This window comes from Rhodobacter capsulatus (assembly GCF_052363185.1).
Lineage (GTDB): Bacteria > Pseudomonadota > Alphaproteobacteria > Rhodobacterales > Rhodobacteraceae > Rhodobacter > Rhodobacter capsulatus_E.
Window position 1 is genome coordinate 312,856 of sequence record NZ_CP198955.1, and the last position, 108,947, is coordinate 421,802.

At 65.2% G+C, this 108,947-nt stretch carries 117 protein-coding genes, 1 tRNA gene and 4 pseudogenes (2 of these 122 only partly in view); 74 read left to right on the plus strand and 48 right to left on the minus strand.

Annotated elements, in window-relative coordinates:
• From rpoB to ACTTAG_RS01820, 48 genes are all read left to right on the plus strand, one after another.
• Window positions 1-442: the 3' portion of a DNA-directed RNA polymerase subunit beta gene (gene rpoB / locus ACTTAG_RS01585; protein ID WP_444463876.1), read on the plus strand. 3,698 nt of this gene lie to the left of the window's left edge; the window shows 442 of its 4,140 coding nt (coding positions 3,699-4,140); the start codon falls outside the window, past its left edge; its stop codon occupies window positions 440-442.
• A 50-nt stretch (window positions 443-492) separates the two neighbouring features.
• Window positions 493-4,731, plus strand: coding sequence for a DNA-directed RNA polymerase subunit beta' (gene rpoC / locus ACTTAG_RS01590; protein WP_444463877.1), 4,239 nt, complete (start codon window positions 493-495; stop codon window positions 4,729-4,731).
• A 114-nt stretch (window positions 4,732-4,845) separates the two neighbouring features.
• Window positions 4,846-5,670 (plus strand): glycosyltransferase, encoded by an 825-nt coding sequence (locus tag ACTTAG_RS01595; RefSeq protein WP_444463878.1) that lies wholly within the window; start codon window positions 4,846-4,848, stop codon window positions 5,668-5,670.
• A 255-nt stretch (window positions 5,671-5,925) separates the two neighbouring features.
• Entirely contained in the window at window positions 5,926-6,297 is a 372-nt protein-coding gene (gene rpsL, locus ACTTAG_RS01600) for a 30S ribosomal protein S12 (RefSeq protein WP_010399029.1), read from the plus strand.
• A 12-nt stretch (window positions 6,298-6,309) separates the two neighbouring features.
• On the plus strand, window positions 6,310-6,780 hold the full coding sequence (gene rpsG / locus ACTTAG_RS01605; RefSeq protein WP_444463879.1) for a 30S ribosomal protein S7: 471 nt from the start codon (window positions 6,310-6,312) through the stop codon (window positions 6,778-6,780).
• Between the two features lie 9 nt (window positions 6,781-6,789).
• The gene (gene fusA / locus ACTTAG_RS01610; protein WP_444463880.1) at window positions 6,790-8,916 is read left to right on the plus strand and encodes an elongation factor G; all 2,127 of its coding nucleotides are present in this window, start codon (window positions 6,790-6,792) and stop codon (window positions 8,914-8,916) included.
• 82 nt (window positions 8,917-8,998) lie between these two features.
• A complete protein-coding gene (tuf, locus tag ACTTAG_RS01615) occupies window positions 8,999-10,174 on the plus strand; it encodes an elongation factor Tu (protein ID WP_444463881.1) in 1,176 nt (391 codons plus the stop codon).
• A gap of 184 nt (window positions 10,175-10,358) precedes the next feature.
• The gene (gene rpsJ, locus ACTTAG_RS01620) at window positions 10,359-10,667 is read left to right on the plus strand and encodes a 30S ribosomal protein S10 (protein ID WP_013066043.1); all 309 of its coding nucleotides are present in this window, start codon (window positions 10,359-10,361) and stop codon (window positions 10,665-10,667) included.
• An 11-nt stretch (window positions 10,668-10,678) separates the two neighbouring features.
• Window positions 10,679-11,398 (plus strand): 50S ribosomal protein L3, encoded by a 720-nt coding sequence (gene rplC, locus ACTTAG_RS01625; protein ID WP_444463882.1) that lies wholly within the window; start codon window positions 10,679-10,681, stop codon window positions 11,396-11,398.
• Complete coding sequence (gene rplD, locus ACTTAG_RS01630) at window positions 11,395-12,015, plus strand: 50S ribosomal protein L4 (protein WP_444453996.1); 621 nt, start codon at window positions 11,395-11,397, stop codon at window positions 12,013-12,015. The genes rplC and rplD overlap by 4 nt, the downstream gene beginning before the upstream one ends.
• Window positions 12,012-12,308 carry a 50S ribosomal protein L23 gene (locus ACTTAG_RS01635; protein ID WP_444463883.1) on the plus strand — a complete coding sequence of 99 codons (297 nt, stop codon included), beginning with the start codon at window positions 12,012-12,014 and terminating at the stop codon, window positions 12,306-12,308. Before rplD ends, ACTTAG_RS01635 begins: the two co-directional genes overlap by 4 nt.
• 253 nt (window positions 12,309-12,561) lie before the next feature.
• Window positions 12,562-13,008, plus strand: coding sequence for a hypothetical protein (locus tag ACTTAG_RS01640; RefSeq protein WP_444463884.1), 447 nt, complete (start codon window positions 12,562-12,564; stop codon window positions 13,006-13,008).
• Window positions 13,009-13,188: 180 nt separating this feature from the next.
• Window positions 13,189-14,028 carry a 50S ribosomal protein L2 gene (gene rplB / locus ACTTAG_RS01645; protein WP_444463885.1) on the plus strand — a complete coding sequence of 280 codons (840 nt, stop codon included), beginning with the start codon at window positions 13,189-13,191 and terminating at the stop codon, window positions 14,026-14,028.
• A 3-nt stretch (window positions 14,029-14,031) separates the two neighbouring features.
• Complete coding sequence (rpsS, locus tag ACTTAG_RS01650) at window positions 14,032-14,310, plus strand: 30S ribosomal protein S19 (RefSeq protein ID WP_055211973.1); 279 nt, start codon at window positions 14,032-14,034, stop codon at window positions 14,308-14,310.
• Between the two features lie 5 nt (window positions 14,311-14,315).
• Window positions 14,316-14,696: a 50S ribosomal protein L22 gene (rplV, locus tag ACTTAG_RS01655; RefSeq protein WP_013066049.1), complete on the plus strand. Its 381-nt coding sequence runs from the start codon at window positions 14,316-14,318 to the stop codon at window positions 14,694-14,696.
• Window positions 14,696-15,412, plus strand: a complete 717-nt coding sequence (gene rpsC / locus ACTTAG_RS01660) for a 30S ribosomal protein S3 (RefSeq protein ID WP_444463886.1) — start codon at window positions 14,696-14,698, stop codon at window positions 15,410-15,412. The genes rplV and rpsC overlap by 1 nt, the downstream gene beginning before the upstream one ends.
• A gap of 12 nt (window positions 15,413-15,424) precedes the next feature.
• The gene (gene rplP, locus ACTTAG_RS01665) at window positions 15,425-15,838 is read left to right on the plus strand and encodes a 50S ribosomal protein L16 (protein WP_444463887.1); all 414 of its coding nucleotides are present in this window, start codon (window positions 15,425-15,427) and stop codon (window positions 15,836-15,838) included.
• A 158-nt stretch (window positions 15,839-15,996) separates the two neighbouring features.
• Window positions 15,997-16,677: a hypothetical protein gene (locus ACTTAG_RS01670; protein ID WP_444463888.1), complete on the plus strand. Its 681-nt coding sequence runs from the start codon at window positions 15,997-15,999 to the stop codon at window positions 16,675-16,677.
• Window positions 16,678-16,848: 171 nt separating this feature from the next.
• Window positions 16,849-17,049, plus strand: coding sequence for a 50S ribosomal protein L29 (gene rpmC / locus ACTTAG_RS01675; RefSeq protein WP_013066053.1), 201 nt, complete (start codon window positions 16,849-16,851; stop codon window positions 17,047-17,049).
• Window positions 17,050-17,060: 11 nt separating this feature from the next.
• On the plus strand, window positions 17,061-17,294 hold the full coding sequence (gene rpsQ / locus ACTTAG_RS01680) for a 30S ribosomal protein S17 (protein ID WP_013066054.1): 234 nt from the start codon (window positions 17,061-17,063) through the stop codon (window positions 17,292-17,294).
• 88 nt (window positions 17,295-17,382) lie between these two features.
• Window positions 17,383-17,751: a 50S ribosomal protein L14 gene (rplN, locus tag ACTTAG_RS01685; protein WP_013066055.1), complete on the plus strand. Its 369-nt coding sequence runs from the start codon at window positions 17,383-17,385 to the stop codon at window positions 17,749-17,751.
• A complete protein-coding gene (gene rplX / locus ACTTAG_RS01690; protein ID WP_444463889.1) occupies window positions 17,751-18,059 on the plus strand; it encodes a 50S ribosomal protein L24 in 309 nt (102 codons plus the stop codon). The genes rplN and rplX overlap by 1 nt, the downstream gene beginning before the upstream one ends.
• Window positions 18,059-18,616, plus strand: coding sequence for a 50S ribosomal protein L5 (rplE, locus tag ACTTAG_RS01695; RefSeq protein ID WP_444463890.1), 558 nt, complete (start codon window positions 18,059-18,061; stop codon window positions 18,614-18,616). The genes rplX and rplE overlap by 1 nt, the downstream gene beginning before the upstream one ends.
• 15 nt (window positions 18,617-18,631) lie before the next feature.
• The gene (rpsN, locus tag ACTTAG_RS01700; RefSeq protein WP_013066058.1) at window positions 18,632-18,937 is read left to right on the plus strand and encodes a 30S ribosomal protein S14; all 306 of its coding nucleotides are present in this window, start codon (window positions 18,632-18,634) and stop codon (window positions 18,935-18,937) included.
• A gap of 12 nt (window positions 18,938-18,949) precedes the next feature.
• Complete coding sequence (gene rpsH, locus ACTTAG_RS01705; RefSeq protein ID WP_444463891.1) at window positions 18,950-19,348, plus strand: 30S ribosomal protein S8; 399 nt, start codon at window positions 18,950-18,952, stop codon at window positions 19,346-19,348.
• Window positions 19,349-19,358: 10 nt separating this feature from the next.
• Window positions 19,359-19,892: a 50S ribosomal protein L6 gene (rplF, locus tag ACTTAG_RS01710; RefSeq protein ID WP_444463892.1), complete on the plus strand. Its 534-nt coding sequence runs from the start codon at window positions 19,359-19,361 to the stop codon at window positions 19,890-19,892.
• 11 nt (window positions 19,893-19,903) lie between these two features.
• The gene (rplR, locus tag ACTTAG_RS01715; protein ID WP_444463893.1) at window positions 19,904-20,263 is read left to right on the plus strand and encodes a 50S ribosomal protein L18; all 360 of its coding nucleotides are present in this window, start codon (window positions 19,904-19,906) and stop codon (window positions 20,261-20,263) included.
• 114 nt (window positions 20,264-20,377) lie between these two features.
• Window positions 20,378-20,935: a 30S ribosomal protein S5 gene (gene rpsE, locus ACTTAG_RS01720; protein WP_444463894.1), complete on the plus strand. Its 558-nt coding sequence runs from the start codon at window positions 20,378-20,380 to the stop codon at window positions 20,933-20,935.
• A gap of 12 nt (window positions 20,936-20,947) precedes the next feature.
• Entirely contained in the window at window positions 20,948-21,139 is a 192-nt protein-coding gene (gene rpmD, locus ACTTAG_RS01725) for a 50S ribosomal protein L30 (protein WP_013066063.1), read from the plus strand.
• Window positions 21,140-21,225: 86 nt separating this feature from the next.
• On the plus strand, window positions 21,226-21,561 hold the full coding sequence (locus ACTTAG_RS01730) for a ribonuclease E inhibitor RraB (protein ID WP_013066064.1): 336 nt from the start codon (window positions 21,226-21,228) through the stop codon (window positions 21,559-21,561).
• A 78-nt stretch (window positions 21,562-21,639) separates the two neighbouring features.
• A complete protein-coding gene (locus ACTTAG_RS01735; RefSeq protein ID WP_444463895.1) occupies window positions 21,640-22,335 on the plus strand; it encodes a DUF4145 domain-containing protein in 696 nt (231 codons plus the stop codon).
• A 140-nt stretch (window positions 22,336-22,475) separates the two neighbouring features.
• Window positions 22,476-22,946: a 50S ribosomal protein L15 gene (gene rplO, locus ACTTAG_RS01740; RefSeq protein ID WP_444463896.1), complete on the plus strand. Its 471-nt coding sequence runs from the start codon at window positions 22,476-22,478 to the stop codon at window positions 22,944-22,946.
• A 103-nt stretch (window positions 22,947-23,049) separates the two neighbouring features.
• Entirely contained in the window at window positions 23,050-24,420 is a 1,371-nt protein-coding gene (secY, locus tag ACTTAG_RS01745; protein ID WP_444463897.1) for a preprotein translocase subunit SecY, read from the plus strand.
• Window positions 24,421-24,431: 11 nt separating this feature from the next.
• Window positions 24,432-25,085 carry an adenylate kinase gene (locus ACTTAG_RS01750; RefSeq protein ID WP_444463898.1) on the plus strand — a complete coding sequence of 218 codons (654 nt, stop codon included), beginning with the start codon at window positions 24,432-24,434 and terminating at the stop codon, window positions 25,083-25,085.
• A 178-nt stretch (window positions 25,086-25,263) separates the two neighbouring features.
• Window positions 25,264-25,632 carry a 30S ribosomal protein S13 gene (gene rpsM, locus ACTTAG_RS01755; RefSeq protein WP_136908052.1) on the plus strand — a complete coding sequence of 123 codons (369 nt, stop codon included), beginning with the start codon at window positions 25,264-25,266 and terminating at the stop codon, window positions 25,630-25,632.
• A 15-nt stretch (window positions 25,633-25,647) separates the two neighbouring features.
• Window positions 25,648-26,037 (plus strand): 30S ribosomal protein S11, encoded by a 390-nt coding sequence (gene rpsK, locus ACTTAG_RS01760; RefSeq protein ID WP_013066070.1) that lies wholly within the window; start codon window positions 25,648-25,650, stop codon window positions 26,035-26,037.
• A gap of 119 nt (window positions 26,038-26,156) precedes the next feature.
• Window positions 26,157-27,173 carry a DNA-directed RNA polymerase subunit alpha gene (locus ACTTAG_RS01765; protein ID WP_444463899.1) on the plus strand — a complete coding sequence of 339 codons (1,017 nt, stop codon included), beginning with the start codon at window positions 26,157-26,159 and terminating at the stop codon, window positions 27,171-27,173.
• Window positions 27,174-27,305: 132 nt separating this feature from the next.
• Entirely contained in the window at window positions 27,306-27,725 is a 420-nt protein-coding gene (rplQ, locus tag ACTTAG_RS01770) for a 50S ribosomal protein L17 (protein ID WP_013066072.1), read from the plus strand.
• 171 nt (window positions 27,726-27,896) lie between these two features.
• On the plus strand, window positions 27,897-28,508 hold the full coding sequence (locus ACTTAG_RS01775; protein ID WP_444463900.1) for an autoinducer binding domain-containing protein: 612 nt from the start codon (window positions 27,897-27,899) through the stop codon (window positions 28,506-28,508).
• A 49-nt stretch (window positions 28,509-28,557) separates the two neighbouring features.
• Window positions 28,558-29,148 (plus strand): acyl-homoserine-lactone synthase, encoded by a 591-nt coding sequence (locus ACTTAG_RS01780; RefSeq protein WP_444463901.1) that lies wholly within the window; start codon window positions 28,558-28,560, stop codon window positions 29,146-29,148.
• Between the two features lie 77 nt (window positions 29,149-29,225).
• Window positions 29,226-30,533: a replication-associated recombination protein A gene (locus ACTTAG_RS01785; protein ID WP_444463902.1), complete on the plus strand. Its 1,308-nt coding sequence runs from the start codon at window positions 29,226-29,228 to the stop codon at window positions 30,531-30,533.
• A gap of 97 nt (window positions 30,534-30,630) precedes the next feature.
• Window positions 30,631-31,695: an RluA family pseudouridine synthase gene (locus ACTTAG_RS01790; protein WP_444463903.1), complete on the plus strand. Its 1,065-nt coding sequence runs from the start codon at window positions 30,631-30,633 to the stop codon at window positions 31,693-31,695.
• The gene (locus ACTTAG_RS01795; protein ID WP_444463904.1) at window positions 31,695-32,351 is read left to right on the plus strand and encodes an HAD-IA family hydrolase; all 657 of its coding nucleotides are present in this window, start codon (window positions 31,695-31,697) and stop codon (window positions 32,349-32,351) included. The genes ACTTAG_RS01790 and ACTTAG_RS01795 overlap by 1 nt, the downstream gene beginning before the upstream one ends.
• On the plus strand, window positions 32,348-33,061 hold the full coding sequence (locus ACTTAG_RS01800; protein ID WP_444463905.1) for an ATP12 family chaperone protein: 714 nt from the start codon (window positions 32,348-32,350) through the stop codon (window positions 33,059-33,061). The genes ACTTAG_RS01795 and ACTTAG_RS01800 overlap by 4 nt, the downstream gene beginning before the upstream one ends.
• A gap of 219 nt (window positions 33,062-33,280) precedes the next feature.
• The gene (locus ACTTAG_RS01805; RefSeq protein WP_444463906.1) at window positions 33,281-34,297 is read left to right on the plus strand and encodes an amino acid ABC transporter substrate-binding protein; all 1,017 of its coding nucleotides are present in this window, start codon (window positions 33,281-33,283) and stop codon (window positions 34,295-34,297) included.
• A gap of 126 nt (window positions 34,298-34,423) precedes the next feature.
• Window positions 34,424-35,704, plus strand: coding sequence for an amino acid ABC transporter permease (locus ACTTAG_RS01810; protein WP_444463907.1), 1,281 nt, complete (start codon window positions 34,424-34,426; stop codon window positions 35,702-35,704).
• A gap of 1 nt (window position 35,705) precedes the next feature.
• Entirely contained in the window at window positions 35,706-37,010 is a 1,305-nt protein-coding gene (locus tag ACTTAG_RS01815) for an amino acid ABC transporter permease (protein WP_444463908.1), read from the plus strand.
• A 10-nt stretch (window positions 37,011-37,020) separates the two neighbouring features.
• Window positions 37,021-37,812, plus strand: a complete 792-nt coding sequence (locus ACTTAG_RS01820; protein ID WP_444463909.1) for an amino acid ABC transporter ATP-binding protein — start codon at window positions 37,021-37,023, stop codon at window positions 37,810-37,812.
• A gap of 81 nt (window positions 37,813-37,893) precedes the next feature.
• Here ACTTAG_RS01820 and ACTTAG_RS01825 read toward each other — a convergent pair whose 3' ends face one another.
• Genes ACTTAG_RS01825 through argB form a run of 3 tightly spaced genes read right to left on the minus strand, consistent with a single transcriptional unit; the run spans window position 37,894 to window position 39,913 of the window.
• Complete coding sequence (locus ACTTAG_RS01825) at window positions 37,894-38,415, minus strand: SixA phosphatase family protein (protein WP_444463910.1); 522 nt, start codon at window positions 38,413-38,415, stop codon at window positions 37,894-37,896.
• A complete protein-coding gene (locus tag ACTTAG_RS01830; RefSeq protein ID WP_444463911.1) occupies window positions 38,412-39,038 on the minus strand; it encodes a ferredoxin in 627 nt (208 codons plus the stop codon). The genes ACTTAG_RS01825 and ACTTAG_RS01830 overlap by 4 nt, the downstream gene beginning before the upstream one ends.
• Window positions 39,035-39,913, minus strand: a complete 879-nt coding sequence (argB, locus tag ACTTAG_RS01835) for an acetylglutamate kinase (protein WP_444465178.1) — start codon at window positions 39,911-39,913, stop codon at window positions 39,035-39,037. The genes ACTTAG_RS01830 and argB overlap by 4 nt, the downstream gene beginning before the upstream one ends.
• A gap of 128 nt (window positions 39,914-40,041) precedes the next feature.
• Between argB and ACTTAG_RS01840 the strand changes: the two genes are divergently transcribed.
• The gene (locus tag ACTTAG_RS01840) at window positions 40,042-40,773 is read left to right on the plus strand and encodes an SDR family NAD(P)-dependent oxidoreductase (RefSeq protein ID WP_444463912.1); all 732 of its coding nucleotides are present in this window, start codon (window positions 40,042-40,044) and stop codon (window positions 40,771-40,773) included.
• A 127-nt stretch (window positions 40,774-40,900) separates the two neighbouring features.
• Here the strand turns inward: ACTTAG_RS01840 and yihA are convergent, their stop codons facing one another.
• The 8 genes from yihA to rpmH form a co-directional block, all read right to left on the minus strand.
• Window positions 40,901-41,551: a ribosome biogenesis GTP-binding protein YihA/YsxC gene (gene yihA / locus ACTTAG_RS01845; RefSeq protein WP_444463913.1), complete on the minus strand. Its 651-nt coding sequence runs from the start codon at window positions 41,549-41,551 to the stop codon at window positions 40,901-40,903.
• Complete coding sequence (locus tag ACTTAG_RS01850; RefSeq protein ID WP_444463914.1) at window positions 41,551-42,306, minus strand: MOSC domain-containing protein; 756 nt, start codon at window positions 42,304-42,306, stop codon at window positions 41,551-41,553. The genes yihA and ACTTAG_RS01850 overlap by 1 nt, the downstream gene beginning before the upstream one ends.
• Window positions 42,303-44,165, minus strand: coding sequence for a membrane protein insertase YidC (yidC, locus tag ACTTAG_RS01855; protein WP_444463915.1), 1,863 nt, complete (start codon window positions 44,163-44,165; stop codon window positions 42,303-42,305). Before yidC ends, ACTTAG_RS01850 begins: the two co-directional genes overlap by 4 nt.
• Before the next feature lie 124 nt (window positions 44,166-44,289).
• Window positions 44,290-45,855, minus strand: coding sequence for an EAL domain-containing protein (locus ACTTAG_RS01860; RefSeq protein WP_444463916.1), 1,566 nt, complete (start codon window positions 45,853-45,855; stop codon window positions 44,290-44,292).
• Between the two features lie 56 nt (window positions 45,856-45,911).
• Window positions 45,912-46,796 carry a tRNA 2-thiocytidine(32) synthetase TtcA gene (gene ttcA / locus ACTTAG_RS01865; RefSeq protein ID WP_444463917.1) on the minus strand — a complete coding sequence of 295 codons (885 nt, stop codon included), beginning with the start codon at window positions 46,794-46,796 and terminating at the stop codon, window positions 45,912-45,914.
• Entirely contained in the window at window positions 46,789-47,058 is a 270-nt protein-coding gene (gene yidD, locus ACTTAG_RS01870) for a membrane protein insertion efficiency factor YidD (RefSeq protein ID WP_444463918.1), read from the minus strand. Before yidD ends, ttcA begins: the two co-directional genes overlap by 8 nt.
• Entirely contained in the window at window positions 47,055-47,543 is a 489-nt protein-coding gene (gene rnpA / locus ACTTAG_RS01875) for a ribonuclease P protein component (protein ID WP_444463919.1), read from the minus strand. Before rnpA ends, yidD begins: the two co-directional genes overlap by 4 nt.
• A gap of 18 nt (window positions 47,544-47,561) precedes the next feature.
• Window positions 47,562-47,696: a 50S ribosomal protein L34 gene (rpmH, locus tag ACTTAG_RS01880; RefSeq protein WP_013066095.1), complete on the minus strand. Its 135-nt coding sequence runs from the start codon at window positions 47,694-47,696 to the stop codon at window positions 47,562-47,564.
• A gap of 279 nt (window positions 47,697-47,975) precedes the next feature.
• Here rpmH and ACTTAG_RS01885 point away from each other — a divergent pair, with 279 nt between their 5' ends.
• Together ACTTAG_RS01885 and ACTTAG_RS01890 are read left to right on the plus strand one after the other, a co-directional pair.
• The gene (locus ACTTAG_RS01885; protein WP_444463920.1) at window positions 47,976-49,379 is read left to right on the plus strand and encodes a sensor histidine kinase; all 1,404 of its coding nucleotides are present in this window, start codon (window positions 47,976-47,978) and stop codon (window positions 49,377-49,379) included.
• Between the two features lie 96 nt (window positions 49,380-49,475).
• Window positions 49,476-49,552: transfer RNA gene (locus ACTTAG_RS01890), tRNA-Arg, on the plus strand.
• A gap of 226 nt (window positions 49,553-49,778) precedes the next feature.
• Here the strand turns inward: ACTTAG_RS01890 and ACTTAG_RS01895 are convergent.
• Entirely contained in the window at window positions 49,779-50,204 is a 426-nt protein-coding gene (locus ACTTAG_RS01895; RefSeq protein ID WP_444463921.1) for a hypothetical protein, read from the minus strand.
• Entirely contained in the window at window positions 50,201-50,452 is a 252-nt protein-coding gene (locus ACTTAG_RS01900; RefSeq protein WP_444463922.1) for a hypothetical protein, read from the minus strand. The genes ACTTAG_RS01895 and ACTTAG_RS01900 overlap by 4 nt, the downstream gene beginning before the upstream one ends.
• A gap of 248 nt (window positions 50,453-50,700) precedes the next feature.
• Between ACTTAG_RS01900 and ACTTAG_RS01905 the strand changes: the two are divergent.
• Window positions 50,701-51,957, plus strand: a pseudogene (locus tag ACTTAG_RS01905) (IS5 family transposase).
• Window positions 51,958-52,364: 407 nt separating this feature from the next.
• Here the strand turns inward: ACTTAG_RS01905 and ACTTAG_RS01910 are convergent.
• The 3 genes from ACTTAG_RS01910 to ACTTAG_RS01920 form a co-directional block, all read right to left on the minus strand.
• Window positions 52,365-52,997: a hypothetical protein gene (locus ACTTAG_RS01910; protein WP_444463923.1), complete on the minus strand. Its 633-nt coding sequence runs from the start codon at window positions 52,995-52,997 to the stop codon at window positions 52,365-52,367.
• 121 nt (window positions 52,998-53,118) lie between these two features.
• Entirely contained in the window at window positions 53,119-53,352 is a 234-nt protein-coding gene (locus ACTTAG_RS01915) for a hypothetical protein (RefSeq protein WP_444463924.1), read from the minus strand.
• A gap of 69 nt (window positions 53,353-53,421) precedes the next feature.
• Complete coding sequence (locus tag ACTTAG_RS01920; protein ID WP_444463925.1) at window positions 53,422-54,162, minus strand: hypothetical protein; 741 nt, start codon at window positions 54,160-54,162, stop codon at window positions 53,422-53,424.
• A 245-nt stretch (window positions 54,163-54,407) separates the two neighbouring features.
• On the opposite strand from ACTTAG_RS01920, the gene ACTTAG_RS01925 reads away from it, so the two are divergent.
• The gene (locus tag ACTTAG_RS01925) at window positions 54,408-55,256 is read left to right on the plus strand and encodes an asparaginase domain-containing protein (protein WP_444463926.1); all 849 of its coding nucleotides are present in this window, start codon (window positions 54,408-54,410) and stop codon (window positions 55,254-55,256) included.
• 45 nt (window positions 55,257-55,301) lie between these two features.
• On the opposite strand, the gene ACTTAG_RS01930 is transcribed toward ACTTAG_RS01925, so the two are convergent.
• Both ACTTAG_RS01930 and pepT read right to left on the minus strand, forming a co-directional pair.
• Window positions 55,302-55,802 (minus strand): DUF4405 domain-containing protein, encoded by a 501-nt coding sequence (locus ACTTAG_RS01930; RefSeq protein WP_444463927.1) that lies wholly within the window; start codon window positions 55,800-55,802, stop codon window positions 55,302-55,304.
• 141 nt (window positions 55,803-55,943) lie between these two features.
• Entirely contained in the window at window positions 55,944-57,182 is a 1,239-nt protein-coding gene (pepT, locus tag ACTTAG_RS01935) for a peptidase T (RefSeq protein WP_444463928.1), read from the minus strand.
• A gap of 105 nt (window positions 57,183-57,287) precedes the next feature.
• Here pepT and ACTTAG_RS01940 point away from each other — a divergent pair, with 105 nt between their 5' ends.
• A complete protein-coding gene (locus ACTTAG_RS01940) occupies window positions 57,288-59,597 on the plus strand; it encodes a Tex family protein (protein ID WP_444463929.1) in 2,310 nt (769 codons plus the stop codon).
• A gap of 37 nt (window positions 59,598-59,634) precedes the next feature.
• Here the strand turns inward: ACTTAG_RS01940 and ACTTAG_RS01945 are convergent, their stop codons facing one another.
• Together ACTTAG_RS01945 and ACTTAG_RS01950 are read right to left on the minus strand one after the other, a co-directional pair.
• The gene (locus ACTTAG_RS01945) at window positions 59,635-61,590 is read right to left on the minus strand and encodes a MacB family efflux pump subunit (RefSeq protein ID WP_444463930.1); all 1,956 of its coding nucleotides are present in this window, start codon (window positions 61,588-61,590) and stop codon (window positions 59,635-59,637) included.
• A 1-nt stretch (window position 61,591) separates the two neighbouring features.
• Entirely contained in the window at window positions 61,592-62,767 is a 1,176-nt protein-coding gene (locus ACTTAG_RS01950; protein ID WP_444463931.1) for an efflux RND transporter periplasmic adaptor subunit, read from the minus strand.
• A gap of 228 nt (window positions 62,768-62,995) precedes the next feature.
• Here ACTTAG_RS01950 and ACTTAG_RS01955 point away from each other — a divergent pair, with 228 nt between their 5' ends.
• Window positions 62,996-63,154, plus strand: a complete 159-nt coding sequence (locus tag ACTTAG_RS01955; RefSeq protein WP_444463932.1) for a hypothetical protein — start codon at window positions 62,996-62,998, stop codon at window positions 63,152-63,154.
• On the opposite strand, the gene ACTTAG_RS01960 is transcribed toward ACTTAG_RS01955, so the two are convergent.
• The 11 genes and pseudogenes from ACTTAG_RS01960 to ffh form a co-directional block, all read right to left on the minus strand.
• Window positions 63,155-63,964 carry a division plane positioning ATPase MipZ gene (locus ACTTAG_RS01960; RefSeq protein WP_444463933.1) on the minus strand — a complete coding sequence of 270 codons (810 nt, stop codon included), beginning with the start codon at window positions 63,962-63,964 and terminating at the stop codon, window positions 63,155-63,157.
• Between the two features lie 375 nt (window positions 63,965-64,339).
• Window positions 64,340-64,561: a 50S ribosomal protein L31 gene (rpmE, locus tag ACTTAG_RS01965; RefSeq protein WP_444463934.1), complete on the minus strand. Its 222-nt coding sequence runs from the start codon at window positions 64,559-64,561 to the stop codon at window positions 64,340-64,342.
• 11 nt (window positions 64,562-64,572) lie between these two features.
• Window positions 64,573-64,947, minus strand: coding sequence for a 50S ribosomal protein L19 (rplS, locus tag ACTTAG_RS01970; protein WP_110804825.1), 375 nt, complete (start codon window positions 64,945-64,947; stop codon window positions 64,573-64,575).
• Window positions 64,948-65,282: 335 nt separating this feature from the next.
• A complete protein-coding gene (locus ACTTAG_RS01975; protein ID WP_444463935.1) occupies window positions 65,283-65,780 on the minus strand; it encodes a hypothetical protein in 498 nt (165 codons plus the stop codon).
• 182 nt (window positions 65,781-65,962) lie between these two features.
• Window positions 65,963-66,692 (minus strand): annotated as a pseudogene (gene trmD / locus ACTTAG_RS01980) (tRNA (guanosine(37)-N1)-methyltransferase TrmD).
• 161 nt (window positions 66,693-66,853) lie between these two features.
• Window positions 66,854-67,669: a hypothetical protein gene (locus ACTTAG_RS01985; RefSeq protein ID WP_444463936.1), complete on the minus strand. Its 816-nt coding sequence runs from the start codon at window positions 67,667-67,669 to the stop codon at window positions 66,854-66,856.
• On the minus strand, window positions 67,669-68,178 hold the full coding sequence (gene rimM / locus ACTTAG_RS01990; protein ID WP_444463937.1) for a ribosome maturation factor RimM: 510 nt from the start codon (window positions 68,176-68,178) through the stop codon (window positions 67,669-67,671). The genes ACTTAG_RS01985 and rimM overlap by 1 nt, the downstream gene beginning before the upstream one ends.
• A 74-nt stretch (window positions 68,179-68,252) precedes the next feature.
• Entirely contained in the window at window positions 68,253-68,603 is a 351-nt protein-coding gene (rpsP, locus tag ACTTAG_RS01995; RefSeq protein ID WP_444463938.1) for a 30S ribosomal protein S16, read from the minus strand.
• Window positions 68,604-68,647: 44 nt separating this feature from the next.
• Window positions 68,648-68,944 carry a chorismate mutase gene (locus tag ACTTAG_RS02000; protein WP_444463939.1) on the minus strand — a complete coding sequence of 99 codons (297 nt, stop codon included), beginning with the start codon at window positions 68,942-68,944 and terminating at the stop codon, window positions 68,648-68,650.
• Window positions 68,941-69,474 (minus strand): GNAT family N-acetyltransferase, encoded by a 534-nt coding sequence (locus ACTTAG_RS02005; protein ID WP_444463940.1) that lies wholly within the window; start codon window positions 69,472-69,474, stop codon window positions 68,941-68,943. Before ACTTAG_RS02005 ends, ACTTAG_RS02000 begins: the two co-directional genes overlap by 4 nt.
• A gap of 1 nt (window position 69,475) precedes the next feature.
• Window positions 69,476-70,984, minus strand: coding sequence for a signal recognition particle protein (gene ffh, locus ACTTAG_RS02010; RefSeq protein ID WP_444463941.1), 1,509 nt, complete (start codon window positions 70,982-70,984; stop codon window positions 69,476-69,478).
• Window positions 70,985-71,249: 265 nt separating this feature from the next.
• Here ffh and ACTTAG_RS02015 point away from each other — a divergent pair, with 265 nt between their 5' ends.
• Window positions 71,250-72,140 (plus strand): LysR family transcriptional regulator, encoded by an 891-nt coding sequence (locus tag ACTTAG_RS02015; protein ID WP_444463942.1) that lies wholly within the window; start codon window positions 71,250-71,252, stop codon window positions 72,138-72,140.
• A 235-nt stretch (window positions 72,141-72,375) separates the two neighbouring features.
• Here ACTTAG_RS02015 and ACTTAG_RS02020 read toward each other — a convergent pair whose 3' ends face one another.
• Genes ACTTAG_RS02020 through ACTTAG_RS02035 form a run of 4 tightly spaced genes read right to left on the minus strand, consistent with a single transcriptional unit; the run spans window position 72,376 to window position 77,140 of the window.
• Window positions 72,376-73,533 (minus strand): OpgC family protein, encoded by a 1,158-nt coding sequence (locus tag ACTTAG_RS02020; RefSeq protein ID WP_444463943.1) that lies wholly within the window; start codon window positions 73,531-73,533, stop codon window positions 72,376-72,378.
• Entirely contained in the window at window positions 73,526-75,331 is a 1,806-nt protein-coding gene (mdoH, locus tag ACTTAG_RS02025; protein WP_444463944.1) for a glucans biosynthesis glucosyltransferase MdoH, read from the minus strand. Before mdoH ends, ACTTAG_RS02020 begins: the two co-directional genes overlap by 8 nt.
• Before the next feature lie 4 nt (window positions 75,332-75,335).
• Window positions 75,336-75,539 carry a hypothetical protein gene (locus tag ACTTAG_RS02030; protein WP_444463945.1) on the minus strand — a complete coding sequence of 68 codons (204 nt, stop codon included), beginning with the start codon at window positions 75,537-75,539 and terminating at the stop codon, window positions 75,336-75,338.
• Window positions 75,536-77,140 carry a glucan biosynthesis protein gene (locus tag ACTTAG_RS02035; protein ID WP_444465179.1) on the minus strand — a complete coding sequence of 535 codons (1,605 nt, stop codon included), beginning with the start codon at window positions 77,138-77,140 and terminating at the stop codon, window positions 75,536-75,538. The genes ACTTAG_RS02030 and ACTTAG_RS02035 overlap by 4 nt, the downstream gene beginning before the upstream one ends.
• Window positions 77,141-77,615: 475 nt before the next feature.
• On the opposite strand from ACTTAG_RS02035, the gene nhaD reads away from it, so the two are divergent.
• From nhaD to ACTTAG_RS02050, 3 genes and pseudogenes are all read left to right on the plus strand, one after another.
• Window positions 77,616-78,941, plus strand: a complete 1,326-nt coding sequence (gene nhaD, locus ACTTAG_RS02040) for a sodium:proton antiporter NhaD (RefSeq protein WP_444463946.1) — start codon at window positions 77,616-77,618, stop codon at window positions 78,939-78,941.
• Between the two features lie 163 nt (window positions 78,942-79,104).
• Window positions 79,105-80,478, plus strand: a pseudogene (locus tag ACTTAG_RS02045) (aspartate aminotransferase family protein).
• Between the two features lies 1 nt (window position 80,479).
• Window positions 80,480-81,859, plus strand: a complete 1,380-nt coding sequence (locus tag ACTTAG_RS02050) for a glutamine synthetase family protein (RefSeq protein WP_444463947.1) — start codon at window positions 80,480-80,482, stop codon at window positions 81,857-81,859.
• A 99-nt stretch (window positions 81,860-81,958) separates the two neighbouring features.
• Here ACTTAG_RS02050 and dapA read toward each other — a convergent pair whose 3' ends face one another.
• Window positions 81,959-82,831, minus strand: coding sequence for a 4-hydroxy-tetrahydrodipicolinate synthase (gene dapA / locus ACTTAG_RS02055; RefSeq protein ID WP_444463948.1), 873 nt, complete (start codon window positions 82,829-82,831; stop codon window positions 81,959-81,961).
• A 138-nt stretch (window positions 82,832-82,969) separates the two neighbouring features.
• On the opposite strand from dapA, the gene ACTTAG_RS02060 reads away from it, so the two are divergent.
• On the plus strand, window positions 82,970-84,916 hold the full coding sequence (locus ACTTAG_RS02060; RefSeq protein ID WP_444463949.1) for a transglycosylase SLT domain-containing protein: 1,947 nt from the start codon (window positions 82,970-82,972) through the stop codon (window positions 84,914-84,916).
• Between the two features lie 62 nt (window positions 84,917-84,978).
• Here the strand turns inward: ACTTAG_RS02060 and ACTTAG_RS02065 are convergent, their stop codons facing one another.
• Together ACTTAG_RS02065 and mnmD are read right to left on the minus strand one after the other, a co-directional pair.
• Entirely contained in the window at window positions 84,979-85,857 is an 879-nt protein-coding gene (locus ACTTAG_RS02065; protein WP_444463950.1) for a DMT family transporter, read from the minus strand.
• Window positions 85,854-86,519, minus strand: coding sequence for a tRNA (5-methylaminomethyl-2-thiouridine)(34)-methyltransferase MnmD (gene mnmD, locus ACTTAG_RS02070; RefSeq protein ID WP_444463951.1), 666 nt, complete (start codon window positions 86,517-86,519; stop codon window positions 85,854-85,856). Before mnmD ends, ACTTAG_RS02065 begins: the two co-directional genes overlap by 4 nt.
• 52 nt (window positions 86,520-86,571) lie before the next feature.
• Between mnmD and ACTTAG_RS02075 the strand changes: the two genes are divergently transcribed.
• On the plus strand, window positions 86,572-87,618 hold the full coding sequence (locus tag ACTTAG_RS02075; protein ID WP_444463952.1) for an NAD(P)/FAD-dependent oxidoreductase: 1,047 nt from the start codon (window positions 86,572-86,574) through the stop codon (window positions 87,616-87,618).
• 94 nt (window positions 87,619-87,712) lie between these two features.
• Here the strand turns inward: ACTTAG_RS02075 and ACTTAG_RS02080 are convergent, their stop codons facing one another.
• The 3 genes from ACTTAG_RS02080 to ACTTAG_RS02090 form a co-directional block, all read right to left on the minus strand.
• On the minus strand, window positions 87,713-89,083 hold the full coding sequence (locus ACTTAG_RS02080; protein ID WP_444463953.1) for a glutamate--cysteine ligase: 1,371 nt from the start codon (window positions 89,081-89,083) through the stop codon (window positions 87,713-87,715).
• A 63-nt stretch (window positions 89,084-89,146) separates the two neighbouring features.
• Window positions 89,147-89,647: a hypothetical protein gene (locus ACTTAG_RS02085; RefSeq protein WP_444463954.1), complete on the minus strand. Its 501-nt coding sequence runs from the start codon at window positions 89,645-89,647 to the stop codon at window positions 89,147-89,149.
• Window positions 89,644-90,369, minus strand: coding sequence for a 16S rRNA (uracil(1498)-N(3))-methyltransferase (locus ACTTAG_RS02090; RefSeq protein ID WP_444463955.1), 726 nt, complete (start codon window positions 90,367-90,369; stop codon window positions 89,644-89,646). Before ACTTAG_RS02090 ends, ACTTAG_RS02085 begins: the two co-directional genes overlap by 4 nt.
• 12 nt (window positions 90,370-90,381) lie before the next feature.
• Here ACTTAG_RS02090 and ubiA point away from each other — a divergent pair, with 12 nt between their 5' ends.
• From ubiA to pgsA, 9 genes are all read left to right on the plus strand, one after another.
• The gene (gene ubiA / locus ACTTAG_RS02095; protein WP_444463956.1) at window positions 90,382-91,353 is read left to right on the plus strand and encodes a 4-hydroxybenzoate octaprenyltransferase; all 972 of its coding nucleotides are present in this window, start codon (window positions 90,382-90,384) and stop codon (window positions 91,351-91,353) included.
• A gap of 60 nt (window positions 91,354-91,413) precedes the next feature.
• Window positions 91,414-93,603 (plus strand): OmpA family protein, encoded by a 2,190-nt coding sequence (locus ACTTAG_RS02100; protein WP_444463957.1) that lies wholly within the window; start codon window positions 91,414-91,416, stop codon window positions 93,601-93,603.
• Between the two features lie 12 nt (window positions 93,604-93,615).
• Window positions 93,616-93,945, plus strand: a complete 330-nt coding sequence (locus ACTTAG_RS02105) for a hypothetical protein (RefSeq protein ID WP_444463958.1) — start codon at window positions 93,616-93,618, stop codon at window positions 93,943-93,945.
• 57 nt (window positions 93,946-94,002) lie between these two features.
• Window positions 94,003-94,830, plus strand: coding sequence for a S49 family peptidase (locus ACTTAG_RS02110; protein ID WP_444463959.1), 828 nt, complete (start codon window positions 94,003-94,005; stop codon window positions 94,828-94,830).
• Window position 94,831: 1 nt separating this feature from the next.
• On the plus strand, window positions 94,832-94,999 hold the full coding sequence (locus ACTTAG_RS02115) for a hypothetical protein (protein WP_444463960.1): 168 nt from the start codon (window positions 94,832-94,834) through the stop codon (window positions 94,997-94,999).
• A gap of 2 nt (window positions 95,000-95,001) precedes the next feature.
• Window positions 95,002-95,490: a hypothetical protein gene (locus ACTTAG_RS02120; RefSeq protein ID WP_444463961.1), complete on the plus strand. Its 489-nt coding sequence runs from the start codon at window positions 95,002-95,004 to the stop codon at window positions 95,488-95,490.
• Between the two features lie 330 nt (window positions 95,491-95,820).
• On the plus strand, window positions 95,821-97,716 hold the full coding sequence (gene uvrC / locus ACTTAG_RS02125) for an excinuclease ABC subunit UvrC (protein WP_444463962.1): 1,896 nt from the start codon (window positions 95,821-95,823) through the stop codon (window positions 97,714-97,716).
• Window positions 97,717-97,748: 32 nt separating this feature from the next.
• Window positions 97,749-98,801 (plus strand): lysine-2,3-aminomutase-like protein, encoded by a 1,053-nt coding sequence (locus ACTTAG_RS02130; protein WP_444463963.1) that lies wholly within the window; start codon window positions 97,749-97,751, stop codon window positions 98,799-98,801.
• A 48-nt stretch (window positions 98,802-98,849) separates the two neighbouring features.
• Window positions 98,850-99,479 carry a CDP-diacylglycerol--glycerol-3-phosphate 3-phosphatidyltransferase gene (pgsA, locus tag ACTTAG_RS02135; protein ID WP_444463964.1) on the plus strand — a complete coding sequence of 210 codons (630 nt, stop codon included), beginning with the start codon at window positions 98,850-98,852 and terminating at the stop codon, window positions 99,477-99,479.
• Window positions 99,480-99,509: 30 nt separating this feature from the next.
• On the opposite strand, the gene plsY is transcribed toward pgsA, so the two are convergent.
• From plsY to ACTTAG_RS02160, 5 genes are read right to left on the minus strand one after another with little or no spacing between them, the layout of a single operon-like run.
• Complete coding sequence (gene plsY / locus ACTTAG_RS02140) at window positions 99,510-100,124, minus strand: glycerol-3-phosphate 1-O-acyltransferase PlsY (RefSeq protein WP_444463965.1); 615 nt, start codon at window positions 100,122-100,124, stop codon at window positions 99,510-99,512.
• 21 nt (window positions 100,125-100,145) lie between these two features.
• Entirely contained in the window at window positions 100,146-101,417 is a 1,272-nt protein-coding gene (pyrC, locus tag ACTTAG_RS02145; RefSeq protein ID WP_444463966.1) for a dihydroorotase, read from the minus strand.
• Window positions 101,414-101,983, minus strand: a complete 570-nt coding sequence (locus tag ACTTAG_RS02150) for a hypothetical protein (RefSeq protein ID WP_444463967.1) — start codon at window positions 101,981-101,983, stop codon at window positions 101,414-101,416. Before ACTTAG_RS02150 ends, pyrC begins: the two co-directional genes overlap by 4 nt.
• On the minus strand, window positions 101,980-102,465 hold the full coding sequence (locus ACTTAG_RS02155; protein ID WP_444463968.1) for a hypothetical protein: 486 nt from the start codon (window positions 102,463-102,465) through the stop codon (window positions 101,980-101,982). The genes ACTTAG_RS02150 and ACTTAG_RS02155 overlap by 4 nt, the downstream gene beginning before the upstream one ends.
• Window positions 102,458-103,423 (minus strand): aspartate carbamoyltransferase catalytic subunit, encoded by a 966-nt coding sequence (locus ACTTAG_RS02160; protein ID WP_444463969.1) that lies wholly within the window; start codon window positions 103,421-103,423, stop codon window positions 102,458-102,460. The genes ACTTAG_RS02155 and ACTTAG_RS02160 overlap by 8 nt, the downstream gene beginning before the upstream one ends.
• A 93-nt stretch (window positions 103,424-103,516) precedes the next feature.
• Here ACTTAG_RS02160 and ACTTAG_RS02165 point away from each other — a divergent pair, with 93 nt between their 5' ends.
• Entirely contained in the window at window positions 103,517-104,338 is an 822-nt protein-coding gene (locus tag ACTTAG_RS02165; protein WP_444463970.1) for a uracil-DNA glycosylase, read from the plus strand.
• Window positions 104,339-104,346: 8 nt separating this feature from the next.
• Here the strand turns inward: ACTTAG_RS02165 and ACTTAG_RS02170 are convergent, their stop codons facing one another.
• Window positions 104,347-105,132 (minus strand): protein-disulfide reductase DsbD domain-containing protein, encoded by a 786-nt coding sequence (locus ACTTAG_RS02170; protein ID WP_444463971.1) that lies wholly within the window; start codon window positions 105,130-105,132, stop codon window positions 104,347-104,349.
• 151 nt (window positions 105,133-105,283) lie between these two features.
• Between ACTTAG_RS02170 and ACTTAG_RS02175 the strand changes: the two genes are divergently transcribed.
• Window positions 105,284-105,835: a YqgE/AlgH family protein gene (locus ACTTAG_RS02175; RefSeq protein ID WP_444463972.1), complete on the plus strand. Its 552-nt coding sequence runs from the start codon at window positions 105,284-105,286 to the stop codon at window positions 105,833-105,835.
• A gap of 151 nt (window positions 105,836-105,986) precedes the next feature.
• Here the strand turns inward: ACTTAG_RS02175 and ACTTAG_RS02180 are convergent.
• Window positions 105,987-106,947, minus strand: a pseudogene (locus ACTTAG_RS02180) (L-threonylcarbamoyladenylate synthase).
• Window positions 106,948-107,079: 132 nt separating this feature from the next.
• Between ACTTAG_RS02180 and ACTTAG_RS02185 the strand changes: the two are divergent.
• A complete protein-coding gene (locus ACTTAG_RS02185; protein WP_444463973.1) occupies window positions 107,080-108,762 on the plus strand; it encodes an acyl-CoA dehydrogenase in 1,683 nt (560 codons plus the stop codon).
• Window positions 108,759-108,947 carry the 5' end (the start) of an MBL fold metallo-hydrolase gene (locus tag ACTTAG_RS02190; protein ID WP_444463974.1) on the plus strand. Its footprint extends 864 nt past the window's final position, so only the first 189 of its 1,053 coding nucleotides appear in the window; it begins with the start codon at window positions 108,759-108,761; its stop codon lies off the right edge, out of view. Before ACTTAG_RS02185 ends, ACTTAG_RS02190 begins: the two co-directional genes overlap by 4 nt.

Consider the following 108,947-nt stretch of genomic DNA (forward strand, 5'->3'; position numbering starts at 1 on the left):
GATCCGCGCGGGCTTCAACAAGTCGGGCCAATCCATCGTCTTCGACGGCCGCACCGGCGAGCAATTCGCCCGTCCGGTCACCGTGGGCGTGAAATACTTCCTCAAGCTGCACCACCTTGTGGACGACAAGATGCACGCGCGCTCGACCGGGCCGTACTCGCTCGTCACTCAGCAACCTTTGGGCGGCAAGGCGCAGTTCGGCGGTCAGCGTCTGGGGGAGATGGAGGTCTGGGCTCTGGAAGCTTACGGCGCCGCCTACACCCTGCAGGAGATGCTGACGGTGAAGTCGGACGACGTCGCGGGCCGGACCAAGGTCTACGAAAGCATCGTCAAGGGCGAGGACAACTTCGAGGCCGGCGTGCCGGAATCGTTCAACGTGCTTGTCAAGGAAGTGCGGGGCCTCGGCCTCAACATGGAACTCCTGGATTCGGAGGAAGAGTGAGCGCGAAAGCGCTCACCACCCCCCTCTGACCTCACGCAAGGAAAGATCTGATGAACCAGGAAATCACCAACAACAACCCGTTCAACCCGCTGGCGCAGCCGAAGGCCTTTGACGAGATCAAGATCTCGCTGGCCTCGCCGGAACGGATTCTCTCGTGGTCCTATGGCGAGATCAAGAAGCCCGAGACGATCAACTACCGGACCTTCAAGCCCGAGCGCGACGGCCTGTTCTGCGCCCGCATCTTCGGGCCGATCAAGGATTACGAATGCCTGTGCGGCAAATACAAGCGGATGAAATATCGCGGCGTCGTCTGCGAAAAATGCGGCGTTGAAGTCACGCTGCAAAAGGTCCGCCGCGAGCGCATGGGCCATATCGAGCTGGCCTCGCCGGTCGCGCATATCTGGTTCCTGAAATCGCTGCCCTCGCGCATCGGCCTGATGCTCGACATGACGCTGCGGGATCTGGAACGCATCCTCTATTTCGAAAACTACGTCGTGATCGAACCCGGTCTGACGGAGCTGTCCTATGGTCAGCTTCTGACCGAGGACGAATATCTGGATGCGCAGGACCAGTTCGGCGCCGACGCTTTCACCGCCAATATCGGCGCGGAAGCGATCCGCGAAATGCTCGCCGCGATCGACCTTGAGACCACTGCGGAAACGCTGCGCGAGGAGCTGAAGGAAGCCACCGGGGAACTCAAGCCGAAGAAGATCATCAAGCGGCTGAAGATCGTCGAGAGCTTCCTGGAATCGAAGAACCGTCCCGAGTGGATGATCCTGACGGTGCTGCCGGTGATTCCGCCGGAACTGCGCCCGCTGGTGCCGCTCGATGGCGGCCGGTTCGCGACCTCCGACCTGAACGACCTTTATCGTCGCGTGATCAACCGGAACAACCGTCTGAAACGGCTGATCGAGCTGCGGGCGCCCGATATCATCGTGCGCAACGAAAAGCGGATGCTGCAGGAAGCCGTTGACGCTCTGTTCGACAACGGTCGTCGCGGTCGCGTCATCACCGGCACCAACAAGCGGCCGCTGAAATCGCTGTCCGACATGCTCAAGGGCAAGCAGGGCCGGTTCCGTCAGAACCTGCTCGGCAAGCGCGTCGACTTCTCGGGCCGGTCGGTCATCGTGACAGGGCCGGAACTGAAGCTGCATCAATGCGGCCTGCCGAAGAAGATGGCGCTCGAACTGTTCAAGCCCTTCATCTACTCGCGCCTTGAAGCCAAGGGCCTGTCGAGCACGGTGAAACAGGCGAAGAAACTGGTCGAGAAAGAGCGTCCCGAGGTTTGGGATATCCTGGACGAGGTGATCCGCGAACACCCGGTTCTGCTGAACCGCGCGCCGACGCTGCACCGTCTGGGCATTCAGGCGTTTGAGCCGATCCTGATCGAGGGCAAGGCGATCCAGCTGCACCCGCTCGTCTGCTCGGCCTTCAACGCCGACTTCGACGGTGACCAGATGGCCGTGCACGTTCCGCTGAGCCTTGAGGCCCAGCTGGAAGCGCGCGTGCTGATGATGTCGACGAACAACGTGCTGTCGCCCGCGAACGGCAGCCCGATCATCGTTCCGTCGCAGGACATGATCCTTGGGCTTTACTACACCACGATGGAGCGCAAGGGCATGCCGGGCGAAGGCATGGTCTTCGCCTCGGTCGAGGAAGTCGAACATGCGCTGACCTCGGGCGTCGTGCACCTGCACGCCAAGGTGAAGGCCCGGATCAAGCAGATCGACGACGAGGGCAACGAGGTCTGGAAGCGCTATGACACCACCCCGGGCCGGATCCGTCTGGGCGCGCTGCTGCCGCTGAACGCCAAGGCGCCCTTCGATCTGGTGAACCGCCCGCTGCGGAAGAAAGACGTGCAGAACGTCATCGACACCGTCTACCGCTACTGCGGTCAGAAAGAGTCGGTGATCTTCTGCGACCAGATCATGGGTCTGGGCTTCCGCGAAGCGTTCAAGGCGGGCATCTCGTTCGGCAAGGACGACATGCTCATTCCGGAACGCAAATGGGAAATCGTGGACGGTGTCCGCGATCAGGTGAAGGAATTCGAACAGCAATACATGGACGGCCTGATCACCCAGGGTGAGAAATACAACAAGGTCGTCGATGCCTGGTCGAAATGCTCGGATGCCGTCGCGGCCGAGATGATGAAGGAAATTTCTGCGGTCCGTGTCGACGATGCGGGCATGGAGAAAGAACCGAACTCGGTTTACATGATGTCCCACTCCGGGGCGCGGGGTTCGCCCGCGCAGATGAAACAGCTGGGGGGCATGCGCGGCCTGATGGCCAAGCCCTCGGGCGAGATCATCGAGACTCCGATCATCTCGAACTTCAAGGAAGGTCTGACCGTTCTTGAATACTTCAACTCGACCCACGGCGCCCGCAAGGGTCTGGCCGATACCGCGCTGAAGACGGCGAACTCGGGCTATCTGACCCGTCGTCTGGTGGACGTGGCGCAGGACTGCATCGTGCGCTCGCACGATTGCGGCACCGAACGCGCGATCACCGCTTCGGCGGCCGTGAACGATGGTGAAGTCGTCGCGCCGCTGTCGGAACGGGTGCTGGGCCGTGTCGCCGCCGATGACGTTCTGGTTCCGGGCACCGACGAGGTGCTGGTGCGCAAGAACGAGCTGATCGACGAACGCAAGGCCGACCTGATCGAGCAAAATGCGATCCAGTCGATCCGCATCCGCTCGGCGCTGACCTGCGAAGCCGAAGAGGGCGTTTGCGCGCTGTGCTACGGTCGCGACCTGGCGCGCGGCACGCTGGTGAACCAGGGCGAAGCGGTGGGCATCATCGCGGCGCAGTCGATCGGCGAACCGGGCACGCAGCTGACGATGCGGACCTTCCACATCGGCGGCATCGCGCAGGGTGGTCAGCAGTCGTTCCTGGAAGCGAGCCAAGAGGGCAAGATCGAGTTCCGCAACACCAACCTGCTGATCAACGACGCGGGCGAGCAGATCGTCATGGGCCGCAACATGCAGCTGGCGATCGTTTCGGATCAGGGCGAGGAACGGGCGAGCCACAAGCTCAGCTACGGTTCGAAGATCTTCGTCAAGGATGGCGACGCGGTCAAACGCGGCACCAAACTGTTCGAATGGGACCCCTATACCCTGCCGATCATCGCGGAAAAAGCCGGTGTGGCGAAGTTCGTCGACCTCGTCTCGGGCATCTCGGTGCGCGAGGAGACCGACGAAGCCACCGGCATGACGCAGAAGATCGTGTCCGACTGGCGCTCGGCGCCGCGCGGCAACGATCTGAAGCCCGAGGTGATCATCGTCAACGCGGACGGCGAGCCGGTGCGCAACGACGCGGGCAATCCGGTCACCTATCCGATGTCGGTCGATGCGATTCTGTCGATCGAGGACGGGCAGGATGTGAAGGCCGGGGACGTGGTGGCGCGGATCCCGCGCGAAGGCGCCAAGACCAAGGACATCACCGGGGGTCTTCCCCGCGTGGCGGAACTGTTCGAAGCCCGTCGTCCGAAGGATCACGCGATCATCGCCGAACTCGATGGCTACGTGCGCTTTGGCAAGGACTACAAGAACAAGCGCCGCATCACCATCGAGCCGTCGCAAGACGGGCTGGAGCCGGTCGAATACATGGTGCCGAAAGGCAAGCACATCCCGGTGCAGGAAGGCGACTTCGTGCAGAAGGGCGACTACATCATGGACGGCAACCCGGCGCCGCATGACATCCTGCGCATCATGGGGATCGAGGCTCTGGCCGACTATCTCATCGACGAAGTGCAGGACGTTTACCGGCTGCAGGGCGTGAAGATCAACGACAAGCACATCGAGGTGATCGTGCGGCAGATGCTGCAGAAGATCGAGATCCTCGACAGCGGCGACACCACGCTTCTCAAGGGCGAGAACATCGACAAGTCGGAGTTCGACGAGGAGAATGCGAAGGTCGAAGCCCGTGGCGGCCGTCCGGCGACGGGCGAGCCGGTGCTGCTCGGGATCACCAAGGCGTCCTTGCAGACGCGGTCCTTCATCTCGGCGGCCTCGTTCCAGGAAACGACCCGCGTGCTGACGGAAGCCTCGGTGCAGGGCAAGCGCGACAAGCTTGTCGGCCTGAAGGAAAACGTGATCGTCGGCCGTCTGATCCCGGCGGGCACGGGTGGCGCCACCACCCGCGTGCGCAAGATCGCCGCCGAGCGTGACAGCAAGGTGATCGAGGCCCGGCGCGCCGAGGCGGTCGATGCCGCCGCGCTGGCCGCCCCGATCGAAAGCGCCTATGACGAGGATGACTTCGGCCCGGTGGAAACCCCCGAAAGCCGCGAGTGATCCCCTGACACGATAAAGGCCCCCGCGCAGCAGCCCTGCGCGGGGGCTTTCTTTTGCCTTGACCCGTGGGAGCGAAGCGGAAATCCTGCCCGCGTCAGAACGGGAGCCAGTGTCTTGTCGCCAGAATTTCGCAATCAGATCGTCGGGTTGATCCGGTTTTCCTTTGTCACCACCGGCGATTTCTACCCCGGCTTCGAGACGGTCGAGGACATGAAGGCCTTTCTGTTCGACGAGGCCCGGCTGGAACGCCGGTTTCGCCTGTTCGAGGGGATCTGCCTGCCGGTGCTGAAGGCGCAGACCGATCCGGATTTCACCTGCATCTTTCTGGTGGCGCGGGATTTCCCGAAAAAATGGCGCAAGCGGCTCGACAAGTTGTTGGATGGGCTGCCCTTCGTGCGGATCGTCGAAAAGCCGCCGATGAATCACTATCAGGGCATCCGCGAGGCCTTCGCCGAAGTGTCGAGCGAAGGCTTCACCCATCGCACCACCTTCCGGCTGGATGACGACGATGCGGTGAACCTGAAATTCATCGCGACGCTGCGCGCGCTGGCGGCCAAGGTCCACACGATTCCCGACAAGGACGAGCCGATCGGCATTTCCTTCAATCGCGGGCTTTACCTGACCTATTCGAAAAAGGGCACAAGCTATCAGCGCGCGGTCGAACGCACGCCGCTCTCGATCGGCACCGCGCTGCTGGCGCCGGTGTCTTTCGCGGGCAATATCTATGCCTACAACCACCGCGCGCTGGGTCAGGTGCACAATACCTGGATGGATCAGCAAGACATTGTCTATCTGCGCACCTTGCACCGGGACAACAAGTCGAATCCGCATTTCTCGGGCAGCATGGAGGCGGTCGATCCGCAGCGCGCCGCGGTGCTGCTTGCGCAGAAATTCGGCTTCGACTTCGACACGATCGAACGGCTGATGATCGGCACCTGAGGGGCACGGGGGGCGGCGGTTGACAAGGGGGGCACAAGCGCCTATAGCCCCGCCATCCGCGGACAGACCTGCCCGCGGGCATTCGATCTTCAGTGGTGATGGTCCGGGTCCCATAACCCGCTCCTCTGGATATCACCCGTTCGGCCGCCTTCGGGCAGCCCGGACGGTTTTGGCGTTTCGCGATGGGCGCGACGCGTCGTCGAGAAGTGGCGCACCCGCAGGGGTGCGAGTATTGACAGCAGAACGGGGAACCGAATGCCGACGATCCAGCAGCTGATCCGCAAACCGCGGCAGCCCAAGGTGCAGCGCAGCAAGTCGCAGCACCTTCAGTCGTGCCCGCAAAAGCGGGGCGTGTGCACGCGCGTGTACACCACGACGCCGAAGAAACCGAACTCCGCTATGCGTAAGGTGGCCAAGGTCCGCCTGACGAATGGCTTCGAGGTCATCTCCTACATCCCGGGCGAAAAGCACAACCTGCAAGAGCACTCTGTCGTGCTCATCCGCGGCGGCCGGGTGAAAGACCTTCCGGGTGTCCGTTACCACATCCTGCGCGGTGTGCTGGATACCCAGGGCGTCAAAGACCGTCGCCAGCGTCGTTCGAAATACGGCGCCAAGCGTCCGAAATAAGGAGATCACCAGATGTCTCGTCGTCACGCAGCTGAAAAGCGCGAAGTGCTGCCCGACGCCAAATATGGCGATCGCGTGCTGACCAAATTCATGAACAACCTGATGATCGACGGCAAGAAGTCGGTCGCGGAACGGATCGTCTACAGCGCGCTCGAGCGCGTCGAGACCCGCGCCAAGCGCGCCCCCGTGGAAGTGTTCCACGAGGCGCTCGACAACGTGAAGCCTTCGGTCGAAGTGCGTTCGCGTCGCGTCGGCGGTGCCACCTATCAGGTGCCGGTCGAAGTGCGTCCGACCCGCCGCGAGGCGCTGGCGATCCGCTGGCTGATCAACGCCGCGAAGAACCGCAACGAGAACACCATGGAAGAACGTCTGGCGGGTGAACTGCTGGATGCCATGAACTCGCGCGGCTCGGCGGTGAAGAAACGGGAAGACACCCACAAGATGGCCGACGCGAACAAAGCGTTCAGCCATTATCGCTGGTAAGGGGTCATCATGGCACGCGAATATCCGCTGGAGCGTTACCGCAACTTCGGGATCATTGCCCACATCGACGCGGGCAAGACCACGACGTCGGAACGCATCCTGTATTACACCGGCAAGTCGCACAAGATCGGCGAGGTCCATGACGGGGCCGCGACGATGGACTGGATGGAGCAGGAACAGGAACGCGGGATCACCATCACCTCGGCGGCGACCACCACGTTCTGGAACCGCCAGATCGACCCGTCCTCGGGCGTGGGCGACAAGTCGACGAAGTTCCGCTTCAACATCATCGACACCCCCGGCCACGTCGACTTCACCATCGAAGTCGAACGGTCGCTGGCGGTGCTTGACGGGGCCGTGGTTCTGCTCGACGGCAACGCCGGCGTGGAACCGCAGACCGAAACCGTGTGGCGTCAGGCTGACCGCTACAAGGTTCCGCGGATCGTGTTCGTCAACAAGATGGACAAGACCGGCGCCGACTTCTTCAAATGCGTCCGCATGATCAAGGACCGGACCGGCGCCAACGCCATGCCGATCGTCCTGCCGATCGGCGCGGAAGACAAGCTGGAAGGCATCATCGACCTCGTGACCATGGAAGAATGGGTCTATGAGGGCGAAGACCTTGGCGCGTCGTGGAAGCGTCAGCCGATCCGTGCGGAACTGAAGGACGAAGCCGAAGAATGGCGTCTGAACCTTCTGGAAACCGCCGTCGGTCAGGACGATGACGCGATGGAAGCCTACCTCGAGGGCAACGAGCCCGACGAGGAAACGCTGCGCAAGCTGATCCGCAAGGGCACGCTGGCCATCGACTTCATCCCGGTTCTGGCCGGGTCGTCGTTCAAGAACAAGGGCGTGCAGCCGCTTCTGAACGCCGTGGTCGACTATCTGCCGAGCCCGCTCGACGTGCCGCCCTACATGGGCTTCGCGCCGGGCGACGAGACGGAAACCCGCAACATCGCCCGTTCGGCCGATGATGCGCAGCCCTTCTCGGGTCTGGCGTTCAAGATCATGAACGACCCCTTCGTCGGTTCGCTGACCTTCACCCGGATCTATTCGGGCAAGCTGGCCAAAGGCGATGCGATGATGAACGCGACCAAGCAGCGCCGCGAGCGCGTTGGCCGCATGATGATGATGCATGCCATCGAACGCGAGGAAATCACCGAAGCGTTTGCGGGCGACATCATCGCGCTTGGCGGTCTGAAGGAAACCACCACCGGGGACACGCTGTGCGATCCGTCCGCGCCGGTCGTTCTGGAAACCATGACCTTCCCGGTCCCGGTGATCGAGATCGCGGTGGAACCGAAGACCAAGGCCGACCAGGAAAAGATGGGCATCGCTTTGGCCCGTCTGGCTGCCGAAGACCCGTCCTTCCGCGTCGAAACCGATCTCGAATCGGGTCAGACGATCATGAAGGGCATGGGCGAACTTCACCTCGACATCCTCGTCGACCGCATGCGTCGCGAGTTCAAGGTCGAGGCGAATATCGGTGCGCCGCAGGTGGCTTACCGCGAAACGATCTCGCGCGAGCATGAAATCGACTACACGCACAAGAAACAGACCGGGGGCACCGGCCAGTTCGCGCGCGTGAAGCTGGTGATCACGCCGACCGAACCGGGCGAAGGCTATTCGTTCGAAAGCAAGATCGTGGGCGGTGCGGTGCCGAAGGAATACATCCCCGGCGTCGAAAAGGGCATCAAGTCGGTGATGGACTCCGGTCCGCTGGCGGGCTTCCCGGTGATCGACTTCAAGGTGGCGCTGATCGACGGTGCCTTCCACGACGTCGACTCCTCGGTTCTGGCCTTCGAAATCGCCGCGCGCGCCGCGATGCGCGAAGGTCTGAAAAAGGCCGGTGCGAAGCTGCTCGAGCCGATCATGAAAGTCGAAGTGGTGACCCCGGAAGAATACACCGGCGGCGTCATCGGCGACCTGACCTCGCGTCGGGGCATGATCAACGGCCAGGACAGCCGCGGCAATGCGAACGTCATCAATGCGATGGTGCCGCTGGCGAACATGTTCGGCTACATCAACACGCTGCGCTCGATGTCCTCGGGCCGGGCCGTGTTCTCGATGGAGTTCGACCATTACGACACCGTGCCGGACAACATCTCGGCCGAGATCCAGAAGAAACACGCGTAACGGCGGTGCGTGGGCAGCCACGCACCCTTTTCCTTCTTCGGTGGCGTGAGGCCACCGACCCCGAACACAAGGAGTTGCCACCATGGCAAAGGCAAAGTTTGAACGGACGAAACCGCACGTGAATATCGGCACGATCGGCCACGTTGACCACGGCAAGACGACGCTGACGGCGGCGATCACGAAATACTACGGCGAATTCCGCGCCTATGACCAGATCGACGGTGCGCCGGAAGAACGTGCCCGCGGGATCACGATCTCGACCGCGCACGTGGAATACGAAACGGCGAGCCGCCACTATGCGCACGTCGACTGCCCCGGCCACGCCGACTATGTGAAGAACATGATCACCGGCGCGGCGCAGATGGACGGCGCGATTCTGGTTTGCGCGGCCTCGGACGGCCCGATGCCGCAAACGCGCGAGCACATCCTGCTCGGCCGTCAGGTGGGCATTCCGTACATGGTTTGCTACATGAACAAGGTCGACCTCGTGGATGACGAAGAGCTTCTGGAGCTCGTCGAGATGGAAATCCGCGAACTGTTCTCGTCCTACGAATATCCGGGCGACGACATTCCGATCATCAAGGGCTCGGCGCACCAGGCGATGATCGGCGAGCGCAAGGAGATCGGCGAGGATTCGATCCATGCGCTGCTGAAGGCGGTGGACGAATACATCCCGACCCCGGCGCGTGCGGTGGACCAGCCGTTCCTGATGCCGATCGAAGACGTGTTCTCGATCTCGGGCCGCGGCACGGTTGTGACCGGCCGAGTGGAGCGTGGCGTTGTGAACGTGGGCGACGAACTTGAGATCGTGGGCATCCGCGAAACCAAGAAATCGACCTGCACCGGCGTCGAGATGTTCCGCAAGCTCTTGGATCGCGGCGAGGCGGGCGACAACGTCGGCGTTCTGCTGCGCGGCATCGACCGTGACGGCGTGGAACGTGGTCAGGTGCTGTGCAAGCCGAAATCGGTGACGCCGCACACCCATTTCGAAGCCGAAGCCTATATCCTGACGAAGGAAGAAGGCGGCCGTCACACGCCGTTCTTTGCGAACTACCGTCCGCAATTCTACTTCCGCACGACGGACGTGACCGGGACGGTGAAGCTGCCGGAAGGCACGGAAATGGTGATGCCGGGCGACAACCTGAAGTTCGAAGTCGAACTGATCGCCCCGATCGCGATGGAAGAAAAACTGCGCTTCGCCATCCGCGAAGGCGGCCGCACCGTCGGCGCCGGCGTCGTGTCCAAGATCATCAAGTAAGACCTGCCGGTCTTTTTGAACGAAATCGGAAGGAGCGCCCCCGGGCGCTCCTTTTGCTCTTGACAGACTCGGGGGGCTCCCGTAGGGCCACGGCCTGATCTGCCAAGATTACGGTTCGATGCAGGCGTCGCATGCGGCGGGGTCTGCCTCTCAACTTGAAAGCCCTGCGAAAAGGGAAGACTGCATGTCTGGTCAAAACATTCGCATCCGGCTCAAGGCGTTCGATTACCGCGTGCTGGATGCCAGCACCCAGGAAATCGTGAACACCGCGAAGCGCACGGGTGCACAGGTCCGCGGGCCGATCCCGCTGCCCAACAAAATCGAGAAATTCACGGTTCTCCGTGGTCCGCACATCGACAAGAAGTCGCGCGACCAGTGGGAAATCCGCACGCACAAGCGTCTTCTCGACATCGTCGATCCGACCCCGCAAACCGTGGACGCGCTGATGAAGCTCGACCTCGCGGCTGGCGTGGACGTCGAGATCAAAGTCTGAGGAGCGGGCACATGCGTTCTGGTGTTATCGCCAAGAAGCTGGGCATGACCCGGCTGTTCCTCGAAGACGGCAAGCAGGTTCCGGTGACCGTGCTGCTGCTTGACAACCTGCAGGTTGTGGCGCAGCGCACCGTGGAAACCGACGGCTATACCGCGGTGCAACTGGGTGCGGGCGAGGCGAAAGCCAAGCGCACCACCGCCGCGATGCGCGGCCATTTCGCGAAAGCGAATGTGGCGCCCAAGCGCAAGCTGGCGGAATTCCGCGTGTCGCCCGAAAACCTGATCGAAATCGGCGCCGAGATCTCGGCCGAGCATTACCTTGCCGGTCAGCATGTCGACATCGCCGGGACCTCGATCGGTAAGGGCTTTGCCGGTGCCATGAAGCGTCACAACTTCGGTGGTCTGCGGGCCTCGCACGGTGTGTCGGTCTCGCACCGCTCGCACGGGTCGACCGGCCAGTGCCAGGACCCGGGCAAGGTGTTCAAGGGCAAGAAGATGGCTGGCCATCTGGGGGCCGTGCGTGTCACCACGCAGAACCTGCAAGTCGTTCGCACCGACGCCGCCCGTGGCCTGATCATGGTCAAAGGGTCGGTTCCGGGCGCCAAGGGCGGCTGGGTCACGATCAAGGACGCGGTGAAGAAACCGGCCCCGGCCGATCTGCCGCTTCCCGCCGCGCTGAAAGGCGCTGCTGCTCCGGCCGAAGAAGTCTCGGTCGAAGGGGGTGAAGCATGAAACTCGATGTGATCAAGCTTGACGGCGGCACCGCCGGCTCGATCGAGCTGGACGAAGCGCTGTTCGGCCTCGAGCCGCGCGCCGACATCCTGCACCGCGTCGTGCGCTGGCAACGGGCCAAGGCCCAGGCTGGCACCCACTCGGTGCTGGGCAAGTCGGAGGTCAGCTACTCGACCAAGAAGATCTACCGCCAAAAAGGCACCGGTGGCGCGCGTCACGGGTCCAAAAAGGCGCCGATCTTCCGTCACGGTGGCGTCTACAAGGGCCCGACCCCGCGGTCGCACGCCCATGACCTGACCAAGAAGTTCCGTGCCCTCGGCCTGCGCCATGCGCTCTCGGCCAAGGCGAAATCGGGCAGCCTCGTGGTGATCGAAGCGGCCGACATGGCCGAAGCGAAAACCGCCCTTCTGGCGAAAGCCGCGAAGGAACTGGGCTGGAAAAAGGTCCTGGTCATCGACGGCGCCTCGGTCAACGAGAACTTCGCTCTGGCGGCGCGCAACCTCGACGGCATCGACGTGCTGCCGACCATGGGCGCCAACGTCTATGACATCCTGAAGCGTGACACGCTGGTGATCACGAAGGCGGGTGTCGAAGCTCTGGAGGCTCGCCTGAAATGAGCGCGAAACCCGAACATTACGACGTGATCGTGAAGCCGATCATCACCGAAAAGGCCACCATGGCCTCGGAGGCTGGTGCGGTCGTCTTCCAGGTGACCAAGACGGCGACGAAACCGCTGATCAAGGAAGCCGTGGAAGCGCTCTTCGGCGTCAAGGTGAAGGCGGTCAACACCACCATCACCAAAGGCAAGACCAAGCGTTTCAAGGGCCGCCCCGGCGTGCGCTCGGACGTGAAGAAAGCCTATGTGACGCTGGAAGACGGTCAGACGATCGACGTTTCGACCGGCCTCTGATCGGTTCGATGTGAGAACAGGAAAGGCCCTCGCGCAAGCGGGGGCCTTTTTGTTTGTGTGGGAAATATTTTTTAAGATCGGAAAGCCAGAAAGTCTCGGCTTAAAAATTTAGAGTGGATATATAAAGCCATTAAACCGCAAAAATGACCCCTTGTTACGGTATAAGGACTCGTAAAGGTTGACTTTGGTGCAAAGGTGTGTCATATGATGTGGTGTGGCCTTGTGAGGGCCTCGTTTTGAGAGGAAAAATTCAATGATGGACACTATTGATACTGGCGTCGTTGCCGCAGTCCGCGCGCTCTATGCCTCGGATGAAAATGCGAAACGTTTCTTCGACTGGTGTGCGGAGAAGAAGCGAGACGTCACGGAGACTAGGGTGGAGAGAGTGATGCAGGTGATCGATATTTCTCGATCTGCTGCCGTGGCGTTGGCGCGCTCCCTTGAGGTGGCGGGGTGCGGCGAATTCCTGGTGGGGCGCCGTGGGTCTCCGTCGCGGTTTGTCTGGAGCTATAGTCGGATCAGTATCGGGCAGATCGCGGCTGGAGAGGTTGAGGAACTCGAGGATGTTGTCGATCCTCTTGATGAAGACGAAGAGGTCGATGTTGGCGGTCAGGCGTTGACCATTCGGCAGGCAAAAGGGATGCTGGCTGAAAGTCTCGGGGTTTCGGTGGATCAGATCGAGATTATCGTGCGTGCGTGAGGTGTGCTCAGCTCTGGCTGAGAGTGTTGTCCCCACTTGCCACCCCAACCCAACCCTGCTATGCCCCGCCAGTCGCTCGGCCCCGGATTCGTCCGGGGCCGGTGATTTTTTAACTCGGGGAGCTACGGCGCCCCTTACGCAACGGACCTGACAGGTCCAAAGCAACGGAAGACAGAGAGCATGGCACTCAAGTCGTATAAGCCGACGACGCCTGGCCAGCGTGGACTGGTTCTGATCGACCGTTCGGAGCTTTGGAAAGGTCGCCCCGTCAAAGCCCTCACCGAGGGTCTGACGAAAACGGGCGGTCGGAACAACACCGGACGCGTCACGATGTGGCACAAGGGTGGTGGCGCGAAGCGTCTCTACCGGATCGTCGACTTCAAACGTCGCAAATTCGACGTCGCCGCCACGGTCGAACGGATCGAATATGACCCGAACCGCACCGCCTTCATCGCGCTGGTGAAATACACCGACGGCGAACTGGCCTATATCCTCGCGCCGCAGCGCCTTGCCGTGGGTGACACCGTCATCGCTGGCCTGAAGCAGGACATCAAGCCGGGCAATGCGATGCCCTTCTCGGGCATGCCGATCGGCACGATCGTGCACAACGTGGAACTGAAACCGGGCAAGGGCGGCCAGCTGGCGCGCGCTGCCGGGACCTACGCCCAATTCGTCGGCCGTGACGGGGGCTATGCCCAGATCCGTCTGTCGTCGGGCGAACTGCGCCTTGTGCGTCAGGAATGCATGGCGACCATCGGGGCCGTGTCGAACGCCGACCACAGCAATCAGAACCTCGGCAAGGCCGGGCGTCGTCGCCACATGGGCATCCGCCCGACCGTTCGCGGTGTTGCGATGAACCCGATCGACCACCCGCATGGCGGTGGTGAAGGCCGGACCTCGGGTGGCCGGACGCCGGTGACGCCCTGGGGCAAGGACACCAAGGGCAAGAAGACCCGGTCGAACAAGCAGACCGACAAGTATATCCTGCGGTCGCGTCACGCCAAGAAGAAGGGTCGCTAACCTATGGCACGTTCTCTCTGGAAAGGCCCCTTCGTCGATGCCTATCTGCTGAAGAAAGCGGAAAAGGCTCGGGCTTCGGGCAAATCGGACGTCATCAAGATCTGGTCGCGTCGCTCCACCATCCTGCCGCAGTTTGTCGGCCTCACCTTTGGCGTTTACAACGGCCAGAAGCATATCCCGGTGAACGTCACCGAGGAGATGATCGGTCAGAAGTTCGGTGAATATTCGCCGACCCGGACCTATTACGGTCACGCCGCCGACAAGAAAGCGAAGAGGAAGTAATCGCCATGGGTAAGGAACAAAATCCGCGCCGCGTGGCGGACAACGAAGCCTTCGCGAAAGCGAAGATGCTGCGCACCTCGCCGCAGAAACTGAACCTCGTCGCCGCGCTGATCCGTGGCAAGAAGGTCGAGAAGGCTCTGGCCGATCTGACCTTCTCGAAGAAGCGGATCGCCGAAGACGTGCGCAAGTGCCTGCAATCGGCGATCGCGAACGCCGAAAACAACCACGGCCTGGACGTCGACAACCTGGTGGTTGCCGAAGCCTGGGTCGGCAAGAACCTCGTGATGAAGCGTGGCCGTCCGCGGGCGCGTGGCCGGTTCGGCAAGATCATGAAGCCGTTTTCGGAAATCACCATCAAGGTGCGTCAAGTCGAGGAGCGTGCGTAATGGGTCAGAAGGTCAACCCCATCGGGATGCGTCTCCAGGTCAACCGCACCTGGGACAGCCGCTGGTTCGCCGAATCGAAAGACTACGGCAACCTGCTTCTGGAAGACCTGCGCATGCGCGAGTTCATCCATGAAGAGGCGAAGCAGGCCGGTATTGCCCGCGTGATCATCGAACGTCCGCACAAGAAGTGCCGCGTCACGATCCACGCCGCGCGCCCGGGTGTCATCATCGGCAAAAAAGGCGCCGATATCGAGACCCTGCGCAAGAAGCTGGCGAATTTCACCGCTTCGGAACTGCACCTGAACATCGTCGAAGTCCGCAAGCCGGAGCTTGATGCGCAGCTGGTGTCGGAATCGATCTGCCAGCAGCTCGAGCGTCGGGTGTCGTTCCGCCGCGCGATGAAACGGGCCGTGCAGAACGCGATGCGCATGGGCGCCCTTGGCATCCGGGTCAACGTTTCGGGCCGCCTTGGTGGCGCCGAGATCGCCCGCACCGAATGGTACCGTGAAGGCCGCGTGCCGCTGCACACCCTGCGTGCCGACATCGACTACGCGCTGGACGAGGCCATGACCCCCTATGGGATCATCGGCGTCAAGGTCTGGATCTTCAAAGGCGAGATCATGGAACATGATCCGCAGGCCCGTGACCGCAAAGCCGCCGAAGCCCAGGATGGCCCGGCGCCGCGTGGTCCGCGTCGCGACCGCGACGCTCGCTGAGGAGTGTGAACCATGCTGCAACCGAAACGGACGAAATTCCGCAAACAGCACAAGGGCCGCATTCATGGTGAGGCCAAGGGCGGCTTCAACCTGAACTTCGGTTCCTTCGCCCTCAAGGCGACCGAGCCGGAGCGTGTGACGGCCCGTCAGATCGAAGCGGCCCGCCGCGCGATCACCCGTCACATGAAACGTCAGGGCCGGGTCTGGATCCGGGTGTTCCCCGATGTTCCGGTCTCGTCGAAGCCGACCGAAGTCCGGATGGGTAAAGGCAAAGGCTCTGTCGATTTCTGGGCGTGCAAGGTCAAACCGGGCCGCATCATGTTCGAGATCGACGGCGTGCCGGAGCCGATCGCCCGTGAAGCCCTGCGCCTTGGCGCGAACAAGCTTCCGGTGCTGACCCGCATCGTCGCCCGCGAAGACTGGTAATCTCTCCGGTCCTTGCGACAGAATTGGGCCCCGCCGGGAACGGCGGGGCCTTTTCCATTCCGGGCGCTCCCGCGAATGTGACGACTTGATGACGGTTGCCGATTGCGCGGCGCGGCGAACTGCCCGATCCTTGCCGGGTCATGCAGGGAGACGGGGCCGTGTCGGCGGGTCGCATCGAAAGAACGGTGGTGTCCGGCCAGCCCGGATGGGTGAAGCGGGCCGAACATGTCGGGCTGCGGCTGCGGCTGCAAAAGGGCGACCCGCGGCGTCTGTTCGAGACCGAGCGGCGAGCCTATCTGAGCCTGCAGGATGCGCATCTGCCCTTTCCCAAGGTTCTGGCCAGCGGTCCCGATCACTTCGTTCTGGCCGATGCCGGTCCGACGGTGCGCAGCCTGTTGCGGGCGGCGGGGCCGCAGGACCCGGGGGTGCGGGCGGCTCTCGTGGCCGCGGCCGAGGCGCTGGCACGGTTGCACGGGGCGGGCTACAGCCACGGTCGGCCGAACCTGTGCGACATCTGCTGGCAGGACGGCCGCATCACCTTCATCGACCTGGAAAAATACCGGGTGACCCAGAACACCCGCAGCGGTCATATCCGCGATCTGCTGATCTTCTTCTTTGATCTTTGCGCCGAGACGGGCGCGGTCGATGCCGCGGTTCTGGCCGCCCGCGACGCCTATTGCCGGCAGGATGCGCAGGGGATCTGGGCGGGGGCGGTGCAGCGGATGCGGCTGTTGCGCCCGGTTCTGGCGCTGATCGGCGTGCTGACCCGGCCGCTGCGGCACAAGCGCGATTTTCGCGCCCTCGCGCCCCTTGTCGCGCTGTTTTGCGATCCGCGCTGAGCCCGCATTCGGGGCTTGCCCCGCGGGGCGCTTTCCTGTAGGCAGCGGCATCCGCGCGCCGGTCCCTTCGGGAATCGGCCGTGGCTGACATAACCCACCGGACCAAGGGTCACCCCAAGCGTGTGCAAACACCCAAGCGGGGCCTTCCGGTGCCAGACAAGGAACCCTGGGATGAAAGCCCAAGATCTCAAGGCGAAGACGCCTGACGAGCTTCGCGACGCGCTTGTTGCGCTGAAAAAGGAAGCCTTCAACCTCCGCTTCCAGGCCGCCACCAACCAGCTGGAAAACACCGCCCGCATGCGCGCCGTCCGTCGTGACGTTGCCCGTGTGAAGACGGTGCTGAACCAAAAAGCTGCTGAAGCCGCGAAGTAAGGAGACTTCCGATGCCCAAACGTATCCTTCAAGGGGTCGTGACCTCGGACAAGAACGATCAGACGATCACTGTCCTCGTGGAACGCCGCTTCAAGCATCCGCTGCTGCAAAAAACGGTGCGGAAATCGAAGAAATACCGCGCGCATGACGCGCTGAACCAATTCAAGACCGGTGACACCGTCCGCATCGAGGAATGTGCGCCGATCTCGAAGACGAAACGCTGGACGGTCGTCGTCGAGGCCTGAGCAATCAGGCCCGGCGATGAACGTTCAGTTCATCGAAACCCTGGGACGGCTACCTGCATAGGCGTTCCCAAAGGTCGGGAGTAACAACATGATCCAGATGCAGACCAATCTGGATGTCGCTGACAACTCTGGCGCGCGCCGAGTTCAGTGCATCAAGGTTCTGGGCGGCTCGCACCGCCGCTACGCATCCGTGGGCGACATCATCGTGGTGTCGGTCAAGGAGGCGATTCCGAAAGGCCGCGTGAAGAAGGGCGACGTCCGCAAGGCCGTTGTCGTGCGCACCGCCAAGGAAGTCCGTCGCGAAGATGGCACCGCCATCCGCTTCGACCGCAACGCCGCCGTCATCCTGAACAACCAGGGCGAACCGGTCGGCACCCGTATCTTCGGGCCGGTCGTTCGTGAGCTGCGCGCGAAGAACTTCATGAAGATCATCTCGCTTGCGCCGGAGGTGCTGTGATGGCTGCGAAACTCCGCAAGGGCGACAAGGTCGTCGTGCTCACCGGCAAGGACAAGGGCAAGCAAGGTGAAATCACCGCTGTCATGCCCAAGGACAACAAGGCGATCGTCGATGGCGTGAACATGGCGATCCGCCATCAGCGTCAGACCGCGACCGCTCAGGGCGGCCGCACGCCGAAGGCGATGCCGATCGACCTGTCGAACCTCTCGCTGATCGACGCGAACGGCAAGGCGACCCGCGTCGGCTTCCGCATCGAAGCCGATGGCAAGAAGGTCCGTTTTGCCAAGACCACCGGGGAGGCGATCTGATGCTCGACCAAGCCACCTATACCCCGCGTCTCAAGGCGCTCTACTTCTCGACCATCCGCGCTGCGATGAAAGAGCAGTTCGGCTACGGCAACGAGATGCAGATCCCGAAGATCGAAAAGATCTGCCTGAACATGGGCGTCGGCGAAGCCGTCAAGGACACCAAGAAAGTCAAGCAAGCCGCCGAGGAGCTGACGCTCATCGCCGGTCAGAAGGCTGTCATCACCAAGGCCAAGAACTCGATCGCCGGGTTCCGCGTCCGTGAAGAGATGCCGCTGGGCTGCAAGGTGACCCTGCGCGGTGACCGGATGTATGAATTCCTCGACCGTCTGATCAACATCGCTTTGCCGCGCGTGCGCGACTTCCGCGGTGTGAAACCGTCGTTCGACGGCCGTGGCAACTTCGCCATGGGTCTCAAGGAACATATCGTGTTCCCGGAGATCGATTTCGACAAGGTCGACGAAGTGCTGGGGATGGACATCATCATCTGCACCTCGACCAAGGTCGATGCCGAAGCGAAGGCGCTGTTGAAAGCCTTCAACATGCCTTTCAACGCCTGATCGCGGAGAGAATTTATGGCCAAGAAATCCATGGTTGAACGCGAAGTGAAGCGCGCCAAGCTGGTGAAGCAATTCGCCAACAAGCGCGCCTCGCTCAAGGCGATCATCGAAGATCAGTCCCGCCCGATGGAAGAGCGCTTCAAGGCGACTCTGAAACTGGCGGAACTCCCCCGCAACTCGTCGGCCGTGCGTCTGCACAACCGTTGCCAACTGACCGGCCGTCCCCATGCTTACTACCGTAAGCTCAAACTCTCGCGGATCATGCTGCGTGACCTGGCCTCGTTCGGCCAGATCCCCGGCATGGTGAAGTCGAGCTGGTAAGGGAGACCGGGAATGTCCATGAACGATCCCCTCGGCGATATGCTGACCCGCATCCGCAACGCGCAAATGCGCGGCAAGTCCACCGTGAAAACCCCGGCGTCGAAACTGCGCGCCTGGGTGCTCGATGTGCTTGCGGCGGAAGGCTACATCCGTGGCTATGAGAAAACGACCTCGACCGACGGCCATCCGGAGCTCGAGATCAGCCTGAAGTATTACGAAGGCACCCCGGTGATCCGCGAGATTGCGCGCGTTTCGAAACCGGGTCGTCGCGTTTACGCTTCGGTCAAGGAAATCCCCTCGGTCCGCAACGGCCTTGGCGTTTCCATCGTCTCCACGCCGAAAGGCGTCATGACGGACGCGGCCGCACGCACTGCCAACGTTGGCGGTGAAGTGCTCTGCACCGTGTTCTAAGGAGGGTCAGATGTCTCGTATCGGCAAGAAACCGGTCGAATTGCCCGCGGGCGTCAGCGCGACGCTGTCGGGTCAGACCATCGAAGTGAAGGGGCCGAAAGGCACCCGCAGCTTCACCGCCACCGACGACGTGACGGTTGCGATCGACGGCTCGACCGTCACCGTGACCCCGCGTGGCACCTCCAAGCGCGCCCGCCAGCAATGGGGCATGGTGCGTTCGATGGTTGCCAACCTCGCCACCGGCGTCTCCACCGGCTTCAAGAAAGACCTGGAAATTCAAGGCGTGGGTTACCGCGCCGCGATGCAGGGCAATATCCTGAAGCTGTCGCTCGGCTATTCGCATGAAGTCAATTTCGAGGTGCCCGCTGGCGTGACCATCGCCACCCCGAAACAGACCGAAATCACCATCGAAGGCATCGACCAGCAACTGGTCGGCCAGGTGGCCGCGAACATCCGCGAATGGCGCAAGCCCGAGCCCTACAAGGGCAAAGGCATCCGCTACAAGGGCGAGTTCATCTTCCGCAAGGAAGGCAAGAAGAAGTAAGGGGCGCAAAAATGGCGAACAACAAACGAGAGCTGTTCCTCAAGCGCCGCCTGCGCGTCCGGAACAAACTGAAGGCGATGGCCAATGGCCGCGCCCGTCTGTCGGTGCATCGCTCGTCGAAGAACATCAGCGTCCAGCTGATCGACGACGTCAAAGGCGTGACGATTGCTGCCGCGTCGACTCTGGAAAAAGAGTTCGGCTGCGTCGGCAAGAACAACGTCGAAGCGGCCACCAAGATCGGTGCCGCGATCGCCGAACGTGCGAAGAAAGCCGGGGTCGAAACCTGCTACTTCGACCGTGGCGGCTTCCTGTTCCACGGGAAGATCAAGGCTCTGGCCGACGCAGCCCGCGAAGGCGGTCTGAAGTTCTGAGCCTGGTGGGGGGCTGTGCAGCCCTCCCGATGATCCGGGGGCGGTCCCTTTGGGGCTGCCCACCTGGATTGGTTTAACGGCGTGACCCCACGCCATTCACGAAAGGAATGCCTGATGGCAGAACGTGAAAACCGCCGGGAGCGTCGCGCCGAGCGCGAAGAGACCCCGGAATTCGCCGATCGTCTGGTTGCGATCAACCGCGTCTCGAAAACCGTGAAGGGTGGGAAACGCTTCGGCTTTGCCGCGCTCGTGGTGGTCGGTGACCAGCGCGGCCGCGTCGGCTTCGGCAAGGGCAAGGCCAAGGAAGTGCCGGAAGCGATCCGCAAGGCGACGGAACAGGCGAAACGCTCGCTGATCCGCGTGCCGCTGCGCGATGGCCGCACCCTGCACCATGACATCGAAGGCCGTCACGGCGCCGGCAAGGTGGTGATGCGGACGGCTCCGGCCGGGACCGGGATCATCGCCGGTGGTCCGATGCGCGCTGTCTTCGAGATGCTGGGCGTTCAGGACGTGGTCGCGAAGTCGATCGGGTCGCAGAACCCCTACAACATGATCCGCGCCACCATCGACGGTCTGAAGCTGGAAGCCTCGCCCCGCAACGTCGCGGCGCGCCGTGGCAAGAAAGTGGCCGACATCCTGCCGAAGACCGCCGCTGAAGCGGCCGAAGCCTGAGGAGTGTGAGAGATGGCGAAGAAAACCATCGTCGTGCAACAGGTGGCCTCGGCCGCCCGTCGTCCGGCCATCCAGACCGCGACCCTCAAGGGTCTTGGCCTGAACAAGATCCGCCGCACCCGTGAGCTGGAAGACACTCCGGCCGTCCGTGGCATGGTCAACAAGATCTCGCACCTGGTGAAGATCATCGAAGAGCGCGGCTGAGCGTCCTTCGCGAAGATTGAGGAACGCCCCGGGTATCCCCCGGGGCGTTTTTCGTTTAGGACGGTGGGGCAACCAAGGAGGCGATCATGGACCTGAAGCAGCAGAAAGCCGAGACCGAACAGGTGTTTCGCGAAATCCAGTCGATGGAATCGCTGCCCGAGAAGGCCTGCATCAACTTCCAGTTCGTCACCGACGAGCCGAAAGCCGACTGGGACGGCTTCACCGAGGCCGCCGAGGCCGCGGGTTACACGGTCGAATGGTATGAGGCCGATGACGAGGACGACGAGGATTGCCTTGAAATCACCACCGGGCCGGTGGTGCTGACCTTCGAGAACCTTTGGGCCGAGGAGGAAAAGCTGACGCTGATGGCGGCGATCTATGGGTTCATCGCCGACGGCTGGGGGTTCTTCGAGGAGGAGTGAGGGTTAGGTGGGACGCCCATTTGGGCGCCCCAAAATTATGATTGGGAAGCATTCGTACGGCTGACGGAGGTTGAGTCCATGAGCATAGACTCCTTCGAGATCCCCAACGTTTTTCGAGTCGATCAAGTCGATGCAGTTGTGGAGAATAATAAAATTTACTCCATACAGTTGCGCTGCCCGCACTGCTCCGCCCTTGGCACATTCGGAAGTGTCGTGGGTGGGCTACGCTACAAAAAGCGCAAAGCGATCAGTTCCTCCTACGACATAGTAACCGCGGCGGTTCGTATGTGCCCAAATCCAAAATGCTGTGGGCTCGTTTTCACAATCACTTCATCGGCGCAAGAAACTCTATCTGTGTCACCGCCCGAGTTGCTTGAGTGCAGCTTTGAAGATGTTCCCGCGGCAATTGCAGCTACATTAAAGGAGGCGATTGCGTGCCATTCGGCCGGATCGTTTCGAGCGTCCGCGATGATGGTGAGGCGGTTGCTGGAAGAGTTATGCGAAGACGCGGGCGTTGAGGGGCGTACGCTTCACGACAGGCTCAAAGGGCTTCGGACGAAGATTACTCTGCCTGAAGAGCTCTTTAATGCGATGGACGAACTTAAGGCACTAGGTAACGACGCCGCACACATCGAAGCGAAGAGTTATGCGATGATAGATCGGGAGGAGGCAGAGCTATCAATCGAGCTTGCCAAAGAAATTGTCAAAGCGCGTTTCCAGCACAAAAGTCTGGTCGAGCGTCTTAAGTCTAGGAAGACGACTGGAGCTGCATGATGACGGTTGAGCAGGAGGCTTGACCCCGCCGCCCCCGCACCGCTATACGCCCCCGGTGGCCCAGCCACAGAATCAACAACAAACGCCGTGTGTGCTCCGGTTTCGCTTCCGGGGGCATCTTCCGGCAAAGGAGAAGCGACATGAAACTTCATGAAATCCGCGACAACGCGGGGGCTGCCAAGAAATCCAAGCGCGTTGCGCGTGGTCCGGGGTCGGGCAAGGGCAAAACCGCTGGCCGTGGTATCAAGGGTCAGAAATCGCGTTCGGGCGTCGCCATCGGCGGCTACGAAGGCGGTCAGATGCCGCTTTACCGGCGTCTGCCGAAGCGCGGCTTCAACAAGCCCAACCGCAAGGAATATGCCGTCGTCAACCTCGGCCTGATCGAGAAATTCATCGCCGCGGGCAAGCTGGACGCCTCGGCGCCGATCACCGAAGACGCGATCATCACCGCGGGCCTCACTGCGCGCAAGCGTGACGGCATCCGCATTCTCGCCAAGGGCGAAATCACCACCAAGGTCACGCTGGTCGTGACCGGCGCTTCCGCCGCGGCCGTCGAAGCCGTCGCGAAAGCCGGTGGCACGCTGACCGTTGCTGCGGCCGCTGCCGAATAATCGGTTGTGAACGGGCCAAGGCCCGCTTACATAGGCAACAGTTTTCCAGGCGCCGCCGACCGGAGAACGGTCTGGCGGCGCTTCTCGCATGAAAGAGACGGGCATGGCATCTGCTGCAGAGCAAATGGCGGCGAACCTGAGCTGGTCGGCCTTTAGCAAGGCCACCGATCTCAGGGCGCGCATCTTCTTCACCATCGGGCTGCTGATCATCTACCGGCTCGGGACCTATATTCCGGTGCCCGGCATCGACGCCGACGCGCTGCGCGATTTCATGGAACGGGCCTCGCAGGGGATCGGCGGCATGCTGTCGATGTTCACCGGCGGCGCGCTCGGTCGGATGGGCGTCTTTGCGCTTGGCATCATGCCCTATATCTCCGCCTCGATCATCGTGCAGCTGATGACGGCGCTGGTGCCCGCGCTGGAGCAGATGAAGAAGGAAGGCGAGCAGGGCCGCAAGAAGATCAACCAGATCACCCGCTATTCGACGGTGGCGCTGGCGACCTTTCAGGCCTGGGGGCTGGCCACCAGCCTCTACAGCGGCGGCATGGCCACCGATGCGGTGCCGCAGCTGTTCTTCATCGCCTCGGTCGTGGTGACGCTGGTCGGCGGCACGATGTTCCTGATGTGGCTGGGCGAGCAGATCACCGCGCGCGGCATCGGCAATGGGGTGTCGCTGATCATCTTCGTCGGCATCGTTGCGGAAATTCCGGCGGCGGCGGCCTCGTTCTTCGCGCAGGGCCGGGCGACCGGCAACAGCTCGATCCCGATCACCATCGGCATGATGGTCATGGTGGTTGCGGTCATCGCTTTCGTCGTCTTCATGGAACGGGCGCTGCGCAAGATCCATATCCAGTATCCGCGCCGTCAGGTCGGGATGAAGATCTATGACGGCAGCTCCTCGCATCTGCCGATCAAGGTCAACCCGGCGGGCGTGATCCCGGCGATCTTCGCCTCGTCGCTGCTGCTTCTGCCCACCACGATCTCGACCTTCTCGGGCGACAACACCGGGCCGATCATGTCGACGATCCTGGCCTATTTCGGCCCGGGCCAGCCGCTTTATCTGGCCTTCTACGCCGGGATGATCGTCTTCTTCGCCTATTTCTACACCGCGAATGTCACCTTCAAATCCGACGAGGTGGCGGACAATCTGAAGAATCAGGGCGGCTTCATTCCGGGCATCCGCCCCGGCAAGAAGACCGAGGATTACCTGGATTATGTCGTGGCCCGGATTCTGGTGCTGGGGTCCGGCTATCTGGCGCTGGTCTGCCTGCTGCCGACGATCCTGCAGACGGAACTGGGCGTGCCGTTCTACTTCGGCGGGACGTCGGTGCTGATCGTGGTCTCGGTGACGATGGACACGATCAACCAGGTGCAGTCGCATCTTCTGGCGCACCAATATGAAGGGCTCATCGAACGCTCGCAACTGCGCGGCAAACGCAAATCGGCCACGAAGAAGGCGCCCACGCGGCGCTGAGGGAGGAAAGCATGGCCAATATCATCCTGCTGGGACCGCCCGGCGCAGGCAAGGGCACCCAGGCCCGCAAGCTGGTCGAGGAACGCGGCATGGTGCAGCTGTCCACCGGGGACATGCTGCGCGAGGCCAAGACCTCGGGCACCGAAATGGGCAAGAAGGTCGCCGAGGTGATGGACCGCGGCGAGCTGGTGACGGATGAAATCGTCATCGGCCTGATCGAGGAGAAGCTCTCCTCGGGCCAGGGCGCGGGCTTCATCTTTGACGGCTTCCCCCGCACCCTGCCGCAGGCGGATGCGCTGGGGCGGCTTCTGGCGAAGATCGGCCAGAAGCTGGATGCGGTGATCGAGATGCGCGTCGACGACGAGGCGCTGGTGGACCGGATTTCCGGGCGTTTTACCTGCGGCGCCTGCGGCGAGGTCTATCACGACACGACGAAGCCGGTGACGGTGGCGGGCACCTGCGACGCCTGCGGCTCGCATGACCTGCGCCGCCGGGCCGACGACAATGCCGACAGCCTGCGCATCCGGCTGATGGAATATTACAAGAAGACCTCGCCGCTGATCGGCTATTACTATCACGCGGGCGATCTGTTTGGCGTCGATGGTCTGGCCGAGATCGACGAGGTCGCGGCCTCGGTCGCGGCCATTCTTGATCAGCAGGCGTAAGGCGGTTACCGCTTGACCTGCGCGGAAATACCCTCTAGGTCGCGGTGTCTCGCATGAGAATCGCCCGAATCTCCGGATGCCGGAGGTTCGGGCGTTCAGCCGTCCGGAAGAATCTTTTCCGGACAAGTTGTGAAAAAAGGTTCTGGCATCACGGAACCGCAACGAAAGGAAGCACGCTTTGGCACGTATTGCTGGCGTCAACATTCCGACCGGGAAACGCGTCCCGATCGCTCTTCAATACATCCACGGCATCGGCCCGATGTTCGCGAAACAGATCGTGGACGCCGTCGGCATCGCCGAAGCCCGTCGGGTGAACGAACTGACCGACGCCGAAGTGCTCGCCATCCGCGAATACATCGACGCGCATTTCACCGTCGAAGGTGACCTGCGCCGTGAAGTCTCGATGAACATCAAGCGTCTGATGGACCTTGGTTGCTACCGTGGCCTGCGTCACCGCAAGAACCTGCCGGTTCGCGGCCAGCGCACCCACACCAACGCCCGCACCCGCAAGGGCCCGGCGAAACCGATCGCCGGCAAGAAGAAATAAGGGGAGGGGTAGCACATGGCTCGTGACAAGACTCGCGTCAAACGCAAGGAACGCAAGAACATCGCCGCTGGTGTGGTGCATGTGAACTCGTCGTTCAACAACACCAAGATCCTGATTTCCGACGTGCAGGGCAACGCCATTTCGTGGTCGTCCTCGGGCACGATGGGCTTCAAGGGCTCGCGCAAATCGACCCCCTATGCCGCGCAGATGGCCGCTGAAGACGCGGCCCGCAAGGCGCAGGAACACGGCCTGAAAACCGTCGACGTCGAAGTGCAGGGCCCGGGTTCGGGCCGCGAATCGGCGCTGCGCGCGCTGGCCGCGGTTGGTCTTAACATCACCTCGATCCGGGATGTGACGCCGATCGCCCACAACGGCTGCCGTCCGCCCAAGCGCCGCCGCGTCTGATTGATTGTAGTAAGCCGGGCCGTGCGGGGATGTCCTCGCGCGGCCCGGTCAGTTTCGTTTTTTCCTCGGGCGTTCCGGGCAAGGGACATGGGTCCGGAACAAGAATGGAGGCAGAGCGCATGATCCACAAGAATTGGGCCGAACTGATCAAGCCGACGCAGCTTGAAATCAAGCCGGGCAACGATCCCCAACGGCAAGCCACCGTCATCGCGGAACCGCTGGAACGCGGCTTCGGTCTGACGCTGGGCAACGCGCTGCGCCGCGTTCTGATGAGCTCGCTGCAAGGCGCGGCGATCACCTCGGTGCAGATCGACAACGTCCTGCACGAGTTCTCCTCGGTTGCGGGCGTGCGGGAAGATGTCACCGACATCATCCTGAACCTCAAGGGCATTTCGCTGAAGATGGATGTCGAGGGGCCGAAACGCCTTTCGATCTCGGCCAAGGGTCCGCGCGTCGTGACCGGCGCTGACATCTCGGAATCGATGGGCATCGAGGTCCTGAACAAGGATCACGTGATCTGCCACCTCGACGATGGCGCCGATGTGTTCATGGAGCTGACCGTGAACACCGGCAAGGGCTATGTGGCCGCCGACAAGAACCGTCCGGAAGATGCGCCGATCGGGCTGATTCCGATCGATGCGATCTATTCGCCGGTGAAGAAGGTCGCCTATGACGTGCAACCGACCCGCGAGGGCCAGGTGCTCGACTATGACAAGCTGACGATGAAGATCGAAACCGATGGCTCGCTGACGCCCGAGGACGCGGTGGCCTATGCCGCCCGCATCCTGCAGGACCAGCTGTCGATCTTCGTGAACTTCGAAGAGCCGGAATCGGCGTCCAAGGCCGATGCCGACGACGGGCTCGAGTTCAACCCGCTGCTGCTGAAGAAAGTGGACGAGCTGGAACTGTCGGTCCGGTCGGCGAACTGCCTGAAGAACGACAACATCGTCTATATCGGCGATCTGATCCAGAAAACCGAAGCCGAGATGCTGCGCACCCCGAACTTCGGCCGCAAGTCGCTGAACGAGATCAAGGAAGTGCTGTCGTCGATGGGGCTGCACCTTGGCATGGAAGTCGAGGATTGGCCGCCGGAGAACATCGAAGATCTGGCGAAGCGCTTCGAAGACCAGTTCTGAGAAATTCCGGGGGGTGGGCGACCGCCCCCCCGAAAATGCCCGGTCAGCCGGGGAACTCTGGGCAGGATGCCCCAACGAAGCCCCCCGCACGCACGGGGCGCAACACAAAGCAAAACGCAATAGGAGATCATCATGCGTCACGCCCGCGGCTACCGCCGTCTGAACCGCACCCACGAACACCGCAAGGCGCTGTTCGCCAACATGTGCGGCTCGCTCATCGAACATGAACAGATCAAGACCACCCTGCCGAAAGCCAAGGAACTGCGTCCGATCATCGAAAAGCTGATCACGCTGGCCAAGCGCGGCGATCTGCACGCCCGTCGTCAGGCGGCGGCGATGCTGAAGCAGGACAAGGACGTGGCGAAGCTGTTCGACGTGCTCGGCCCGCGTTACAAGGACCGTCAGGGCGGCTACACCCGCGTTCTGAAAGCCGGTTTCCGCTATGGCGACATGGCGCCGATGGCCTTCATCGAATTCGTCGAGCGTGACGTTTCGGCGAAGGGCGCGGCCGACAAGGCCCGCGAAGCCGCCTTCGAAGCGGCCGACGAATAAGCCTTCCGCAAGGGAAGCCGGAAACCCGCCCTCTGGGCGGGTTTTTTTGTTTGCGGCAAGGCTTCGGCGCGGGGGCATTTGCGCGCAGGATTATGCCGAAAAGCGGCCAAAACGCCCCTTTCTTGCGCAAATCCCGGTTGATCTTTCCGCGCCGCACCTGTCTAAAAAGACATGTCCATTCACGCCGAGATCAACAAGTGCCTGAAAGACATCGGTCGCATTGCGACGGATGGCTATTTCATCGGTCTGCACATCCGTTTTGCCGCGCCGATCATGCAATTTCAGACCTATCCCGATGCCTGGACGGACCATTACACGCGGCAAGCCTATGCGCTGCGCGATCCGACGATCGCCTGGGGCTTCTCCGAAGAGGGCGCCTGCCGCTGGAGCGAATTCACCCTGCCCGATCCGTTCAACATTCTGGGTGAGGCGCGGCGATTCGGGTTGAATTACGGGGTGACCGTGTCCTGCGGGCCGGTGACCTCGCGTACGATTGCCTCTTTCACCTTGAGAGAGCGGGAGTTCCGGGACGACGAGATCGACACGATCTCGCAACTGATCCGGCGTCTGCATGATTTGGCGCAGCCGCCGGAGGGCCTGACCAAGGCCCAGATCGAGGCCCTGCGGTGCATCGCTGCCGGGGATCGACATGCTGCTGCTGCTGCGAAGCTTGGCATCACGCAGTCTGCGTTCAAGGCCCGCCTTCTGTCGGCCCGGGAACGTCTGATGGCCAGAACCACGGCCGAAGCAATCCAGAGAGCGAAGGAGTACCGGCTGCTGTAGGTCCTCGCGGCGGTCACCTCCGGGCCGTTCCTCAACCCGGAGAAGACCGATGCAGACCACCACACTTTCCTTTGCCAACATGCACAACCATGGCGAGCTTTTCGCCAATGTCTTTCGCGCCAGGCGGCAAAGTTTCATCGTTCAGAACCGCTGGGAGCTTCCCGAGGCTCTTGGCATGGAATTCGACCAATATGACACGCCGCAAAGCCGCTGGATCGCGGTGCATGACGGCGGTCAGGTCTATGCCGGGGTCCGCCTGACCCCGACCACCGCGCGTTGCGGCATCTACAGCTACATGATTCGCGATGCCCAGAGGGGGACGCTGGGCGGCGCGATCCCGCAAAACCTGCTTTGGGACGAAGCCCCGGTCGATCCGCCGATCTGGGAAAGCTCGCGCGTGTTCGTGTCGCATGAGATCCCGATGCAGGACCGCCGCAAGGTGCATTTCCGGCTGGTCGAAGCGATGGGGCGCGCGGCGCGCGAGCAGGGGGCAACACGGCTGCTGGCGATCAGCGCCGCAAGCTGGCCGCGCTGGTATCGCCGCTGCGGGCTGGTGGCCCAGCCGATCGGGCCGGTGCTGTTCATCGGCGACGGCGATTATCAATGCGTCTCGATCGACCTGATGGCGAAGCTGCACTGATCCGGGGGTAAGCCCGGTGGCGGCCCCGCCAATCGCCCCTTCCGCCCCGGGGCAGGCGGGGATAGGGTGGGGCCGCCATGCCCGATCTGTTCGACACATCCACACCCAAGGGGGCCGAGGCCCCGCGTCCGCTGGCCGACCGCATCCGCCCGCAGCATCTGTCCGAGGTGATCGGCCAGACCCATGTGCTTGGCCCCGAGGGGCCGCTTGGCGCGATGCTGGCGGCGGGTTCGCTGGGGTCGGTGATCCTTTGGGGGCCGCCCGGGGTCGGCAAGACGACGATTGCCCGGCTGCTGGCGCATGAGACCGACCGCGCCTTCGTGCAGATTTCCGCGATCTTTTCCGGCGTGCCGGAGCTGCGCAAGGTCTTCGACGCGGCGAAGCTGCGGATGGGGCAGGGGCGGGGCACGCTGCTGTTCGTCGATGAAATCCACCGCTTCAACAAGGCGCAGCAAGACAGTTTCCTGCCGCATATGGAGGATGGCACGATCCTTCTGGTCGGGGCCACCACCGAAAACCCCAGTTTCGAGCTGAACGCCGCGCTATTGTCGCGCGCGCAGGTGATTGTTCTGGAACGGCTTTCGCTGGCCGATCTGGAACGGCTGGCGCAAAGGGCGGAACAGGCCTTGGGCAAGGCCCTGCCGCTCAAGGCCCCGGCGCGGGAAGCGCTTTTGGAAATGGCCGATGGCGATGGCCGCGCGGCCTTGAACCTGATCGAGCAGGTGATGGCCTGGAAGCTCTCGGCGCCCTTGGACACCGAGGCGCTGTCGTCGCGGCTGATGCGCCGCGCCGCGAATTACGACAAGTCGGGCGACGGCCATTACAACCTGATTTCGGCCTTGCACAAATCGGTCCGCGGATCGGACCCGGATGCCGCGCTCTACTGGTATTGCCGCATGCTGGAGGGCGGCGAGGATCCGCGCTTCATCGCCCGTCGCCTGACCCGGATGGCGGTCGAGGATATCGCGCTGGCCGATCCGCAGGCGCAGACGCTCTGCCTGCATGCCTGGGAAACCTATGAGCGGCTGGGCTCGCCCGAGGGCGAATTGGCCCTCGCGCAGGCGGTCATCTATCTGGCCCTCGCGCCGAAATCGAACGCCGGTTACGTCGCCTACAAGGCCGCGCGCGAGGCGGCCCGCAAGACCGGCTCCGCCCCGCCGCCCAAACATATCCTGAATGCCCCCACCCGGCTGATGGAGGAACAGGGCTTCGGGGCGGGCTATCAATACGACCACGATGCCGAGGACGGCTTTTCCGGCCAGCATTATTTCCCCGACGGGATGAAGCGGCCGGTCTTCTACAGCCCGGTCGAGCGGGGGTTCGAACGCGAGCTGAAAAAGCGGGTCGACTGGTTCGCGAAGCTGCGCGAAAAGCGCGGCGGTTGACAACGCGCGCCAAGCTGGCAAAGGAAGCGGACGGATCCCGGCCCCGTTGCGGCAGGGCAGGCTTATCGCGGGCGGGTGCCCGCACGGGGGTTTTCGCATGAGTTCGGTGCAACTGATCAAGGTGACCGAGGACGAGGGCGAAAGCCGTCTGGACCGCTGGCTGAAGAAGAAATTCCCCAGCCTCACCCAGGGCGCGGTGGAAAAGCTGTGCCGCACCGGGCAATTGCGGGTGGATGGCGGGCGGGTCAAGGCCAGCGACCGGATCGGCCCGGGCATGGAGGTGCGCGTGCCGCCCCTGCCCGAGGCGGGCACGAAGGCGCCCGAAAGCCGGTCCGAGGCGCGGCGGGATCGGGTGACGATCTCGCGCGATGATGAAAAGATGATCCAAGCCGCGGTGCTGTGGAAGGATGAACACATCATCGCGCTGAACAAGCCCGCCGGTCTGCCCTCGCAGGGCGGTTCGGGGCAGGGGGACCGGCACGTCGATGGTCTGCTCGACGCGCTGATGTTTGGCTACAAGGACCGGCCGAAGATGGTGCACCGGCTCGACAAGGACACCTCGGGGGTGCTGCTCATTGCCCGCACCGACCGGGTGGCGCGGGCGCTGTCGGAATCCTTCCGGCTGAAGACCACCCGCAAGATCTATTGGGCGGCGGTGGCGGGCGTGCCCAGCCCGAAGAAGGGCACGATCCGCTATGGTCTGGTGAAGGCGCCGGGTCACGGTCGCGGCGGCGAAGGCGAAAAGATGCTCTGCATTCACCCGTCCAAAGTCGATGCGACGCCCGATGCGAAACGCGCCACCACCGATTTCGCGGTGATCGACGGGCTGGGAAGCCGCGTCAGCTGGGTCGGCCTTGTGCCGATCACCGGGCGCACGCACCAGCTGCGCGCCCATATGGCGGAACTGGGCCATCCGATCGTCGGCGATGGCAAATATGGCGGCTCGGGGCAGGAAAATCTGGGCGACGGCTGGGGCTCGCAGCTGGGCGGAGAGCTGTCGCGCAAGCTGCATCTGCATGCGCGCACGATTTCCTTTGACCATCCGATCACGAAAAAGCGCGTCACCATCACCGCGCCGCTGCCCGATCACATGGTCCGCACCTGGAAAACGCTCGGCTGGATCGAGGGCGAGGCTCCGCTGGACCCGTTCGAGGACGCTTGATGAAACTGGCGATCTTCGATGTCGACGGCACGCTGTCCGACAGCCAGGCGCATATCCTTGCCGCGATGACCGAGGCGTTTCGGGCCGTCGGCCTGTCCCCGCCGCCGCCCGCGGCGGTGCTGGCGATCGTCGGCCTGTCGCTGCCGGTCGCGATGGCGGATCTGGCCCCCGCGGCCGATGCCGAAACGCAGGCGGCGCTGGTGGCGGCCTACAAGGCCAGCTATTTCACCGGCCGCGCCGCCGCGCCCGCGCCGCTGTATCCGGGCGCCAAGGCGTGTCTTTTGCATCTGGCCGGGCGGGAGGACTGGCTTTTGGCCATCGCCACCGGCAAGTCGCGCCGCGGGGTGAACGCGCTGATCGCCCATCACGGGCTTGACGGGCTCTTCACTTCGGCGCAGGTGGCGGACGATCACCCCTCGAAGCCGCATCCTTCGATGGTGCTGGAAGCGCTGCGCGCGGCGGGGGTTGACGCGCAAGATGCGGTGATGATCGGCGACACCACTTTCGACATCGAGATGGGTCGCGCCGCGGGGGTGGCGACGATTGGCGTCAGCTGGGGCTATCACCCTGTTTCCGAATTGAAAAAGGCCGGAGCCGGGCGGATCGTCGAGAGTTTCGCCGCGCTGGAACAGGCACTGCAGGAGGGGCTGGCATGAGCGGCTGGAAAGCGAAACGGTTCTGGAAAGCCGCAACGGTCGAGGCCTGCGAGGGCGGCTTCACGGTGACGCTCGACGGGCGCGCGGTGAAGACCCCGGCCAAGGCCGCGCTGGTGCTGCCGACCCGGGCGATGGCCGAGGCCGTCGCCGCCGAATGGCAGGCGCAGGGCGAAAAGGTCGATCCCGCGACGATGCCGGTAACGCGCTCGACCAATGCCGCGCTGGACAAGGTGCGCCCGCAGCAGGCCGAGGTGGCCGGGCTGATCGCCGCCTATGGCGAGACCGATCTGCTGTGCTACCGCGCCGAACGGCCCGCAGAGCTGGTGGCGCGGCAGGCCGCGGCCTGGGATGGCTGGCTGGGCTGGGCCGCCGCGCGGCTCGGTGCGCGGTTGAGTGTGACCGCGGGGGTTCTGCCCGTCGCGCAGCCGCCCGAAGCTCTGGCCGCGCTGGCCGACCGGGTCGCCGCTTGCGACATCTGGGAACTGGCGGCGCTGCATGATCTGGTCGGCCTCACCGGCTCGCTCGTGCTGGGCCTTGCGGTGGCCGAGGGCGAGATTGACGCCGAGGAGGCCTGGCGGCTCTCGCGCATCGACGAGGACTGGCAGATTTCGCAATGGGGCGCGGACGAGGAAGCCGCCGACCTTGCCGCGCTGAAAAAACAGGCGCTGATCCATGCCGCGCGATTCTGGATACTGCGGCATACCGGCTGAACGGACTTACCCTGACGCGTCCGGGCGCCATCGTCTGCGCGCGGGGCGGGCATTTGCCCGCCTTGCGGGCGCTTGCCGTCGCGAAAATTACTCAGACGACTTGACCAATCTGCCCGCTTTTGCGCAAACTCCGGCAGTCGGGGCGACCTGACAGCCAACTTCAGACCCGTCAAGGGCACGCTCACCGCCGCCAAGGCGGCAACTCAGGAAGAGGTAAACATGAAAAAATCCGTATTCTTCGGCTCGGTTGCGATGGCCACCCTTGTGGCGGGCGCGGCTGCGGCTTCGACGCTCGACGACGTCAAGGCCCGCGGCGAGCTGATCTGCGGCTCGAACCCCGGCCTGACCGGGTTCGCCGCGCCGGATGCCAACGGGGCCTATCAGGGCTTTGACGTCGCGGTCTGCAAGGCCGTTGCGGCGGCGGTCCTGGGTGACCCGATGAAAGTGAAGTATGTGCCCCTGACCGGCGAGACCCGCTTCACCGCGCTGGCCTCGGGCGAGGTGGACGTGCTGGTGCGCAACTCGACCTGGACCTTCTCGCGCGATACCGAGCTGGCGCTCGATTTCGTCGCCGTCAACTACTACGACGGTCAGGGCTTCATGGTGAACAAGTCGCTCGGCGTCAGTTCGGCCAAGGAACTCGACGGCGCGACGATCTGCGTGCAGACCGGCACCACCACCGAGATGAACCTCGCCGATTTCTTCAAGGCGAACAACATGACCTATACGCCGGTGAACATCGCCGATGACGCGGAAGGCCAGCAGAAATTCGCCGCCGGCGCCTGCGACAGCTACACCACCGACGCTTCGGGCCTGGCCTCGTCGCGCGCGACGCTGCCCAATGCCGCCGATATCGTGATCCTGCCCGAGATCATCTCGAAGGAACCGCTCGGCCCGGTCGTGCGTCATGGCGACAACAACTGGGGCGACATCGTCCGCTGGAGCTTCTACGCGCTCGTCGCCGCCGAGGAATACGGCGTGACCAAGGCGAACCTGGAAGAAGTGGCCGCGACGACGCAGAACCCGGAAATCCGCCGCCTGCTCGGCCTCGAAGGCGACATGGGCAAGAAGATCGGTCTCGACAATGAGTTCGCCAAGCGCGCGATCCTGGCCTCGGGCAACTACGGCGAGGTCTTCGAAGCCAATATCGGGGCGTCGACCTCGATCGGTCTGGCGCGCGGTCTGAACGCGCAATGGACCCAGGGCGGGCTGATGTACGCCCCGCCGTTCCGCTGATCCCGTCTTTCGATGCGGCCGGGCCAAGCCCCGGCCGCATTTTGCATTTCAAGGACGGTCTGCCGGGACACAGGTCCCGAACGCAGTCGGCGCAAAGCCGCGGGGCAGATCGGACAGGGGAAAACCATGGCACTTGCAAGTGACCCGCCGAAAGCTGGCTTTCGGCTCTCGATGCTCATTTACGACACGCGGTTCCGCGCGATCACCATCCAGATCGTGGTTCTGCTGCTGTTTCTGGCCGGTCTCGTCTGGCTGCTCAACAACGCCTATGTGAACTTGGAAGCCAAGGGCAAGGACTTCAACTTCAGCTTCCTGTGGACGCGGGCGGGCTATGACCTGGCGCAGACGCTGATCCCCTATTCGAACGACGACACCCATTTCCGGGCGCTGGTCGAGGGGCTCTTGAACACCCTTCTGGTCTCGGTTCTGGGCTGTTTCTTCGCCACGATCCTTGGCACGGTGATCGGCGTGCTCCGGCTTTCGCACAACTGGCTCGTGGCGCGGATCATGACGGTCTATGTCGAGACCTTCCGCAACATTCCCCTGCTATTGTGGATCCTGCTGATGGGCACGATCCTGGCCGAGACCCGGCCCAATCCGCGCGATTTCCGCATCACCGAGGCGATGCAGGCCGCGGGCGAGGCCCCCAAGGCCTCGATGTGGTTCTTTGACTCGGTGGCGGTGACGAACCGCGGCACCAACATGCCCGCCCCCGCCTTCGACAATTCGCTGGGCGTGGTCGATATCGGCTGGAACCTGCCCGTCAGCCTGAACGCGCTGGCGATCATCGCGGTGATGTCGGCCTCGTTCTGGGGCTGGCGGCGGCTGATGGCCCGCGCCAAGGCGGTGCAGGAGGCGACCGGCATCCGGCCCATGACCTGGTTGCCAAGCCTGCTGATCCTGTTTGCGCCGATTTCCGCCCTGCTTTGGGCGCTTGGCTTCCATCTGGATTATCCGCGGATCACAAAATTCGACTTCACCGGCGGCTTCCAGATGCTGCATTCCTTCACCGCGCTGTTGATCGCGCTGACGCTTTATACCGCGGCCTTCATCGCGGAAATCGTGCGGGCGGGGATTCAGGCGATCTCCAGGGGCCAGACCGAGGCCGCCTATGCGCTGGGTCTGCGGCCGGGCCGCACCATGAGCCTTGTCATCCTGCCGCAGGCGCTTCGGGTGATCGTGCCGCCCTTGATCTCGCAGTTCCTGAACCTGACGAAGAACTCGTCGCTGGCCATCGCGGTCAGCTACATGGACCTGCGCGGCACGCTGGGCGGGATCACGCTGAACCAGACCGGCCGGGAACTCGAATGCATGCTTCTGATGATGCTGATCTATCTGACCATCAGCCTGACGATTTCCAGCCTGATGAACCTTTACAACAGTTCGATCAAGCTGAAGGAGCGCTAAGATGAGTGACACCTCCTTCGTGCGCACCGAAATGCTGGCGCCCCGCCCCGCCCCCGTGTCGCAGGTGGGCGCGGTGAAATGGCTGCGCGAGAACCTGTTCTCGGGGCCGCTGAACACCGCTCTGACGATCCTTGGCCTGCTGGCCACGGTCTGGCTGGTGCAGGCGGCGGCGCCGTGGTTGCTGCATGGCGTCTGGAACGCCAATTCGCTGACCGAATGCCGCGCGATCATCGCCGAGCGCTGGGGCCCCGAGGCCACCGGCGCCTGCTGGGCGATCATCCGGGTGCGCTGGAACCAGTTCCTGTTCGGCTTCTACCCGGTCGATCAATACTGGCGGCTGATCCTGACCTTTGCCGGGCTTTTCCTGGCGCTGGCCCCGGCGCTGTTTGACGCCCTGCCGCGCAAACTGCTTTGGGGGACGCTGCTCTATCCGTTCGTGGCGTTCTGGCTGCTCTGGGGCGGCTCGGTCTGGGGGCCGGTGGCGGTGCTGGCGGGCTTTGCGCTGATGAGCTTGCTGTTCACCGCGCTGGCGCCGAAACTGGGCGTGCCGGTCTCGGCCGGGATCGGGCTTGTCGGTGCGGTGCTGGTCTGGCTTTACGCCACCGATCCGATCGAGGCGGCGCTGCAATCGGTTCTGCCGCTGGCCCTGTCCGAGGTGGACAGCGACCAGTTCGGCGGCTTCCTGCTGGCGCTGGTGATCGGGGTGAGCGCCATCGTCGTCTCGCTGCCTCTAGGCATCCTCTTGGCGCTGGGGCGGCAATCGGACATGCTGATCGTGAAATCGCTTTCGGTCGGCGTGATCGAATTCGTCCGCGGCGTGCCCCTGATCACGCTGCTCTTCTCGGCCTCGCTGCTTTTGCAATACTTCCTGCCGCCGGGAACGAATTTCGACCTGATCCTGCGGGTGGTGATCCTGGTGACGCTGTTTGCCGCCGCCTATATCGCCGAGGTGATCCGCGGCGGTCTGGCCGCCCTGCCGCGCGGCCAATATGAGGCCGCCGATGCGCTGGGGCTGGATTACTGGCAGGCGCAGCGGCTGATCATCATGCCGCAGGCGCTGAAGATCTCGATCCCGGGCATCGTCTCCAGCTTCATCGGGCTTTTCAAGGATACGACGCTGGTGGCCTTTGTCGGGCTTTTCGACCCGCTCAAGGGGATTTCGAACGTCGTGCGTTCCGACATGGCGTGGAAGGGCACCTATTGGGAACCCTATATCTTCGTCGCCCTCATCTTCTTCCTCTTCAACTTCAGCATGTCGCGCTACTCGATGTATCTCGAGCGCAAGCTGAAGCGTGACCACCGTTAAGGAGGCGCTCATGTCAGAGCCCAGCTATGACCACCAGGTCGACCGCAGCCACATGCAGGTGAGCGACGAGGTCGCGATCCAGATCAGCCAGATGAACAAGTGGTATGGCCAGTTCCACGTGTTGCGCGACATCAACCTGACGGTGCATCGCGGCGAGCGGATCGTGATTGCCGGGCCTTCGGGCTCGGGCAAGTCAACGATGATCCGCTGCATCAACCGGCTGGAGGAACACCAGTCCGGCAAGATCATCGTCGACGGGATCGAACTGACCTCGGATCTGAAGAACATCGACAAGGTGCGGTCCGAAGTCGGGATGGTGTTCCAGCACTTCAACCTGTTCCCGCATCTGACGATTCTGGAAAACCTGACGCTGGCGCCCATTTGGGTGCGCAAGGTGCCCAAGCGCGAGGCCGAGGAAACCGCGATGTATTACCTGGAAAAGGTGAAGATCCCGGAGCAGGCGCATAAATACCCCGGCCAGCTCTCGGGCGGGCAGCAGCAGCGGGTGGCGATTGCGCGCAGCCTGTGCATGAAGCCGAAGATCATGCTGTTCGATGAACCCACCTCGGCGCTTGACCCCGAGATGATCAAGGAAGTGCTGGATACGATGATCCAGCTGGCCGAGGAAGGCATGACGATGCTTTGCGTGACCCACGAGATGGGCTTTGCTCAGGCCGTCGCGAACCGGGTGATCTTCATGGCCGACGGGCAGATCGTCGAGCAGAACAACCCGCATGACTTCTTCCACAACCCGCAATCGGAGCGGACGAAGCAGTTCCTGAGCCAGATTCTGGGACACTGACGGCAGAAGCGGGGGTTTCACACCCCCGCACCCCCTGGGATATTTGAGGCAAGATGAAAGGGCGGCCGTGGGGCTGCCCTTTTACTTGCCGCGGCTCGCCGGAAGGAAGAAGTCGAGCATCGAGCCCTGACCCGGGGCGACTTGCGACCAGTCGTCGATCTGGAAATCGACGATCAGCGTGGCGCAGGTCGGATATTTGCGGAAATCCGGGTCGTAATTCGGCCGCGACGGCAGCGAAGCCGCGAAATCGGCGATCCCCGGATTATGCGCGATCAGCATCACCGTGGAGGCGGTCGCCGTCCGCAGCACCGCCAGCAGCGTCTCCGGCGTGGCCTGATACAGGCTGTCGATATAGCGCACCTCGGGCCGGGTTTCGATCACCGCCGAAGCGACGCCCTCCCAGGTCTCGCGGGTGCGGGTGGCGGGGGAGCAGAGCACCTCCTCGGGTTCAAGCCCGCGCGAGGCGAGAAAATCGCCCAGTTCATGCGCCGCGGCCCGGCCACGCGCGTTAAGCGGCCGATCGGCATCGGCAATCAGGGGATCGTCCCAGCTCGATTTCGCATGGCGGGTGAGGATCAGGCGACGGTGTCCAAGGGGGGTCATCTGTGGAAGTGCCTCATGTGCCAAGCGGATTGAGCCTCCAGCCTGCCATAGCTTTGACCCGGGGGGCAAGAGCGCCGGACAAGACAGCCTGCAGAAAGGCAATTTTCGCCTTCCCGGGTGTTAAGGAAAGCGTGGCAGGCGGGGACGTCATAGCCCTTTGCCGACAGGGCGCCGCAGGGGCAGGCGGTGGCGCAGGGCGCGGCGCAGCCCGAACAGGGGTGTTTTGACGCAGGGGGCAGGGGAAGCCGGTCGGGCAGGGCCAGCGCCCCCCGAAACGAGGTCCAAAGCCCCATCCGCGGATGCGCAAGCATCTGAACCGGCGCGGGAAAGGCCTGCCCCGACTCGGTCGCCCAAGCGAAGAACGGCGGGTAGGGCGGCCCGTCCGAGGGGAAGACCGCGCGCCCGCCGAAGGCCGTGGCCAAGGCCCCGATTACCCGTTTCGACCAGCGGTCGAGCGGATCGGGGCGGCCATCGGCAAATTCCGGCTCTGCCGTGACATGATCCCAGAAGCCGGGCTCGTCAGGGGAGAGGAGCAGGATCGTCTCCTCCCGCTCATGGACCATGCCCGCCACGAACAGCCTGTCCGTGGCCAGCGCTTCGGTCAGGGCCGGGGGCAGGCTCACCGGCGGCGCGGCTTGACCCGCGTCAGCGTCGAGCGGATCATCGAGCCCGCCCCGTGTTCGGTGAAGAGTTCGAGCAGGCAGGCGTTCGGCACCCGGCCATCCAGGATGACCACGGCACGCACGCCCTCCTTGACCGCCTTCAGCGCGGTTTCCACCTTCGGGATCATGCCGCCCGAGATCGTGCCGTCGTCAATCAGCGCATGCACCTCGTCGGGGCTCATCTGGGTGATGACCTCGCCCGCCTTGTTCTTGACGCCCGCCACATCGGTGAGCAGCAGCAGCCGGTCCGCCTGCAGCGCGCCGGCGATGGCGCCCGCGGCGGTGTCGCCGTTGACGTTGAAAGTCTCGTTGTCATTCACGCCCGTCGCCACCGGGGCGATCACCGGAATGAGCCCCGCGCCGTAAAGATCGCGCACGATCTGCACGTTCATCTCGACCGGCTTGCCGACGAAGCCAAGCTCGGGATCGTCCGCCTCGCAGACCATCAGATCGTCGTCCTTGCCGGAAATCCCCACGGCACGGCCGCCCTGATCGTTGATCGCCTGCACGATGCGCTTGTTCACGAGGCCGGAAAGGATCATCTCGACCACCTCGACCGTGGCCTTGTCGGTGACGCGCTTGCCGCGGACCCAGTCGGATTTGATGCCGAGCTTGGACAGCATCTCGTTGATCATCGGCCCGCCGCCATGCACCACGACCGGGTTCATGCCGACCTGCTTCATCAAGACGACATCGCGGGCGAATTCCGCCATCGCCTCGTCGTCGCCCATGGCGTTGCCGCCGAATTTCACCACGACGACGGCGCCGGTGTAACGCTGCAGATAGGGAAGCGCTTCGGAAAGCGTTTTCGCGGTGGCGATCCAGTCACGGTCCATCGTCTGTTTTCTCATCAGGGGCCCTCGGGGAAGTCGGGAAAGTGTTAGAACCAATCATGGTCCCTGCCAAGGGCATTGCCAATGCCGCCGGGGTGATTACATCGAAGGGGAAAAGCAGGAGAACGGGCATGGACGGACGGAAGGTGTTGCTGTTGACAGGGGCGAGCCGCGGGATCGGCCATGCCACGGTAAAGCGCTTCGCGCGCGAGGGCTGGCGGATCATCACCTGTTCGCGCCAACCCTTCCCCGAGCAATGCCCCTGGGGCGGCGGGCGCGAGGATCACATCCAGCTCGATCTGGGCGACCCGAATGCGACCATTCAGGCCATCGACGAGATCAAGTCGCGGCTGGACGGGCGGCTGCATGCGCTGGTGAACAACGCGGGCATTTCGCCGAAAGGGCCGGGGGGATCGCGGCTCAACACCATCGACACCGATCTGCGCACCTGGGGGCAGGTGTTCCATGTGAACTTCTTTGCCTCCATCGTGCTGGCCCGCGGGCTGAAGGATGAACTCTCGGCGGCCAAGGGCGCGGTGGTCAACGTCACCTCGATCGCGGGCTCGCGCGTGCATCCCTTTGCGGGGGCGGCCTATTCGACCTCGAAAGCGGCGCTGAAGGCGCTGACGCGCGAGATGGCGCATGATTTCGGGCCGCTGGGCGTGCGGGTGAATGCGATTGCGCCGGGCGAGATCGAGACATCGATCCTCTCGCCCGGCACCGAAAAGATCGTCGAGACATTGCCCCTGCGCCGCCTGGGCCAGCCGCGCGAAGTGGCCGATGTGATCTGGTTCCTGTGCTCGGATGCGTCAAGCTATGTGACCGGCACGGAAATCGAGGTGAACGCGGGGCAGCACGTCTGACCGGCGGAGAGGGGGGCTCTGCCCCCCGGCTGCGCCTCCCCCCGGGATATTTCGGCCAAGGTGAAAGGGCCCTTCATCTTGCCTCAAATATCCCGGGGGAGTCCCGCAGGGACGGGGGCAGCGCCCCCTAGGCCAGCGTCGCGATGATCGCCCGCAGGGTTTCGATGCCCTCGCCCTTTTCCGAGGAGGTGACGACGATCTCGGGGAAGGCGGCCGGGTGCTTCGAGAGCGCGCCCTTGACCTGTTCGATCACCCGCTCCAGCTCGGCCTTGGAAATCTTGTCGGCCTTGGTCAGCACCGCCTGAAAGGTCACGGCGGAGCGGTCGAGCAGCTGCAGGATGTCCTCGTCCACCGCCTTCACCCCGTGCCGCGCGTCGATCAGCACGAAGGCGCGGCGCAAAGTGGCGCGGCCCGAGAGATAGGATTTCAGCAGCGCCTGCCACTTCTTTACGATCGCCACCGGCGCTTCGGCGAAACCGTAGCCGGGCAGGTCGACCAGATAGGGGCCGCCCTCGGTGGTGAAGAAGTTGATCTCCTGCGTCCGGCCCGGCGTGTTCGAGGCCCGGGCCAGGTTCTTGCGCCCGGTCAGCGCGTTGATCAGCGAGGATTTCCCCACATTCGAGCGGCCCGCGAAACAGACTTCGATCCGGTCGGCGGGGGGCAGGCCCGTCATCGCGACGACGCCTTTTAGGAAAACCACCGGCGCCGCGAACAGCAGCCGGCCGCGTTCGCGGGCCTCTTGCTCCGGCTCCGGGGCCAGCGTGAATTGCATCTGCATCAAAGCACCTCCACAGGGTCGCCAAGGGTGATGGTGCCGCCTTCGATCACCGTCGCATAACAGCCGAAATGCCAGTCGCCGTTCAGGCGCTCGAGCAATTCCAGCATTTCAAGGTCTTCCGTGCCGGTGGCCGGATCGGTGCAGGTGGCCCGGCAGCGGGTGATCGGCATCGCCACCTCCAGCACGGCAGCCCCGATGCGCAGCCGCTTGCCCGGCAGATCGCGCTCGGCCCAGGGGGCCCAGCCCTCCACCCAGAGATTGCCGCGAAAGCGATGCCGCGAGATCTGCCGCCCGGCGGCCTGCCCAAGTGCTTCGAGCGAGGCAAGCGACAGCAGCGAGACATAGGGCTCGGCCATGTCGGAAAGGGCAACGCCATCGACACGTTCGACCGCGCGCGGCGCCGGGCGGGTTTCGGGCCAGAGCGGGCGCAGCCAGTCGATCAGCCGGGCTTGATCCTCGGCCCGGTCGGGGTCGCAGGTCAGCGCGGCCCGGTCGGGATGGCGCAGCGTGATTTGCCCGTCCGCCTGCATCTGCGCGGTGACCGCCATCAGCTGCGGCGCCGCGACGCCGCGCAGGAAATTGCTCTTGCGGGCCCAGTCCCGCAGCGGGCTGTCGAATTTCGCCGCCTGATGCGACACCGCCCAGACCCGGTCGAAAGGCAGAACGCGCCCCTGATGCAGGGGCGCGCTGTCGATGTCCTCGTGGCCGATCGACTTGATCGGGTGCCGGACGATATGGGTCAACCGTCCGGTCATTTCTTCGGCGGTTCTTCCGCGGTCTTCTTGCGGAACCCGGCGACGATGTTGCCGAACAGGTCAGGCCGTTTGCCGTGCAGCGACATGATTGAATATTGCTGCACGAAGGTGATCACGTTGTTCGCGATCCAGTAGAGCACCAGCCCCGAGGCGAAGCCGCCCAGCATGAACATGAAGATCCAGGGCATCCAGGCGAAGATCGCGGCCTGGCTCGGATCGGTGGGCGCCGGGTTCAGCTTTTGCTGGAACCACATCGAGATGCCGAGCAGGATCGGCAGAACGCCCAGGCTGAAGATGAACAGCAGCGAGCCCGGCTCCGGCGTGGCATAGGGCAGCAGGCCGAACAGGTTCAGGATCGAGGACGGATCGGGGGCCGAGAGGTCCTTGATCCAGCCGATCCAGGGCGCGTGGTACAGCTCGATCGTGACGTAGATCACCTTGTAAAGCGCGAAGAAGATCGGGATCTGCAGCAGGATCGGCAGACAGCCCGCGGCGGGGTTGATCTTTTCGCGCTTGTAAAGCTCCATCATGCCGCGTTGCAGCGCCTGCTTGTCGTCCTTGGTGCGCTCTTTCAGCGCCTCCATCATCGGCTGGATTTCCTTCATCTTCGCCATCGAGATGTAGGAGGTCCGCGCCAGCGGGAAGACGATCATCTTGATGATCACGGTCAGCGCGATGATCGCCCAGCCCATGTTGCCCAGCACCGCATGCAGCCAGTGCAGCAGCCGGAACATCGGTTTCGTCAGGAAGTAATACCAGCCCCAGTCGATCGAATCGACAAAGCGGGTGATCTGCGGCTGCGTCGGATCGACGGTGTCGCCGAACAGCCGGTCGAACAGGCCGGGGTCGTTCTGATACCGGGCGATCGGCTCCCATTCCTTCGCGCCGGCAAAGAGCCGCGTGGTGATCGAGGTGCTGGCCCCGGCCGCGATTTCGATGGCGGGCTGCCGGGTCTCGGTCTGGTAAAGATCGGCCGAGGCGACATATTTCACCACCGAGGTGAACCGGGCGGCGTCGGGGATCAGCGTCGTCATCCAGTATTTGTCGGTGAACCCGGCCCAGCCGCCGGTCTCGGCCGAAAGCACGTCGGCCTGACCTTCGCCCGGGACGGTGTCAAGATCGGTGATCTTGGCGTATTTGATTTCCTGCAATTCGCCGTTGGTCATCCGCACCGCACCTTCGTGCAGCACATAGACGCGGTTGCCCGCCGGGATGCCGTGCCGGGCGATGATGCCCCAGGGCGCGATGCTGACCGGGGCGGTGCCGGTGTTCTGCACCGCATCGGTGATGCTGAACAGATATTGCGGATCGACGGCGATGGTGCGGGTGAACACGAGCCCCGCGCCATTGTCCCAGGTCAGGACCAGCGGGGTCTCGGGCGTCAGTTTCGCGCCTTCGGGGGCGGTCCAGAGCGTCTTCGGACCGGGCACCTGCGCCGCCGTGACACCGGCCAGCGCCGACCAGCCCTGCACGACGTAATAGGGTTTGGCGCTGTCCAGATCGGTTCCGCCGACCGGCGCCAGAAGCCGCACCAGCGGCGAGGTCTCGTCCAGCTTTTCGCGGTAGGTCTTCAGCGAAAGATCATCGAACCGGGCGCCCAGAAGCGAGATCGAGCCGGTCAGCGCGGGCGTGTCGATGGCGACCCGCGGCGCTTCGGGCGCGGGGTCGACCGTCGGCGCGGCCGTGGCAAGGGGCGCCGTGGCGGGCGCTGCCGCCGGGGCGCTTTCCGTCGCGACCTGACCCTGGGCGGCCGGGTCGGTCGGTTCCGGTTTCGGCGGCGGGAAGAAGACGGTCCAGACGACGATCACCAGTGCCGAAAGCACCGTCGCAAGGATGAGGTTCCTGTTTTGATTGTCCATGGGCGTGCATTTCCCCTGCCGATCCGGAGTCGGCCCGGTTCAACAGAAGGGGCGGCCAAAGGTCAAGCGCTTTCGCGCAACGGCCTCTCGCATCGCGCGATTCCCGCCTTTTGTCGCAGCGCGTTCAGGCCCCGCGCCGCAGGTCCGGACGCGGGATCGAGGACAGCCGCGCCGCGTGGCGGGCCATCCAGGCGGCGCATTCCTCCAGCGGCAGCGGCGCCGAAATCGCCTTGCCCTGCACATGGTTGCACCCGAGTTGCGCCAGCATTGCATGTTCGCCGATCGTCGCCACCCCCTCGGCCAGGGTCTCCAGCCCGAGCCCGGCCGCAAAGGAGACGATCGCCGAGACCAGACGCTGCTGTTCCGGGTCGCGCTCGACATTGGTGACGAAGGAACGATGGATGCGAATCCGATCCGCGCCGGTGCGGCGGATCGCCGAGACCGAGACCGGCCCGGTGCCGAATCCGGCCAGTTCGATCCGGCACCCCAGCTTCGCGCAATGCGAGACGTTGCGCAGGATCACCTCGTCGTCGAGCCGCGCCGTCACCTCGCGGTGCAGCACCAGACAGACCTGCCGCGGCGGCACCTCGAAGCGGTCGAAGTCCCATTTCAGCCGGTCGAACATTTTCGGATCGGTGGCCTGTTCAATCCCGATCGGCAGGCTGACCAGCCCCGCCGTCGCGGTCAGCTTGTCCCATTCGCGCAGCGCGCCGAAACATTGAAACAGCATCACCTCGGCCAGACGGATCTGCAGCCCCTTCGCGGCGACGGCGGGCAGGATCTCGGTTTCCGTCAGGATGCCGCGATCGCGGTCAAGCCAGCGCGGCACCGCCAGCATCCCCGAGACCGCCCCGGTGTCGGTGCTGATCTGGGGCTGGAAATAGGCGACGATCCGCCCCTCTTCGAGCGCGGGGGCAATGTCCGAAGCCAGCGCGCTTGGCGCCCGGGCGGTTGGCCGGACCTCGGGCGTATAGGCGCGGATCGCCCCGGGGCCATTGCGGCTGGCCTCCTCGGCGGCGGTTTCGGCCGCCTGCAAGATCGCCTTGCCGGTCGGTTCGGGGGCGCGCGACATCAGGCAGAAACCGACATGGCTGGTGACATTCACGCTGCGCGCGGTGATCGAATAGGGCGCGTCGCAGGCCAGTTGCAGCCGAGCCGAGAGCTGGATCATGCTTTCAAGATCCGGCCGTTGCGTCGGGGCGAGGATCGCGGCGTAACGCGCCCCGTCGAGCAGGGCGATCCGGTCGCAATTGCGCAGCGCGCCGCGCAGACGTGCGCCGAAGGCCTGCAGGAATTCCTCGAATTCCTCGCGCGACATCTGCCGCGCCAGCGCCGTGGGATCGTCGATGCCGATCACCAGACAGGCCGTGCCCCGGCCGCTGTCGCTGGCGTCCCGGGCCGAAGCCTCCATCATTTCCTCGGCATCGGCGCGTTGCGGCAGCGCGCGCATCGCGGCGCCTTCGTCCTCGGGCTCTTCGGGGATGGCGAGCGGGCGGCTCATCCAGGCGACCATCAGCGCGGTGGCGCCGACGAGGGTCATCCCCTCCAGCCCGAACCACAGCCCGGCGAGCGAAACGGCGGGCAGAAAGGCCACCATTTCCCGGCGCAAGAGAATCGGCCCCTTCAGTTTCGCCTTGTTTTTCTTGCCCCTTTTCGCCGCATTGCCCATTTTCGCCCTCAGCCCAGCCATGAGAGGCAGCCCCCTCTCGTCGGTCATGACCCTAGGCAGGTTTGGTCAGCGATTGGTTAAGGCGCGTGCCGCAAGTCCGGGATGTTTTCGATAAAATCCGAAACAATCGGGGCGTCAGTGCGCAACAATGCCGCGAAATCGAAGAGGCCGGGATCGCACAGATGCGAGGGGCGGACATTCATCAACGCCCGGAACATGACCTGACGGCGGCCGGGGCTGCGCGCCTCCCAGCCATCGAGGATCTGCTTGACCTGCACCCGCTGCAAACCTTCCTGAGAGCCGCAGAGATTGCACGGGATGATCGGATAGCCCATGCCGCGGGCGAATTTCTCGCAATCGGCCTCGGCGACGAAGGCAAGCGGGCGGCAGAGGAACAGATCGCCCTCCTCGTTCAGCAGCCGCGGCGGCATCGTTGCCAGCCGCCCGCCGTGAAAGAGGTTCATGAAGAAGGTTTCCAGAATGTCGTCGCGGTGATGGCCAAGGACGACGGTGGAACAGCCCTCCTCGCGGGCGATGCGGTAAAGATTGCCGCGCCGCAACCGCGAACACAGGCTGCAGGTGGTCTGACCTTCGGGGATCTTTTCCTTGACCACCGAATAGGTGTCCTGAAACTCGATCCGGTGGGCGACCCCCATGCGGGTCAGGAACTCGGGCAGAACGGTGGCGGGAAAGCCCGGCTGCCCCTGATCGAGGTTGCAGGCGAGCAACTCTACCGGCAGCAGGCCGCGCCATTTCAGCTCGACCAGCGCGGCGAGGAGCGTGTAGCTGTCCTTGCCGCCCGAGAGGCAGACGAGCCAGCGATCCCCGGGCTTGACCATGCCATAGGTCTCGATCGCCGCGCGGGTCTCGCGCAGGATGCGCTTGCGCAACTTCTTGAATTCGGTGGAAGACGGCGCCCCCGCCAGAAGCGGCGGCAGGCCGGTGTCATCCTCGTCAAGCATGGTCGTGATCCTTGTGGCGCGTCGCGTCGAAGGCGGGATCGGCGCCCGGCACCGGGTCGTAGCCATGCCCGCCCCAGGGATGGCAGGACCCGACCCGTTTCGCCGCAAGCCAGCCGCCCCTGAGCGCGCCGTGGCGTTCCAGCGCCTCCAGCGCATAGGCAGAACAGGTCGGCTGATAGCGGCAGCCATGGCCGACCCAAGGGGAAAGCAGCAGCCGATAGGCCCGGACCGGCAGGGAGATCAGAAAGGCAAACGGGCTCATTTGCCGCGTCTCCGGCCCTTGGGCACCTCGCCCGGCGGACGGGGCTTCAGGCTGCGCCCGGCGTGGATATCGGCGATGGCGCGGACCAGATCGGCCTGCAGCGCGGCGAAATCGCGGCTGGCGGTGGCCTCGGGGCGGCCGACAAGGACGTAATCCCAGCCCGGACGGCCAAGGCCGGGCAGGCCCAGCCGCGCCACCTCGCGCAGGCGGCGCTTGGCGCGGTTGCGCGCGACCGCATTGCCGAGTTTCTTCGAGCAGGTGAAGCCCACGCGGATCAGATCGGCGGGGGCGGCATCGGCTTCGCCGCGCTTGCGGGCCTGCAACAGGAAGCCGGGCGTGCTGATCCGCTGCGCCGAAGCGGCGCGCAGGAAATCGGCGCGTTTGCGCAGAACGGTCAGGATGGGGGCCGGACAAAAGGAAACCGCCGGGGCAGATCCCGGGTCCCGACCCTCTGGGCCAGTCGCGGGAGCCTCCGGCGGTGTCATGCGGTCAGGCCGTCAGCCTTACGCCGACAGAACCTTGCGGCCGCGGGCGCGACGGGCGTTCAGAACCTTGCGGCCGCCTTTGGTCGCCATGCGGGCGCGGAAGCCGTGGCGACGGGCGCGAACGAGGTTCGACGGCTGGAAAGTGCGTTTCATCGCGGATACTCCGGTTGTCTTGTCGGGGGGGCAGCGAAAGTCCTGCCGGATTCGGCTGCCCTGCAATTGAAGCCCGGTCTTTAGGGGCATCCTTGGCACAAGTCAATTCATCCGCGCGGGTTTTTTGCGCATCCGGCGGCTGCGCGGCGATTGCGCCCTTCCGCTGCCGCCATGAGATCCCTATGTAGGTGCAAAAGGCTTTGGTATTCCATACAAATGCCAAGGACATGAGGAGGGGGCGAAAGGACCCCCGGGCGGATCGCCGCCGATCGGGACAGGATGAAGCTCAACACGCTTTCCGGGCGGTTTCTTGTGCTCACGACGGTCTTCGTCGTGTTGGCCGAAGTGCTGATCCTGTTGCCGGGCCTTGCCAATTTCCGCGAGGATTATCTGCTGACCCGGCTGGAACGGGCGCAGATCGCCTCGCTCGCGCTTCTGACCACCGACATGATGATCGAGCCGGACCTGGAACAGGAGCTGCTCGACAATGCCGGGGTCTACAACGTCGTTTTGCGGCGCGATGCGGTGCGTCAGCTGGTGCTGTCCTCGCCGATCCCGCAGCCGATCGCCGCCACCTATGACCTGCGCGAGGAGCCCTTCGTCAATCTGGTCCGCGATGCGCTGGCGGTTCTGGCCGATCCGCAGAATCACGTGATCCGGGTGATCGGCGATCCGGTGCAAAAGGGCGGTCTGGTGATCGAGGTGACGCTGGCCACCCAGCCGATGCGGCTGGCGATGATCGAATCGGGGCTGCGGCTGCTGTCTTTGTCGGCGGTGGTCTCGGTGGTCACCGCGTTTTTGCTGTTCTTTCTGGTGCGGCGTCTGATGGTGGTGCCGATCAAGCGCGTCGTGGCGCATATGGCCGCCTATGCCGCCGCGCCCGAGGATGCCCGCACGATCATCCGCCCCGAAGCCCGGATCGAGGAGCTGCGGGTGGCCGAGGAGGCGCTGGCCTCGATGCAGCACCAGCTGACGGCGGCGCTTCGACAAAAGGAACGGCTGGCGCAGCTGGGTCAGGCGGTGGCGAAGATCAGCCACGATCTGCGCAACATCCTGACCACGGCGCAGCTTTTCGCCGACCGGATGGAGGGCTCGGACGATCCGGCGGTGCAACGGGCGGCGCCGAAGCTGATGGGCTCGATCGGGCGGGCGATCAACCTGTGCGAGACGACGCTGGCCTTTGGCCGCGCCGAGGAGCCGCCGCCACGGTTGAAGCCTTTCGATCTGGCCGGTCTGGTGGCCGAGGTGATCGAGGGCGAAGCGGGGCTGACCGCGGCGGTCGATTTCCTGTCCGATGTCGCGCCGGGGCTGATGATTCACGCCGACCACGAGCAGCTTTACCGGGTGCTGTCGAACCTGGCCCGCAATGCGCGACAGGCGATCGAGGCGACGGGCCAGCCCGGCACGATCGAGATCGGCGCGGGGGAAGAGCCCGAGGGCTGGTGGATCCGGGTGCAGGATACCGGGCCGGGCCTGCCCGCCAAGGCGCGCGAGCGGCTGTTCCAGCCGTTTTCGGGCGGGGTGAAGAAGGGCGGCACCGGGCTGGGCTTGGCGATTTCGGCCGAACTGGTGCGCGGCCATGGCGGGCGGCTGGATCTTGTGCGCAGCGACGAGACCGGCACCGAATTCCGCCTGCATCTGCCGCGGCCGTTGCTTCTGGCTGGGGACGAGGCCGAGGCGTGACAGCCGCGCCCGGACCGGGACTGAAAGAAAACTTTCGACTTGGTCGATTTCGGGCTTGCAATGGTCTCTGGGCGGGGCTACATCGCCCTCCACGACGGACCCGTAGCTCAGCTGGATAGAGCATCAGACTACGAATCTGAGGGTCGGGCGTTCGAATCGCTCCGGGTCCGCCATTTTCCCACAATAAAAACAAGCACTTAGCTAACCCCTTGCGGGTGCTTGGTTGCGTTGTGCGGCCCGTCATAGCGCTGTCATAGCGGCCGCGATTCCCCGTCACGAAAGCGCCCCACACCGAGGGGTGCAGGGCGCTGCGCTAGCGGGGCATGGGGTCACCCTAGCGCTGAGACCGTTCGTTTAGCGTCCGACGGTTCCCTTAGGACGCTCGGGGCTAGCCATCCATCACCCGAGATTCGCTGTGCTGGCCCCCTTACATCCATCGCAGATGCGCAGGGCCTTCACGTCATCACTGAAGAAGGGCTTCGCGCACTTCATGCAGCACCGCCACCCGACTTGCCTGACCACACGCGGCGGGTTGTGGTCCATGTCCAGCACTGGTTCGCGCCTTACGCCACCGTCCCACGGCCACGCTTTCGGTTCGCTGAACCCGTGCGATGCGGAAGCTGACGCCATGACGGGCGCACGCGGCACCCGCACCGCTTTCGGGGCATTCGGCTGGTTCGGTGATCGCCAAACACGGTCGCACTCCACACAGCGGTTCCCCTTGACGTAGCGTTCAGCGACATGGCCGTGCTTGCAGGGTTCGCCTGTGAAGAACCGGATCAGCCCGTGCCGCTTGGCGTCGTCTAGGGAGACAAGTGTGGTCATGCCCTTCCCCACACTCCGTTCCCGGTCGTGCGCCGCACGTCCCAAGACCCCTCGCGATCCCACCGCCGCAGGCAGTCGAGCAGCACGGGCATGTCGGTGCCGCACAGCTTTCCGCTTGCGACCCCTTCCATGCACTCCTGCGCGAAAGCCTCGGTGCTGCCGTAGAGCGCTGCAATCGGTGAAAGGCGGGGCGCGAGCTGCGCTTCCAGCTTCGCCACCCTCTTCAACATGCCGCGCACCCCGGCCATCAGGCGCGCCCCTCGCCCTTGAGCCAGCGGGGGCGCAGGCCCTTGATGGTGCGCTGCATCCGCATCAGCGCTTTCGCCTGCTCCTCGCGCTGGTCCTGCGCCGCGAACACGCGATCCACGGCACGGGCGACAGCGCGGGCGCTGGGCTGAGGCTTGCTGTGGTCACCATTAGCAGGGTGCTGAAATAGTCGGCCTCGACCGCGGATACAAAACATGATTCACCCCTTCCCATGGCGAAGGGGATCACGATGCGGGGCACGGACGAGACGAGCGGGTCGCTTTTCAGCTATGTCGACCTCGAGGATCGCATCCCGGCCAGGCATCCGCTGCGCAAGATCCGGCAGGTGGTGAACGAAGCCCTCACCAGCCTCGATGGTGATTTCGAGGGGCTTTACATCCGCTTCGGCCGCCCCTCGATCGCGCCGGAACGGCTGATCCGGGCGAGCCTGCTGCAAATTCTGTTTTCCATCCGCTCGGAACGGCAACTGATGGAGCAGATGGATTACAACCTGCTGTTTCGCTGGTTCGTCGGGCTGGGGATCGACGATCAGGTCTGGGGTGAAGGGCGCCCGGAAATCTGTCCAGTGGACAGATTTCAGCCCTGAACGGGCGGAGCCCCGGGCCGAAGGCCGACGGTGTTCACGAAGAACCGCGACCGGCTGATGAGCACCGAGATGTCGCGCAAGATCATGGCCGCGATCCTCGCCCATCGCGAGGTGGCGCCACTGCTCTCGGACGAGCATTTCTCGGTCGATGGCACGCTGGTGAAGGCGTGGGCGTCGATGAAAAGCTTCCAGCCGAAGGCGCCGCCGCCCGAGGCGGATGGCCCCGGCGACGATCCCGGTGACGAGGATCCCGGCGCCCCGCCGCCGCCCAGCCCCGCCCCCGAGACGCCCGCGACCGAAGCAAGGACCGATCCGATGCCCCGCAGCCCCCGCCAGAACCGCAATGCCGAGGTCGACTTTCGCGGCGAGAAACGCTCGAATGCGACGCATGCCTCGACCACCGACCCCGAGGCGCGGCTTTACAAGAAATCCCCCGGGACCGGCGCGATGCTGTGCTTCATCGGCCATGCGCTGATGGAGAACCGTTCCGGTCTGATCGTGCAGGGCGAGTTGACCCGCGCCGATGGCCATGCCGAACGGCAAGCGGCGCTCGACATGATCCACCGCCATTCCCCCGGCTCGACCCGGCGCCTGACGCTGGGGGCGGACAAAGGCTATGACGCAGCTGACTTCGTCCGCGACCTGCGCAAGGCTTGCGTCACGCCCCATGTCGCACAAAAGGCCCGACATTCCGCCATCGACCGCCGCACCACCCGCCACGACGGCCACGCCATGTCGCTGAGACATCGAAAGCGGATCGAAGAGGCCTTTGGTTGGGCCAAGACGGTCGGTGGAATGGCGCAAACGATGTATCGCGGCCTTGACCGGGTGCGGTCGCGTTTCATCCTGACGATGGCAGCCAACAACCTGGCACGACTGCCCCGGCTGCTCGCCGCCTGAGGACGAAGAGCGGTGGACCGGCGGGGCGCTCAAGCCCAGAACTCGTACGAAAACGGGAAGTCATTCTCGTCTGCCGACTATTTCAGCGGCCTGTTAGGGCGGACAGGGCGGATTTTGGAAAATGAAAATCCGCCCGAAAAACCCCTTATTTTATTGAACGGGCGGAAAGGGCGGAAAGGGCGGACAAAAATATTAGTTAGTTCTCTTTTCTTTGGCTCTTCTCTCTTCGCGCGGTAGGGGCGGGGCTGTCGTGTGCAATTGTGGGAAAATTCTGTCAGTACCTATTTTTCCGTCCGCCCTGTCCGTCCTGTCCGCCCAGCCAATAGAATAAGGGGTTTTCAGGGCGGATTATCGGGCGGACACGTATTTCCAAAATCCGCCCTGTCCGCCCGAAGTGAAAAGGCGCGCTAACGCGCGCCCTCACAAAGCCACCTCCGACCCCTTCGGGATATGCGGCAACCCCAGCTTGTCGCGAAGGATGCGCACGTTCGGCACATCCCCCCCCCACCGATGCCCTTGGGCAACTTGTTGTGGGTCCGGTTCTTGCCACTCAGTTCCAGCGCTCCAGCGTCTTCCAGCGCCCGCAACAGGGCAGCGCGGGTCCCGTTCAAGCCCATGGCCTTCATGTCGTTCAACGCGTCTGCGATGAGGACAATCTTGTCTTCGTCGTACCATCCCTTGAGGTCACGATAGCTGCGCGCGGCGTCGTCCGTGATGTCCATAACGCTTACGTCAAAGGCGCGGACAAGCCATGCCCGGAAGCCGTCCAGCAGGGAGGCTTCGCCTTCGGTGGCCTTGCCTTCGTCCGATACTTTGAACGCCGCCCATGCTGCCGCCACCGCGCCCCGGACCTTTGCCACGTCATCAAGGAGTCCTGCCTCACAGGCCTTTTCGCCCGCGATCTGCACAAGGGCGAAGATGCGCGCCGCCCGTGCCTGTGCGGGGGACGCATCGCCTGCCAAGGTCGTGGCGGCGTCGTCCACTGCTTTGCGCAGTTCATGCCCCCGGCGGTGCCAGTCTTCCGCGATCAGCCACCGCACGAACGCCGGTCCCGCGTGTCCGTAGTTCCGAGTCACATCTTCAAGGACCTTGATTTCAGCCGCGCTGACGCGCGCCCCGTCCCCGACGGAAATATCCGGGAACCGTACCGAGATGCCGGTTTTATAGTCCGCCCGCCGAAGCCACGTCCGCGTGATAGGGGTTCACCAGAATATCGACGCCCGACCAGTAGCCGATATGCAGGCTCGCCCATTCGCCATAGATCAGCGGATATTTCGCCGGGCCGGTCGAGGTCGCCGGCACGTTGGTCGAGGCTTCCACGCGCTCGTTGTGGAACAGCTCGGCCAGCGGAATGGTGTGACTGTCGCCGTCCTTGATCTTGCGCGCCTCGGCCATGACGTTCGGGTGCGTCAGGAAAGCCCGGGTGTTCGAGTGGCCGACAACGTGTCGACGCGGGGCGTGCCGTCATGGTGCAGCCCGTCGAGCCAAACCCGGATCGGGTGGAAACGCTGCGCGTGGGCGGCGAGCGCAATTCCCTCCTGCATCGCCTCCGCGCTCGGGGAGACCCTCGATCGCGCCGAAATAGAAGGCCTGGGATGGCGTGAAAGACTCCGGTGCCAGAATCCCGCCGAGGGCGCCATTGAGCCGTGCCACGAGATCTGCGCGGGCCTCGCGGGCCACCGGCTCGGCAAGCGGGCAGAGCACGCGCCAGCGCGGCGCCTCGGGGCGGTGCGAGGGGGGTTCATGCACCAGGGCGGCGATGTCCGCGGCGCCCAGGCGAGACGCCGCTTCCTGCGCGGTCATGCTCCCCGCGTCGTGGTCGCCCTCGATGCCAGTCACGCGCAGAAGGTTCGCGTCAAAGCGCACGCTGCCCTTGATGGTGCGAGACTCGCCGAAGGTGCCGAGCTTCCACAGCGGCAGGTTGCCCTTGTCCTTGGCGCGGGTCATTCGCACCATCTGCGCGAGGTCGCGCAGGCTCAGGGTCTCGTGTCGCGCTGTGCTGGCGCGCGTATCAGGAAAGATCGTGATTTCGAGCGAAGTCTCTAGCCCGGTTGGGTGCGATCTGGTAAGTTCACAGAAGTCCGCTTTCGGAAGATTTTCAGAGCCGCGCGAGGTGCCAGCCTCGGCGGCTCTTTCCATTTCGGGGGGTTTGCATTGCTGCCCGAGCAGGGCTTGCAAATGCAGGGCTGCAGGTATGGCGTTCACAGTGGTTCCTCATGTTGAGGCCCCGCAAGCGTGCTGACATTACGCTGAAAAATCGTGAGAAATCAGTGACCGAAAAGAGGGATGTTTGACACCATAAGGAATTGGTGCCGTTGAGTTGTCCCACTCGCTCCGGGTCCGCCACTTCCTCTTCGACACTGAAAGCCACGCCTTTGGGCGTGTTTTTTATTGCCCGGCCGGACCCTTCGCCCTAAGGCGCACAGAAGGCGCGGCTTTGGGAGAGACCGATGACCCTTCTTCTGATCCATACCGGCGGCACGATCGGCATGGCCCCCGGCCCGCTGGGGCTGGCGCCAAAGCCCGGTCTGGTCGAGGCGGCGCTGGCCGAGCGGCTGCCGGTCGGTGCGGTGCTGCACAGCCATGTCTTCGCGCCCCTGCGCGACAGTGCCGATATCGGCCCGGCCGACTGGAATGCGATTCTCGATGCGCTCGACGCCCATCCCGGCCTGCCCGCGCTGGTGACGCATGGCACCGACACCATGGCCTTCACCGGGGCGGCGCTGGCGCAGGCCTTGGCCGGGACCGGGCGGCGGGTGATCCTGTGCGGGGCGATGCAGCCGCTGGGGCAGGGGGGCGATGCCGAGCGGAACCTCGATCTGGCGCTGGCTGCGGCCCATGCGCCGGGGATGGGGGTCGATCTGGCATTCGACGGGCGGCTGATGGCGGCCGGCGGGCTGGTGAAACACGACAGCCAGGCCCGCGACGCCTTTCGCAGCCAGCCGCAGGAGCACGCGCCCGCGCCCAAAACCCGTCGCTTCGATCCGGCCCGGCGGCTGGCGGTGCTGACGCTTTCCCCCGGACTGCCCGGCGCGGCGCTCTCGGCGATGCTGCAGGCGCTGGATGGGGCGGTGCTGCGGGTCTTTGGCGCGGGCACGGTGATGCAGGACCCGGCGATCCTGTCGGCCCTGCGCGATGCCGTGGCCGCGGGCAAGCGGCTGCGCGCGGTCAGCCAATGCGAGGCGGGCGGGCTGGCCCCGGGGGCCTATGCGGCCGGGGCGGGTCTTTGGGCGGCAGGCGTCGAAAACGGCGGCCGCGAAACGCCCGAGGCGGCGCTGATCCGGCTTTGGCTCTCGTAACGCAAAAGGGGCCCCGAAGGGCCCCTTGCGCAGCTTTGCCTGACCTTACTTGACCGTAGCAGCCAGCAGCGCCGCGGCCACGGCTTCGGTCGATTTCCCCGAGGCTTGACCCAGCGCCGCCAGCGTGTCTTCCGGCCCGGAGACGGTCAGCCCGGCCTCGGCCAGCTTGCCGGCCAGCGTCGCGCCATCGGTGCCGAAGACCGGCGCCACATCGGCGATTTTCGCATTCATCACCGCCATCGCCAGCGCGAATTGCGGCGGGCCGGAACGGGTCTCGCCCGAGGGGATCGCGAAGGGAATCGAGATCAGCAGCGACACGACGAGCGCGATCCACATCGGCGCGCGCTTGATGTAATTGGTGACCGAGCGCCAGTTTTTCCAGACATGCAGCACGAAGGGCACGATCAGCACCATCGACAGGATTTCGTGCATCGAATGAAAGGTCGACTGCCCGACATGGAAGAACAGCGCGACCCCGGAAATCAGCGAGACAAGGAACAGCCCGGTGATGAAGGGTGTCGCATAGCGGTTGAAAAGATCATTCATGACAGCGCTTTCTGTGGGGCCGGGAGATCGCTGAAGGATCGGGCCCGGGTGCCTTGGGAGGGTTCAGGAGTAAAACGCCGATGGCCGCAACTTTCGTCGCGGCCATCGGTCGAAAGGCTGATCATTCCCTGCGGCAGGCTGTCACACCGGCTTTGCCGCCAGCTGCACCAGCCGCAGACAGACCTGCGTGGCCTGTCCCATGTCCTGCACCGAAACCCATTCGAGCGGCCCGTGAATGTCCTGCATGCCGGTGAAGATATTGGGGCAGGGTACGCCCATTTCCGTCAGCCGCGAGCCGTCGGTGCCGCCGCGGATCGGCACCGACAGCGGTTCAATCCCTTCCGCGCGGCAGGCCTTACGGGCAAGCTCCACCGGCGTCATGTCCTTTTCCAGCCAATAGCGCATGTTGCGGTATTGCGGGCGGATCGTGCAGGTGATTTCCGCCCGCGGTTCCGTGGCAGCGACAGCGGCGCAGACCTGCTGCAAAAGCGCCCCGCGGGCGGCCAGACCCTCCAGCTCGAAATCCCGCAGGATGATGGAAAATTCCACCTCGGCCGCGGTGCCTGCGATGTTGGTGATGTGCCAGAAGCCCTCGCGGCCCTCCACCACCTCGGGGGTCTGCGTCGCCTGCGGCAGCATCTCGATGATCTTCGCGGCCAGATGCAGGGCGTTGACCATCTTGCCCTTTGCGGTGCCGGGGTGGGTCGAAACCCCCTTCACCTTGACCTTCGCGCCATCGGCCGAGAAGCTTTCATATTCGATCTCGCCCACCGCGCCGCCATCGAGCGTATAGGCGAAATCGGCCCCCAGATCCGCGGGCAGCCGGGCATCGACACCGCGGCCGATCTCCTCGTCGGGGGTGAAGGCGATGCGCAGCTTGCCATGCGGGATCTGGGGATTGGCGATCAGATGTTCGGCCAGCGTCATCAGGATCGCCACCCCCGCCTTGTCATCGGCGCCGAGTAACGTCAGCCCCGAAGCGGTGATCAGATCATGGCCGACCTTCTCGCCCAGATAGGGGTTGGCGGCGGGCGAATTCACCAGACCGGGGGCGTCCGGATAGGTGATCTCGCCGCCGTTGTAGCCGCGAATGACCCGCGGTTTCACCCCCGCGGCGTGATAGGCGGGGGCGGTGTCCATATGCGCCAGCATGCCGATCACCGGGCCTTCGGCGGTTGCGGGCACCGTCGCCAGAACGGCGCCATAGTCGGTCACGGTTACGTCGGCGGCTCCGATCCGGGTCAGTTCCTCGGCCAGCATCCGGGCGAGGGTGAGCTGAATCGCGGTTGAAGGCGAGGACGGGCTTTCCTCGTCGCTTTGGGTATCGACGGCGGCGTAACGGCACAGGCGCTCTTCGAGGCGGGGGCAAAATTCGGTCATGACGGACTCCTTTGGCCCAATGGGACGCGGGTGGGCGGAAGTGTCAAGACTTGCCCCGTGACGGCGGCGCGGCTACATCACCCTTCCGGTCGAACGGAGGACCCCATGGACACCGCCACCCGCATTGCCCGCACCATTGCCGAGGAAATCGCCGCCACCCCCGCACAGGTCACCGCCGCGGTGGGGCTGCTCGATGAAGGCGCGACCGTGCCCTTTGTCGCGCGCTACCGCAAGGAAGTGACCGGCGGGCTTGACGACACGCAGCTGCGCAAGCTGGCGGAACGGCTGGATTATCTGCGCGAACGCGAGGCGCGGCGGGCGGCGATTGTCGCCTCGATCACCGAACAGGGCAAGATGACTGACGAGTTGGCGCTGGCGCTGGCCCGGGCCGAGACCAAGGCGGAACTCGAAGACCTTTACCTGCCCTACAAGCCGAAGCGGCGCACGAAAGCGATGATCGCGCGGGAAAATGGCCTTGGTCCGCTGGTCGAGGCGATTCTGGCCGATCGCCGCGCGGTGCCGGAAAAGCTGGCCGAGGGGTATCTGAGCGAAGCCGTTGCCACGGTGAAGGACGCGCTGACCGGCGCGCGCGAAATCGTGGCTGAAGGGCTCGTTGAAAACGCCGCGCTTCTGGGGTCCTTGCGTGAATTTCTGGCGCGCGAGGCCATGATCACCGCGAAGCTGGTCGAGGGGCAGGCCGAGAAGGGCGCGAAATTCTCGGACTATTTCGATCACCGGGAACGTTGGGCCGATGTGCCCAGCCACCGCGCGCTTGCCATGCTGCGCGGCTCGAATGAAGGCGTTCTGACGCTCGATATCGGCCCCGACGAGGATGGCGTCGCCCGGGCCGAGGCGATGGTGGCGGCGGCTTTGGAAGCGAAGACGCAGGCCCCCGGCGATACTTGGCTGCGCGGCGTGGCGGGCTGGACCTGGCGGGTGAAGCTGAGCCTGTCGATGATGCTCGATCTTCTGTCCGAGATGCGCGGGCGCGCGCAGGACGAGGCGATCAGGGTCTTTTCGCGCAATCTCAAGGATCTGCTGCTGGCCGCCCCGGCCGGGGCCAAGACGACTTTGGGGCTTGATCCCGGCATCCGCACCGGCTGCAAGATCGCGGTCGTCGATGCGACGGGCAAGCTGCTGGCGACCGAGACCGTCTATCCCTTCCCGCCGAAATCCGATCTGCGCGGCACGCAGGCGGCGCTGATCCGGCTGATCACGGCGCACAAGGTCGATCTGATCGCCATCGGCAACGGCACCGCCAGCCGCGAGTCCGAGCGTCTGGTGGCGGAAACGCTGAAGCTGCTGCCCGCAAGCGTGAAGGCGCCGACCAAGGTTGTGGTGTCCGAAGCCGGGGCCTCGGTCTATTCGGCCTCCGAACTGGCGGCGAAGGAGTTCCCCGATCTCGACGTGTCCTTGCGCGGCGCCGTCTCGATTGCGCGGCGGCTGCAGGACCCCTTGGCGGAACTCGTCAAGATCGAGCCGAAGTCGATTGGCGTTGGCCAGTATCAGCATGACGTCGATCAGTCGAAGCTGGGCCGGGCGCTGGAAGGCGTCGTCGAAGATGCGGTGAACGCGGTGGGGGTTGACCTGAACACCGCCTCGGCGCCGCTTCTGGCGCATATCTCGGGCCTTGGGCCGGGGCTGGCCGAGGCCATTGTCGCGCATCGCGATGCCAACGGCGCCTTCAAGAGCCGCAAGGAGCTGCTGAAAGTGTCCCGCCTCGGCCCGCGGGCCTTCGAGCAATGCGCGGGCTTTTTGCGCATCACCGGCGGGACAGAGCCGCTCGATGCGTCCTCGGTCCACCCCGAGGCCTATGATGTCGCCCGCGCCATCGTGAAGGCCTGCGGGCGCGACATCCGCGCGCTGATGGGCGACAGTGCGGCGCTGGGCAAGCTGCGCCCGCAGGAGTTTGTCACCGAGAAATTCGGCCTGCCGACGGTGCGCGATATTCTGGCGGAGCTGGAAAAACCCGGCCGTGACCCGCGGCCCAGCTTCGTCACCGCAACCTTTGCGGAGGGGGTCGAGGACATCAAGGACTTGAGGCCGGGGATGCAGCTGGAAGGCACGGTGACGAACGTTGCGGCCTTTGGTGCCTTTGTCGATATCGGCGTGCATCAGGACGGGCTGGTCCATATCAGCCAGCTGGCTGACCGCTTCGTCAAAGACCCGCATGAGGTGGCGAAGGCGGGCGATGTGGTCAAGGTCCGGGTGACCGAGGTGGACGTGGCAAGGAAGCGCATCGCGCTGACGATGCGCAAGGATGGCGGCAGCTCGGCGCGCGAGGATCGCGCCGCCCGCGGGCCGGAGCCGCAAAAGGGCCCGAGGGCCAAGCCGCAGATGTCGGCCGGGCCGAAGACCAGCCCGGCGACCGGCGGCTTTGGCGCGGCCCTGCTTGACGCGATGAAGAAACGCTGAGGCCTCGGGCAAGGCGGCGCCAATCCGGCGCCGCGTCTCAGTCCCTTGCCAGCGCCTCGACAGGGTCGAGCCGGGCGGCGGCCCGGGCGGGCAGGAAGCCGAAACTGACCCCGATCAGCGAGGAGCACAGGAAGGCCAGCGCCGCCACCGGGATCGAGAACGACAGCTTCATCGCGGTCTGGAAGGCATTGAAGGCCGAGCCCGCCACCATGGCCAAGGCCACGCCCAAAAGCCCGCCCAGAAGGCAGATCAGCACCGCCTCGATCAGGAATTGCGCCACGATATCGGACCGCCTTGCGCCCACCGCCACCCGCACGCCGATTTCCGCCGTGCGTTCGGTGACCGACACCAGCATGATGTTCATCACCCCGATACCGCCGACCACCAGCGAAATCAGCGCGATGGCGGCGACCAGAATGGTCATCGTCTGCGTCGTCTGGGTGATGGTGTTGCGGATCGTGTCGACATTTTGCAGGAAGAAATCCTTCTTGCCGTGACGTTGCTCGATCAGCGCGGAGATCTGCCCCTCGGCATCGGCCATCGTCACCGTATCGGCCACCTTCACCGCGATCGAATTGATCGTGTTCGAGCCGGTGATCCGCACCGAGGCGGTGGTGAAGGGGGTGAAGACACGCACCTGGGTCGGGCCGAAACCGGAACTTGTCGCCTCGACCCGGCCGATGATGCGCAAGGGCACCTTGCCGATCAGGATGGTCTTGCCCAGCACCGGGCCGCCCTGTGGAAAGAAGGCCTTCGTCGCCTCGGCATCCAGAACGGCGACCTGTGCGCGGGCGTCGATCATCGCCCGATCGATCAGCATCCCCTCGCGCAGGGCGAAACCGCCGACGTCGAAATAGCCCGCCGAAACCCCGCGCAAGGAAACCGAGGTGGTGATGGCGCCCAGGGTGGCGGATTTCTGCGTGACGATCTCGGGCGAGACCGAGGCGGTGAAGGGCTGCGCCGCCAGCGCCACGGCATCGGCCACGACAAGGGTGCGGATGCGGCTGGCCGTGCGGTCGCCAAAGCCGGTGCCGGGGCGGATGGTGATGGTGTTGGTGCCCAGCGCCGAGATGCCCGAAAGCACCTTTTCCTGCGACCCCTTGCCAAGGGCCACCACCGACACCACCGAGGCGATGCCGATGATGATGCCCAGCATGGTCAGGAAGCTGCGCAGCCGATGCGCGGCGAGCGCCCGCACGGCCATGCGCGCGGCCTCGACGATGCGCCCGGCCAGCGCGGCGCTTCCCCCACGGGCGGGGGCCGGACGCTCCAGCACCGCGGCCGGGGTCTCGGGCGGGCCTGGGCGGCTGTCGGATTGAATCGCGCCGTCGCGGATCTGGATGATGCGGCTGGCGCGGGCGGCGACGTCGGGATCGTGGGTGATCACCACGATCGTATGGCCGCGCCGGTGCAGGTCGTCGAAAAGATGCAAAAGCTCCGTGCCCGAGACGCTGTCCAGCGCGCCGGTGGGCTCGTCGGCCAGGATCACCTCGCCGCCGTTCATCAGCGCGCGGGCGACCGACACCCGTTGCTGCTGCCCGCCCGACAGCTGCGAGGGGCGATTGTTCAGCCGGTTGCCAAGGCCGAGCCGGGTCAGCAAGTCCTGCGCGCGGGGCAGGCGCTTGCCCGCCTCGGTTCCGGCATAGATCGCCGGGATTTCCACGTTGCCCACCGCCGAAAGCGATCCAAGCAACTGATAACGCTGGAAGATGAAGCCGAAATGCTCGCGGCGCAGCTGTGCCAGCGCGTCCGTGTCAAGCCCGCTGACATCGCGCCCGTCATAGTCGTAACTGCCACGCGTCGGATGGTCGAGACAGCCGATCAGGTTCATCAGCGTCGATTTGCCCGACCCGGAGGCGCCGACGATGGCCACATAATCGCCGCGCCAGATATCAAGGTCGATGCCGCGCAGCACCGAGACCGCTTCGTCGCCGATGACGTAATCCTTGCCGATGCCGCGCAGGCGGATGATCGGCCGCTCGCCCGTTGCCATCTCAGAACCCCATCATCGGCGGGCGGCTGCGGCGGCCGGTGTCGGAATTCGCCGCCGAGATCGAGGGCAGCACCACCCGCTCGCCCTCGGACAGGCCCGAGGTCACCTCGGCCAGGGTGTCGGTGATCATGCCGATGCCGATCTGGCGTTCCGAGACGGCGCCGGTGGCCGGGTCATGGACCTCGACCCTGGCCTTGCCGCCCGAGACGCGCGGGATCGTCGTCACCGGCACCGTCAGCACGTTCTTGCGCGCATCGAGCGTGATCGTCACCTCGGCCGACATGCCGATGCGCAGGATGCCTTCGGGGTTCGCCACATCCAGCAGCGCATTGTAATAGATCGCCTCGTCGGTATCGATCGTGTCCGAGGTCTTGATGCTCGCGGGGGCAGGTTCCAGCGCCCGAAGCGTCGCCTCGAAAGGTTTCGTCAGCGCCGAGTTCAGGGTGAACTGCGCCGCCTGACCGGGTTTCACCGCCACCACATCGGCCTCGGAAATCTCCGCCTTGACCACCATCCGGTCGAGCTCGGCCAGTTTCACGATCGTCGGGCTGGAGGTATTGGCGTTCAGCGTCGTGCCCTCCTCGGAGACGATCGCCACCACCGTCCCCGAAATCGGCGCCGAAATCCGCGTCCGCGCCAGTTCGGTCTGCGACGAGGTCAGCGTCACCTGCGCCTCGGCCAGCTGCGCCTGCAGCCCGTCAAGCTCCGCCTTGGCGACATCCAGCGTGGCTTCGGCGGTTTCGCGGGTCTCATCCGAACTCAGCGCCTTGGAATTCAGCGTCTGCTGCCGGGTCAGCGACAGTTCCGCCACCCGGATCGCGGCCCGCTTCGCCGCAATCTGCGCCTGCAACTGCTTCAGCGCGGCCTCGGCACGCAGCACATCGGCGCGCTGGTCGGAGCTTTCGATCTCGGCGATCAGATCGCCCTTTTGCACCCGGTCGCCCAAGGCCACGGCCAGCGTCTGCAACTGCCCCGACACCTGCGCGCCGACCGAGACCAGCTGCGCCGCCTCGATCGTGCCGCTGGCCAGCACGGTTTTCGACAGATCGGCCCGTGCGACGATGGCGGTGGTGGGCGCCTGCGGCGCCTCGGCCGAGCGCAGCCGCCAAGCTCCCCCCGCAGCGGCCGCCGCCGCCACAAGCACGAGAGAAAGCGCAATCAGGTGTTTCTTCTGCATCGGGTCCCGGTCCAATCGCGGCTGCTGGGCGTTGTCTTGCCATCTCAACGCACGAGATAGCGGTTTCCGCCGTTTGTCATCGTCTCTTTGGGCGCGACGGCGCGCAGATCACGGGATCGTGCGGGGCGCGCGGCGCGGCGGCGACGGCCCCGCTCTCTCCTTGTCCGGGTCACGCTTTGGCCGCAATGGCGGGCAAGACTGGGCGGGCCAACCGGAATGGAGACCCACATGGCACGCAAGCTCCTGGCCCTGATCGCGAAATGGCGGTCGTCCGAAGATGCGGTCTTTGCGAACCGCCTGTCGCTTTTGGCCGAAAACGCCGCCCCGGGCCGGCTGCACGGAAGGCTGTCGCCCTTCCGCTACGTCGCGCCGCGCGCCAGCCTCTGATCAGAAATCGACCGTCACGCCGGGCAGGTTCAGATCGCGCACGAGATCGCGCAGTTCCTGCCGCGCCGCGATGTTCGAGATGTTCAGGTTCTCGACCCCCAGATCGCGCAGATCGAGCAACGTCATGCCGCGCGGGAACAGCTCGCGGAAGATCACCCGTTCCGAAAACCCGGGCGCGACGCGGAAGCCGATGCGTTTCGAGAGTTGGTCCAAAGCCTCGCCGACCTTGCGCTTGTTATGCGCCTGCTGCGAGCTCATCCGGTTGCGCAGCACCAGCCAGTCGATCGGCTTCAGCCCCGCCCGTGCCCGCAGCTGCCGGGCCGACCAGACCATTTCCGAATAGATCGAGGGGCCGGTCACCTTGGAGGTCTCGGGGTCGATCCGGGCGAGCAGGTCGAAATCGATGAAACTGTCATTGAGCGGCGTGATCAGCGTATCGGCCAGCGAATGCGCCACCTGGCTGAGGCGGGTATGCGAACCGGGGCAGTCGATCACCACGAAATCGCAGATCGGGTCCAGCTCGGCCACGACCGAGGACAGCCGGTGGTCATAGGGGTTCTCGCCCGGGGCCAGCGTCGCGGCATCGGCCTCGGGCAATTCGCGATATTCGGGCGAGGGCAGGTCAAGCCCTTCGCGCGCCATATAGGCCAGACGGTTCTCGACATAGCGGCCGAAGCTGCGCTGGCGCAGATCAAGATCAAGCGCGCCGACCTTCTTGCCCATGCGTGCCAGCGCCGTGGCCACATGCATGCAGGTGGTGGATTTGCCCGAGCCGCCCTTTTCATTGCCGACAACGATGATATGCGCCACGAATCCACCTCGTCTTGCGGCCCCTCCGAAAGGCCCGCGCGTTTATAGGACGCTCCGGCTACCGAAGGAAGCGCGCAGGTGCAAGGGGGGGAGGCGCACGGGGGTTGAACGGTCGCGGGTGTCTTTCGCCTCGGCTGGTGCCGAGGCGACCCGCGGGGGGCTTCGCCCCCCGCACCCCCCAGCGTATTTTGCCAAGGAAAAGCTGGGGCAGGTCTGTTTCGGGGCCGATCCGCCGCGCCCTTTCACCTTGGGGCAAATATCCCGTGGGGCCGAGGCATCGCCTCGGCGGGGGCAGAGCCCCCTCCCTCGGTCTGGGGGGGCGCGCAAACAAAAAGGGCGCCCGAGGGCGCCCTTCCGGAACGATCGCGCGGTGGCTCAGAAGCCGAGGCCGGCGTATTTGTTCTTGAACTTCGACACGCGGCCGCCGGTGTCCATCAGCTTGGCCGAGCCGCCGGTCCAGGCCGGGTGCGCCAGCGGGTCGATGTCGAGCGACATCGTATCGCCTTCCTTGCCCCAGGTGGACTTGGTCAGATATTCCGAGCCGTCGGTCATCTTGACGGTGATGAAGTGGTAATTCGGGTGGGTATCGGCTTTCATCGTCCCGCTCCTTATTCGGCTTTGGCTTTGTAGTTGGTGACTTCGGCGATACGGGCCGATTTGCCGCGACGCGAACGCAGGTAGTAGAGCTTCGCCCGACGGACGCGACCGCGACGCACCACTTCGATGCTGTCGATGTTGGTCGAATAGAGCGGGAACACCCGTTCCACGCCTTCGCCGAACGAGATCTTGCGCACGGTGAACGAGGCGGCGATGGTGGCGCCGCCCTTGCGGGCGATGCAGACGCCTTCGTACATCTGCACGCGCGAGCGGGTGCCTTCGGTCACCTTGTAGCCGACGCGCACGGTGTCGCCAGCCTTGAAGTCGGGGATGGTCTTGCCGAGGGCGGCGATCTGTTCCGCCTCGAGTTGCGCGATAAGGTTCATCGCATGTCCTTTCGTTGCTTGCGGTTTTGTCCGCAAAGGTGTCGCCGCCCGAGAGCTCCGGTCTTCGCCCGGGTCCGCGCCTGTTGCCAGGGGCGCCCGCCGGAGGATCGTTCGTCCTGTTCAAGCCCCGTCCCTTGCCCCATGCTGTGGTCGAAGAAGACCGCCGCAGGCAAAGGAAAAGGGTCCGAGAGCCGATTCCGGTCCGGACCCGCGCGACATACGGGGAAACGGGGCGCGGATCAAGGGGGAAGTGGGGGAAGGAGCAGACGCCGAATCCTAAAGATCATATTTTTCCGTCAGCGCGCGGGGACTGCGCGCTGCAATGATCAAGCTTTTTACGATATTAGTCTGAACGGAAGTTCCCTCACCAGTTCCCTCACCTCGTCCCGCAAGAAATTCGCAATGGAGAACGCCAATCCGTCATGCCCTTGAGTAACTCGCGCAATATTTTCGTGCTCAAACGGGTATCGTGTCGCCTGAAACAATCCTTCAAGTCTTTCCAACTCTTCACATAGGTTGGCCCGCTTGCTCAGCAACGGTTGTTTGAAACAGGGCGTAACCTTTCTGAAGAGATCGCCTAGACGATGCCCGCCTGAAGTTGGATAATTGATGTGCAAATATATTCCGTCCGCGTCGATTTCCTGAAATTCTCCAGGGTTGATTAGGGATTTGAGAAAAAGCTCTATCGCGTGACATAACAGGTTGGTTGCAGGTAAATAGAACCCGTTGCCAATCTCCTGCCGATAGAGAAGGTTTCCCGCCTCGAGGTAAGTCTCTGCAAATCCTAGAATGCCTTCATTGGGAAGCGTCTGGAATGGTTTGGCGAACTCCATCGAATTACTCGCAGACTAAGCTACAGCGAGTCTAACGATGTGTGGAACTCGATGAAGACACAAGAAATATTTTGAGTTCCTTGCTCTCCGCCTTACTCCTGCCCTTTCACCTTGGGTCAAATATCCCGGGGGGTCCGGGGGCGGAGCCCCCGGCGGGTCGCCTCGGCGAAGCCGAGGCGAAATCACTTGCCGAACCGCTCCCACAAATCCGGCCGCCGCTCCCGCGTCAGTGCCTCGCTCATCTCCCGCCGCCATTCGGCAATCTTCTTGTGGTTGCCCGACATCAGCACCTCGGGGATCGCGCGGCCCTGCCACTCCGCGGGCCGAGTGTATTGCGGATGCTCCAGAAGCCCGTTCGAATGGCTTTCCTCGGTGGCACTTTCAGCATTGCCCAAGACCCCCTCGCGCAGCCGCACCGTGGCGTCAATCACCACCTGCGCCGCGATCTCACCGCCGGTCAGAACGAAATCGCCGATCGAGACCTCTTCTATGCCATAGGCTTCCAGCACCCGCTCATCCACCCCTTCGAACCGACCGCACAGGATCGTCACCCCCCTGCGCCGCGGCCAGACGCCGGGCGTGGCCTTGCGTGAAGGGCTTGCCGCGGGGCGACATGTAGATCACCGGCCAGTCGGCGCGATCAGCGGGCGTGCCCGTGGCCGCATGATCGAGCGCCGCCGCCACCACATCGGCGCGCAGCACCATTCCGGCGCCACCGCCCGCGGGCGTGTCGTCGACATTGCGGTGCTTGCCCAGACCAAAGGGCCGCAGGTCGATGGTTTCCAGCCGCCACAGCCCGGCCTCCAGCGCCTTGCCGGTCAGGCTCAGCCCCAGAACGCCCGGAAAAGCCCCGGGGAAGAGCGTCACGATCTTCGCCGTCCAGGCGCCCGCAACGGCCTCGACCTCCGCCATCAGATCGCGCGGCGTCACCTTGCCCGAAAGCGAGGTCACCACCGCCCGCCGCCCGTGCGAGCGCGCGGGCGCACCCTCGGGCGTCTCGGCTTCGACCAGTTCCGCCGTCGTCAGCTTCAGCGCGCCCTTGCGCGGCGGGGGCGGGGTGTCTTCGGGATTGCTCATGCCTCGTCCTTTTCGCGTGTCGTGTCGGCGCCCGTCTCTGCCAGCAGCGCCCGTTTCGCCGCCGCCAGCGCGTCCCCGTCCAGCCCCTGCCGGTTCAGCGCCAAAAGCGCCTCGGTCACCGCGCGCGGCGGCGCGACATTGCGGCGAAAGACCGGCTGAAACGCCGCCCGCTGCTCCGGCGTCAGGCCCAGAAAATCGAGAAACGGCTGCCCGGCGCCAAAGGGCAGGGCGTCGAAGCCCGAGACATCCTGCGTCACCAGTTTCACCCCCGCCACATTGCGGCGCAGGATATCCAGTTGTTCCGCCTGTGAAACCCGGTTCATCCGCGCCCGGAAGCTTTCCAGATCTTCGGTGAAGGGGACGATCTGATCCTTGCGAACCTGATGCGCCCAAAGGCTGTCGACCCAGGGCCCCTGCGCCCGGGTGGAGAGATACAGCGTCACCTGCACCGGCCAGTCGAAAGCGTCAAAGCCGGCGATCAGCGCCCGGACAATCGCCACGGCATCGGGGTAGGGGGCGGGCGTCACCCCCCGCGGCATCGGACCGAGCAGGTTTTCCGCCGAAATCAGGATCCGCCGTTTCGGCCCCAGCACCATCGTGCCCAGAAACGCCCGCATCGCCGCGGTGATCGCGGCGAGCGAGCCCGCGTCGCGTTCGTAATGATGGGAAAACACCGCATGGGCGACCTCGCGGATGCGGCCGGGCAGCACCAGCGCCGCCCGCGGCCAGATCAGCTCGCGGTTTTCATGCAGGAACATCTGTGCCGAGGAAGTCCCGGTCTTGTGAAACCCGAGATGCAGGAAGACCTGCATCAGTCCAATTCCTCGGGCGGGTCGGCGATGATCCGCCCCGCGGTCAGATCGACCGTGGGCACGACGGCGCGGGTGAAGGGCAGCATCAGCGTCGTCTTGCGGCCCGGCACATGCACTTCCAGAATGTCGCCCGCGCCGAAATCCAGCACGGCGCGGACCGTGCCGATCAGCGCGCCGCCGGTGTCATGCACCGGCAGGCCGATCAGATCGGCATGGTAGAATTCGTCATCGGGCAGATGCGGCAGCCGCGCCCGATCGGCCCAGAGCGTCGCGCCCTTCAGCGCATCGGCCTCTTCCTTGGTCGCGATGCCGGAAAGCCGCGCGCCGAAGCCCCCGGTGACCGGACGGGTCAGTTTCACGGTGAAGCTGCGGGCGCCATCCTCGGAGAACAGCGGGCCATAGGCGGCGATATCGGTAGGTTCGGCGCAAAAGCTTTTCAGCCGCACCTCGCCCTTGACGCCGAAGCCCCCGGCGATGGCGCCGACGCAGACACGATCGGTTTTCGACATGATCCCTCCGGAAGACGGCAGGCCGGACATCGCTGCCCGGCCCGCATGGACACCCGAAACCGGGAGAGCGAAGATTATTCTTCGGTCGCGGCGGCCTTGGCGGCCTTTTCTTCGGCGCGTTTCTTGGCTTTCGCGCCCGGCTCGGCCTTTTTCATGTTGGCGCGTTCGGTTTTCGGCATCGCACCGGCGGCTTCCAGGAAGCGGGCGACGCGGTCGGTCGGCTGCGCGCCTTGCGCCAGCCAGTATTGCACGCGTTCCATGTTCATTTTCACGCGCTCTTCGCTGTCCTTGGCCAGCAGCGGGTTGTAGGTGCCCAGCTTCTCCAGGAAGCGGCCGTCGCGCGGCATGCGCGAATCGGACGCGACGATCGCGTAATGCGGACGTTTCTTGGAACCGCCACGGGCGAGACGGATTTTCATGGCCATGCTATTTCTCCTTCAGATGGCTGTGAGCGGGTCTTGCGGACCCATCATTTCTGGAACGAGGTGTGATGCCGGATCACTTCCGAAATCACGAAAGACAGGAATTTGCGGGCGAATTCGGGGTCAAGATCGGCCTCGGTCGCCAGTTGTTGCAGACGTTCGATCTGCCAGGCCTCGCGCGCGGGGTCAGAGGGCGGCAGGTCGTGTTCGGCCTTCAGCTTGCCCACCGCCTGCGTGCGCTTGAAGCGCTCGGCCAGGGTGAAAACCAGGATCGCATCCAGACGGTCGATCGAAGCGCGGTGTTCGCGCAGCACTTCGGCGGCGCGGGCGGTCGCATCGCTCATGCCGGGTCCTCCGGTTTGCGGTGGCGGTAGACCAGCACCGGCTTGTCCTCGACGCGGCGGGCCTCGGGGTCAAGGACGGCGCCCAGACGTTCGGCCAGACGGATCGAGCGGGCATTGTCCGGCGCGATATAGCTGACCGCGGTCGACCATTTCAGCGTGCGGAAGGCATGATCGAGCGTCGCTTTCGCGGCCTCGGTCATCAGGCCCTTGCCCTCGTGTTCATCCGACCAGAGCGTCCAGCCGATTTCATATTCCGGCCAGTTGATCGGCGCCCAGGGGCCGGTCATGCCGATGGCGGCATCGCTGTCATGGGTGGTGACGACGAAACTGCCCCAGCCGCGCAGCACCCAATGGCCGATGACGCCCGACCAGGCCCGCCAGGCCAGCGCCTCGTCGGCCGCCTCGGGGCGGATGAAGCGGCTGCGGTCGGACAGGAAGAAGCTTCGCCAGGCGTTGAAGTCACGCCCGGCAGGGGCGCGCAGCACCAGCCGGGAGGTCTCGATGACCGGGGTGGGGGAAAGGGCGACCATGTTACTTCTTCTTGCCCATGTTCAGCCCCGCCAGCCCGGGCGGCAGCTTCAGCCCGCCCATGCCCGGCATCGCCCCCGGCAGGCCCTTCATCGAGGCCATCGCCTTGGCGGCTTCTTCCATCTTCGCCGGGTCCATCTCGTCCTTGCCGGGCAGACCGCCGAACTTGCCCTGCATCGCGGCCATCGCCTGTTTCAGCATGCCGCCCTTCATGTTGCCCAGCTTCTTCATCGTGTCGGCCATCTGCCGGTGCATCTTCAGCAGCTTGTTCAGATCGGCGACATCGACGCCCGCCCCCGCGGCCACGCGGCGCTTGCGGCTGGCTTGCAACAGCTCGGGATGGGCGCGTTCCTTTTTCGTCATCGCATTGATCATGGCGATCTGACGGCGGATGGTGCGGTCGTCAAAACCCGCTTCCTCGGCCTGTTTCGCCATCTTGCCCATACCGGGCATCATGCTCATCACGCCCTGCATGCCGCCCATCTTCTGCATCTGCTCAAGCTGGGATTTCATGTCGTTGAGGTTGAAAAGGCCCTTCTGGAACCGGCGCATCATGCGCTCGGCCTGTTCCTTTTCAAAGACTTCCTGCGCCCGTTCGACCAGGGCAACGATGTCGCCCATGCCCAGGATGCGCCCGGCGATCCGGCTGGCCTCAAAGGTTTCCAGCGCATCCATCTTTTCGCCCAGACCGACGAAACGGATCGGCTTGCCGGTGGTGGCGCGCATCGAAAGCGCCGCACCGCCGCGGCCGTCGCCGTCCATCCGGGTCAGCACGACGCCGGTGATGCCGATCTTGTCGTCGAATTCCTGCGCCACTTCGACGGCGACCTGACCGGTCAGACCGTCAACGACCAGAAGCGTCTCGCGGGGCGAGACCGCATCGCGCACCTGCTGGACTTCGCCCATCAGCACTTCGTCGATATGCAGACGGCCCGCGGTGTCGAGCAGGTAAACGTCATAGCCGCCCATCGCAGCCTGGGTCTTGGCGCGCTTGGCGATCTGCACCGCGGTTTCGCCCGCCACGATCGGCAGCGTGTCCACGCCGATCTGCGTGCCCAGAATCGCCAGCTGCTCCATCGCGGCCGGGCGGTAGATGTCGAGCGACGCCATCAGAACGCGTTTCTTCTCGCGTTCCTTCAGACGGCGGGCCAGTTTCGCGGTGGTGGTGGTCTTGCCGCCGCCCTGCAGGCCGACCATCAGGATCGGCGCGGGCGGGTTGTCGATCTTCAGCGCATCGGCGGCATCCTCGCCCGACAGCATCGCGACGATTTCATCATGGACGATCTTGACGACCTGCTGACCCGGCGTGATCGACTTTGTCACCTGCGCGCCGGTGGCCTTGGCCTCGACCTTCTTGACGAATTCGCGGACCACGGGCAGCGAGACATCGGCCTCCAGCAGGGCGGTGCGCACTTCGCGCATCGCCACCTTGACGTCTTCGGCCGTCAGCGCGCCCTGTTTCGTCAGCCGCTCGAACACCCCGCCAAGGCGTTCGGAAAGAGACTCGAACATCGTGCCCTCCTGCGCCGCGATTGCGGCCGATCAACGACAAGCGCACCAGTGGGCGCAACGCGCTGACTGGTGGCGATCCATGCACCCGCAAGGACCGGAGGAACCGAACCTCCGGGGAATCTGGGGTCCACTACGCGAAAAACCCGGGGGAGTCAACGTCAAGCCGGGCAGCAGATCCGGGGCTTGCCTGCCCGCGGCGAAGTGCGTAATTGCATTAGCTCACAAATTGCGCATGCTTCGGGCATGTTTGTTCATGGGTGCACAAATGCGCTTCGAGAACTGGGACGAGATCCGGACCGCCTATCAGGTCGCCCGGATGGGGACGGTGTCAGGGGCTGCGGAGGTTCTGGGGGTGCATCACGCCACCGTCATCCGCCATGTCGATGCGCTTGAGGCGCGTCTTGGCACCAAGCTGTTTCAACGCCATCCGCGGGGATACACGCCGACCGAGGCGGGCCAGCAATTGCTGGCCGTCGGTCAGGCGACCGAGGATCAGTTCGCGCAGCTCGCCGCCCGCATCGCCGGGGCGGGCGAGGAGATGCGGGGCGAGCTGATCATCACCTCGCTGCCCGCTTTGGCCGCGCTGGTGATGCCGGCGATGGCGGAACTGATGCGGGCGCATCCGGCCTTGGTTCTGCGCTACATCACCGATCCGCGGGTCTTCCGTCTGGAATATGGCGAGGCGCATGTGGCGATCCGCGCCGGGGCCCGGCCGACCGAGCCCGACAATGTGGTGAGCCAGCTGGGCGTCAACCGCACCGCGCTTTATGCGGCGCCGGAATATATCGAGCGGCACGGGCGGCCGAAGGGGCCGGGGGATCTGGCCGGGCATCGCTTCATCGGGCCGGACAGTCGCGAAACCCGGGCGCCGTTCTTTCGCTGGCTGGCCGGGCAGGTCCCGCCCGAGGCGATGGTCTTCATGGCCAATGAAATGGCCTCGCAGCAGGCGGCGATCGAGGCGGGGCTGGGCCTTGGCTTCCTGCCGGTGCTGCAGGGCCGGGCGATTCCGCGGCTGGTCGAGGTGGTGGCCCCGATGGCGGATTGGGACAGCCCGTTCTGGCTGGTGACCCATGTCGATCTGCACCGCACGCCGAAGGTGCAGGCGGCGCTGAAGGCGCTGCGCGCGGCGGCGGTGCGGCTGGACCCGGGGGTTTAGGCCGGTTTGTTCGGGCGGAACAGGAAAGGCATCGCCTTTCCCCGCCCGCAAGCGCGCCGCAGTGGCAAGACCGCTTGTCGCAAGTGCACCAGAGGCCAGCGCCCGTCCCGGCGGGCGAGAAGCGCCCGCCATGGGCGGGGCGGGCGCTGGCCGGGACGCTTTGGCGCCCCGGCGGTCAGGGGCCAATGTGGCGCGTGACCTCGGCGATGGCCTCGGTCATGGCGGGCGCGTCGTCTCAGGCCCGCGCCGGTTTCGGTGCGGTCGGATGCGGCTTGATATGTTCGCGCACGGCGGCAAAGGCCCATTGCAGCCCCAGCCCGCCCAGGATCAACAGGCTGTCCTGCCAGAACCCGGCCGGATGCGAGGTCTTCACCGCCTGCGAAAAGATCGCGAGCACGGTGCCCAGCGCAAAGACCTGCAGCCCCTGCTTGCCCATGGTGCGGATCGGTTTCATCACCCGCGAGGCGGCGATCGACGGGATCAGCCAGGGCAGCGACAGGATATAGGCCAGCGCCAGGAAATGCGTCAGCCGCGGCCCCGAGACATAGGTCTTGTCGAAATCGACCAGAAACCGCGGCACGTCATATTGCAGGATCGTCCAGATCACATGGCCGAAGGTCGCCTGCAGATCGGAGGATTGCGCCCAGAAAAGGCAAAACAGCAGCCAGGCCGAGGCAGGCCAGATCAGCCAGGGGCTGACCGGCACGAAGCGCTTGCCCGCACGCAGGAAAAGCCCGGTCAAGATGCCAAGGCTGAACAGCAACTGCCAGGCGAAGGGGTTGAAGAACCAGCCGCCGTGGAAGGGATAATTCGGCAGATCCAGCCCGAACAAGCCCGAGACGAACCAGAGCCCGATGGAAAAGGCCAGCAATCCCAGCGGTTTCTTCTGCCCCAACCGGATCAGGAAGGGCGCCCCGAGCAGCAGCACCGCATACATCGGCAGGATGTTCACATAGCCCAGCTGGTGCCCCAGCGTCGCGATGCCGACCAGAAAGGCAAGGGGGGTCTCGGTCAGCGGGCCGAAGGCATTGTGTTTCAGCATCTCGCCGCCGCCGAACCACAGCGTCGCCCCGGCGGCAATCGCAATCGCCCAGGCCGAGATGAAGATATGCACGAGATAGAGCAGCCACGCCCGGCCCCAGCATTTGCGGATGCCGGGCCAGTTCAGCCCGTCCTTGATCTTCGGCCCGTAAGCCAGCGCGGCGGCACAGCCCGACATGAAGACGAAAGCCTCGGCCGCGTCGGAGAGGCCGTAATTGCGCGAGGTCAGGTGCTCGTAAAACGTGCCCGGCACATGGTTCATGTAGATCATCACGAGGCTGAGGCCCCGGAAGAAGTCCAGCCGGGGATCGCGGGCGCCCGAGGCCAGCGGCGCGTGAGGATGTTCAGCCATGATGCGCGGACAACTCTTTCTTCGGTTGTCGCGCGTCTTGTTCCTGTTCGGTCTCGGCGTCAAGGGCCCAGCGATCAAGCACTTCGTCATGCAGTTTGACCACCGCCGGTTTCGCATATTCGCTGGGAACCCCCATCAGCCGCGACCGCGAGGGACGCGAGGACCAGGACAGGATCAGCGGCGAAAACACCATCGGCAGGCCGACGGGCAGAAGCCACAACAGCAGGCCGGGGGCAAAGAACCAGGTCGCCATCAAGCCCACAAGGCCGATGGTGACGATCCAATGCGCGGCGGCGAAGCTGTCCTTGAGGCTCAGCGTGCCATCGCCGCGGTTGTTGGTGGGCCAGCCGCCATCGCGCCCCATCGCCACCTGCAGCACCGAACGCGTCGAATACATCAGCAGCACCGGGGCGGTGATCGAGGACAAAGCCAGTTCCGACAGCGTCGAGGCAAAGCCAAGCGCCGCCCCCCCGAAACCTTTTGCCGCACCCGTCAGCGCCATGCGCGTCGCGATCAGCACCTTGGGCAGGAACAGAAGACCGAAGATGCCGATGGCCAGGCTGATCGCCTTGGAGGCTTCGGACGGCGGGAAATAGGGGATCGGCCAGTAGGGCGTCGGGAAGTAATCGGGCGGCGGCGCCATCAGCGGCGCGGCGATCGAGGCGAGGATGAAGCCCACCCAGAACAAGGGCGCGATATAGGCCATGATCCCTTGCGAAAAGACGAAGCGCGACCACATCCGCAGCCCCGGCGCGCCGATGATCCGGCTGTGCTGCAGGTTGCCCTGACACCAGCGCCGGTCGCGCTTGGCGTGATCGACGATGTTTTCCGGGCCTTCCTCGTAGCTGCCGCCAAGGTCATCATCGAGCCGCACGATCCAGCCCGCGCGGGCGAGCAGCGCCGCTTCGACGTAGTCGTGGCTCATGACGTGACCACCGAAGGGCGGCTTGCCCTTCAGCGCGGGCAGGCCGCAGCTTTCGGCAAAGGCGCGCACGCGCACGATGGCATTGTGGCCCCAGAAGGGGCCGGTCTCGCCTTGCACCATGGCCAGACCACGGGCGAAGACGGGCGAGAAGAACGACGCGGCAAATTGCATCGCCCGGCCAAAGCGCGAGCGCGCGCGGATCACCTTGGGCAGGGTCTGCAACAGCCCGAGACGCGGTTCGGCCTCCATCCGGCGGATCATCTGCAAGATGGTCTCGCCTTCCATCAGGCTGTCGGCATCGAGGATCACGGCGTAATCATAGGCCGCCCCGGACCGGGTGATGAAATCCTCGATATTGCCGGCCTTCTTGCCGGTGTTCTGCTCGCGACGGCGATAGAAGAAGCGGCCCACCGCGTTGCGTTCCGCCACAAGGCGCGCAAAGATCAGCTTTTCCCGTGCCGCGATCAGATCGTTGCGGGTGTCGGACAGAACAGCGAAATGCACCTCGGCCGCGTCGCCCGTGGCGGCCAGCGAGGCATCCATGGCGGCGATCCGGGCAAAGGTGACCAGCGGATCTTCGTTATAGACCGGGACCAGCACCACGGTGCGGCCCTTGATCGGCGCTGCCGGATCGTATTTCGGCGGCCGGGCGCGGCTGGGCAGGCCGATCATCGCGACCGTTGCCCCCAGCGCCAGCCATTGCGTCGAGATCAGGATCAGCACCGCCCGGGTCACATCCAGCGCGTCGATCCCGTCAACCGAGCCGAACTGCAAAAACAGGATGAAGGCGCCAATCCCCGCGATCAGGCTGAAGGCGATGGCAACAAAACGCAGGGCGTAAAGCCCTGCGCGTGAGGCGAGCGAGCGCGCCATGATCTCAGTGGCCGGTGCCGGCAGTGGGGGCGGCCTGCAGATGCAGCCCCGTCAGCAGGCGACGGATCAGCCCGCTTTGCGGTTCGATCACCTGATGCGGCATCGCCATCGGCGCCACCGGCAGGGCACAGGGCCCGGCAATCAGCGCATCGGGCGAAAGAACGGCTTCGGACGCGAGCGCAGTGAGGGAGGAGGTATGCGCGGTCATGCGTGGATCCATTGATAGAGCCAGGTTTCGGTCAGCTTGCGACCATATCCGGCGATATGGGCAGCCAGTTCGACAGTGTCACCCCCGGTCGGCTTCACATCCATGACAAGACGCCAGATTCCGTCGGTGGTGTTGCGGGAAAGCACTTTCGTCACGATTTCGCCGTTCCAGGCATTGGCGACGATGGTCAGGTTCTCGGCCTCGTCATGGCCCAGGCTGTCCATCAGCCCGCCGACGAAGTCGATGACGAACTTGCGCGTGCCATTGGTGTTTTCCACCCCGGACACGCCGCCCTCGCCGGTGCGGGTTTCCTTGACATGGGCGCGGTCGTCGAAATCCTGGAAGTCCAGATCGCCCCAGCGCAGCCGATAGCTGAATTCGCGGCTTTCGCCCGCCTTGGCATCGGCCTCGGGGATCCAGAAGGCCACGATATTGTCGTTCACTTCCAGATCCGAGGGGATCTCGACCAGACGGATCACACCCTTGCCCCAGTCGCCGATCGGCTCGACCACGCAGGAGGGGCGTTTTTCGTAATGGGCGGCATCGTCCTGATAATGGTCGAATTCGCGGTCGCGCTGGTAAAGCCCGAAGGATTTCGGCGCGGTTTCCGAGAAGTACGAAGACGCCAGCCGCGGCGGGTTCGCCAGCGGCCGCCACAGGATGTCGCCATCGGCGCGGGTGATGCCCAGACCGTCGCTGTCATGCACCTTGGGCCGGTAATCGTCGAAATCCTTGCGGTTGCGTTCCGAGAACAGGAACATCGAGGTCAGCGGCGCGATGCCCAGTTGCTGCACGTCGGACCGGAAGAAGAGCCGCGCGGTGACGTCCATCACCGTTTCGAAGCCGGGCCGGATCACGAATTGATAGGCGCCGGTCAGCGAGGCGCTTTCCAGTGCCGCCCAGATCGTGATCGTCTCGGCGCCCGGTTCGGGGCGCTGGATCCAGAAGCGGGTGAAGCGCGGGAATTCCTCGGCCACGGACAGGCCGGTGTTCACCGCCAGACCGCGGGCCGAGAGGCCATAGGCCGAATTGCGGCCAAGGGCGCGGAAATAGGACGCGCCCTGAAACGCCACCAGCTCATCAAAGACATCGGGGCGGTTGAGCGGCGTATGCAGGCGGAACCCCGCCACGCCCGGCAGCGCGGCATGCAGCGGAACCTTGTCGCGGCTTTCGCGTTCATAGATGAAATCGTCGGTGTCAAAGCCCATCGGCAGGGTCTGCCCGCCGTTGACCTCGTTCAGCAGCACCGGTTCCTTGAACAGCCAGCCCATGTGGAAGGCATGCAGCTGGAAATGCGTCCGCTCGACATCGGCAAAGCGCGCCCGCGCCGGATCGAAGCGGATCAGCCGGTAGAGGTCATAGGTCAGCAGGTTCAGGAAGCTGTCGGGCAGCACCATCGGCGCATCCGGACCGGCGGCGGCAAGGGCGCGCATCTCCTCGGCGAGCGTGTCGAAGCTGAACGGTTTTTGCGGCGGCGCAGCGGGCACCTCGATCGGCGCGGGCGGGGTGGTTTCCTGCGCATGGGCGCTGCGCGGAACGGCGCCCGTCCCGGCCAGGATCGCAGCCGAGGAGAGCGTTACCAGAAGGTGGCGGCGGGTCATCATCATGGGGACGTCGCTTCGGCTGGAGGGCATCTGTTTTCTATGCAAAGTCAGATAGTTCCAAAGGCCGCTCAGAGGGCGGCCCGGTTTGCCGTTTCTATAGTCACAGTGCTGAAAAACTGGCAAGAGAGTTTGCGTAACAGATGTGTCAAATGGGCGTCGTCCCGCCGGTTTCGGCGCAAAGTTGCGCAACCGAAGCCGCATCCGGCAGGAAGTTGCGCATTCTGCGCATGCACGCCCGGATTTCCCGATTTTGATACATCTTTTGCCGTCTTGCGGCGCGGTTTTCTGCAGGTGAAAACGCCTCCGCCCCGGCCGCGTCCGGGGGTGAGTCGCCGCGCTTTGGCATGGCCTTTGCGGGCCCGGCCGCGCAGTCCGCATGCCAAGGGGTGCGAATTCCCGGCGGGGATCGGGCACGAGCCTTGCCGCAACCTTCGGCGCTGGTTAAACGAGACTGAACAGCCGGAGGGGGCGCATGGAACAACTCAATCTGACCGGAAGCATTTTCGGAATTCTGTCGGTGCTGATCTTTCTGGGCGCCTATGTGCTGGTGGTGATGGAGGAAACCACCCACATGCGCAAATCGAAGCCGGTGATGCTGGCGGCGGGGCTGATCTGGATGCTGATCGGCATCGCCTATGCGCAAAACGGCCTGTCCGATCTGGCGCATGAACATGCCACCCATATCGTCGAGGAATATGGCGAGCTGTTCCTGTTCCTGCTGGTCGCCATCACCTATGTGAACACGATGGAGGAACGCCGGGTCTTCGACGCGCTGCGGGCCAAGCTGATCGGCATGGGGCTGAGCTATCGCAAGCTGTTCTGGCTGACCGGGATCATCGCCTTCTTCCTGTCGGGCATCCTTGACAACCTGACGACGGCGCTGGTGATGGGGACCGTGGTCGTCGCGGTGGGGCGCTCTGCGCCGAAATTCGTGATGATCGGCTGCATCTCGATCGTGGTGGCGGCCAATGCCGGGGGCGCCTTCACCCCCTTTGGCGACATCACCACGCTGATGGTCTGGCAAAAGGGCGTGATCGAGTTCTTCGAATTCTTCACGCTGTTCCTGCCTTCGCTGGTGAACTGGCTGGTGCCCGCGGCGATCATGTCCCTTGCGATCCCGAACGAGATGCCCGCCCGGACCGAGGACACTGCGAAGATGAAGCCCGGCGGGGCGATGGTGATCGTGCTGTTCGGTCTGACCATCGGCTCTGCGATCAGCTTCAAGAACTTCCTGCATCTGCCGCCGGCGATGGGGATGATGCTGGGGCTCGGCTATCTGCAGATCTATTCCTATTTCCTGTCCCGCAGCGGGCGGCGCCAGCACAACACCGAGCTGGTTCTGGACAGCTTCAAGCAGTTCGAACGGGTGGAATGGGACACGCTGCTGTTCTTCTTCGGCATCATCTTTGCCGTCGGGGGTCTCGGGGTTCTGGGCTATCTCGACATGCTGTCGGTGGCGCTTTACGACGGGCTCGGCGCGACCGCGGCGAATACGATCCTTGGCGCGCTTTCGGCGGTGGTCGACAACATCCCGCTGATGTTCGCCGTGCTGACGATGGAGCCCGACATGAGCCATGGGCAATGGCTTTTGATCACGCTGACCTGCGGCGTCGGCGGCTCGCTTCTGTCGATCGGCTCGGCGGCCGGGGTGGCGCTGATGGGGCAGGCGCGGGGGCATTACACCTTTTCGGGGCATCTGAAATGGACCTGGGCGATCGCGCTGGGCTATTTCGCCGCGATTGGCGTGCATCTGCTGCTGAACGCGCATCTGTTCGACGTGGCGGTCCGCGCGCATTGATCGCGCCTGCCGGAAACGGGGCCCGGGACGCCTGTCCCGGGCCTTTTTCTTTGCGCCTTTCGGTGTCACATATGTGTTCCATGCATGACCGCGCGCCGAAATGGCTGCGGCCCGGCCGTTGCCTTGGCGCTGCGGGCATGGTCAGGTGAAGCCGGAGGGAGCCATGTCCGAAACCCGTATCGGCGGTCTATCCGCAGCCAGCATCGCCGCCTTTGCGGCCCGCGAAGCCACGGTCTATGCCGCGGCCCGTCCCCGCACGCGCGCGCGGCGCTTGCGGCGGGCGCCAGCCCTTGGCTGGCGGGCGTGCCGATGCATTGGATGCGCGACTGGCCGCAGCCCTTTCCGATGCTGGTGACGGCGGCGAAAGGCGCGCTGATCGAGGATCTGGATGGCCACCGGATCGACGATTTCTGTCTGGGCGACACGGGATCCATGTTCGGCCATTCGCCCGCGCCCGTCGCGCGGGCGATCCGCGCGCAGGCGGGGGGCGGGGCTCACCTACATGCTGCCGACCGAGGCGGCGCTGCAGGCGGGGCAACTGCTCTCGGACGTTTTCGGCCCGATGCGCTGGCAGGTGGCGACGACCGCGACCGATGCCAACCGCTTTGCCCTGCGCGTCGCCCGCGCGGTGACCGGGCGGCCCAAGGTGCTGGTCTTCGACGGCTGCTATCACGGCACGGTGGATGACGCGATGGTCTGCCTTGAGGGCGGCAAAACCGTCGCCCGGCCGGGGCTTGTGGGGCAAATCGAGGATCTGTCGCTGGTCGCCGTGGCGGTGCCCTTCAACGATCTGGTGGCGGTGGAACGGGTGCTGGCGGCGGGCGATGTCGCCGCGATCCTGACCGAGCCGGTGATGACCAATTCCTGCATGGTCCTGCCCGCGCCGGGGTTTCACGAAGGCCTGCGCGATCTCGCCACCCGCTTCGGCGCGGTGCTGATCATCGACGAGACGCACACGATTTCCTCGGGCCTTGGCGGCTACACCCGCGTGCATGGCCTGCGCCCCGATATTTTCGTGGTCGGCAAATGCGTCGCGGGGGGCGTTCCCACCGCGGTCTGGGGGCTGAGCCCCGCATTGGCAGACCGCTTCGCCGCCTATGACGCCACGCGCCCCGCGGGCCATTCCGGCATGGGCACGACGCTCTCGGCCAATCCGCTGCAATTCGCGGCCCTTGTCGCCACGCTTCGCGAGGTGATGACGCCCGCAAATTACGCCCGGATGGAGGCGGGTGCAGCGCGGCTTTGCGCTGGCCTGTCGAAGGCGGTGAAACGCCGCAGGCTGCCGTGGCATGTCGTGCGCGTCGGCGCCCGGGTCGAATTCATCTGCGCCCCCGGCTCCCTGCGCAATGGCTTCGACGCCGCCCGGGCCCATGCCCCCGTGCTGGAAGCCGCGCTGCACATCGGCCTTCTGAACCGGGGCTGCCTGATCGCCCCTTTCCACAACATGATGCTGACCTCGCCCGCCACGACGCGCGCGCAGATCGACCGCCTGATCGCCGCCTTCGACGCCGTGACGGCCCAATTGCTTGAGACCTGACATGACCCAATCGCCGACCGGCTCCACCTTGCAAGAAGCCGAAGACTTCCTGGCCGCCCATCCCGAGATCGAGGCTTTCGACATCGTCCTGCACGATGCGAACGGCATCGGCCGCGGCAAGATCATCCGCCGCCACGAACTGATCGGGCTTTACAAGGGTGGGCGGCACCTGCCGATTTCGATCCTTGGCCTCGATATCGTGGGCGAGGACGTGCACGAGACCGGTCTCATTTGGGATCAGGGCGATGGCGATCTGCGCGCCTGGCCCATTCCCGGCACGCTGAAGGCGCTGCACGGCACCAACCCGCCGCGCGGCGAGGTGTTGATGAGCATGTATCATCTCGATGGCGCGCTGATGACCTCGGACCCGCGTCATGCGCTGGCGCGCCAAGTGCAGGCGATGGCCGAGGAGGGGCTCTATCCCGCGGGCGCGTTCGAACTTGAATTCTTCCTGCTTGACCCCGACACGGCGCAGGGCGTGCGGCCCGCGGCGGCGGTGCTGGACGGGCGGCGCAGTGACTGGACCGAGGTTTATTCGGTCGATCACCTGCACGGGATGGAGCCCTTGTTCTCCGACATCTACCGCGCCGCCGAGGCGATGGGGATCAAGGCCGAAACGGTGATTTCCGAATATGCGCCGGGGCAATACGAACTGACGCTGCATTACCGGACCGATGTCATGCAGGCCGCTGACGATCTGGTGCGATTGAAACGCATAGTCCGGTTGCAGGCGCGCCGTCACGGCGTCGTGGCCTGTTTCATGGCGAAACCGATCGAGAAATACGCAGGCTCGGGGATGCATTTCCACGTCAGCCTGTGCGACGCGACGGGCCGGAACATCTTCGCCGAGGAAGTCGAAGGCGACTGGACCGACACGATCCGCCACGCCATCGGCGGGCTGCGGCAAACGATGGGGGAATCGATGCTGGTCTTCGCGCCGCATGGCAATTCCTGGCGCCGTTTTGTGGGGCAAAGCTATGCGCCGGTCTCGCCCAGCTGGGGGGTGAACAACCGATCCGTGGCGCTGCGCATCCCAGCGGGCGACATCAAGGCGCGGCGGATCGAGCATCGGCCCTCGGGCGTCGATGCCAACCCCTATCTGGTCGCGGCCACGGTTCTGGCGGGCATCCGGCACGGGCTGAAACATCGCATCGACCCGGGCCCCGAAACCACCGGCAACGGCTATGCGGGCGATGACGCGCTGCAAATCCCGCGCGACTGGCGCGAGGCGATCGAGGCGGCCACGGCGTCGGAGTTCCTGAAAGACGCGCTGGGCTGCGACATGCACCGCACCTTCACCGCGATCAAGGCGGCGGAACACGGCCGTGTCGCCCGATGGATCGCGGATGTGGATTACGCGCTTTATCTGCACAACGTCTGAGAGGCTGGGCAGGACAGGCTGGGGGGCGCTGCCCCCCGTCTTGCGGAACGCAAGACGGGGGGCAGCGCCCCCCCCGCTTCGGTCGTTCTCAAGGCGCGCTCAGATCAGCCCGGCGTGTTTCATCGCGGCATCAAGCGCCGCCTTGGTGCCATCGGTCAGCTCGGTCAGCGGCAGCCGCACCTCGGGGCTGCAGAGCCCGAGCTTCGACATCGCATATTTCGCCCCGGCCACGCCCGGTTCCATGAAAATCGCGATATGCAGCGGCAACAGAAGGTCCTGATATTCCAGCGCCTTGGCATAATCGCCCGCGAGCGTCGCCACCTGCATTTCGGCGCAAAGCTTCGGCGCCACATTCGCCGTCACCGAGATGCAGCCGACGCCGCCCATGGCGTTGAAGCCGACCGCCGTGGCATCCTCGCCCGAGAGCTGGAGGAAATCGGCGCCGCAGGTCATGCGCTGCTTCGCCACCCGGCTCAGATCGCCCGTCGCGTCCTTCACCCCGATCACGCGGGGCAGCTGCGCCAGTTGCCCCATCGTCTCGGGCATCATGTCCACGACCGAGCGGCCGGGAATGTTGTAAATGATGATCGGCAGGCTGCAGGCGTCATGCATGGCGGTGAAATGCGCCACCATGCCGCGCTGCGTCGGCTTGTTGTAATAGGGCGTCACGACCAGCGCCGCATCGGCGCCATTCGCCTCGGCGTGGCGGATCAACTCGATCCCTTCGGCCGTGGCATTCGAGCCCGCGCCCGCGATCACCGGCACGCGCCCGGCCGCGGTTTCCACCACGACGCGCACGACTTCGTTATGTTCGTCATGGCTCAGCGTCGGGCTTTCGCCGGTGGTGCCGACGGGAACAAGGCCGTGGCTGCCCTGCTCGATATGCCAGTCGACAAGCTTCTTCAGCGTGTCCCAATCGACGGCGCCGTTCTTGAACGGCGTGACGAGGGCGGGAATGGACCCTTTGAACATGACACGCTCCTGAGTTCTGGGCGGATTCGCCCGGTTGAAAGTCGCGCGGACCATAGGCGAGCCTTTCGATCTTGCCAACTTGTGAATTGCAACGATCAGACCTTGCGCGCAGGCTGACCAAAACGCATGCACAGGCCCATGACCAGACCCAGATCCCTTGCCGCCTTGCTGGCCATTTGTCTTGTGCTCCTGCCCCTTTCGGGGCGGGCGGATGACCCTGCGGCCTTGGCCCGTGCGCTGCAGATGGCGGCGAAAACCGACTGGGATCAGGCCGGGGCCGAAGCCCGGCTGTCCGGGCCGCTGGCCTTTGACATCGTCGAATGGCAACGGCTGCGTGCGGGCGCGGGCAGTTTCGCCGATTACGCCGATTTCGCCACCCGCCGCGCGGATTGGCCGGGGATGGCGCTCTTGAGCAAGAAGGGCGAGGCGCAGCTGGCGGGGGCCAATCCGGTCGAGGTGGTGGCCTATTTCGGCGACGCGGCGCCGCAGACGGGGGCCGGGGCGCTGGCGCTGATCGCGGCGCGGCAGGCGCTGGGGCAGAAGGACAAGGCCGCCGCCGTGGCCGAGGCGGCCTGGCGCAGCCTTGACCTGACGCCCGAGGAGCAGGCGGCGTTTCTGGCCCGTCACGCCGATCTGGTCGCGCCCTTCCATGGCGGGCGGATGCAGGCGGCGCTGGATCAGGGCCGCCTTGCGCAGGCCCGGGCGATGCTGGCGCTGGTGACGCCCGGCACCCGCGCCGTGGCCGAGGCGCGGATCGCGCTGCAGGCCCGTGCCGCCGGGGTGGACAAGCTTCTGAAGGCGGTGCCGGAGCGGATGGCGGGATCAAGCGGGCTGGCCCGCGACCGGGCGGTCTGGCGCTGGCGCCAGGATCAGGAAGCGGGCGCGGCCGAAATCGTGCTGGCGTTTTCGAAGGATGCCGAGAGCCTTGGCGATCCGGCGCTGTGGTCGGATCTGCGCGGGCAGCTGGCGCGGTTCTTCCTGCGCGCGGGCGATGCGGCGCTTGCCTACAAGATCGCGGCGCGGCATCGGCTGCCCCCGGACGATCCGGATTGGGGCGATCTGGAATGGCTGGCGGGCTTTGCGGCGCTGAAGCTGGGCGATGCGCCGGTGGCGCTGACGCATTTCGAGGCGCTTGACGCCGGGGTCCGCACGCCGATTTCGAAATCCCGCGCCGCCTATTGGCGCGGCCGGGCGCTGGAGGGGATCGGCCGGGTGGCCGAGGCGGATCAGGCCTTTGTCGAGGGCGCGCAGTGGCAGACCGCCTATTACGGGCTGTTGTGCGCCGAACGGATCGGCGCGCCGCTGGACCCGGGCTTTGCCGCCCCGCCCGCGCTGCCCGACTGGCGGGCCGCGCCTTTCGTGGCCAGCTCGGTCTTTCAGGCGGCGCAGCTTCTGCAGGCGGCAGGTCAGACCAATCTGGCCGAGCGTTTCATTCTGCATCTGGAGGAGGGGCTGCCCCCCGGGCAGATCGCACCCCTTGCGCGGCTGGCCGAGGACTGGGGCAATGCGCATCTGATGCTGTTGCTGGCCAAACGGGCGGCGACTGACGGGGTGGTGCTGCTGCGCGCCTATTATCCGCTGCCCGAGTTGAACCCCGAAGGGCTGGTGGTGCCCGAGGAGCTGGCGCTGTCGATCGCGCGGCGGGAAAGCGAATTCGATCCGGCGGTGATCAGCCCGGTGGGCGCGCGGGGGATGATGCAGCTGATGCCCGGGACCGCGAAGATGATGGCGCAGAAGCTGGGCGAGCCCTATGCCTTGCAAAGGCTGACCACCGACCCGTCTTACAACGTGCGGCTGGGGAGCGAGTATCTGGCGACGTTGCAGGAGGAATTCGGCACCTCTCCGGTGCTGGTCGCGGCGGGTTACAATGCCGGTCCCGGGCGGCCGCGGCGCTGGATGACCGAGCGCGGCGATCCGCGCCAGCCTTCGGTCGATGTGGTGGAGTGGGTCGAAATGATCCCCTTTGCCGAGACCCGGACCTATGTGATGCGGGTGGCGGAAAGCCTGCCCGTCTATCGCGCGCGGCTGGGGCGGCCCGATGCGGGGGCCTTGCGGTTTACCGACGAATTGCGTGGCAATTGGTGAGGCAGGGCGGGGGTTTCACACCCCCGCGCCCCCGTGGGATATTTCCGGCAAGATAAAGGGGATCAGGGGTTTTCGGCCTTGGCCTGCGCACGCCACAGTGTGAACAGGCCCGCGCAGACGACGACCCCGGCGCCAAGGGCGACATTGGGGCGCAGAATGTCGCCGAAGATCCAGATCCCGATCCCCGAGACCCAGACCAGTTGCAGATAGGCGAAGGGCTGGATCGCCGAGGCCTCGGCGATCTCATAGGCCTGGATGAGCAGGAAATGCGCGGTGACCGCGGTCAGGCACAAAGCCCCCATCCAGAGCCAGTCACTGGCGATCATCGGTTGCCAGAAGAACAGGCCCAAGGGCGTCATCACCAGCGCGCCGACGAGCCCGGTCCAGGAAAACGAGACCGAGGCCGGGTCCTTGCGGGCGGCGAAGCGGGTCAGCAGCGAATAAAGCGCGAAGAGGAAGGCGCCGAAAAGCGGGATCGCGGCTTCGGGGCGGAAGACGCCATAGCCCGGTTGCAGGATGATCAGGATGCCCGCAAAGCCGATGCCGATCGCCGTCCAGCGTCGCCAGCCGACGGTCTCGCCCAGAACCGGCCCCGACAGGGCGGCGACGAGCAGCGGATAGGCCGCAAAGACCGCATGGGTCTCGATCAGGCCAAGGCTGACGAAGGCCTGAATGAGGATCACGATTTCCGCGATCAGCAAGAGCGCGCGGAGGGTTTGCAGCACCGGTTGCCGTGTCGCCAGCGCCGCGCGCAAGCCCCCCGGGGCGCGCGCGGCAAGGGTCAGGATGAAAAGCGCGAAGAACCAGTAGCGGATCGTCACCACCATATAGACGTTATAGGCGCCGGAAAGATGGCGCGAGATCCCGTCCTGAATGGCGAAGATGACGGTCACGATCACCATCAGCCAGATGCCGCGGCCGATGTTTTGCGCGACCCTCATGCTTTCACCCCGCGGCTCATGTGGCGTTTGCCGGCGTGGCCGGGGGCGCGGGAGACGGTGAAGCCCGCCTCTGCCAGGCCGCGGCGCACGAAGCCCGCGGCGGTATAGGTGGCGAAGCTGCCGCCCGGCGCGGTGTGGCGGCCGACCTCGGCCATCAGAACTTCGCCCCACATCTCGGGGTTCTTGGCGGGCGAAAAGCCGTCCAGGAACCAGGCGTCGGCCTGGTCCGCCCAAACCGGCAGGGTTTCGCGGACATCGCCCAGGATCAGCGTGACGGAAATGCTGCGCAGCGAAAACTGCGTCTGGCCATGCTGCATTGCAGCAATGAGCGGTTCGGCAATGGGTTCGATTTCGGGAAAGGCGGTATGGGCGCGGGCCATTTCGGCGGCCGACATCGGGAAGGCCTCGAAGCTGGTGAAGCGGATCGGTTGATCGGTGGCAAGCGCGAGGGCCAGCAGGTTCAGCCCGGTGCCGAAGCCCAGTTCCGCGACGTGAAAGCCGGGGCGCAACCGCGCGGGCAGGTCGTTGCCCGCCAGAAAGACATGGCGGGTTTCGGCCAGTCCCCCGGCCAAGCTGAAATAGGGGTCGTCGAAGCGGGTCGAAACGGGCGTCGATCCGTCGCGCCACGCAAGCGCGGCCGGGCTCTGGTCTGGGGAGGTCATCGGGGATAGTGCCTGAGGGGATGTGACGCGAGAGTGGCGAAAGGGGCAAGCGATGGCAAGAGCAGATCGGGTGACGGTGCGCGGTGGCGGGGTTTTCGGTCTGGCCTGTGCCTATGAGCTGGCCCGTCGCGGCGCGAAAGTGCGGCTGATCGAGCGGGAGCGGATCGGCGCGGGCTCTTCGGGCGGCACGGTGGGAATGCTGTCGCCGCATGTGCCCGATCAGTGGAACCCGAAGAAGCAGTTCCAGTTCGACAGTCTGGTGATGTCGGAGGCCTTCTGGGCGGGCGTGAAAGAGGTCGGCGGCAAGGATGCGGGCTTTGCGCGCATCGGGCGGCTGCAACCGCTCGCCGATCAGGCGGCGGTGACCCTGGCCGAGTTGCGGGGCAAGGATGCGGCGGCGAACTGGGGCGCGGACTATCTTTGGCGCATCGCCCCGGTGAACGAATTTGGCGCCTTTGCGCCGGTGACGCCGACGGGTCTGGTCATTCATGACACTTTGTCGGGCCGGGCCTCGCCGCGCGGCGCGGCGGCGGCACTGGCCGCGGCAATCGAGGCTTTGGGCGGCGAGATCGTTTTTGGCGACGCGGCCGACGAGGGCATCGTGCTGCATGCGACCGGGCTTGCGGGGCTTGAGGAGCTGTCGGCGGCTTTCGGCAAGGAGGTCGGCAATGGCGTCAAGGGGCAGTCGGCGATCCTGAAGCTCGATCCCGGCCCGGTGCCGCAGATCTTTGCCGATGGGGTGCTGGTGGTGCCGCATGCGAATGGCACCGTGGGCGTTGGCTCGACCGCAGAGCGCAGCTACACCGACCCTACCGCGACCGATAATCAGCTGGAGGCGGTGCTGGAACGTGCCCGCGCTTTGGTGCCTGCGCTGGCGGGGGCCGAGGTGATCGAGCGCTGGGCGAATGTGCGGCCGCGCTCGGTCTCGCGCTCGCCGATGCTCGGGGCCTGGCCGGGGCGCGCGGGGCATTTCATCGTCAACGGCGGTTTCAAGATCGGCTTCGGCATGGCGCCCAAGGTGGCGCAGGTGATGGCCGATCTGGTGCTTGAGGGCGTCGATACGATCCCGGCGGGGTTCCGGGTCGAGGACAACCTGTGAGGCGTTTTGGACTGCGGAAGGAAGCGGGGGTTTTGCACCCCCGCACCCCCGCAGGATATTTATGGCAAGATAAAAGCAGGCCCTCAGCTACTGTTCAGTAGCTGTATTCGCCGTAGATGCGCGAAAGATCGCCCTTCCAGGCGCCGTGGTATTTTTCCAGCAACTCATCGGCGGGCACATGGCCGGTGTCGATGCTTTCTTCCAGCGCGTTGAGGAAATAGGTCTCGTCCGGGATCAGCCCACCGGCGCCGGGGATCTTGCGCGCGGCCAGACCGGCTTTCGAGATCGCCACCACTTCGCGGGCAAGATCGTGCATCTTCACGCCATTGCACTCCGCCTGCAGGGCGTGCTTGGCCGAAGCGACGCGCAGCCCATCGCGGGTTTCGGCATTCCAATGCTTGACCAGATCCCAGGCGGCATCGAGCGCGCCCTGATCATACATCAGCCCGACCCAGAGCGCGGGCAGGGCGCAAAGACGCCGCCACGGGCCGCCATCGGCGCCGCGCATCTCGATGTATTTCTTCACCCGGGCTTCCGGGAAGACGGTGGTCAGATGGTCGGCCCAGTCCGAGAGCGTCGGTTTTTCGCCGGGCAGGGCGGGCAGTTCGCCCTTGAGGAAATCGCGGAACGATTGGCCCAAAGCGTTGATGTACCGCCCGTCGCGGTAGACGAAATACATCGGCACATCGAGGACGTAATCGACATAGCGTTCATAGCCCATGCCGTCCTCGAAGAAGAAGGGCAGCATGCCGGTCCGCGCCGGATCGAGGTTTTGCCAGATGTTCGCGCGCCAGGATTTCATCCCGTTCGGCTTGCCATCAAGGAAGGGCGAATTCGCAAACAAAGCGGTCGCCACGGGTTGCAGCGCCAGCGCCACCCGCATCTTCTTCACCATGTCGGCCTCGGACGCGAAGTCGAGGTTCACCTGCACGGTGCAGGTCCGATACATCATCGTCTTGCCCATGGTTCCGACAGAATCCATGTAGCTGTTCATCAGCCGGTAGCGCCCCTTCGGCATCATCGGCATTTCCTCGGCCGTCCATTCCGGCGCCGCCCCAAGCCCGATGAACCGCGCCCCGATGCGGTCGGCGATCCGGTGCACCTCGGTCAGGTGTTCGTTCACTTCCTCGCAGGTCTGGTGCAGGGTTTCCAAAGGCGCGCCCGAGAGTTCCAGCTGCCCACCCGGTTCCAGGCTGACATTCGCGCCGTTGCGGGTCAGGCCGATGATATTGCCGCCCTCCAGCACCGGTTCCCAGCCGAAGACCTGTTGCAACCCTTCCAGCATCGCCCGGATCGAGCGCGGCCCGTCATAGGGCAGGGGCTTCAGCGCATCCTTGCAATAGCCGAATTTCTCGTGCTCGGTGCCGATGCGCCAATCCGATTTCGGCTTCTCGCCCGAGGCAAGGTATTCGGCAAGTTGGCTGAAATCTTCGATCGGGCCGCCGCCCTGCTGGGGAATGGACATCGGACCCTCTCTTTCCTTTGGGAGACAACAGGTGGTTCTTCCGCGCCGCCAAGTCAAGGCGCCTCAGACGGGGCGGCGCCACAGGCTTTGTGCGCTGATGCGCCGATCCAGCGCGGCCGTCAGCGCCCCCAAGTCGATGCCGGGCAGACCGGCGAAGGCGTCAAAGAGCTTTTCCGAGCCAGCCGCCGCCACCGGCACCAGCAGCGCCTGCCCGTCGCGGCTTTTCAGCCGCCAGAACTGGCTGTCTTTCAGAAGCAGCAGGCGGATTTCCACCAGATCCTCCAGCGCCATGGTGCCGCCCAGCATCCCTCCGCCGGTGCCCCAATAGCCGATCCGGCCTTCGTCCAGTTCGACCACGCCGGGGTCGGAGACGGGCCGCGCAAAGCGGGCGCGGCGCAGGGCCAGCACCAGCCAGACGGTGGCAAGGGCGGCAAGACCAAGCCCCACCGCCGCCAGAAACCAGCCGCCGCGCGTGCCGATCCAGAGGCTCGCGGCGAGCGTCAGACCTGCGACATAAGCTTCGCGCTGCCGGATCAGATGCGCGCGCAGCTCGGGTCGGATCACCGCCAGTCCCCCAGACTGGATTGCCAAAGCGTGATTGCCGCGCAGGCGGCGGTATCGGCGCGCAGGATGCGCGGCCCAAGTGACACGGGCGTGACAAACGGCAGAGCCCGCAGCTGGTGCCGCTCGGTCTCGGAAAAGCCGCCCTCGGGGCCGACGAGAATCGCCCAAGGGCCGGGGGCAAGACCGGCAAGCGTCTGCGCCGGACCGACCAAAGATTCATCGCCCCAAAGAATGCGCCGTTCCGGGTTCCAGGATTTCAGAACTTTCTGCAAAGACTGCAAGTCACTGACTTCGGGGACATAAGTGCCCAGACATTGCTCGGCCGCTTCCAAAGCATGCGCCTGCAGCCGGTCCTGCTTGATCCGCGCGGCGTTTGTAAACTCGGTCTGCACCGGCAGGATCTTCGCACAGCCCAGTTCCGCCGCCTTTTCGACGATGAAATCGGTGCGTTCCTTCTTGATTGGCGCGAAAAGAAGCCACAGATCGGGCGGGTTCAGCTGCGGCGCGGCAAGGCCGAGACAGCGCAGCACACCGCCGCGTTTCGAGCCCTCGACCACCTCGGCGGTCCATTCGCCGTCCTGCCCGTTGAAGAGCGCAACCCGGTCCCCCGGGCCCAGCCGCATCACCGCAAAGAGATAATTCGCCTGATCGGCGGTCAGGGGCACGGCTTGCCCCGGCGAGAGCGGGTGAGTAACACAGAGTCGTATCTTGGCGCGTTCCATGAGGCGAAACTTATGACCGGCAAAACCGAAATGCCAGAGGCTCAGGTGACGGGACAGGTGGCCGACGCCTATCGCGGCAACTGGGTGGACCATACCGCCCCCGCCTTCAGCCGCCCCTATCTGCGGCTTTCCCGCGCCGACCGGCCGATCGGCACCTGGCTTTTGCTGCTTCCGTGCTGGTGGTCGATTGCGCTCGCCGCCGCCACCGACAGCCTGCGCCCCTTCGATCTGTGGCTGGCGCTGGGCTGCGCGATTGGCGCGTTTCTGATGCGCGGCGCGGGCTGCACCTGGAACGACATCACCGACCGCGATTTCGACGGGAAGGTGGCGCGGACGCGCTCGCGCCCGATTCCCTCGGGGCAGGTGACGGTGAAACAGGCCGTGGGCTGGATGGTGGCGCAGACGGCGGTGGCCGCGGCGATCCTCTTCACCTTCAACTGGGCCGCCATCGGCATGGGGGTTCTGGCGCTGGTGCCGGTGGCCGTCTATCCCTTTGCCAAACGCTTCACGTGGTGGCCGCAGGCCTTCCTGGGCATCGCCTTCAACTGGGGGGCGCTGCTCGGTTGGGTGGCGCATACCGGCAGCCTTGGGCTGGCGCCCGTTCTGCTTTACGCCGCCGGGATCATCTGGACGCTCTTTTACGACACGATCTATGCGCATCAGGACAAGGAAGATGATGCGCTGATCGGGGTGAAATCGACGGCGCGGCTGTTTGGCGCCAATACGAGCCGCTGGCTCACCCTGTTCCTCATCCTGACGGTTGTTCTGATGACGGCCGCGGTGCTGCTGGCGCTTTTGCCGCTTTCCAATCCGCTGGTGCTGGCGCTTGGTCTTTGCGCGCCCTGGGCGATGGGCTGGCACATGCTTTGGCAGATGCGCAGGCTGGATATCGACGACGCGGACAATTGCCTGATGCTCTTTCGGAAGAGCCGCGACACCGGGCTTTGGGCTGCGCTGTTTCTTGCCGGTGCCGCAATCCTGTGATTGATCGCCGGGGGGACGCCCCTTAAGACGGATCGGACCCAAGGCGAGGAACGACACCCCATGCGTGGCCGCATCACTGTCCTGACGACGACCGCTTTCGTCGGCGCCCTCGTGCTTTCGGCCTTCATCGCGGGCGGCTCGGCCACGATCATCGAGCAGCGCTCGCGCAAGGCGGTGAAGCTGGCGCTGGAAACCGCCAGCCATTCCTGGGTGCAGGTGGAAACCGACGGGCTGCAGGTGATCTTGCTCGGCACCGCGCCGTCGGAGGCGGCGCGTTTCCGCGCCGTCACCCTGGTTTCGACCGTGGTCGACAGCTCCCGCATCGTCGACAACACCGATGCCGAGGTGCAAAAGGCCATCGCCCCCCCCGAATTCTCGCTGCAGATGCTGCGCAATGACGAGGGGATCTCGCTGATCGGCCTTGTCCCCTCGGGCACCGACCGCAAGGCGCTGCTGGAGCGGCTGACCCGGATCGCGGGCGAGGGGGCGGTGACCGACATGCTGGAAAGCGCCGATTATCCGGTGCCGGGCGGCTGGCGCACGGCGCTTGATTTCGGCATCGCGGCGCTGACGGAACTGCCCCGCGCCAAGGTGTCGATCCTGCCCGGCAAGGTCGGGGTCGAGGCGATCACCGACAGCCCCGAACAGAAGGCCGAGGCCGAGGCGCTGCTGAACCGCCGCCGCCCGACCGAGGTGAAGCTTGACGCCAAGATCTCGGCGCCGCGTCCGGTGATCACGCCCTTCACGCTGCGCTTCCTGATCGACGCCGAGGGCGCCCGTTTCGACGCCTGTTCCGCCGATACCGACCGCGCCGCGGGGCGGATCATCGCGGCGGCGCGCAAGGCCGGGGCCAAGGGCGAGCTCGATTGCACCGTCGGCATGGGCGTGCCCTCGCCGCAATGGGCCGAGGCGGTCGAAAAAGCCATGACGGCGCTGGCGCAGCTGGGCGGGGGCACGCTGACCTTTTCCGATGCCGATATCGCGCTGGTGGCGGCCGACACGACCGATCCCGCGGTTTACGACCGGGTGGTGGGCGATCTTGAATCGAACCTGCCCGGGGTGTTCTCGCTCAAGGCCGAGCTGACGAAAAAGGCCGAAGCCAAGGATGCCGTGCCCGAATTCTCGGCGCTTCTTCGCGAGGACGGGCAGGTGGAATTGCGCGGCCGCGTCACCTCGGATCGCTCGCGCGAGGCGCTGGAGAGCTTTGCCCATGCGCAGTTCGGGGCGACTGCGGTTTACGGCGCGACCCGGGTCGATGCCGATCTGCCGGAGGGCTGGCCCCTGCGCACGCTGACCGCGCTTGAGGCGCTGCGGCTTTTGCAGGATGGGCGGGTGACGGTGACGCCCGACATGATCCGGCTTTCGGGCGTGACCGGCGACCGGCAGGCCTCTGACAAGGCGGCGCGTCTTTTTGCGCGCAGGCTGGGCGAGGCGGCGCCGATCACCCTTTCGATCAAATACGACCGCAGGCTGGATGCGACGCTGGCGCTGCCCGATGGCAATGAATGTGTGGCGCGGCTGAACGGGGTGCTGGCGCGCGACAAGATCGGCTTTGAGCCCAGCTCGGCGACGATCAAGGCCGAGGACGGGCCGAAGCTTGATGCCCTGGCCAAGGCGATGGCGCAATGTCAGGAGTTCCGCATGGAAGTGGCGGGCCACACCGACAGCCAGGGCGGCGAGGACGGCAACCGCAAGCTGTCGCAGGCCCGGGCCGAGGCGGTGATTTCCGCGCTTTCCGCCCGCAAGGTGCTGACGCGCAACCTGACGCCCAAGGGCTATGGCGAAAGCCAGCCCATCGCCGAGAATGACACCGACAAGGGCCGCGAGGCGAACCGGCGCATCGAATTCGTGCTGCTTGATGCCAAGCCGGTGGGCGGGGCCGGGCAGGTCGATCTGCCGGTGACGCCGCCCCCCCAAACGCCCCCGCAAACGCCCGTCGCCCCGATCGAGGCCGTGCCCGATCTGGTGCTGGATGAAACCGCCATCGAAGGGGCCCCCCCGATGGAAGCGGCGCATGGCGAACCGATGCCCGCGCCGCAAGCGGCCCCGGGCCCCGAGGCCGGGCCTGCCGCCGAAACGCCCGCCGAGACGCCCGCAGAAACGCCCGCCGCGCCAGCTGCCGACACCGGCGCAGCCCCCGCCCCTGCCGCCGAACCCGAGCCGGTGATCGAAATTCCGGTCAACCCCGCCGCGCGCTCGCCCGGCCACCCGAAACCGCGCCCGGCGAAGCTGGGCGGGCGGACCAACTGAGGAGAGCCGCAGATGAACAGAACCGAATTCGTCATCGCCACGGCGATCATCCTGTTTCTGGCTTTCAGTCTGGGCTGGTTCGCCTCGTGGTTGATCCACCGGCTGACCCGGGTCACCGCCGCCGACATGGGCGAGCTTGAGCAGATGGCGCAGGCCCTGCACGAGGCCGAGGAGGTCCGCGATCAGGCCATCGCCTATGTCGAAAGCCGCGAGGCGGAGCTGGTGAACCAGATCAACCAGACCGAGGCGGAGCTGCGCGCGGCGATGGACGGTCTGCGCGATGCCCGCCACGAGGCCGAGGAATTGCGCGCCTATATCGAACGGATGCAGGCGGCGCGCTGAGGGCGATTTCGCCGCCGAGTGCTTGCCTGCGCCCGCGCCCGCGCCTACATCGGGGACATGGATATCACCCGCTTCCTTCCCGCCCCCTTTCTCAAACGCCCGCCCCGCGTCGCCGTCGTGCGGCTGCAGGGCGCCATCGGCCTCAGCCGTCCCGGGGCGCAGGGCCTGTCGGATGCCGCGCTGGCCGAAACGCTGGAGCGCGCCTTTCGCAAGGGCAAGCCGGTGGCGGTGGCGCTGATCATCAATTCTCCGGGCGGCTCGCCGGTGCAATCCTCGCTGATCGCGGCGCGCATTCGGGCGCTGGCCACGGAAACCGGCCTGCCGGTGCATGCGTTCATCGAGGATGTGGCGGCCTCGGGCGGCTATTGGCTGGCCTGTGCCGCCGATGACATCTGGGCCGATGCCACCTCGATCGTCGGCTCGATCGGGGTGATTTCGTCGGGCTTCGGCTTTGCCGATCTGATCGGCCGCTACGGGGTCGAGCGGCGGGTGCATACCGCGGGTGGCTCGAAAAGTTTTCTCGACCCGTTCCGGCCGGAAAAGCCCGAGGATGTGGACCGGCTGACCCGGCTGCTGGAGGACATGCACCGGGCCTTCAAGGCCTGGGTCACCGACCGGCGCGGCGCGAAACTGGCCGCGGGCGCCGATCTGTTCACCGGCGAGATCTGGACCGGGGCACAGGCGCTGGAAACCGGGCTGATCGACGGGCTGGCGCATCCGGGGCCGAAGCTGCGGGCGCTTTACGGCGACAAGGTGAAGCTGGTGCCGCACGGGCAACGCCGGTCCTGGCTGCGCCGGTTCGGGGCGGGCATCGCCGCCGAGGCCGCGGTTTCCGTGCTGGAAGCGGCCGAGGAACGGGCGCTTTGGGCAAGGGTCGGGCGCTGACATGCTGATCAAGATCTCGATCCTGTTTGTGCTGGTGATGGTCGGGCTGGCCTTTTTCGGCCGCTTGCGCCTGCCCGGCCCCAAGGCGCCGCCGCTGCTGCGCAAGACCTGCCCGCGCTGCGGTCGGCCGCGGATCGGATCGGGGCCCTGCCCCTGCGAGAGAGGCTGAGCATGCGGGTGCTGCTGAGCGATATTCCGCCCGCGCTTGACGCGGTGCTGACCGAGGCGCTGGCCCTGTGCGGGCTGGTGCCGACAAAGACCGATGCAGAGGGGCTGCTGCTGGGCACCGACGATCCGGCGCGGGCCTTGGCGCGGATCGCCGCTTTCGCCGCCAGCCGTCCGGCGCCCCTGCCCGCGCCTGCAGGGACCGACCAGAACGCCAGCGGTCAGGTGATCTGGCTCCTGCCCGACGGGCAGGCCGCGGCCTTGCGCGGCGGGCTGGAGCGCGCGGCGCTGACCCATGCGCCGCAGCTGCGGGTGAATGCGATCCACCTTGGTCCGCCGCGTCCGCACCCTGCGCCTTGGCAGGCGGCCTGGTCTGCTGCACAGCCGCATCCGGGACCAAAACCGATGCCGCAGGCCCTTGCCGACGCGCTGCGGCTGGTCTTGCGGATGCCCGCGCTGACCGGACAAATCGTTAACCTTGCGGCGCGCCGTTAACGGATCAGTAACCTTTTCACCGCCCAGACAAGGCTTTTGAAGCGACCGGCGGCGGCAAGTTGTCCACTCTTCATCGGGTCGTAAACAAAGGGTTACAATTCTCTCAATCCTTTCAGGGACTTGATCCAAGTCAAAAAACTTTTCTTTTGAAATCAATTATTTAGGTAACCGCCTATTTTTTGAGCAACCCTGTGAAAGGGGCCGGATTCAAGGGAAATCGGCAGATCGGCAAATCTTTCCCACGAAGTTATCCACAGAAACGGTGGAAAGCTTTCCCCTTGAATTTGCCGAAGCATGGTTACAACCCATACAGAGAATCAGGGGGCCAGAATGACCGAGGGAATCGACCTTTCCGATGATGCTGCGCCGCAGCAAGGTCTGCGGCTGCGCGGCCATGATCTGATCGCGGATTACGTCAGCCGTCTTGACGGATCTCCGGGGGTTTATCGCATGCTGAACGCGGCGCAGGAGGTGCTTTACGTCGGCAAGGCCCGCAACCTGAAGGCGCGCGTGTCGAATTATGCGCGCACCACCGGGCACTCGGGCCGGATCGCGCGGATGATCTCTGAAACCACCCACATGATGTTCCTGACCACGCGCACGGAGACCGAGGCGCTGCTCTTGGAACAGAACCTGATCAAGCAGCTGAAGCCGCGCTACAACGTGCTTTTGCGCGACGACAAGAGCTTTCCCTATATCCTGATCGCCGAGGATCACCCCTTTCCGATGATCCGCAAGCATCGCGGGGCGCGCAACGTGAAGGGGGCCTATTTCGGGCCCTTCGCCTCTGCCGCGGCGGTGAACCGGACGCTCAACCATCTGGAACGGGCGTTCCAGCTGCGCAACTGCTCGGATGCGATGTTTTCCAGCCGCACCCGGGCCTGCCTGCAATATCAGATCAAGCGCTGTTCCGGCCCCTGCGTCGGCAAGATCGCCGAGGAAGACTACCGCCGCACCGTCGCCGATGCGCAAAGGTTCCTTGAGGGGAAGTCGTCGAGCATCCAGCAGGAGCTGGCCGCCGAGATGAGCGCGGCCTCGGAGGCGATGGAATATGAACGCGCGGCGGCGCTGCGCGACCGGATCGGCGCGCTGACGACGGTGCAGCAAAGCCAGGGCATCAACCCGCGCACCGTGGCCGAGGCTGATGTGGTCGCGGTGCATCTGGAAGGCGGGCAGGCCTGCGTGCAGGTCTTTTTCATCCGCGCGCATCAAAGCTGGGGCAATCACGATTTCTACCCCCGCACCGGGGCAGGGGCCGAAGAGGCCGAGGTGCTGGAGGCCTTTCTGGCGCAGTTCTACGACGCCAAGGAGCCGCCGAAGACGATCCTGCTGTCGCATCAGATCGAGGATGCCGATCTGATGGTCGATCTTTTGTCCACCCGCGCCGGGCGCAAGGTGGACTTGGCGGTGCCCAAGCGCGGCGAAAAGGCGGAGCTGGTTGAAAACGCCCTGCGCAATGCGCGCGAAAGCCTTGGCCGCAAGATGTCGGAATCGGCGGCGCAGGCGAAGCTTCTGGCCGGGGTGGCCGCGGCCTTCGGGCTGCCCAAGCCGCCCGCCCGGATCGAGGTTTACGACAACTCGCACATTCAGGGCGCCCATGCGGTGGGCGGCATGATCGTGGCCGGGCCGGACGGGCTGATGAAATCGTCCTATCGCAAGTTCAACATCAAGGGCGAGGATCTGACCCCCGGCGACGATTTCGGCATGATGAAGGAGGTCCTGACCCGCCGCTTCGAGCGGCTTTTGCGCGAGGATCCGGAGCGGAAAACCGACCTTTGGCCCGATCTTTTGCTGATCGACGGCGGCGCGGGGCAGGTCTCGGCCGTGCATGAAATCATGACCGCGCTGGGGGTGGCCGATATTGCGATGGTCGGCGTCGCCAAGGGCATCGACCGCGATCTGGGCAAGGAGGAATTCCACCGCATCGGGCACCGGCCGATGGCGCTGCCGCGACAGGATCCGGTGCTATACTACATCCAGCGCCTGCGCGACGAGGCCCACCGCTGGGCGATCGGCGCGCATCGGGCGAAGCGGGCGAAAGCGACTATGGCCAATCCGCTGGATGAAATCCCCGGCATCGGGGCCACGCGCAAACGCGCGCTTCTGGCGCATTTCGGCTCGGCCAAGGCGGTCAGCCGCGCGGGGCAAAACGATCTGATGGAGGTTCCGGGGATTTCGGCGGCGATGGCCGAGACGATCTGGAACTTCTTCAACGATCGGGGTTGACGGAAGCTCGGCCCCGTCGTAGCGCCCCCCCCATGACCGCGCCCGTGAAAACCGCCCTGACAAGCCCCGAAGACCTTCTGACCGAAGGTCTAGTGACGGCCGATCAGATGCCCGCATTGGCGCAGGTGGCGCAAGATTTCCGCATCCGCGTGACGCCTGTGATGCGCGCCGCGATCGCCACGCCCGCGGACCCGGTGGCGGCGCAATTCGTGCCCACCGCGGCGGAGCTGATCACCCGGCCCGAGGAACGCGCCGATCCCATCGGGGACGCCGTGCATTCCCCGGCCCCCGGGCTCACGCATCGTTACCCCGACCGGGCGATCTTGCACATCACCAAGACCTGCCATGTCTACTGCCGCTTCTGCTTTCGCCGCGAGACCGTGGGAGAGACCGGGCCGCTGCCCGAGGCCGATCTGGCGCAGGCGCTTGCCTACATCGCCGCAACGCCAGCCCTGCGCGAGATCATCCTGACCGGGGGCGATCCGCTGACGCTCTCTCCCCGCCGGCTGGAAGAGGTGCTGACCCGGCTTTCGGCCATTCCCCACCTCACCACCTTGCGCTTTCACTCCCGCGTGCCGGTGGTGGCGCCCGAGCGGATCACCCCCGCACTGGTCGATCTGCTGCGGGCTCAGCGCCCGGCGGTCTGGGTGGTGGTGCATACGAACCACGCGCAGGAACTGACCGCGCCCGCCCGCGCCGCGCTTGCGCTTCTGGTGGACGCCGGCGTGCCGATGCTGTCGCAATCGGTCTTGCTCAAAGGCGTGAACGACAGCCACGAAGCCCTGCGCGACCTTTTCCGCGCGCTGCAGGACTGCCGGGTGAAGCCCTATTACCTGCATCATTGCGACCTTGCCCCCGGCACCGGCCATTTCCGCACCTCGATCGCGGCGGGGCGGGCGCTGATGGCCGGGCTGCGCGGGCATCTGAGCGGCGCGGCGATCCCGACCTATGTGCTTGATATCCCGGGGGGCTTTGGCAAGGTGCCGATCACCGCGGATCATGTCGCCCCGGGCGCGGGGCCGGGGCTCTGGCGGGTCACCGACTGGCAGGGCGGCGTTCACGATTACGCCGACCCCGAAAGCTGAGTGTCGCACCCCCTTTTCCTTGCGCACGCCCGGGGCTAGGGTGCGGGCATGAGATGGAACCTGCCCAATACGCTGACCGTTCTGCGCCTGATCGCCGCCCCCGGCGTGGCGGTGATGTTCCTGTATTTCGCCCGTCCCTGGGCGGATTGGTTCGCGCTGACGCTGTTCATCGGCGCCGCCGTCACCGACTGGTTCGACGGCTATCTGGCGCGGGCCTGGAAGCAGGAAAGCAAGTTCGGCGCCATGCTCGACCCGATTGCCGACAAGGCGATGGTGGTGATCGCGCTGGTCGTGATCACCGGCTATTCGGGCATGAACCCCTGGCTCATCCTGCCCGCGACGGTGATCCTGTTCCGCGAGGTCTTCGTCTCGGGCCTGCGCGAATTCATCGGCGCCGATGCGGGCAAGCTCAAGGTCACGAAACTGGCGAAATGGAAGACCACGGCGCAGATGGTCGCGATTGCGATCCTGTTCCTGGGCACCGGGCTGGATTATCTGGAAACCGGCCGCGCCCCCCGCGCGGGCGAGGGCGATCTGCCCAATTTCGCCAGCCTTGCCGATCTGGCCAATCACGTTGGTCTGGTGCTGATCTGGGTGGCCGCGGTGCTGACCGCGATCACCGGCTGGGATTATTTCCGCAAGGCGCTGCCCTTCCTGCGCGATCACAAGGATAACTGAGGGGACAACTGACGCGAAGGGCCGAAGGCGTTACGCCTTCTTGCCGATCCGCGGTTCGGTGCCCGCAAAGATGCGCTGGATATTGGCGCGGTGGCGCACGAAGATCAGCACCGCCATCAGCGCCGTGACCGGCATATAGGCCTGATCGCCCAGCAGATAGGCCAAAGGCACCGACCCCGCCGCCGCGACCAGCGCCGAAAGCGACGAAATCCGCCCGATGGCAGCGGCGATCAACCATGTGCCGCAAGCGCCAAGCCCCAGCATCCAGTCAAGCGCAATGAGCGTGCCCAGAAAGGTCGCAACCCCCTTGCCGCCCTTGAACTTCAGCCAGACCGGGTAAAGATGCCCGATGAAGGCCGCGCCGCCCGCCACCACGGCCGCGGTGGCGTTCCCTTCCAGCAGCGCCCGCGCGATCAGCACCGCCACCGCCCCCTTGGCGCCATCGAGGATCAGTGTCGCCGCCGCCGCCGCCTTGTTGCCGGTGCGCAGCACATTCGTCGCCCCGATATTGCCAGAGCCGATCTGGCGCAGATCGCCCAGACCGAAGGCCCTGGTGATCACGACGCCAAACGGCACCGAGCCCAGCAGGTAGCCAAGCCCCGCCACCGCCAGAAGCAGCATTGCCCCCGCATGCAGATCCGCCATCCTTGCCCCCGTCCGTTCTTGTTATGCCTGCCCGTGAACCTGCACCCCGCCGACGAAAGTGGCAAGCACCTTGCCCGTCAGCCTGGCGCCGTCAAAAGGCGTGTTTTTCGATTTCGAGGCCAGCGTGAAGCGGTCCAGCACAAAGGGCGCATCCGGGTCGAAAAGCACCAGATCGGCGGGGCTTCCCTCGCGCAGGCGGCCCTGCGGCAGCCCCATCAGCCGCGCCGGATGAAGCGAGAGCGCCGCAAAGAGCCCCGGCAGGCCGATGCTTCCTGCGTGATAAAGCCGCAGCGCCGCGGGCAGAAGGGTTTCCAGCCCCACCGCACCGGCCGCCGCCTCTTCGAAGGGCAGGCGTTTTGATTCCTCGTCGGCGGGGGTGTGCATCGAACACAGGATGTCGATCACCCCCTCGGCCAGCGCCTGCACCATCGCCAGCCGGTCGTCTTCGGACCGAAGCGGCGGCGTCAGTTTGAAGAAGGTGCGGTAATGGCCAACGTCGAATTCGTTCAGCGTCAGGTGATGCACCGAAACCCCCGCTGTCACCGGCAGCCCGGCCTCTTTGGCACGGGAAAGCGCGGGCAGGGCGCGGGCGGTGGTGATCTGATCGGCGTGATAGCGCACCCCGGTCATCTCGACGAGCGCCAGATCGCGATCCAGCCCCATCCGTTCGGCCATCGGGGAAACGGCGGGCAGGCCGCGCAAGCTTGCGAATTTGCCCGAGGTGACGGCAGCGCCTTTCGACAGCCCCGGCTCCTGCGGATGGCACAGCACCAGCGCGCCAAGGCTGCGGGCATAGGTGAAGGCGCGGGACAGAACCTTGGTATCGGCGCAGACATGATCGGCATCGGTAAAGGCGATGGCGCCCGCATCCATCAGAAAGCCGATCTCGGTCATCTCGCGGCCGTCGCGGCCCTTGGTCAGCGCCGCCATGTGACGGATGCGCACCGGCGCCTCGGCGGCGCGGCGGGTGACGAATTCCAGCGTCTCGGGCGTGTCGATGGCGGGGCTGGTGTCGGGACGGGCGATGATCGTGGTCACGCCGCCGCGCGCGGCCGCCAGCCCCGCGGTGCGGAAGCTTTCCTTGTGCCGTTCCCCGGGCTCGCCGATCTTCACGCCGATATCGACGATCCCCGGGGCCAGGCATTTGCCGCCGCAGTCGATCACTTGTGCATCGGCGGGCGCCTGCATCTGCCCGATGGCCGCGATGATCCCACCATCCACCACCAGATTGCCCAGCGTTTCGGTGCCCGCTTCGGGGTCGATCAGCCGGGCGTTTTCAAAAAATACGGTCATCTGAGCGCCTCCCGGGCGTTTCGCAAGATCGCAAAGACTTCGGGCGCATCCAGGATGCCCTGAAAGCCGATCTCCTCGGTTTTCGTGCCGCGCGGACGGCTGGCAAAGATCACGCCGCCCGCCTTGTCGCCACCCACAAGCCGCAAGGGCATGTCGGCGGTGATCGGATAGGTGTCGAGCTGTCGCCCCTTCAGGGGATGGCGCCGCGCGATATAGGCCGCCCGGGTCGACAGGGTAAAGGCGGTGCCGGTGCGTTGCAGCCGCTCGGCCCAGAGGGCCGCGGCGGCAAGGCCAAGCCCGGCAAAGATCAGCACCCCGCCCGTCAGGCCGGTGAGGACGATCCCGGCAACGGCCAGCACCAGAGCGGCCAGCAGGGCCGGGGCGAGACGTTTCCAGCCGATCCGGCGCAGCGGTCGGCCCTGCCACAGGATGCGTTCGCCCGGGACCATCACGCCTTCCCAGCCCGCGGGGATCGCGGTCGGGTCATGCGGGATCTCGGTCAGGGCCCGTTCGGCAGGGGGCAGCGGCAGTTCCGCCCCGCGCGGGGTGGGGCGCGGCGGTCTCATCGGACCTCCCGGGCCCGGCGTGCCTTGGCCGCCTCGATCGCCGCCACCACCGGCGCGGCTTCGGCCAGATGCCGGATCAGATGCTTGTCGCCCGATTTCGTCACGATCTGCACATCGCCGATCAAGGACCGCACCATCTCGATTTCCAGAAGCATCGCCTGCTTGCCCTGCGGCCCGATCAGGCGCCGGTCGGTCAGCTGCCAGCGTCGCGCAAAGGCTTCCGAGCGAAACCAGGCCGCCCGCGCCGCCATGCCGATCAGAATGGCGAGGATCGCGACCGGGATCTGATCCAGCTTGCCCAGCCAGACCAGCACCGCCGAGACCAGCACCGCGCCGAGCCCGCCCAGAACCATGTGGTCCATCCAGTAGCGGCGCAGATCGGGCAGGAACACCTGCGAGACCTTTTCACCCGGTTCCAGCGGCAGTTCGCTGTCCGTGCCGGGGCGGTAATTGAGGACGGAATCGCGTTTCATCTCAGACATCGGCGGCCTCCAGCGCGGCGCGGCCGCGTTCGGCGCGCAGGTTCTGCGCCAGAAGATCCATCACCGCCATCCGCACCGCCACGCCCATCTCGACCTGTTCCTGAATGACGGACCGGTTGATGTCATCGGCAATCGTGCCGTCGATCTCCACGCCGCGGTTCATCGGCCCCGGGTGCATCACGATCGCATCGGGTTTCGCATAGGCCAGCTTTTCCGCATCAAGCCCGTAGCGGTGGAAATATTCTCGTTCCGAGGGGATGAAGCCGCCGTCCATCCGTTCGCGCTGAAGCCGAAGCATCATCACCACATCGGCGTCGCGCAGCCCTTCGCGCATGTCGTCGCAGATCTCGGCGCCGATGTCGCCAAAGCCCGCCGGCATCAGCGTCGGCGGCCCGACCAGCCGCACCCGGTTTTCCATCTTGCCCAGCAACAGCAGGTTCGACCGCGCCACCCGGCTATGCGCGACATCGCCGCAAATCGCCACCGTCAGCCGCTGGATCCGCCCCTTGGCACGCCGGATCGTCAGCGCATCCAGCAGCGCCTGCGTCGGGTGTTCGTGCCGCCCGTCGCCCGCGTTGATCACCGCGCAATTCACCTTCTGCGCCAGCAGATCGACGGCGCCCGAGGAGGGATGCCGCACCACCAGCAGATCGGGATGCATCGCGTTCAAGGTCAGCGCCGTGTCGATCAGGGTTTCCCCCTTTTTCACCGACGAAGTCTGCATCGACATGTTCATCACGTCGGCGCCAAGCCGTTTTCCGGCCAGCTCGAAACTGGATTGCGTCCGCGTCGAATTCTCGAAGAACATGTTGATCTGCGTCAGCCCCGCCAGCGCATCGGTGCGCTTCACGGTGCGGCGGTTCAGATCGACATAGCTGTCTGCAAGATCAAGAACGGAACGGATGTCTTCCGGCGAGAGATGCTCGATCCCCAGAAGATGGCGGGCGCGAAAAGCCATGACGTCCTCCGATGTTGTCGGCCCGCTTATGGCAAATGGGGGGGGCTGCGTCCAGCGGCTTTACCCCCGTGTCGGGGCATGCGATGGAAAGCCATGCAGACTCGCCCCGGCCCCGAAATCAGTTACGATGCCGCCCTTGCCGCTTTCGAGTGGCTGATCGAGCTGGGCGCGACCGATCCGGTGGGCGATGAACCGGTGAACCGCTATGATCTGGTCACCCCTGAACCGGCCCCCGTCGCGGCCCCGCCGCCGCCCGGGACAGAGACCCGGCCGCAGCGCCCGGCGCCGGTGCTGGTGCCGGTCGACACGGTCGATCCGGTCGCGGTGGCGCGGGCGCAGGCGGCACGGTCGGCGACGCTGGAAGATCTGCGCGCGGCGCTGCTGGGCTTTGAACATTGCCCGCTGAAACTCGGTGCCCGCAACACCGTCTTTTCAGACGGCAATCCGAAGGCCCGGGTGATGCTGATCGGCGAGGCCCCGGGCAAGGACGAGGATGCGCAGGGCAAGCCCTTTGTCGGCCGCGCCGGGCAGCTTCTGGACCGGATGCTGGCGGCGGTGGGGCTCGACCGCGCGTCCCCCGATCCGGCGGCCTCGGTCTATATCACCAATGTCATGCCCTGGCGCCCGCCCGGCAACCGCGAGCCGGAGCCTGCGGAAATCGCGATGATGGGGCCGTTCCTGGCCCGGCATGTCGAGCTGGTCGATCCCGATCTGATCGTGCTCATGGGCAACACCGCCTGCGCGGCGGCGTTGAACACCCGCGGCATCACAAGGCTGCGCGGGGTCTGGACGCAGGCTTTCGGCCGCCCCGCGATGCCGACGCTGCATCCGGCGAACCTGTTGCGCACGCCGATCAACAAGCGGCTGGTCTGGGCCGATCTGCTGGAATTGCGGGCGAAGCTGAACGCGCTGTGAGGGGCCGGTCAGAGGGGCGGACAGCCGTCGATCTCGACCGCATCGCCGTGGCTGACCACCGTGATGCGCAGATCGGCGGGGTCCAGATCGAAGGGCCGGGCATCCTCGGGCACGAAATCGACGCTGGCCAGAAGCGCCGCGCCCTGCCGGTCGATCTCGGGTTCCGAAACCCACATCGGCCGCGAGCGCAATTCGAAAAGCGCGGTTTCCCCCGCCGCTTGCGGCAACGCGATCCGGGCCGCGACGCGCATGCCATCGCGGATCGGCGTGACGGTGCAGCGCGCCAGACCGGGGACGGGCCGGGGCACCGCCGCCAGCGCCGCGGCGATCTCCGGATCTTCGGCGCCGGGGCCCGACAGATCCCGCGTCAGCGCGACGCTGACCGGCACGCAGACCTCGTCGCAGATGCCGAAATCCAGACGGGCGCTCAGCGGTACGGGGGCGGCTGGGTCCCGCGGCACGATCTGCAACGGCAGCACCAGCCGGTCATGATAGCCGACCGTTCTGGTTTCCTCGGCCTCGAATACCTCGGGGGCGGGCCAGATCACCTGCAGCGCCGCGACATTGCTAGAGGCGGCGAAATCGAACTGCGGCGGCACGCCGACATCGCCCGGCACGCGCCAATAGGTCTTCCAGCCCGGGGCAAGCACGATCCGCAGCGCGGCGATGCGGCCTCCGTCCGGCTCCTGCCAGCCGGGCAGGATCTCGGCCGCCAGAAGCCCCGGGGCGAAGGGCGGTCCCTCCTCGGCCACGACGGGCGCGGCAAGGCTCTGGCACAGGACAAGGGCGGTCACGGACAGTCGCATATTCCTGCGATAGCCGCGGTCCCGGGATCGGCCAAGTCACAAACGCGACAGGAGGCCGCGGACAGGCTGTCGCCGGGGCTTGATTGCAACGCCGCCCAGGTCCACCTTTGGGAAAAGGCAGGCAAGCGGGGAGAGCAGCATGGATCTGAGCGGCAAACTTCTGATCGCGATGCCGGGCATGGGCGATCCGCGGTTCGAACATTCGGTGGTGGCGATGTGCTCGCATTCGGCAGAGGGGGCGATGGGGATCATCGTCAACAAGCCGCTGCCGAAACCGCCGATGGAGGATCTGCTGGAGCAGCTTGGCATTGCCGTGACCGCCTCGGACCGCGGCGCGGCGCCCTTGTTTTTTGGCGGCCCGGTCGAGACCGGGCGCGGGTTTGTCCTGCATTCGGCCGACTGGTTCGCTGCGACGATGCCGGTGGGCGAGGGGCTGGCGATGACCGCGACCCGCGACATCCTGGAGGAAATCGCCGCCGGGCGGGGGCCATCGCGGGCGATCCTGGCGCTTGGCTATGCGGGCTGGGGGCCGGGGCAGATCGAGCAGGAGATCCTCGACAACGGCTGGCTGGTGGCCGAGGGCAATGCGGCGCTGGCGCTGGACGGCGATCACGCGACGAAATGGACGCGCGCGCTGGGCACGATGGGGATCGACCCGCGCACGCTTTCCGCCGCGGCGGGCCATGCCTGAGGCCGGGCAGGGGGGGGCGCTGCCCCCCGTCCTGTCGGACTCCCCCCGGGATATTTGCGCCAAGGTGAAACAAGACCCGGATCGGCTTTCACCTTAGGGAAAATATCCCGGGGGTGAATTTTGGCGCAGCCAAAAGAGGGGGCAGCGCCCCCTATCCCCGCGGCGCGGCGGCGCGGCGCAGCCGGTCGTTGATCGCGCGCCCAAGACCGGTTTCCGGGATCGGCGCGATGGCGATGGTGGTGGCGCCGCGCGCCGCGGCGAGCTTGTCGGCCACCCGCAGCAGCGCGAAAAAGCTGCGTTGCCGCCTCGACCGGATCGGCCCTCGCCGAGAGCGTCAGATCGGCCTCGGGGCCGGGGCCGAAGCCCAGATAGATCTCTCCCGGGCGTTTTTCGGTGGCATCAAGCCGGACCGCCGCGCCGGGGGCGTAATGCGACAGCAGCTGCCCCGGGGCGTTCGGCTTCACCGCGTCGCCGCCAAAGGCGAGCGGCTGGCCCAGCGCGTCCTCGAGCGTTTCGACATCGACCCCGCCCGGACGCAGCAGCACCGGCGGGGCAAGGCCGAGAATTGTCGATTCGACCCCCACCGGGCAGCGGCCGCCATCGACCATCGCGGCGATCCGGCCCGACAGGCCTTCCAGCACATGATCCGCCTCGGTCGGGCTGACCTTGCCCGACGGATTGGCCGAGGGCGCGGCCAAAGGCCCGCCAAAGGCCGCCAGAAGCGCGCGGGCGACCGGATGCGCGGGCATCCGCACCGCCACGGTCGGCAGCCCGGCGGTGACCAGATCGGAGATCCCGGCCTCGGGGCGCGCGGGCAGAACCAGCGTCAGCGGTCCGGGCCAGAACCGGGCGGCCAGCGCCCGGGCCTGATCGGAAAAGACCGCGACCTGTTCCGCCGTCTCCCTGTCGGCCACATGCACGATCAGCGGGTTGAACTGCGGGCGGCCCTTGGCGGCATAGATCGCCGCCACCGCCGCGCCCTGCCGGGCGTCGCCGCCCAGGCCATAGACCGTCTCGGTCGGGAAGGCGACAAGCCGCCCCGCGCGCAAAAGCGCGGCCGCCCGGGCCAGCCCCGCGGCATCTGCCCCAAGACGTTCGGTCATTTCCTGCATCCCACCCTCGTGACGCTGCGTTGCGGTGGACGGGGGCTTCCCTTGCGGTAACCTTTGCCCGAAACCGACCCCGAATTTGCCCACGCATACGCGCCCCGGCCCCGTTTGCCAAGCGCACCACAGGAGACCGTCATGGCCTATCGCTCGCCCGTTGCCGACATCCGCTTCATCCTGGACAAGGTGGTGCCTTTGGCCCCGGTGGCGGCGACCGAACGCTTTGCCGAGGCGACGCCCGAGACGGTCGAAGCCGTGCTGACCGAGGCGGGCAAGCTGTGCGACGAGGTGATGGCCCCGCTTTTGCGCGCGGGCGATCTGCATCCGGCGCGGCTGGAAAATGGTGTCGTGCGGACCTCGCCCGGGTTCAAGGAGGCCTATCAGCAGATCGCCGAGGGGGGCTGGGTCGCCGTCGCCGCGCCGCAGGAGTTTGGCGGGATGGGCCTGCCGCAGACGATCTGCGTTGCGGTGAATGACATGATGTCGGGGGCCAATCTGGCCTTGCAGCTGAACCCGCTGCTGACGCAGGGCCAGATCGAGGCGCTGGAACATCACGCCAGCGACGCGATCAAGGCGCTTTACATTCCGAAGCTGATTTCGGGCGAATGGTCGGGGACGATGAACCTGACCGAGCCGCAGGCGGGATCGGACGTCGGCGCGCTGCGCAGCCGGGCCGAGCCGCTGGGCGATGGCACCTATGCGATCACCGGGCAGAAGATCTTCATTTCCTGGGGCGATTCCGACGTGACCGAGAACATCTGCCATCTGGTGCTGGCGCGGCTGCCCGATGCCAGCCCGGGCACCAAGGGGATCAGCCTCTTCATGGTGCCGAAATATATCCCCGATGCGTCGGGCAAGCCCGGGGTGGCGAACAGCCTTGGCGTCGTGTCCTTGGAACACAAGATGGGCCTGCATGGCTCGCCCACCTGCGTGATGAGTTTCGACGGCGCGAAAGGCTGGATGGTGGGCGCGCCCGGCAAAGGCATGGCGGCGATGTTCACGATGATGAACAATGCCCGTCTTGCCGTCGGCGTGCAGGGGATCGGCGTGGCGGAAGCCGCGTTCCAGCAGGCCTTGGCCTATGCGCAGGAGCGGGTGCAGTTTTCGCAGATCATCCAGCATGCCGATGTCCGGCGCATGCTGGCCGAGATGCGGGCCGAGATCTTTGCCGCGCGGTCGATCGCGCTGGCCTGTGCCGTTGCGCTCGATCTGGGGCGGGCGACGGGCGAGGAGCATTGGCTGGCCCGCGCCGCGCTGCTGACGCCGATTGCCAAGGCTTACGGCACCGATACCGGGATCTGGGTCGCCGAACAGGGCGTTCAGGTGCATGGCGGCATGGGCTTCATCGAACAGACCGGCGCCGCGCAATACTGCCGCGACGTGCGGGTGACGGCGATTTACGAGGGCACGAACGGCATTCAGGCGATGGACCTTGTCGGGCGCAAGATGGCCGATGACGGCCGGGCCGCCTTCCGGCTGCTGCAGGAAATCGAGGATGCCGCGAAAGCCGCGCGCGAGGCTTTGCCCGAACTGGCCGAAGCGGTCTGGCAGGCGGCGGAAACGCTGCGCGAGCAGACCGAAGGCATGATCGGGCAGGGCACGCAGGACCGCTTTGCCGGGGCCGTGCCCTATCTGCGGGCCTTTGCCCGGGTGCTGGGCGCGCATTACCACCTGCGCGCGGCGCTGGAAGGGGGCGCGCATGAGAAACTGGCCGCGATCTACATCCGCCGTCTGCTGCCGCAGGCCGAGGCGGCGCTGGCGGCGGCCCGGGCGGGGGCGGTTGACCTTTTCGCGCTTTCCCCCGAAGACCTTGGGGCATGAAACACCACCACGGACTGCGCTTCCCCTTTGAAACCGCCCCCGCCTTCGGCGAGACCCTTGCGGTCGCCGAGGGCGTGCTTTGGCTGCGCCTGCCGCTGCCGATGGCGCTTGATCACGTCAATGCCTATGCGCTCGATGAGGGCGACAGCTGGACGCTCGTCGATCCGGGCATCGACAGCCGCGCC

Excerpts from the sequence above, each read along its gene's own strand:
- yidC (WP_444463915.1), bottom strand. The coding sequence starts at position 44,165 with ATGGACAATCAAAACAGGAACCTCATCCTTGCGACGGTGCTTTCGGCA.
- uvrC (WP_444463962.1), top strand. The coding sequence starts at position 95,821 with ATGACCGAGGGAATCGACCTTTCCGATGATGCTGCGCCGCAGCAAGGT.
- ACTTAG_RS02175 (WP_444463972.1), top strand. The coding sequence starts at position 105,284 with ATGGATCTGAGCGGCAAACTTCTGATCGCGATGCCGGGCATGGGCGAT.
- mnmD (WP_444463951.1), bottom strand. The coding sequence starts at position 86,519 with ATGACCTCCCCAGACCAGAGCCCGGCCGCGCTTGCGTGGCGCGACGGA.
- mdoH (WP_444463944.1), bottom strand. The coding sequence starts at position 75,331 with ATGGCGCGCTCGCTCGCCTCACGCGCAGGGCTTTACGCCCTGCGTTTT.
- rplE (WP_444463890.1), top strand. The coding sequence starts at position 18,059 with ATGCTCGACCAAGCCACCTATACCCCGCGTCTCAAGGCGCTCTACTTC.
- rplR (WP_444463893.1), top strand. The coding sequence starts at position 19,904 with ATGGCGAACAACAAACGAGAGCTGTTCCTCAAGCGCCGCCTGCGCGTC.
- rpsL (WP_010399029.1), top strand. The coding sequence starts at position 5,926 with ATGCCGACGATCCAGCAGCTGATCCGCAAACCGCGGCAGCCCAAGGTG.
- ACTTAG_RS02120 (WP_444463961.1), top strand. The coding sequence starts at position 95,002 with ATGCGGGTGCTGCTGAGCGATATTCCGCCCGCGCTTGACGCGGTGCTG.
- rplO (WP_444463896.1), top strand. The coding sequence starts at position 22,476 with ATGAAACTTCATGAAATCCGCGACAACGCGGGGGCTGCCAAGAAATCC.
- ACTTAG_RS02110 (WP_444463959.1), top strand. The coding sequence starts at position 94,003 with ATGGATATCACCCGCTTCCTTCCCGCCCCCTTTCTCAAACGCCCGCCC.
- rplB (WP_444463885.1), top strand. The coding sequence starts at position 13,189 with ATGGCACTCAAGTCGTATAAGCCGACGACGCCTGGCCAGCGTGGACTG.
- rplF (WP_444463892.1), top strand. The coding sequence starts at position 19,359 with ATGTCTCGTATCGGCAAGAAACCGGTCGAATTGCCCGCGGGCGTCAGC.
- pepT (WP_444463928.1), bottom strand. The coding sequence starts at position 57,182 with ATGACCGAATTTTGCCCCCGCCTCGAAGAGCGCCTGTGCCGTTACGCC.
- ACTTAG_RS01775 (WP_444463900.1), top strand. The coding sequence starts at position 27,897 with ATGTCCATTCACGCCGAGATCAACAAGTGCCTGAAAGACATCGGTCGC.
- ACTTAG_RS01750 (WP_444463898.1), top strand. The coding sequence starts at position 24,432 with ATGGCCAATATCATCCTGCTGGGACCGCCCGGCGCAGGCAAGGGCACC.
- rpsQ (WP_013066054.1), top strand. The coding sequence starts at position 17,061 with ATGCCCAAACGTATCCTTCAAGGGGTCGTGACCTCGGACAAGAACGAT.
- rimM (WP_444463937.1), bottom strand. The coding sequence starts at position 68,178 with ATGTCGAAAACCGATCGTGTCTGCGTCGGCGCCATCGCCGGGGGCTTC.
- ACTTAG_RS01860 (WP_444463916.1), bottom strand. The coding sequence starts at position 45,855 with ATGGCTGGGCTGAGGGCGAAAATGGGCAATGCGGCGAAAAGGGGCAAG.
- ACTTAG_RS01780 (WP_444463901.1), top strand. The coding sequence starts at position 28,558 with ATGCAGACCACCACACTTTCCTTTGCCAACATGCACAACCATGGCGAG.
- ACTTAG_RS01785 (WP_444463902.1), top strand. The coding sequence starts at position 29,226 with ATGCCCGATCTGTTCGACACATCCACACCCAAGGGGGCCGAGGCCCCG.
- ACTTAG_RS02030 (WP_444463945.1), bottom strand. The coding sequence starts at position 75,539 with ATGACCGCGCATACCTCCTCCCTCACTGCGCTCGCGTCCGAAGCCGTT.
- rnpA (WP_444463919.1), bottom strand. The coding sequence starts at position 47,543 with ATGACACCGCCGGAGGCTCCCGCGACTGGCCCAGAGGGTCGGGACCCG.
- rplQ (WP_013066072.1), top strand. The coding sequence starts at position 27,306 with ATGCGTCACGCCCGCGGCTACCGCCGTCTGAACCGCACCCACGAACAC.
- ACTTAG_RS01955 (WP_444463932.1), top strand. The coding sequence starts at position 62,996 with ATGGCACGCAAGCTCCTGGCCCTGATCGCGAAATGGCGGTCGTCCGAA.
- ACTTAG_RS02090 (WP_444463955.1), bottom strand. The coding sequence starts at position 90,369 with ATGGAACGCGCCAAGATACGACTCTGTGTTACTCACCCGCTCTCGCCG.
- ACTTAG_RS01925 (WP_444463926.1), top strand. The coding sequence starts at position 54,408 with ATGACCCTTCTTCTGATCCATACCGGCGGCACGATCGGCATGGCCCCC.
- ACTTAG_RS01975 (WP_444463935.1), bottom strand. The coding sequence starts at position 65,780 with ATGGAGTTCGCCAAACCATTCCAGACGCTTCCCAATGAAGGCATTCTA.
- ACTTAG_RS02130 (WP_444463963.1), top strand. The coding sequence starts at position 97,749 with ATGACCGCGCCCGTGAAAACCGCCCTGACAAGCCCCGAAGACCTTCTG.
- ACTTAG_RS02100 (WP_444463957.1), top strand. The coding sequence starts at position 91,414 with ATGCGTGGCCGCATCACTGTCCTGACGACGACCGCTTTCGTCGGCGCC.
- ACTTAG_RS01885 (WP_444463920.1), top strand. The coding sequence starts at position 47,976 with ATGAAGCTCAACACGCTTTCCGGGCGGTTTCTTGTGCTCACGACGGTC.
- ACTTAG_RS01635 (WP_444463883.1), top strand. The coding sequence starts at position 12,012 with ATGAGCGCGAAACCCGAACATTACGACGTGATCGTGAAGCCGATCATC.
- ACTTAG_RS02075 (WP_444463952.1), top strand. The coding sequence starts at position 86,572 with ATGGCAAGAGCAGATCGGGTGACGGTGCGCGGTGGCGGGGTTTTCGGT.
- ACTTAG_RS01825 (WP_444463910.1), bottom strand. The coding sequence starts at position 38,415 with ATGACCCCCCTTGGACACCGTCGCCTGATCCTCACCCGCCATGCGAAA.
- ACTTAG_RS01640 (WP_444463884.1), top strand. The coding sequence starts at position 12,562 with ATGATGGACACTATTGATACTGGCGTCGTTGCCGCAGTCCGCGCGCTC.
- rplV (WP_013066049.1), top strand. The coding sequence starts at position 14,316 with ATGGGTAAGGAACAAAATCCGCGCCGCGTGGCGGACAACGAAGCCTTC.
- rpsN (WP_013066058.1), top strand. The coding sequence starts at position 18,632 with ATGGCCAAGAAATCCATGGTTGAACGCGAAGTGAAGCGCGCCAAGCTG.
- rpsE (WP_444463894.1), top strand. The coding sequence starts at position 20,378 with ATGGCAGAACGTGAAAACCGCCGGGAGCGTCGCGCCGAGCGCGAAGAG.
- ACTTAG_RS01985 (WP_444463936.1), bottom strand. The coding sequence starts at position 67,669 with ATGCAGGTCTTCCTGCATCTCGGGTTTCACAAGACCGGGACTTCCTCG.
- ACTTAG_RS02155 (WP_444463968.1), bottom strand. The coding sequence starts at position 102,465 with ATGTCTGAGATGAAACGCGATTCCGTCCTCAATTACCGCCCCGGCACG.
- rpoC (WP_444463877.1), top strand. The coding sequence starts at position 493 with ATGAACCAGGAAATCACCAACAACAACCCGTTCAACCCGCTGGCGCAG.
- plsY (WP_444463965.1), bottom strand. The coding sequence starts at position 100,124 with ATGGCGGATCTGCATGCGGGGGCAATGCTGCTTCTGGCGGTGGCGGGG.
- ffh (WP_444463941.1), bottom strand. The coding sequence starts at position 70,984 with ATGTTCGAGTCTCTTTCCGAACGCCTTGGCGGGGTGTTCGAGCGGCTG.
- rpsG (WP_444463879.1), top strand. The coding sequence starts at position 6,310 with ATGTCTCGTCGTCACGCAGCTGAAAAGCGCGAAGTGCTGCCCGACGCC.
- rplP (WP_444463887.1), top strand. The coding sequence starts at position 15,425 with ATGCTGCAACCGAAACGGACGAAATTCCGCAAACAGCACAAGGGCCGC.
- ACTTAG_RS02035 (WP_444465179.1), bottom strand. The coding sequence starts at position 77,140 with ATGACCCGCCGCCACCTTCTGGTAACGCTCTCCTCGGCTGCGATCCTG.
- ACTTAG_RS01800 (WP_444463905.1), top strand. The coding sequence starts at position 32,348 with ATGAGCGGCTGGAAAGCGAAACGGTTCTGGAAAGCCGCAACGGTCGAG.
- ACTTAG_RS01895 (WP_444463921.1), bottom strand. The coding sequence starts at position 50,204 with ATGACCACACTTGTCTCCCTAGACGACGCCAAGCGGCACGGGCTGATC.
- ACTTAG_RS01730 (WP_013066064.1), top strand. The coding sequence starts at position 21,226 with ATGGACCTGAAGCAGCAGAAAGCCGAGACCGAACAGGTGTTTCGCGAA.
- fusA (WP_444463880.1), top strand. The coding sequence starts at position 6,790 with ATGGCACGCGAATATCCGCTGGAGCGTTACCGCAACTTCGGGATCATT.
- rpsH (WP_444463891.1), top strand. The coding sequence starts at position 18,950 with ATGTCCATGAACGATCCCCTCGGCGATATGCTGACCCGCATCCGCAAC.
- rpmE (WP_444463934.1), bottom strand. The coding sequence starts at position 64,561 with ATGAAAGCCGATACCCACCCGAATTACCACTTCATCACCGTCAAGATG.
- ACTTAG_RS02020 (WP_444463943.1), bottom strand. The coding sequence starts at position 73,533 with ATGGCTGAACATCCTCACGCGCCGCTGGCCTCGGGCGCCCGCGATCCC.
- rpsJ (WP_013066043.1), top strand. The coding sequence starts at position 10,359 with ATGTCTGGTCAAAACATTCGCATCCGGCTCAAGGCGTTCGATTACCGC.
- ACTTAG_RS02050 (WP_444463947.1), top strand. The coding sequence starts at position 80,480 with ATGACCCAATCGCCGACCGGCTCCACCTTGCAAGAAGCCGAAGACTTC.
- rplX (WP_444463889.1), top strand. The coding sequence starts at position 17,751 with ATGGCTGCGAAACTCCGCAAGGGCGACAAGGTCGTCGTGCTCACCGGC.
- yidD (WP_444463918.1), bottom strand. The coding sequence starts at position 47,058 with ATGAGCCCGTTTGCCTTTCTGATCTCCCTGCCGGTCCGGGCCTATCGG.
- ACTTAG_RS02160 (WP_444463969.1), bottom strand. The coding sequence starts at position 103,423 with ATGGCTTTTCGCGCCCGCCATCTTCTGGGGATCGAGCATCTCTCGCCG.
- ACTTAG_RS01805 (WP_444463906.1), top strand. The coding sequence starts at position 33,281 with ATGAAAAAATCCGTATTCTTCGGCTCGGTTGCGATGGCCACCCTTGTG.
- ACTTAG_RS01900 (WP_444463922.1), bottom strand. The coding sequence starts at position 50,452 with ATGGCCGGGGTGCGCGGCATGTTGAAGAGGGTGGCGAAGCTGGAAGCG.
- rplN (WP_013066055.1), top strand. The coding sequence starts at position 17,383 with ATGATCCAGATGCAGACCAATCTGGATGTCGCTGACAACTCTGGCGCG.
- ACTTAG_RS02185 (WP_444463973.1), top strand. The coding sequence starts at position 107,080 with ATGGCCTATCGCTCGCCCGTTGCCGACATCCGCTTCATCCTGGACAAG.
- secY (WP_444463897.1), top strand. The coding sequence starts at position 23,050 with ATGGCATCTGCTGCAGAGCAAATGGCGGCGAACCTGAGCTGGTCGGCC.
- ACTTAG_RS02000 (WP_444463939.1), bottom strand. The coding sequence starts at position 68,944 with ATGAGCGATGCGACCGCCCGCGCCGCCGAAGTGCTGCGCGAACACCGC.
- ACTTAG_RS02005 (WP_444463940.1), bottom strand. The coding sequence starts at position 69,474 with ATGGTCGCCCTTTCCCCCACCCCGGTCATCGAGACCTCCCGGCTGGTG.
- ACTTAG_RS01820 (WP_444463909.1), top strand. The coding sequence starts at position 37,021 with ATGTCAGAGCCCAGCTATGACCACCAGGTCGACCGCAGCCACATGCAG.
- dapA (WP_444463948.1), bottom strand. The coding sequence starts at position 82,831 with ATGTTCAAAGGGTCCATTCCCGCCCTCGTCACGCCGTTCAAGAACGGC.
- ACTTAG_RS02115 (WP_444463960.1), top strand. The coding sequence starts at position 94,832 with ATGCTGATCAAGATCTCGATCCTGTTTGTGCTGGTGATGGTCGGGCTG.
- ACTTAG_RS01810 (WP_444463907.1), top strand. The coding sequence starts at position 34,424 with ATGGCACTTGCAAGTGACCCGCCGAAAGCTGGCTTTCGGCTCTCGATG.
- rpmD (WP_013066063.1), top strand. The coding sequence starts at position 20,948 with ATGGCGAAGAAAACCATCGTCGTGCAACAGGTGGCCTCGGCCGCCCGT.
- ttcA (WP_444463917.1), bottom strand. The coding sequence starts at position 46,796 with ATGCTTGACGAGGATGACACCGGCCTGCCGCCGCTTCTGGCGGGGGCG.
- pgsA (WP_444463964.1), top strand. The coding sequence starts at position 98,850 with ATGAGATGGAACCTGCCCAATACGCTGACCGTTCTGCGCCTGATCGCC.
- ACTTAG_RS01950 (WP_444463931.1), bottom strand. The coding sequence starts at position 62,767 with ATGCAGAAGAAACACCTGATTGCGCTTTCTCTCGTGCTTGTGGCGGCG.
- yihA (WP_444463913.1), bottom strand. The coding sequence starts at position 41,551 with ATGCAGATGCAATTCACGCTGGCCCCGGAGCCGGAGCAAGAGGCCCGC.
- ACTTAG_RS02080 (WP_444463953.1), bottom strand. The coding sequence starts at position 89,083 with ATGTCCATTCCCCAGCAGGGCGGCGGCCCGATCGAAGATTTCAGCCAA.
- ACTTAG_RS01850 (WP_444463914.1), bottom strand. The coding sequence starts at position 42,306 with ATGACCGGACGGTTGACCCATATCGTCCGGCACCCGATCAAGTCGATC.
- ACTTAG_RS01735 (WP_444463895.1), top strand. The coding sequence starts at position 21,640 with ATGAGCATAGACTCCTTCGAGATCCCCAACGTTTTTCGAGTCGATCAA.
- ACTTAG_RS02065 (WP_444463950.1), bottom strand. The coding sequence starts at position 85,857 with ATGAGGGTCGCGCAAAACATCGGCCGCGGCATCTGGCTGATGGTGATC.
- ACTTAG_RS01930 (WP_444463927.1), bottom strand. The coding sequence starts at position 55,802 with ATGAATGATCTTTTCAACCGCTATGCGACACCCTTCATCACCGGGCTG.
- rpmH (WP_013066095.1), bottom strand. The coding sequence starts at position 47,696 with ATGAAACGCACTTTCCAGCCGTCGAACCTCGTTCGCGCCCGTCGCCAC.
- ACTTAG_RS01840 (WP_444463912.1), top strand. The coding sequence starts at position 40,042 with ATGGACGGACGGAAGGTGTTGCTGTTGACAGGGGCGAGCCGCGGGATC.
- rplC (WP_444463882.1), top strand. The coding sequence starts at position 10,679 with ATGCGTTCTGGTGTTATCGCCAAGAAGCTGGGCATGACCCGGCTGTTC.
- rpsP (WP_444463938.1), bottom strand. The coding sequence starts at position 68,603 with ATGGCCATGAAAATCCGTCTCGCCCGTGGCGGTTCCAAGAAACGTCCG.
- rplD (WP_444453996.1), top strand. The coding sequence starts at position 11,395 with ATGAAACTCGATGTGATCAAGCTTGACGGCGGCACCGCCGGCTCGATC.
- ACTTAG_RS01765 (WP_444463899.1), top strand. The coding sequence starts at position 26,157 with ATGATCCACAAGAATTGGGCCGAACTGATCAAGCCGACGCAGCTTGAA.
- rpsS (WP_055211973.1), top strand. The coding sequence starts at position 14,032 with ATGGCACGTTCTCTCTGGAAAGGCCCCTTCGTCGATGCCTATCTGCTG.
- ACTTAG_RS01915 (WP_444463924.1), bottom strand. The coding sequence starts at position 53,352 with ATGGCCGAGGCGCGCAAGATCAAGGACGGCGACAGTCACACCATTCCG.
- ACTTAG_RS01815 (WP_444463908.1), top strand. The coding sequence starts at position 35,706 with ATGAGTGACACCTCCTTCGTGCGCACCGAAATGCTGGCGCCCCGCCCC.
- ACTTAG_RS01940 (WP_444463929.1), top strand. The coding sequence starts at position 57,288 with ATGGACACCGCCACCCGCATTGCCCGCACCATTGCCGAGGAAATCGCC.
- rpmC (WP_013066053.1), top strand. The coding sequence starts at position 16,849 with ATGAAAGCCCAAGATCTCAAGGCGAAGACGCCTGACGAGCTTCGCGAC.
- ACTTAG_RS02015 (WP_444463942.1), top strand. The coding sequence starts at position 71,250 with ATGCGCTTCGAGAACTGGGACGAGATCCGGACCGCCTATCAGGTCGCC.
- ACTTAG_RS01945 (WP_444463930.1), bottom strand. The coding sequence starts at position 61,590 with ATGGCAACGGGCGAGCGGCCGATCATCCGCCTGCGCGGCATCGGCAAG.
- rpsC (WP_444463886.1), top strand. The coding sequence starts at position 14,696 with ATGGGTCAGAAGGTCAACCCCATCGGGATGCGTCTCCAGGTCAACCGC.
- ACTTAG_RS01790 (WP_444463903.1), top strand. The coding sequence starts at position 30,631 with ATGAGTTCGGTGCAACTGATCAAGGTGACCGAGGACGAGGGCGAAAGC.
- ACTTAG_RS02150 (WP_444463967.1), bottom strand. The coding sequence starts at position 101,983 with ATGAGACCGCCGCGCCCCACCCCGCGCGGGGCGGAACTGCCGCTGCCC.
- rplS (WP_110804825.1), bottom strand. The coding sequence starts at position 64,947 with ATGAACCTTATCGCGCAACTCGAGGCGGAACAGATCGCCGCCCTCGGC.
- ubiA (WP_444463956.1), top strand. The coding sequence starts at position 90,382 with ATGACCGGCAAAACCGAAATGCCAGAGGCTCAGGTGACGGGACAGGTG.
- rpsK (WP_013066070.1), top strand. The coding sequence starts at position 25,648 with ATGGCTCGTGACAAGACTCGCGTCAAACGCAAGGAACGCAAGAACATC.
- ACTTAG_RS01795 (WP_444463904.1), top strand. The coding sequence starts at position 31,695 with ATGAAACTGGCGATCTTCGATGTCGACGGCACGCTGTCCGACAGCCAG.
- ACTTAG_RS02060 (WP_444463949.1), top strand. The coding sequence starts at position 82,970 with ATGACCAGACCCAGATCCCTTGCCGCCTTGCTGGCCATTTGTCTTGTG.
- tuf (WP_444463881.1), top strand. The coding sequence starts at position 8,999 with ATGGCAAAGGCAAAGTTTGAACGGACGAAACCGCACGTGAATATCGGC.
- ACTTAG_RS02165 (WP_444463970.1), top strand. The coding sequence starts at position 103,517 with ATGCAGACTCGCCCCGGCCCCGAAATCAGTTACGATGCCGCCCTTGCC.
- pyrC (WP_444463966.1), bottom strand. The coding sequence starts at position 101,417 with ATGACCGTATTTTTTGAAAACGCCCGGCTGATCGACCCCGAAGCGGGC.
- nhaD (WP_444463946.1), top strand. The coding sequence starts at position 77,616 with ATGGAACAACTCAATCTGACCGGAAGCATTTTCGGAATTCTGTCGGTG.
- argB (WP_444465178.1), bottom strand. The coding sequence starts at position 39,913 with ATGGACCGTGACTGGATCGCCACCGCGAAAACGCTTTCCGAAGCGCTT.
- ACTTAG_RS02105 (WP_444463958.1), top strand. The coding sequence starts at position 93,616 with ATGAACAGAACCGAATTCGTCATCGCCACGGCGATCATCCTGTTTCTG.